Genomic DNA, 115,343 nt, shown 5'->3' with positions numbered 1-115,343 from the left:
CATTCGCACCCAAATGTATAAAAGTTTGCATTCTAGCTTAGCACTTGCTGCTAATCTGTGCTTGCTCAAATATCACCAATAACGAGAACAGCGATAGCGAGGCTTGCCATGCAACCCGAAATGATGATCACGATAATTTTCCTTGGCTTTGTGCTTTTCGAGACCACACTCACCGGGATTTTGCACAAGCCCAATCAAAAACGCGGCGATGCCACTGTGGAAGCAGTTAGCACCCTGAGTCTTCTTTTTGTGACAAAGCCTCTGGCCTTCGGTGGCGGCATGGCTATTGGAGCACTGCTGATGCCGCAGTACAAAGACATTCTGGTGTCGCAACCCCTGTGGCTGGTACTCGGGCTGTTTTTAGTATTAGACGACTTGAGCCAATATTGGTGGCACCGGCTTTCTCATATGGTGCCCTGGCTGTACAAGCTGCATCGCCCTCACCACAACGCGGAATACATGTCGATTCGTATGGTATATCGCAACAATCTCTTTTATTACCTGCTAATGCCCGGGCTGTGGTTCTCTGGACTATTGGTTTATCTCGGTGGAGGCTGGGTATACGTCGTTTATGTGGTTGTAAAAATGGCGGTTATTTTCGGGGCTCACTCTGATGTACGCTGGGACAAGAAGCTTTATACGATTCCAGTGATATCGCAATTGATGTGGGTGGTAGAACGCATTATTTCCACACCCGCTACCCACTCGGCCCACCACGGTAAACACGCGGAAGACGGTGTCACCCACTACAAAGGCAACTACGGCAATCTATTATTTTTCTGGGATGTGCTATTCGGCAGCGCAAAAATAACCCGCCGCTATCCCGACGAAATAGGTGTAGAAAACTTGCCCGACACCACGGTCGCCGAGCAATTATTGTGGCCGCTGTGCCGAACTGGTGAGCAAATTGTCAAAATAGAGACTAAATCAGAGGCCGATGCCACTACCTCGATCTAACAAGAATCGCTTTGGCTGCTGACTACTATGCTATTACCGCCGCCTTGCGCGGCGCAAAAACAACGTCATTCCGAGTATAAACGTGGCCGCGATGCCAGCCGCAAAGCAGGCCGCAATGATGTCTCGCACGGTGTGCCCAAGGCCATCGATAAAATTCCATTTGTGCAGGAAAGCAAAGCTAAATCCTTCGTAGCGATCGGCGTCTCTCACCACGGTGGCCAAGGCGCCACTGCGGGGCTCAACATACACGCTGAGATGATCACTTCGCTCATAATCCACCGCGACAACAGGCAGGCGTTTATTCACAAAACCATATTCGTCGTTAAAGGAATCTACCGCGCGTACCGCTTTGACCGGTGCGTTTGTTGGCAAATATTGCGCCGCCAAGGCTAGTGCGTGTAAGCGCTCACCATCAACCAAGATCTTGCCATTTAGTGCATTGCTATACTGTAGAACGCCGCCGTACCAGGTTCGAAAATACGCTTCGTTACCAATCGCAACCATGTCTGCCTGCACGATCTCTGGATTCAATGTGGACCACCCCACATTGATTTGCGCGGCGTCAAAGTACTTCGCCGCCACCATCTCAGACTGCAGTACAAATTGCTTTTGCCATAAGTGATATAAACCGCTGCCGGTAAAGGTCACCGCCGTCAACGCGACGCTAACACCCAGTAGACGATGAAATTTTAGCGTCGGTCGGCCTTGTCGCCAGCCGCGACCAGCGCGCCACTGCAGGAAGTATTGCAGTATTCCCGCAAGCGCAATAATACCGCCGCCAACAAGACAAATCGTCATGAGGCTAAGGCGAAGACTGTCGTTTTTGATAAAAATCCACGAATGCACATTGCGAAAAAACACACTGGTTGCTGCCTTGGTGTTGTTTACAATTGTGCCGAGACGGTCGCTGGCGGTGTCTACATACACCCGCATTCCATCATCGCGCTCAAACTCAACCCGCCACACCGGCAACAGGCGGTTTACAAACACATAATCCTCATCAAATTCTGTTTGTAAGCTCAGCGATTTTACGGCGCTATCTTGATCCCCCACATAATGCCGGGCGAGAAATTCCGCGTAATCTCGCTCGGCACGCTCAATCACGGCACCGCTGCGAGCGTCTAACCAGATCACGTCCGCCGCCGTTTGTAAGCGGTAGTATGGCCGGCCCTGCCAAGCCAAAAGACGCACAGCACTTAGCGACTGGGTCAAACCCGCGCGTTCTGCAGCGTCGCTAACAGTTAATACACCGGCGCTAGAAAAGGGCTCAAGCTTGTAGACATACGCCGCCGCCGAGGGTTGAATACGGGAGATAATCGGGTGCGCTAAGCCGCTTAGCCCCCAAGCAATAATGGCGAGCCCAACCACGCCACCGAGACGCGGATGCCAGCGTAATAAGAAGCCAATAAGTGAAGAAGGACGGCGCGGGGTTTTCTTAGACATAACACATTATCCGATCACAAACGGCAAAAGGCAGCAAAACTCATGGAGAGCAAAAGAGGTGTGGATCAAGGGTCACGCGCAGCTCTGAGTAGAGCGGGGTATATTATCAAGTTTTGAGTATTCAGCAATGCGACATGATGTCGCATCACCCTAGGCCCGCCTCCGATATTTATAAAGCCCACATTTACTTCTGCGACTGCTTTTCCACTTCTAAGCGACGCCGATACTCGTCATAAGATTCGCTGTACTCTTCACGACACGATTGACGCTGTGAGGCAACTAACTTCTCGCACTCTTGCAGGCGATTTTGATGACTGGCTTCATAAAGTTGTTTATTGCTACAAGCAGCGACAGCCGCTATCAACAATATGAACACGGCAGGCTGCAGCAAGCGGGCTAAGCAATCAAGGCTGCTTGTCATACTGAGGCACCCCATCGGGAATGTGAAACCAATCCTGTTTTTGACTCACCCAAATATGTGCCTCGGGCTGCAAAATTCGTGTATCGGATAAATTAGCGGCTTTTAACTTAATAACGGCCGGCTGATCAGGATTAAAATGGTAAATCCGATTCCCGCAGATTGGACAGAATTTAGCGTAGTTTTTATTGCCACTTTCCGCAAGACGCTCCCACTGCTTGAGCTCGCCCTCAAACACCACCGAATCAGCCGACACTAGCGCGGTAAGACTAAAGGCGCTGGTTGATAATTTTTGGCACTCCTTGCAGTGGCAGGCCATCACCTTTATGGGTGGCGATAGTAATTGATAACGCACGCCGCCACATTGACACGTCCCAAAAATAGGATATTGAACATCTGTCATACGTCCTCCCTTATCACGCGTACTTGTTATACCAAGTTCAAGTGAGCACAGTAGCTCTTCTTGATACAGCCGCAAACATCTGACCTCAGATTTTGCTAGCAATCTTTAATAAAGTAAGTATAGATACCTAAGGGTATCGAGAAAGTCATTGTATGCCTAATATTATAAGTGCTTGTACAATGACATAACTAACCGCTTCCATAAGAATGAAGTTTATACATAAGCTGCCAAAACCAGATGCGAATAAAAGTGGCTAATAAGTCGAGTAAAAACCATTGAATAAAACGCTACATCATATAGTTCGTCACATACCGTCCTGGGGACTATTCGTCAGCGGCCTAGCGATTTCTTCATTCCTCGCCTACGAGCAATCGCAGCATAATAAGCAACGCATTGTCGATGAAGTTGCCCGCTACGCGAAGGCGAGTAAGACCTACGTAGAAGAGCGAGTCGAACTATATCAATACGGCTTGCGTGGTGCGCGGGGAGTGGTGCTAGCCGCAGATATTGATAGAGACAAGTTTACTCGCTATAGCGCAACCCGCGACGTGCCAGACGAGTTTCCTGGTGCGCGAGGATTTGGTTTTATTCGCCGAGTTCCCGCCGATCAAGAGCAGACTTTTTTAGAAGCGGCGCGCGCAGATGGCTGGCCAAATTTTCAGATTAAGCAGCTTTCTACGAACGATGACGATCGTTTTGTCATTCAGTATATTGAGCCTGTCGAAAGAAACCACGAGGCCGTTGGCCTCGACATCGCATCAGAAACAAATCGCAGAGTTGCCGCTATTGACTCAATGCAATCTGGCGAAGTTCGTCTGACAGGGCCGATAACCCTTGTCCAAGCATCGGGAAAAACCCAACGCTCGTTTCTTATTTTAATGCCAGCCTATGCGTCTTACAGCACGCCGGAAACAGAGGAACAGCGCATAGCAAATCTTGTGGGATGGAGCTACGCACCCCTGCTTATGGATGAAGTACTTGCCGACCTCAGATTAAAAGCGGAATACTTTACATTACAACTTTTTGATATTACCGACGCTGAAAGCCCTACTCGTTTCTTTGAAAGCGAACAGAGCGCCCCTGAGCCCAAATTAACAGACACACGCACCATACGCGTTTTTGGCCGCGTATGGCAGCAAGAGCTATTAGTTAAACCCGCATTTATTGACAGCTTAGCACTCTTCCCTGGATCTAAAGTACTCGGGCTAGGCGCAATTATTTCCTTTCTACTAGCCACCTTACTAGGCGTTTTAAGTGCTCAGCGGCAGATACGGCAGCAAGTTATTGAAGAACAAGAAAAGCTGGCTAAAATCGTAGAGTCATCAGCCGACACCATAATTGGTACCGACTTAAATGGCGTAATTAACAGTTGGAATTTTGGCGCAACAGAAAACTTAGGGTTTAGCCGCAGTGAAGCGATTGGGGCATCGCTCTTTGCATTAGTGAAAGAAAGCGGTGTTCAAAATATGGACACCCAATCCGAGGAGAGCACTGCGGAAAACAGCGCAATAAGCTACGACGCCCTGTGGTACTGCAAAACAGATACACCAATAGATGTTGCCGTTACCCGATCTCCCTTTGTCATTAGTGGTACAAACACCACAGGATATTCTTGGCTTGTTAAAAATATCACCGTCCAAAAGGCGCAGTCAGCAACGATAAATGCGCTGAATATTAAGTTAGACGAACAAGTTAAACGTAGAACCTCAGAGTTAACCGAGCTCAATAGTTTGCTGCAAAATATAATGGACTCCGCTTCGGGGGTAGCCATTATAACTACACATTTAGATGGTGTTGTTCGCTTTTTTAATGCCGGTGCAGAAAACCTATTAGGCTATAGCTCGGAGGAGGTTGTAAACAAGGCTTCTATCCAGAGTTTTATTCTAAGAAAGGATCTAGAGTTAAGAAGCAAAGAGCTTGGCATCGACCTACACGATAGTAATGATGATATTCGCGTATTAACTCATCTCGCCACCGAAAAACTCCATGAGCGCAGGGAGTGGCGCTTCCGCAAAAACGGCGATGCCATATTTGTCGGTAATGTCGCTGTTAGTACAATGTTAAACGAAGCAAACAGCCCTTCTGGCTATTTGATCATCGCGACCGATGTCACAAAGGAAAGCCAGCATAGAAGGGATATTGAAGCGTCCAATAGTAAGATTTTGCAAGCCACTACCGTTGCAGAATTAGGGGTGTGGACGTGGACGCTTGAAGACAATTCCCTTGACTGGAATGACAAAATGTTTGCGCTGTATGAATGGCCCACAGCATTAAATCAAAATGGCTTGAATTACGAACATTGGCGTTCACGGGTACATCCTGAAGACGTAGAGGCAGCAGAAAAAAGTTTACACGACGCGATAGCAGAGCTCGGAGAGTATGACCCGATATTCCGTCTATCGCTACCTAGCGGTAACATCCGCTATATTCAAGCGCGAGGTGCTTTAGAAAGAGATGTTGATGGCAGTATTATTAAAGTAGCGGGATTCAATCGCGACATCACATCAGAAGTTGAGCTAGAGCGAAACTTGCGCCAAGCCAAGGAATTAGCGGAATCTGCAAGCTCAGCAAAATCGAGTTTTCTCGCCAATATGAGCCACGATATTAGAACACCGTTAAATGCCGTTCTCGGTATGCTTCAACTACTGCAGCAGTCAGAACTGAATGATCGCCAGAATAACTTTGTCAATCGCGCAGCTACTGCTGCAAATTCACTTCTGCTATTGCTAAACGATATCCTTGATTATTCCAAGATTGAAGCAAACAAAATAGATTTAGCGCCCCGCAATATAGACCTAGATTTACTAATGCAGGAAGTGATTGCAATTATTGCTGGCAGCGGTCGCGAAAAAAATATAGCCGTACTATTCGACATACCCTCTGTATTGCCAGGACTGTTTTTCTGCGACGATTTGCGCCTAAAGCAAGTGCTAATGAATCTTCTTAGCAACGCGATAAAGTTCACCAATGAAGGCCATGTCATACTCCGAGTTAAGGTATGCGACAAATCACTAACGCATAGCACTTTAGAATTTTCAGTTGAAGATTCCGGCATTGGCATTGAAAAGTCGATGCAAGGAAGAATATTTTCTAGTTTTCAACAAGCCGAAGATTCAACCAGTAGACGGTTTGGTGGCAGCGGCTTGGGTCTTTCAATCAGCCAGCGATTAATCAATATGATGGGTGGTGAGATATCTGTTAATAGCCAGCTTGGCCAAGGTAGCGTATTTAAATTTTCTCTCTCATTGCCCTATACCTCGTTCGATAATAAAACTTATACCTCGATGAGTTTATCCGGATATCGAATTTTGCTAGCTCAGAGCAATAGTTTGTATCGTAATAATCTGCAACAGATGCTCGATGACTTTGGCGCTACAGTGGTCACAGTGCACTCGGAAGCCGATTTTATTAATGAACTTGTCGAAATTAAGGAGGGAAATACCTTCTCAGCGGCGATTATTGATGCCGGTATGCTTGAATCAGATACCGTTCAGTACACAATCTCCTTGCTATTGCCAGGCAAAACAGCGCCGCGCTTAATTGCAACTAAACCGCACAAAAGCGGCGAAGTGACTGCGTGGGATTCGGATCATGGTCGCGGACTAATTTGCTTACCCGCTACGCCCAAACAAATTTGCAGCTTGCTGGAGGATATTGGCGATAGCAATTTAGCGGAAAAGAAGCTCACACCGGGAGTGAACTCTGTATCTCAACTTAGAGATCTTACTATTTTAGTGGTTGATGACACCGAAATAAATCTAGTAATCGCCACTGAAATGTTAAAACAAAGTGGCGCCACGGTTACCGCAGTAAGCGGAGGAAAAGCGGCAATTCGAAAATTAAATGATGGCTTAGTTCCTGATCTTATTTTGATGGACATGGAAATGCCCGACATAAACGGCTTAGAAACTACACGGATAATTCGCAACATGCCACAGTACGATCGCGTACCGATACTGGCAATGACGGCGAATGTCTTTCCCACTGATATCGACGCCTGTCTTGAAGCGGGCATGAGCGATCATATTGCAAAGCCAATAAATTTTAGAGACGCAATTAGTAAAATTAAGTTTAATATCGCGCGGATATCACGGGCGTAACGATGATAGTTCGTATGAAAATGTCATGCTTAGAATAACAATTAATTTACAGCTTCGTTTGCTCTATCGGCATAACGCCTTTGCTTTTTATTATCGTACATCGCAATATCGGCATCGGTAATTAGCTTGTCGACCGTAGGATGTTTATTTGTATTGAATTCAGCTACGCCGTGACTAAACCGAAGTAAGTACTTCCAGTTTTCACGGATATGCAAGGCCTCAATAGCCGCCTTGAAATTGATCATCGCCAATTCAGCAGCAGCGGCGGAAGCGTCAATTAAAAGCGCAACAAACTGATTTTTCTCTACTCGAGCGACTAATGCTGAATGATCTAGATGGCAGTTCAAATACTCGCTGAACTGATAAAGTATTCTATCTGTCTCTTTACTTTCCTTGTCGTCGTTGAGCCCATCTATTTCTATAAATACCATGGATGCTGGAGTCATTCGGCGAGCACAAAGATCTAAGCCCTTTTCAGCCAAAAGTGAAAAGCCATTGCGATTACAGATACTGGTTTTTTCATCCAGTATATTCGACTCTGGCCTTTGTAATTCGCGCTCAACCATTAGCGCTAAATCCCGCAGCGCATGTAAATCCGTCTCTGAAAGAACACGCGGTTTGGTATCGATCAAGCACAAACTTCCCAGCGCTGATCCGCATTCAGCATATATTGGACACCCGGCATAGAAGCGAATATAAGGCGCTCCTCGCACCAAAGGATTATCTGAAAAGCGACTATCAATTAGAGCATCTGGTGTAAGAAGAATTTTACGCGTGAGTATGGTGTGTCCACAAAAGGAAATTGCACGAGACGTCTCTCGGACATCTAGTCCCATAGCAGATTTAAACCACTGGCGATCTTGATCTATTAAACTTACCAAAGCGATTGGGACGTCAAACAACTGACTTGCAAAGCGGGTAATGCGGTCGAAACGCTCCTCCATCGGCGTATCTAAGACATCCAGAGCTCGCAAAGCCGCTATGCGCCTATCTTCACCGTCAGGAGTTCTTGGGGTTTCCACTAATGCACCTCTCACAAGCAATCTCTGGAGACGCATTTCTGCACCCAGTTAATCAAGCAACTTTACAACTTCCCTAGACATGACTCTCGCGTAGAAGAGCCACTTATTGGCAATAAAAATTGCCGAGAATGTGTCAAGTGTGCAGCACTATTTCTGCAAATTTGATTGTGAAGGGGAAGTGTCTTAGCGCCCATACGGGCTTGTCCTTATGGTGCGCTTATCCTTAAGCACTGGGTTTTAAAAATGGGATAGCCGTAGTTGTCGGACTGTCTAGTAGCATCGACTCGTCTTTCAAGCTGATGCCAGTTTGAGCTTTTTCCATTGCTGCCGCTATTAAGTAGATCCCGGTATCGCAGGCCTGCTGATAACTATGGCCGCCGTCGCGTATATTTGAAATACAGTTGCGCTGAGCATCTGTGCGAGCTCTCTGCGGCGAATAGGTTATATACATGCCAAGACTGTCTGGCGAACTCAAACCCGGTCGCTCACCAATCAACATAACAAGTAATTTTGCCTTTATGGCCTCGCCAATATCATCACCCAGAGCGACCCGCGCCTGCGTTGCGAGACACAGGGGCGCCAGACTAAAACCTTGATTAGCTATAGCGGGAAGCAGCAAGGCAAGCAGGGGCAGGGCGTGACGTTGAACCGCCGCCGACGATAGCCCGTCAGCGACAACAACGGCAATATCGCTGCCACCCTCGCTCTTCAGCGATTGACGTAATTGTTGCCATTGCGCTTCGGGTAGTTGACGTCCCAAGTCTGGCCGCTGCAAATATTGGCCACGGCTATCAGCCGAACTCGCCACACATAGCGGCGCATCAGCGCTGGGAAAAGCGGCTAAATATGAGTCTATAAATGAATGAATATTAAAAGCGGTATGCACCGCGTCACGGGCGCGAGCGTGATCTAACTGGAACTTTAAATTCGCGGCAATTGGCAGTGAAACACCGCTTCGGCCCTGGGCGATGCGAGCCGATGTGTAAGCCTGCAAGTCATGCCAACTATCTTTTTTAGTGTCGCTCATGACGCCCCCGGCAGCACTAATGCTCGGGCGAAGCGCGGCGGTAGCGCTGCCCCTGAAAACAAAACACCGCGCTCATCCATAATCTCTGATGTCTGTAACCACTGAAAAAACTCGGGGGCCGGTGGCAAGTTTAGTAGCCGCCGAATATATAAAGCATCGTGAAAAGAGGTTGTTTGGTAATTGAGCATAATGTCGTCGGCACCGGGAATACCCATGATAAAACTGCCGCCGGCCGCTGCAAACTGGGTGAGCAGCATATCCATATCGTCTTGATCAGCTTCGGCATGATTGGTATAGCAGATATCGCAGCCCATAGGCAGGCCAAGTAATTTGCCACAAAAATGATCCTCTAGGCCGGCGCGAATAATTTGCTTACCGTTGTATAAATATTCTGGGCCAATAAAACCGACCACGGTATTTACCAACAGCGGCGAGAACGCGCGAGCAACCGCATAGGCGCGGACTTCGAGGGTTTGCTGATCAACACCGCAATGGGCATTGGCCGACAGCGCGCTACCTTGGCCGGTTTCAAAATACATCACATTATTGCCAACGGTGCCACGCTGTAATGCGTGAGCGGCAGATTGGGCTTCCGCCAATATCGCCAAGTTCACACCAAAGCTAGTATTCGCTGCCTGGCTGCCCGCAATCGATTGAAAGACCAGATCAACGGGCGCCCCCCGATTGATTAATTCCAGCGTGGTGGTGACGTGGGTGAGCACGCAAGATTGGGTCGGTATGTCAAAGCGTGTAATGACGTCATCTAATAAATGCAAAAGACGCGTGACGGTTTGGGTATTGTCTGAAGCGGGATTAATCCCAATGACTGCATCGCCACTGGCGTATAACAGGCCATCAACAATACTTGCGGCAATGCCGGCAGCATCATCACTGGGATGGTTGGGTTGCAGCCGTGTCGAAAAGTGATTGGCCAAGCCAATGGTATTGCGAAATCGGGTAATCACTTCGCATTTTTTGGCGACCAGAATCAGATCTTGCACCCGCATTAATTTGCTCACCGCCGCGACCATTTCCGGCGTTAAGCCTGGCGCCAGGCCGCGCAGTGATTCAGTCGTTGCGACATCCGACAAGAGCCAGTCGCGAAAACCACCAACGGTAAGATGGGACACCAGCTGAAAAGCCTGCGCACTGTGGCTATCTATGATGAGTCGAGTGACTTCGTCGTCTTCGTAGGGAATAACAACATCGTTGAGAAAATGGCGCAGAGGTAAATCAGCCAAGGTATATTGCGCCGCTACCCGCTCTTCATTACTAGTAGCGGCGATGCCCGCAAGGCTATCACCGGAGCGTGCCGGTGTAGCCTTGGCGAGCAAGGTTTTTAGATCAGCAAACACATAATGTTGATGACCGATATTGACGCTAAACGGCATTGATCACCTTCCGCATAGACAACAAAACAACTTGAAGCTATCAAGCTTTACCATCTTGTGCAAAAGGAAATACGGTCGGCTACATCGCCACCCGCGTTTTGAAACCGCCGAAGATCATACGCTTGCCATCAAAGGGCATTGCATCTGGCCCCATCATGGCTTCTATGCGCGGGTCTTTCATCACTGCGTCGTTAATGCGATCACGGTCTTCCCGCGAGGCATACACAATATAAGAAAACACCACCACTTCACCTTCCTCTAACTTTACGCTTTGCGGAAAGGAGGTGTGCACGCCGGTTTTTACATCGTCCGCCACACATTCAATATACTCTAAGGCTCCTAGCTCCTTCCAGATTTCACCTGCTTTTCTGGCTATTTCAAAGTAGGCATCAAGGTTTTTCTCTGGCACCGGCAATACAAATCCATCAACGTAATTCATCGCTCTGTCTCCTAAGGTGTTAAGCGCAATCAGATTCTGCACCGATGGGCGCGGGTCCATTTACCATCCACGAAATGCCAAACTGATCGACAAAAGCGCCAAAACGCTGCGACCAAAAAGTTTCTGCTATTGGCATAGTGATACTGCCCCCCTCTGACAGCGCCGCAAACACGCGCTCAGCCTCAGCGACAGTGTCGGCCTGAATGGCCACACTCGTACCCGCAGGTCGCTCGTACATTTCTGCAGGTGCGTCGCAGCCCATTAGGGTCAAGCCATTGCCGTTATCAATTTGGGCGTGCATGACATGATGCTGGCTATCTGCGGGAAAGTGCTCAGCGGCAGGCGTTTCCGCCACGGCCATAATTACGGGCTCAAGCCCCAAGCACGCAGCGTAAAATTCAAAGGCCTGCCGACAGTTACCGGCAAAATTCAAATAGGGATTAATTTTCATAGTTAAGGTCCTTAGATTTACTCAAATTATTGTTGCTGTTGCTGCATGGCGTCACGCAAGCGCGCCTCTTGTTGCTGCAGCTCGGGGGTAAATTCTTCACCAAAATCCTCTGCCTCAAATACCGGGCGAATTTCAACATTGCCATGTTCGCCGTCGGTATTGGGAATTCGCTTAGCCCAGGCTATCGCCTCTTCCATCGATGCGACCTGCCACATCCAAAACCCAGCTATCAGCTCCGTGCCTTTCAAGAAGGGGCCGCGCTCTGCGCGGGGTTCACCGTCGCCAAAGTGGACACGAACCCCCGCACTAGTCGGATGTAATCCTTCACCACTCAACATAATGCCGGCCTCTACCAACTCTTGATTAAAGGCGCCCATGTCGGTGAGTAATTGCTCACTTGGCATCTCTCCTGCTTCGCTACTTGCGCTCGCTTTCATCAACACAATGCATTTCATAAATCACTCCACATTTAACAATATTCACCTATAGTCGAAGCCCACTGCGTTAATTCGACAGGTGGTGGGAATTATTTTTCTACCTAATTATATTTATTCCTCACATCTGTCCGGTATCAGGCATGCGGCAAAGTTTTTACTCGCACCCAGTATTGGCATTACAATGGCCAACATCATAAATAGTTACAGACCTGAAACTATGCTGACATTTCTCTCCCAGTGCTTACGCGGCGGCCTGATTATGCTGCTGATCATTTGTTCCACTTTAATCTTAGTCCCATTTTTATTACTTGCAGCGCTTCTTAAACTGCTTATTCCGCTAACAGCGACTCGGCGCTGGTTCACAATCATCTCCATTGAGATTGCTAATTTATGGGTGGGTTTTAACAATCTGCTGCTTGAAGTTGTAAATAACATTGAATGGGATATCGAAGGGACAGACGGACTCGATCCAAAAGACTGGTATTTCGTCACCTGTAATCACCAGTCGTGGGCGGATATTCTGGTTGCTCAGAAAGCCCTTTTCCGCAAAATCCCCATGCTCAAGTTCTTTCTTAAACAGCAACTTATATGGGTGCCGGTGATTGGTCTGGCGTGGTGGGCTCTGGACTTTCCATTTATGAAACGTTACTCGCCGGCGGAGATAGAGAAAAATCCGGCCTTAAAAGGCAAGGATTTAGAGACGACCCGCAAAGCCTGCGAAAAATTTAAATACACCCCCGTCACGGTATTTAATTTCATGGAGGGCACGCGCTTTACCCCTGAGAAACAAGCGCAACAGGAGTCACCTTACCGGTATTTGCTCAAACCCAAGGCTGGCGGTGCCGCCTTTGTACTGGGCGCCATGGGCGAGCAATTGCACACCCTCTTAAATATTACGATTCACTACCCTAGCGACGACCGCAGTTTTTGGCACTTCTTGTCTGGCCAAATAAGCAAAGTGGTGGTTCGCGTAGAAAGACAAACCATTCCACCGCGCTTTTTAAGCCGTGATTATATGAGCGATCAACAATTTAGGGCCGAGTTTCAGCAGTGGGTGTCGGAGTTGTGGACGCACAAAGATCAGCTCTTGGGCGAGCTTCACAGCAAAACCGAGCTGGCTTAATCTGGCTGTAACTCACGTATTGGCCGAACTTCAATTGAACCGATACGGGCGGGCGGAATTTTCGCCGCCTTATCCAGCGCCTCGTTAAGGTCGCGGGCTTCCAGTAGATAAAACCCCGCTAGCTGTTCCTTGGTTTCGGCGAAGGGGCCATCGGTATAGGAGACTTTGCCATTGCGAATGCGCAGGGTAGTGGCAGTCTCTACAGGCTGCAGCGCTTCGCCGGCAATGAAATGACCGCTGTCTATGAGCCCCCCAACACAGGACATACACTCGGCATCATTCATTTCCGCCATTTTGGCTTCGTCGCCATAGACTAAACATAAGTACTTCATTTTCTTCACCCTCTAAAAGCTTGCTGTTTATCCTAGTCGAATAGGGAGACCTTAAATCGACACGGGCCGCCAAATTATCTCGCTAATTTTGCCCGCATCTCGGCGATACGTTTTTCTAAAAACCGAATTTCCGGTAGCTGCTGGGCATAGCCAATCGCCGTTTCATAGGCCGTCAGAGCGGCCTGATGCAGCCCAAGCTGGCGCTGAAAATCGGCCCGTGCGGCGTGCAAGAGGTGGTAGTCCGCCAACACACCGCTATCGTATATCTCATCCACTGCCCGTGCCCCAGCGGCAGCGCCGTCTCGCATGCCAACAGCAACCGCACGGTTCAAGGCAATAACCGGATTGGCATTCACCCTTAACAGCACCTCATACAAACCCACAATCTCGTGCCAATCGGTGGTGTCCGGCGAGCTAGACTCGGCGTGAATCGCCGCTATAGCGGCCTGAATAGAATAGGGGCCATAGCGACCATCGCCAAGTGCGCGGCGCACCAAGGCCAGACCCTTTTCGATGAAATCGCGGTTCCAGAGACGGCGATCCTGATCCGCCATCAGCACCAATTCACCCTGCGCGTCACTGCGAGCAGCGCGGCGGGACTCCTGCAATAACATGAGTGCGAGCAGCCCTGCTATTTCCGTGTCAGCAGTGCTATCACTATTTAAATCTAGCACTAACTCCGCCAAGCGAATCGCCTCTGCGGAAAGATCAGCCCGCGTGACATTTTCCCCCGACGACGCCGAATAGCCCTCGTTATACATTAGGTAGAGCACCTGCAGCACCGCGTTTATACGCTCCGGTAATTCCGCCGCACTGGGTATTTGATAGGGGATATTCGCGTCGCGAATTTTTGCCTTGGCGCGGACAATGCGCTGGGCAATGGTGCTTGGCCGACTGAGAAACGCGCTGGCGATTTCTTCCGTCGTCAGTCCACAGACTTCGCGCAGCGTCAGAGCAACACGACTGTCTTCGGCAAGGGCGGGATGGCAGCAGGTGAAAATAAGGCGCAGACGATCATCTTCGATATCATCATCAGCAAAGGCGACAAAATCGGGGGTGTCCGCCTCCAACTGGTCGGCAAGCTCGTCGACACCGTGCACAAAGCGCGACTGCCGCCGCAGTCCATCAATCGCTTTAAATCGCCCGGTAGACACCAACCAGGCCCGAGGATTTGCTGGTACGCCGTCGCTAGGCCACTGTTTTAAAGCCACAGTGAATGCATCTTGCAGAGCCTCTTCCGCTAATTGAAAGTCGCCGAGTAAACGTAGGAGTGTCGCCAATACACGACGCGACTCCTTTCGATACACATCCTCAATTTGCTGATTTAGCAGCGCCGTCGTCATCGCCAAAACCACATCGATCTATTATTGAATGCAGCCAATATTAACCTAGCTAGTCATTAAAGGCAGCCGCGTATCTTAGCGGACACTCGCGGAAGTCATCGCTTAAATCATGGTTAATAAAGGTTTAGGAAGTAGGTGTTACTGAGTGTAAGTACGAGGCATCAGGTGCGAGGCATTGGCTGCTACGCACCTGTGAGTTTTGGGATATCAATTGAACGGTGAACTTTTTGTAGTACTAGCCTTGTCTTTTTTGGCTAGCTTCTTCTCCTTTTGCGTTAACAAGGGCTTTTTCTTGGTTTCTTTATTACTTTTTTGTTCTTTACTCATAAACTGAACTCCATTCAGTGGGGCGTGGACGCCACATAGACATCTCACCGGCAATACAAAACACCACCACGCTAGTAGTGATGTCTGTCAGAGTACGCCCTTTGTTGGTTTTAGCTATAGGCGATGACGATAAACACAAAATATAGCTTGGAGAGCAGCGATCGGCTGCCGAAATTATCCAGATTACAGCAACAGACCCTAGCAACGGAATGGCTAGCACCTTACAATTTGCACCAGCAATTCCCGCCACACGTTTACACAATGTCACCGGATACCAATGTCTGACCTTCAACTATATCAGTACCTACTGATCGGCTTGATCTTTGTCTGGAGCGGCTTTGTCCGTTCCGGTCTCGGCTTTGGCGGCGCGGTTCTATCACTGCCCTTTTTACTACTGGTATACAACCAGCCGCTGGTCTTTCTACCGCTGATTTCCGTGCAGTTATTATTCTTCTCGTCCATCACGCTGGTCTTGAACAACCGTAAATCAGAAACCGCCACTCGCGCTCACAAAAGTACGGTCGATTGGCCCTACCTAAGATATATGTTGGCAATCATGATCGTGCCAAAACTACTCGGTGTGTTTGGTTTGATTACCATGCCCGCCGACGTGCTAAGCATGATCATTTTCGTGATCGTGTCGGTGTACGCGGTGACCTACATTTTCAACAAACCCTTTAAGAGTAATAACAAGTTTGTCGATGCCATATTCCTAATGGCCGGTGGTTATATCAGCGGCACCTCATTAATTGGCGCGCCCTTAATTATCGCAGTGGCCGCCCAGCATGTTGCCCGCGAACGACTGCGCGATACCTTGTTTGCTCTGTGGTTTATTTTAGTGAGTATAAAGCTAGCGGCATTTATCTATGCCGATGTTAGCCTGCAAATGATTCACCATCTGTGGCTATTACCCTGCGCCGCGATCGGCCACTTTATCGGCCTGCGCTTTCACGCAAAAATGCTGAAAGCAGAAACACCCATCTTCTTTAGAGTATTGGGCATAACGCTGCTATTGATAAGTGCACTGGGGCTTTGGAAGGCACTAGAAGGTTGAGCGCTACTGATAACGTCGACCACGGTGTTCTAACCAGCCGCCGACGTGTCGTGCTGCTGGATCATGGTGTGTCCAATGCAGTACGCCACCCAGCTTATTCCATTCGTACTCACCATAAAATTTAACTTTATCGCCGGCTTGTAAACCTTCGATACGCGGCGCTATATCGATATTATGCGCAACCAATAACGTTTGCCCGGAAGTGAGTTTAAGAATGAACTTCTGATGCCGGCTTCCCTTGGTATCGTCTGCCAAGACCTTAATAACTTGCCCACTACCACTCACTTGAACATCGCTAAGCTGGCGATTAAACGCATCGGCTAATTGTTGTTCGCCGCCAACTTCATCACTAACACCCTGGGACCTAGGCTCTGACGCTACTGGTAAAAAGGCCTGAACGTGCTCGCCTAGCTGGGGGTTCCGTAGATAAACTTGATACAGTGCGAGCACCGCCAACGCTGCATAAATCCATTTTTTCATAACAGCCAAAACTCAGTTCGGTTTAACATTGTGAGTGTATACCGACAATTGCTAATTCATTGTGAATTACGACGATTTCAGCTCACTTATAATTTTTTTCCACATCTCATCCGGTGCAGCATAAGGGGCGTAAATCGCTAATCTATCTGCGTAAGCGCCATATTTAGCTTTTAGCTTACCAGCAATTTCTTCAGGCTTACCTCTAGTACAAAACGCGTCGACAAACTCATCATTAACGTAGCTACCGAGCTCATCCCATTTACCTTCTTTCGACAGCCGATTCATAATCGGCTGTAAATCACCCAGCCCCACAGCGTCCATAGGCGGGATATACGCTGGTGTTGACGCGTAGAAACCCAGCAAGCCCTTTACACTTTTCTCCGCTGCCAGATATTCGGCTTCGGTTTCGCCGGTAATAATGATGGCGTTCACTTGCAAGGTAAAATCATCAAAACCACGACCCGATTTTTCAAGGCCCCGCCGAACAGCGGGGAGCGCGTGATTTTCAAGAAACGGCATACTATTGAATGGATGGACAATCAAACCGTCTGCTACTTCGCCCGCCACTTCGGTCATCTTTGGGCCCAGCGCACCTAATAAAATTGGCGGAACACCATAAGGGTTTGGGCCGGGGTTGAACATCGGTGTCATTAGAGTATGGCGATAAAACTTACCCTGAAAATCCAATGTAGACCCGTTTTGCCAACAGTCGAAGAACGCTTTTACAGCGAGAATATACTCCCGCATTCTTGCCGCCGCGGGGTTAAATTCCAAACCGAAACGCTTTTCAATATGCGGTTTTATTTGCGAGCCTATGCCAAGACTAAACTTCCCCTTCGAGAAAGTCTGTAAATCCCAAGCCTGATAGGCGATATGCGATGGGTTGCGCGGGAAGGCTACCGCAATACCCGTGGCAATATCGAGGCTCGGTTCGTGTTCCGAGGCGAGGGCCAGTGGAAAGAAGGGGTCCCAACTTCCCTCCAGGGAATAAACACCGTCGTAGCCTATCGCAGCCAAACGCTTTGCCTCGTCGGCTGCGCCACTCATTTGCGCATAAAAGGGTCCGTCAATTTTCATTTAATTACCTAATTATTTTTTAGTTTTTTAAATTTGGCGATTACATTCCAACCAGCCAATCACCGCGTCTTCACCCTCGATGAAGCAACGCACAAGTGAACGGCGATACTCTGTGCGCTTCGGTGTCGCGAAGGTGTGAGTAATATCAATTTCCATTCCGCTAATTGTTTCTATGCGCCCACTTATTTGTCTTCCGCTATCACAAACTAAACTAAAGCTGCCCTGCACCGCCTTCGTCGGATCAGCCGCATCAAATACCAAATCGAACTCAACCTTGCTGAGATGCTCCATCTCTTTCTCTGTCGCTTGATAGTATCCCATTTGAATGGTCGGCCAGTCGGGTATATTCACTACCGTAGACTGAAGACTGAAATGTTCGCTATTAACCACAAAAAATTGCCACTCCATATCCCAAGGCCTCGGTCCCCAGGAATGATCACGCTCACCGCGCACACCGATAAGGTATTTATCTGCGTCAATCGCTAATTGCAGCTCCGCGGCAATTGGCTGCTCATACCGATTAGTACTGAAGCCTTCAGCGCTGTGATTTTCTACGGTGCCAGCACCCCGTGAATGTGCGGGACCAAGCGCCTGAAATGCCAAGTTCAGACTCACAGGCAATACCAGTCCCTGTCGGTGGCCCGATACCACGCGGGCAAATCCAGACACCGTTAATTTACCGGCATTGAGCGCGGCAGTGGCTACGTAGTCGAACGCTAGGCCCCAGCCTGAATAAGAGAACACCGACTTATCGGCATTTAACTTAAGCTCTGAAAATGGCAGGCGATACTCTTCAATAATCATCCATTCCGAGCCGTTAAATATATACAACCAAAAAAGCACACGCTTCTGAACTGGGTGCCAAGCAATACGGCAGTGACCGGCATTGTGCCCCTCACGATCATACCAATCGAAAAAATAGGATTCATTCCAGTCTTCATGGTCTTCACTAAAGACATGGGGAAACTCATCTTCTAATTTTATGCCAAACTGGGTGAGAGTCTTTTCGTCAATCATAGTCATTTGCGCTTTTCAGAGATTGTTATTAAGAGAATCAAAAGTTTGTAAAATTGTCACTACGCCAGTATCAGCGTCGAGGTGTATCTTGTCGCCGGTCTTAATTTGTTGAGTGGCAACGCGAGTATTAACAATGGCGGGTAATCCGTACTCTCTGGCAATCACTGCACCATGAGATACCGAGCTGCCGACATCGGTCACCAACCCTGCGATTAGACTAAAATACGGCGTCCAGCCAACGTCAGTAATTGGCGCAACAAGTATTTCACCTGGGTTTAATCCGGCGGCCTCATCCACACTAAAAGCTACCCGAGCTATTCCCACCACACTGCCTGAGGAAACCGGGCGTCCAGTAATTTTTCCTTCATGGTTCACGTGTATGCGCGGGTCAATAGGGACCGGTTTTCCTACACATATTTCGTCAAATTTCAATTTGTCTTGGAAGTACAATGCGGTTCGACGTGCTTTTGTTTTACTTTGCCATAAACCCAGATCGACCTTGCCATCGACAAAGTCAATTAATTCTCTATGAGTAAAAAAGAAGACTTGATCCGCATCGCTTAACTTTCCTTCGCTGAATAACTGCTCGCCCAAAGCTCGATAACTACGCTTAAAGCGATTGGCAATATCCACCAACAAGGATTTTGTTTTTTCCCGGCGACGAATAGCATTATGTGCTTTTGGCAAAATCCAACGCAGCCCGCGACTTAAATTATTGGGATCAACCTGATGGGGCTTCGTGACTTTTCTCGCACCGCCAAGCTGGCCTTTTACCGAAGCCTGCATGGTGGCAATTAGCGTTTCTGGTGCATCGGCCCAGCTTGCCTCGCGCATGCAAAGCTCGCGGTAACCACGATGACCATGCCGTTTAAGAAAGTCATTAAAGTCTGCGCTAATTTTTGAGTCAGCGCTGTACAAGTAAGTTACTGCATCGGCAGGCGTCGCATTTATAAATTGTTTCGCTTCTTCTTTATTTTCTGCAATTTTCGCAACGATGGCATCAAGCTGCTCTACCAGCACTGCGCTCTCCACATCATTGGCGCCCGCCATTAAACTGGCGGCCTCAGCTTGCTCTACTGCCGTACTCTCTTGGCCCCCGGAAATCATTCCCTGCAATATATTAGATGCAAAACCCGAGGTGGTTGATGATTGCAAATGAACAGCCATCGCCTCCGAATAAAAAGGTAAGGCTTGATCTAAAGCACTAGCGATCTCGTGACTTGTGCCGGTCACGGGCAAAGAGAAGTGACTTGCCCTTTTTTCAAATTTTTCAATAATGTCATCTACTGTATATAAATATTTGAGCATTCTCATGGTGCCCAGCAAACGTATCCACCAGTAACTTTTCTTTGGCTCCTTTAACTCCTCGACGACACCACCACACAAGCTATAGCCCATCGACTTTGCGTCTACGCCTAACACATTTGCCGCCGCGGCGATGGAACCACTTAGGTTAAGAAAGAGTTTGCCGTGACTCATTGCGACTTGAGTCCATTCCTCATTCACAGCCGGTCGCCCCGCGTAACTCACATGCATGTGTTGCATGCCGTTTTCAATACAACGACCTGTCGTTGAAAAGGTTAAGGGGCAACTTGCACCCGGCATCATTTCACCCACGTTGCAACGGGTAAGCACATCACCAGGTTTTAATGGCGTATCTAATTCATTCAAGTCAGAACCAATAGTGGTAATTGGCCGTGCTTGGAGCCAAAACAGTTCTCCTGCCTTATCAATAGCCCACTCTAAATCCAAGGGCGCGCCCGCCTCTTGCACTGCCTTTTTGGCATCGCTGAAAAGCGCCGAGCACTGTTGTGGCGACAACATCGGGGCATCACCAAGCAAGTCGGAATGAACGATCTTACCCTCACCATCTAGCTCATAATGATCAGGCGTCGCTTCGCCACTGACCAAGGCCTCCCCTAGACCGGCGACAGCGTCAATAACTTGCCTGTCATGGCGCCCGGATACAGGATCAACCGTAAACATAACGCCGGCAAAGCTGGCGTCGACCATATTCTGAACCACAACATTCATTTGGCTACTTTGAATATGCTTGTCTCGCTGATATGAACTGGCGCGCTGACTAGTCAAGGAATCGACACAGCGATCTATAGCGTCTTTTAATTCGTCTAAACCACTGACATTAAGGATACTTTCGTACTGGCCCGCAAATGAGCTTTCAACGCCATCTTCGCCAAACGCAGATGAACGTACCGCTACCTGTCCAGCACCTAGTTGCCGGTAGTAATCGGCGAGCTCTGCGGGATGTTCACCGCGCTGAGCATTTAAAATCACAAACCCCACCGGCACCTTAAGGCCCCAGCCCATCAGTTGACTGAGCCCAGCGGCCTTTCCACCAGCGGCGTGAAGGCGCGCTTGATTAACTCCTAACTCCTCTAGGAAATGTATCTCTGGCGTCACGCTATGCATTCCATCATTCCGTCTTATTGCTTTTATAGTTATATGAGCGTCTACACCTTTTTATGAGCAAGGTAGACTTTATCAAACAAACTATACGATCATATAGTTTTGCTGTAATGTCAAGCCAAATGCTAAGTTGCGCTAGCGTTAGACCTTATAATCACGCGCCATAAGAGAAGGGTAAATAAATTAGGCCTTATGAATACCAAGAAACCAGCAAGCAAATCGAATCAACGGCGAGAAAATGTGCTTCAAGCTGCCGCCAAGCTTTTTGGGCAAATGGGCTTTGATGGCACCTCATTTTCTATCGTTGCTGAGCAGGCAGGAGAGCAAAAGACCTTTGTGCAGTACCATTTTGATAACAAGGAGGTTTTGTGGAAGGAGGCCGTTGCCTATGTGTGGCGTCAGCGAAACAATGCCTTGCCCCGCTATATTGAAGATATCTCTCTGCAAAGAAAAAATTCTGATGATAAATCGGAAATGATTCGGGATTTGTGCCGGCGTATTCTGCAATTTACCTTCGACAATCCGGAGTGGGTAAAAATTATGTTCCAAGAATCGTCCATGCCCGGCCCGCGACTAGACTGGCTGGTTGAGGAGTTTCTCGGCACAGATTTTATCGAAGGCAGGGCCATGATAGAACTGGCTCAACACCGGGGCCTATTACCCAAGGTAGACTCCATGGATCTACTCCACATCCTCTCCGGCGCATTAATTTACTTAGTAAATGTAGCGCCTATTACAGAGCGTATTCTCGGTGTTGAACCCAGCAGTACAGAATATATGGAGCACCATATCGATACGCTTATGCGTATTTTAAATTAAGCGAAAACAACAAACGTCATTTTCTAGTGTGCTGGCTCTTTGCTGCTATTTGTAAATGGTTTAGCCAGCCAGTACACCGAGACCCCGGCAATAATCCCCGGTAAGCCTTCGTAAACCATATTGTGTAGATCAAAATAGCGCCATACTAGGGCGGTGGTAATACCTACGCAGCTCATAGCGATGGCTACTCCCTGACTTGGCCGGCCGCCAAAAATCAGCACGACTAACATAGGAACGAAGGCGCTAGCTAAACCCGACCATGCCATTACCACCATCGCAAATACACTCTGAGCGCTAAGCAGTGCCCAGCCCAAGGCCAAAATGCAGATACCAAGGGTAGAGGCTTTGATCAGAAATGGGCGCTCTATATTTTTAGGTACTAGATCATGGGTGAATGCCGCAGAAGAGCTAAGTATTAGTGAGTCGGCTGTGGATAATGTCGCGGCAAAAATACCGGCAAGAATTAAGCCGACCAATACCGGAGGCAATAATGTTTGCGCCATGGTTGGCAGTGCTAGCTCGGCGTCGAAGCTGCCGACTTCAGGCAGATACAGACGCGACAGCAAGCCTACCGTCGTGGCCATCAAATAAAAGGCGGTAAACCACAGGTAATACCACACCCTCGCACGGTTCATATCATCGCCGCTACTTAGGGCCATAAACCTCACCATAACATGAGGTTGACCGACCACTGATAGGCCGGCAAAAAGCCATCCCAAAGCAAACAAAAATGCACCCGGCACACCGGGAAAGGCGAGATCTTCCGGGAACCAGTCCATGTAGTTTGGTACGTCTTTTAAAGCCGTAAGGGTTGCAGAGACACCGCCGAGGTTTGCAACTGCCACCCACATAAGTATTGCCATTGCGCTAATCATCACTACTGACTGGGCTGCGTCAGTCCAGATAGATGCGCGAATACCACCCGCAAGACAGTAGGCGGCTACCAGCACCGTACCACACACCGCGCCAGCCCACGTTGGCCAATCAAATAAGACATGTAACGCCTTGCTGCCAGCCAATAACTGGGCTGCGGCGTAGGCAGTAAGAAGTAGTAGGCAGATTAGTGCGGCGAATTTTTGGTAGCCGGGGAGCAATGCTCCGTTCCAATTTGCCAACACGCCGAGATAACTTACTTCGCCGGTCTTTTCAGTCATGGCGCGCAATTTTCGATGAACAAAATGCGAGGCGATATAATCACCAAAAATCCAGCCTACCATGACCCAAAACGCCGACAACCCAACAGTATAGGTGTAACCAATTACACCTATAAACATATAACCGCTGTTGTTGGTCGCCACAGCCGACAAACCCACCAACCACGGTTTAATGGTGTTGCTGGCCAAATAATAATCTTTGCTTTGGTGGGTATTAAAAAAAAGCGACGATAGGCCAATAAGCACAAATACACTGAGAAAGGCGGCAAAACTCCAGGCTGTTATCATAGTTAATTCCGTGATGTTTGCAGTGTGTTGGTTTGTATATTTGCTTAAGCGGGCGTTGTACTCGGAGCCAGTAACTCTATGAGCAAAGGATGCTCTCGCAGTTCAGAAAGGGCCGGATCTCGGTGAAGCTCGTCTCGATAGGATTCCGACTGGGCAACCGCATGGGTAAAGTAACGAGCAGCGTCATCTAAATTGCCCTGACAGGTATGCGCACAAGCCAACTGGTAAAAGGCGTGGGCGTTGGCGTCGTCTAACACCAGCGCTTGATGACAAAGGTTTATAGCCCATTGGGGCTCGTTCTGATCTAGTGCGGCGTCGGCCTTGTAAGTAATGGCTTCGATATCATCTTTGCGCAGCGCGAGAATGTGATCGTAAATTGCGATTTTTCCCGCTGGGCTTGATTCCTGACTCGCCCGTAACCAAAGCGAATGTATTTCCTGTGTGAGGGTAATTTCTTCGCGATTCGATTCTATATGCGCAGTTTCTTGTTTTAGTTGTTTCTCGATTGTGCGAAGCCGTTTTTCATACTCTTCCACTAATTCCGCCACCTGTTCGTTGGCAACTTTATGAACTTTATCTTTAATATCGCGAATCGAATTCCAGCCAATCAAGACCAGCGCCGAACTCACCGCAGCAATTAAATAGAAAAAATAGGTAACGGTATTGGTGGCGTAAGACACTGCCTTATCGGCAGCGCCTAACTCACGGTCGACAACTTCCGCGGCCATTTCTCGATGCGATCGCTCCATATCGATCCGCAAGCTGCGTATCTCATCTAACATATAGCGTTCAATGAAAGGTGAGTAGAGTGGCTCGCTTAAATTATCAATTGAGGCGTCGACATTGCTGTCTTCCGGCGTTAATGCAGGCTCCGCTGACAGCAGCAGCGGAGCACATAGTGCGGCTAGAATTGCCAAGCGTTTAATTATGCTGCGCATATGGCTTCGCCGTGGTCATGCACTTCAACAAGACAACGGTGTAAGCTGGCTACGCCCATTTCATAATCATCTTCATTCACCACAAACTGCATATCTACCTGACGCATAGATTGGTGCATGGCCAACACGCTAATATTTGCAGAGGCCAAGGCAGAAACGGTTTTGGCCAACATTCCTGGTACCTGCATATCACTGCCGATGGCCGAGATAATTGCTACTTTGCGCGTGCTCACTTCGGCACTAGGAAATAATTCCTTAACCGCACTAACAATGCGCTTGACGGTTTTTAAATTTACACCGAGATAATTGGTAATGGTGTTGGCGTTAATATCTTTGGTGATCACTGTGCCTTTAAAGCGTTCGATCGCCGCTAATATTTTTTGCTCGTACTGCCACAGTGCGCCAACCATATCTTGGTCGAATACCTCTAAGGCATAGACTTGTTTGCGCCCCGCAATAATTTCTACGCACGGTTTTTCACTGCGATAATCACAGTCGATTAAAGTACCCGCATGATCCGGTTCAAAGGTATTTTTTACTCGCAGAGCAATTTTCTGTTGGCGTAAGCCCTTCGCTGCACGGGGATGAATTGCCTCCATACCCAAATTCGCGAGCTGGTCGGCCACGTCATAATTGGTACGGCCAATGGGAACCACTTTATCGGCACCAACCAAACGAGGGTCGGCGCTACTTAAATGATATTCTTTATGAATAACCGCTTCGCGAGCGCCACTGATGACCGCCATACGACTAAAAGTCATTTCACTATAACCGCGATCAAAACTGGCCATTAGTCCCTCTTGGCAATGCGCGTAGCCCGTCACAATAGGCAGCGTTGTCGTTAAATCGATGCCGGCAAGCGCTTCCCTTATATGATCGTCTAAAGGCAAGGCCTCTTCGGCACGCCAACCTGAAAGATCAATATAGCGCGCATTAACACCGTCGCGCGTAAGCAGTGCGGCTGTATTCCACGCACTGTGTGCTTCGCCGATACTCGCCAACATTTCCCGCACCGTTAGCAGGTGGTCTTCTAAGCCAAAATGACCGTGCTGACAAAGGCGGTGCAAATTATCCATGCAGCGTTCAGCTTCGAACAAGCGGCTTTCGATGTATTTATTGGCTTCCGCCAGCTGCTCAATATCTGGAAACAAACCCGCATTAATTTCTTTAAGGGTGTTGCCGACGTTGCTAAGCGCATCTCGCCATAAGGTTTCAGCGCCATCGTCAGCAAACAAGGCGTAAACACCGGGATGACTATTACGTTTATTTTCTAACAGCAAATCGGTTACGCCACCGTAGGCCGATACGACAAATATACGACCGTAAACATTGCCATCCTCGCCACCGGCGAGCACGATATTGTCTCTCACCGCCTCGTAATTGGTCATCGAGGTGCCGCCGATTTTCTCTACACTGTGTGTCATTTTTTTCTCCGTTGAATAACTGAAATAAATTTTCGGTCTTCAGCAGATTCAGTCGATTGGGTAGACGCCATTTTCATCGTGTACTTCTTTGCCACTCAAGGGCGGGTTAAACACACAGGCCATTTGCATATCTTCGCTGCCGCCGCGCAATAGATGCTTATCGTGTTTATCTAAGAGATAAATGGTGCCCGCTTCTAATTTATAAATTTTACCGTCATTCACGGTTTCAATTTCGCCGTTGCCTGATATGCAGTACACCGATTCAAGATGATTCTGGTAGTGAATTGGCGTTTCAGTATTGGCAAAAATAGTAGTGATATTGAATGAAAAACCCATTTTGTCGTCTTTTAAAATCATGCGCACACTTTGCCAAGTGTCGGTGGCTACACAACGCTCTGAGTTTTCGCACTCTTTTAAGGTTCTAACAATCATTTCAAATTCCTTTATTTCTTAAAAATAAATGCCGCTCTTGCTGATACCCAGCGGCGACATAAATAGACCGTTAATAAAGTCCTCTCCCACAGAATATATTCCGCAGAAGAGACGCTTTACTCATTCATTCAAGAGGCTTTTTTTTCGACCGCTTTGCCCAATACATCGGCAATGGCATCGGTGAGAATATCCAAGCCGCGCACCAACTCCGCTTTTTCTATAGTGAGTGGGCAAAATACCTTTACGACCTGACCGCGATTACCGCAGGTTTCAATAACCAATCCGCGCTCAAAACACGCGCGGCCGATTTCATCGGCGGTTTCGCCATCGCGACACGCAAGACCCTGCATCATGCCACGCCCTTTGGGCTGCATTTGGGTAACGCCGTAGCGATCTGAAATTTTCTTGAAGCGGTGGCTCACAATCGCTGATTTCTCAACGATATCAGCGGCAAACTTTTCATCCGTCCAATAGTGACGAATCGCTGCAGCGGCGGTAATAAACGCATGGTTATTCCCACGGAAGGTACCGTTATGCTCGCCTGGCTCCCACACGTCTAAGTCTGGACGCAGCAATACAATGGCAAAGGGCAAACCGTAGCCACTCAATGATTTAGACATAGTGATAATGTCTGGCTTAATACCGCTAGCTTCAAAACTGAAGAAGGTGCCAGTACGACCACAGCCCGCTTGAATATCATCAACAATTAATAATATATCGTGCTTGCGACACAGCTTTTCTAATCCGCGCAACCAGTCATTGTTGGCGACGTTAAGGCCACCCTCGCCCTGCACAGGCTCAACTATCATGGCGGCAGGCAGGTCAACACCAGATGATGGATCCGACAGTAATTTGTCCATCATTTTCAAACTGTCGGCGTCGCGACCGTAGTAGCCACAGTAGGGCATACGGTTTACATCGCCCAGTGCGACACCCGCGCCGCCACGATGATGGCTGTTACCCGTTGCGGCAACTGCGCCAAGGGTCACGCCGTGAAAGCCGTTGGTGAACGACACGATTGAGGTGCGGCCGGTCACTTTGCGCGCTAATTTTAGCGCCGCTTCTACCGCGTTGGTGCCGGTAGGACCCGTGAACTGGAAGGTGTATTCCATGTCACGGGGCGCCAAGATATGCTCATTAAACGCCTGCAAAAAATCGCCTTTGGCGGCGGTGTGCATATCTAGGCCGTGGGTAATACCGTCGCGCATAATGTAGTCAACGAGCGCCTGCTTTAATACCGGATTGTTATGTCCGTAGTTAAGTGTGCCGGCACCCGCAAGAAAGTCGATGTACTGCTTGCCGTCGGTGTCGTACAAATGCTCGCCCTGCGCCTTGTCGAAGGTCACGGGGAAAGATCGGGCGTAGGATTGTACTTCTGATTCGAGCCTGTCAAAGATTGTCATAGTCTTCACTCCTCTTAGCATTCCTTACTGAGTTCGTATTTGCTGCTGCATAGCCTTGTGGCTTATTGCGGCACGGAAAAGGGCCCAATACGGAGCAGCGCTTCGCTGTCGTGCTGGCCACCAAAATGGGCGTCTTTCTCGAACCAAATACTGTGATTTAATTCTGTGTCGAGGTCGCGGGCAAAGCTGCGGAACAGCGCCCAAGAGGCCTCGTTGTCTGGTGTAATGGTCGTTTCTAAAAAGCTGACTCCTGCGCACGCAGGACGCTTTACGATTTCTTTCAGCATCCGTTTTGCCAAACCACGGCCGCGCTGAGACCCATCTACAACGACTTGCCATACAAACACCGTGTCACTTTTTTCCGGTGGACGGTGGGCTGATATAAAACCAACCAAGCGACCATCCTCTTCGACCGCAACCGAGGTCGCGGCAAAGTGGGTGCACTGCAGCAAATTGCAGTAAACAGAATTGGTATCTAGTGGGGGGCTGGCCGCCACTAATTGATTTAGGGCATAGCCATCTTCCGCCGTTGGCTGGCGAAAACGAAGCGTGGCAGCGTCGGCTTGCATCGCGCTATTTGATTTCAACACAATTTATTTGTGTTCATTCTAATTTAATAAGCAAATAGTATATAAAGCGTCGTCTTTATCGCGTTATATCGTATTTAATCACTAAATTGTGAACTCAACCTCCTGATTAATTGTTTAGTACACGAAGCATTATAGTTGATTTTCGTCATAATGATCAAGCCAAGCTATTGACAACAAGGCAGTTTGTCAGGTGCAAAACCGCCGCCAAGTCGCTACCATTGGGGCGCTCACGGATTCTAAGAAAACTGAAATGAACAGAATTGACGAAGTATTAATCTCGCTAAGGCGCGTAACACGCGCGATTGACTTGCACTCTAAGCATTTAATGAAGACCGCCGGCTTAACCGCGCCTCAGATGCTGATTTTGCAAACCCTACGAGATCAAGGTGATGCCATCATCAGTGACGTGGCAAACCACATTAATCTCAGCCAAGCGACCGTGACCAGCATTCTCGATCGTCTAGAAAAACGCGGATTAGTGATGCGGGAGCGCTCGCAGCAGGACAAACGCAAGGTCTACGCCTGCCTGACCGATACGGGCAGCGAATTGATTCGCAACGCACCCATGCCACTGCAGGATTACTTCATTCGCCAATTCAGCGATTTGCAGGATTGGGAGCAAACTCACATCATCAGCGCACTACAGCGTGTCGCCCATATGATGGATGCCCAGCATATCGATGCCGCCCCATTACTGGACGTGGGAGCCATAGACCGCCAAAGTGAGGACGAGAACCGGACCTTTGGCTTTGAGCACAGCGAAGACTAGCCGCCTTTATATAAGCGCCACATCGCCGGTAAATGTTGGTCATGAGTTAGAGAATTCAAAGTCAGCGCCTCAGGCGACGTGCATTTTCGATACAGGAAAACCTGCTGACCTGAGCGCCCGTACGACCACCTAAACATTTACGGTACGTCTCAAAACCTCCCTTACAACAATTGCTATAACCCCACCATTTTACGTATCTCAATTTTCGACCAAGTGTAATGCCAAGCGCAAACTTCTCGCCCCGAAATTACCGTAAGCACCGACTTCCTGTCATTCAAACTTCACTGCTTTTGCGAAGACAAAGTGCTCACATCATGGGTAAACTGCAGCCCTCAATACAAAACTGACGGGACACTTAATAATGTCGTTTAACGCTACTCACCGTTTCGCTACTTTACTGCCGCTCGGTCTTGTCATCGCCCTCGTAGGCTGCGGCCCAAGCCCAAGTACAAACACGACGGCGACCACTGAGACAGCGAGCGCCGCCCCGTCTAGTCGCAGCCTCATGCCCAGCGACCCCGCGTTAAAGTCACTGTATATCCAAAGTTGCTATGGCTGTCACAGCACGGGGGTTGCTTCAGCGCCGCGCAGCGGTAATCAGGCCGATTGGGCACCGCGACTTCAAAAGGGCATGGACGTGCTACTTAGCAATACCATTAACGGACTGAATAGCATGCCACCAAAAGGGATGTGCATGGGCTGTAGTGAAGAGGATTTTCGCAATTTAATCGTATTCCTCTCTGGGCAAAGCGAATAATTTCAGGCCGCTCGAATGCAAGCTAGTGACGCGGGTTTTTAGCCTTAGGTTTGATCTGCTAATGAGATCAGTGCGTAATACCGACCTACTTACAAAGACTTAGGAAGCGCCATCACCATGTCTGACACGCCAGCTATCCGTATTGGTATTAGCGCCTGCTTACTCGGCGAGCAAGTGCGTTACGACGGCGGCCACAAGCGTTTGCCCTTCGCTTCTGATGAGCTTGCTCGCCACTTCGATTTTGTCAAAATTTGCCCTGAACAAGCCATCGGCATGGGTGTGCCACGCCCGACAATTAGACTCGTTGGCGATCCTGACAGCCCGCGCTTAGTCGGAAGCTCAGACAGTAGCTTGGACGTGACCGAAAAAATGACGGTCTTCGCCCGCGACTCGGTGGCGACACTCGATTACATCAGTGGCTATATTCTTTGCGCAAAATCACCTAGCTGCGGAATGGAGCGGGTACCTGTTTACTCAGACAACGGAGTCGGACTAGGCAAAGTAGGCGTAGGACTGTTCGCGAAACAATTAATGGCCGCTCATCCGCTGCTGCCAGTGGAAGAAAACGGCCGCTTAAACGATGTACATCTGCGGGAAAATTTTGTTTTGCGCGTTGTTGCCTATGCTCGCTGGCAAGCCATGGCCGCCGAGGGACTAAGTGTGAAACGATTGCAGGACTTTCACCGCCGCCACAAATTTTTGCTGCTAGCGCACAATCAACCTATATACCGCGAATTGGGGCCGATTGTCGCAGAGGCGGGCGACGTAAATGAAATTGGCGATCGCTACATTAGTAAATTTATGCAAGCAATTCGGCACCCCGCGAGCGTTAAAAACCACACCAATACGCTTATGCACATCCAAGGCTTCTTTAAAGAGCACCTCGATGCCAGTGACAAGGCGCAACTCAGTGAGGTTATTCGAGATTACTCGGAAGGACTGCTTCCATTATTAGTGCCACTGGAAATGCTCGGTATGTTTTTAAAGAAATACCAAGTTGACTATCTATTGGACCAGTATTACTTCACCCCATACCCTCGGGACCTAAAGCTGCGCATGGGATTGTAGCGTATGACGGCGCTTATTTGGTTTCGCAATGATTTACGAAGTTTAGATAACCCAGCGCTCACTGCCGTCTGCAAGAACCATGAGCACGTTCGCGCTGTTTACTTTCTCTGCCCGCAGCAGCTTGATGAGCATGGCATTGCCCCCATTCGTCGACACTTTCTGCGCCGCGCCGTCGATGACTTGAGCGCACAGCTGGGTAAGCTAGGTATTCCCCTCGACATCGTCAATGCCACGCACTTCAAACACGTGCCAAGCCAGTTAAAAAACCATTGTCAGAAACACGGTATTGAGGCCGTGTATGCCAATCAAGAATGGCTGGTCGATGAAATACAGCGTGATAGCCTCTGCACCGAGCAATTAGACATCCCCCTACATTTACTCGATGACAGCCTGCTCAGCCCTCTGCACATTGCCAAGGGCGATGGTCAGCCCTACAAAGTGTTTACGCCGTACTCTCGACGCTGCCGCGAAGTGCTGGCAGCGCAGTTTCCCCGTGTTTTGCGGCGACCTGCTGCCAAAAAGTCATCGGACGCCGGAACAACGGCGCAGTGTCCAAAATTTGGAGAGGAAAAAGACTCCTCCGCCTGGCCGGCCGACGAGGAGGGCGTGCTGCAACAATTGCGTCAATTTTGTGCTGAGCGCGCTGCTGACTATCAAAAGCATCGCGATTTTCCTGCAATTGATGGCACTTCGCGACTCTCCGCCGCCTTAGCTTTGGGTCTCCTCAGCCCACGTCAATGTCTAGCCCGCTTACAGCAGGAGTGTGGTGAGGAGATTTGGGACGCTAAAAGCGATGCTGGCACATGGTTTAATGAGTTGCTATGGCGAGAGTTTTACCGCCATGTTGCCTACCACTTTCCGCGAGTCGTAAAAGGTCAGGCCTTTCAGAGCTATACCGACGCCATTCCGTGGCCAAATGACCAAGCACTATTCGACGCCTGGCGTGAAGGTCGCACCGGATTCCCCATTGTGGATGCCGCCATGCGTCAGCTCTCGGCAACTGGCTGGATGCACAATCGCTTGCGCATGATTGCAGCATCCTTCCTCTGCAAAGATCTGCATATTGATTGGCGCTGGGGTGAACGCCACTTCCTAGAGACCCTGATTGATGCCGATTTTGCCTCAAATAACGGTGGCTGGCAGTGGGCGGCCTCGACGGGGACTGACGCAGCACCTTATTTCCGTATTTTTAACCCGACGACTCAAGGTCAGCGCTTTGATGCCGACGGCGAATTTATTGTGCACTACGTACCCGAACTAAAAGGGCTGCGGGGCAAGCAATTGCATCAACCACCGGCTGTTTCGGATTACCCTTTGCCTATTGTCGATCACAATGAAAGGCGAAAAATTACCCTCGCACTTTTTAAAGAAATCAGAGACTAAGCACACTCAGACACATTTATTGCTCTCCAGTGATAGCCCGTGCTGGCTAACTGTACCCAGCCTGAACTATGCTATGCAGGCACTGGGGAGCACAATAAGATGAAAAGGAGTAACCGTGCGATTTGCTGTCTTTACGCTACTATTTACTAACGCCATTTTATTCACCGCTGCTAGCCACGCCGACGATGATTCCAATCAGATCTTCGGATTAAGCGAATACGTTTACATCGAGGAGCTGGGAGTTCGCTACAAGGCGAAAATTGATACCGGCGCTGAGAGCGCATCAATCAATGCGATCAACGCCCAAGTCGAAAAGGGCAAGGGTAAAAAAGATGACATCGTCCATTTTGACTTGGTGTTGCCTGATGACTCGCTAAAATCAGTGAGTTTGCCGCTCAGCAAGCATATCCGTATCAAACGTCGTGCCGCTGACTACGACGAAGACGAAAAAGATTATAGTCGCCGCCCTGTGCTAGAACTAACACTCTGTATTGGCGGTAACTCGCACAAGGTTGAGGTTAATCTAGCGGATCGCAGACAGTTTTCGAAACCCATGCTGGTTGGTTCTGAACCGTTGACTGCGTTTAACGCGCTGGTTGACCCAAGTAAAAAATACATGCAGGACAAAACGCTCTGCACTAAACAAGATAAGTCCGAGGAGCAAAACGAATGAAGGGCGTAAAACTGCATGTCAGGGTACTGGCACTGGCGCTATTAATTATGGGTGCCGCCAGCACTGCATGGCAGATTTTTGTTCTAAATATTCCGGTCTCCTCCGAAACCACAGAGCCAGTGTGGGTAATCGACACCAAGCTCAGCTTTAACGCCCGCGACAATAGCCCGGTAAAAGTACAAATGTATTTGCCTCCAGTTTGGAGCAAGTTCATTACCCTGAACGAGAGTTTCATTTCTAAAAATTACGGCGTGAATACCGATGTCGTCGGCGATAATCGGCAAGCGGTTTGGTCGGCGCGCCGCGCCGAGGGTAGTCAGCAGCTTTTTTATCGCTTAATGCTCACTAAGCGCAGCAACTCAAGCTTCTCCGAATCAGAACCCGGCCCCCTGTTCAGCGAAAGCCCAGAACTGATAGGCGTAGAGAAAGTCGCCGTTGATGCACTACTAAAACCAATTCGCGAGCACTCCGCTGATATCGAAACCTTTATTCGCGAAGCAATCAAACTTATTAACGAGCCAAGCAACCACAATGCCCGCTTACTGCTGGGTAACGACTACACACAAGACAGTAAGTCGCGGGTGCTTGAATTATTATTGTCTTCTGCTCATATCCCTGTAGAACGCGTCCACACCCTGCGACTAGTCAGCAGCGTGGCGCAAATCTCCGAGTTGTGGATGCGTAGCTACAATGGCAAACGCTGGCTCTACTTCAACCCTGAAACTGGCGCCCTCGGCTTACCCAATGATCGAGTTGTATGGTGGACCGGCGATGAACCAATGGCAGCCGTTGAGGGTGGCCGTAATCTAAAAATAGAAGTTACCGCCAATCAACGCATCATGAGTTCTATTATGCTCGCCCAATCCGTGGCCGAGCGCAAAGAGAATAAACTGTGGGCTCTGTCGCTATACGACTTACCGCTGCAGTCACAGCAAACCTTTGAAATCATTCTTATGATTCCAATTGGGGTAATGCTAATTCTATTGTTGCGCAATGTTATCGGCCTGGAGACCTTGGGCACATTTACGCCCGTTCTAATCGGTCTGGCATTTCGTGAAACCCAGGTATTCTGGGGAGTCATTCTGTTCACCGTGATTACCGCGCTCGGCCTATCGCTGCGATCCTATCTCGAGCATCTGCACTTGCAATTACTATCGAGACTGTCTGTGGTGCTGACCTTTGTGGTGATTGTAATGGCTTTAATTAGTGTCCTTGGGCACCGTTTAGGGCTAGATCGCGGCTTGTCGATTGCGCTATTCCCCATGGTTATTTTGACCATGTCGATAGAGCGTATGTCGATTGTCTGGGAGGAGCGCGGCGGTGTTCACGCTGGCAAGGTGGGTGTCGGCACGCTAGTCGCCGCGACGCTGTCACATCTAATGATGACCTACGAACCCTGGTCGTACTTCGTATTTACCTTCCCAGGTATGCTGCTGGTATTTATGTCATTCATGTTGGTACTAGGCCATTACCGAGGCTACCGTTTAACCGAGCTATTCCGTTTTAACGCCATGATTAAAGGCAAATAACATGTCCTTATTTAGTACGTGGAAAGAGCTGCGTGAAAAGGGCGTTATGGGTATCAACCAGCGCAATGCAGACTATGTATTGCGCTACAACCAACGCCATCTTTATCCCTTGGTTGATGACAAAATTAAAACCAAAGAACGCGCGGTACAGGCCGGTATTCACGTGCCGCCCATGTATGGTGTCATCGATTCAGACAAGCAAATCAGCAAACTTAGGGACATCGTTAAAGACCATCGCGACTTTGTTATTAAACCGGCACAAGGCGCCGGTGGTGACGGTATCATTGTTATTGCTGACCAATTTGAAGGCTACTATCGCACCACATCTGGAAAATTACTGAGCCACGAAGATATTGAATTCCACCTTTCGGGCATTTTATCGGGTATCTATTCACTGGGCGGGCATCGCGACCGCGCACTTATTGAATACCGAGTGACGCCAGACCCAATCTTTAGTGCCATAAGCTACGAAGGTGTGCCTGATATCCGCATTATTGTGCTGAAAGGCTACCCCTTACTCGCAATGTTGCGACTACCTACCCGCCAATCTGGCGGCAAGGCCAACCTCCATCAAGGCGCGATAGGGGTTGGAGTCGATCTAGCAACGGGGATTACGCTGGACGGTACGTGGCTAAATAAACTCATCAACAGTCACCCAGACACAACCAACCCCGTAAGAGGGGTGCAGTTGCCGTTCTGGGACGGCTTTATGTCATTAGCAACCCGCTGTTATGAGCTCACCGGCCTAGGCTACTTAGGCGTAGATATGGTGCTAGACAAAGATCGCGGCCCCTTGATGTTAGAGCTAAATGCCCGACCCGGACTCAATATCCAAATTGCCAACGATGCAGGCCTGGCCGCGCGCTGCCGGAAAGTGGAAAATGAAATTGACCGGCTTGCCGCCAAGGGTATAAAAAATCCAGCCCCCGCTAAGCGACTCGCGTTTTGCCAAAGGGAATTTGCCCAGCAAATGCTACCAAGCATTACGGAGCAAGAGGGCAATTCGTCGGCTGAGCTTAACAGTGAGGCCGGCACTCAAATATAGAGCTCAGCACAAAAATAAAAAGGCCGCTTAGCGTGTACGCCAAGCGGCCTTTTTTATCTATCTTCTGAGCCCGCTATAGTAGAGAAGGACTAACGCAAGATTGCGACAATGATTTACTTGGCCGCCCGCTCTTTCGCTATCAATTCGTCAGCAACCTTCAGCATTTCTGCCTGGCCACCCGCCGAGCGACCTGTGATGCGGTATTTGCCGTTGACTATCAACTCGGGCGTACCTGCAATACCGTAGGAGCGAGCGCGTGCATCAGCCTGCTTCACCTGGCTGTTCACACCAAATGAATCAAAGGTTTTACGAAAAGTCGCGTCATCAATATCGCTATGGCTAGTAAATAGCGCAGCTAGTGCGTCGGCGTCACGAAGGGTATTACGATCAACATTAATAGCTTTGAATATCGGCTCATGTACCTTATCCAGCACACCCAAGGTCAGCGCCGTATAATACGCTTTGGCATGCACGACCATCAGCTCATTCCACATTGCCGGTGAACGGTGAAAATCAACATCCGCCGCGAGCTTTTTCTTCCACACCTCAATCATGGGGTCAAAATGGAAGCAGTGACTGCAGCCGTACCAAAACACTTCAACAACTTCGATTTTATCAGGATTAGCCGTTCTCACTGGCTGAGGGATGCGAATAAAGCGCTCTCCCACATCAGCTTTGTCGCTTGGTTGAGCTTGGGCGGCGGCAGAAGCTGCTGGCTGGGCTGTTTTTGAAGCAGCAGGCTCTGCACCATCGCTGCACGCCGACACTAATAATAAAAAGCTGAACACACTGAGCAGTGAAAGCATTTTCTTGAACATGAAGCCACCTCATTTAAAAACGGTTTACCCAATAACTGTCGGGAAACGCAAATTAGAAAATTAAATTGTTATAAGTTGTCTGAGACCATGCTAATACACAATGATTCCTATTTAACAGGATCTTATACACAACTTACCGGGATTTTGTTCATTTAAAATCTACCGTCGCAGAAATAAAAAAAGCGGCCGAAGCCGCTTGTTTGTCTGCTCGCACTCAGTGATGTAAACCTTGGATATAACTTGCTACCGCTTCAATTTCAGAATCACTCATTTTAAATGCCACAGTCCGCATTGTTTTGGTGTCGCCATCGTTGGCGCGACCTTCACGACCATCTGCCGCCGCACGGAAAGCTTTCAATTGCGCAATCGTATAGTCCGCGTGCTGACCCGCCAGTGCAGGGAAGCCAGCCGCCGCCATACCTTGGCCGGTTGGTGAATGACAGGCCGCACAAGCTGGCACACTGCGATCGGCAATACCACCGCGATAAATAGCGGCGCCTTTTTCTAGCAATGCAGGATCTGTTTGACCTGTGCTAGCCTTTTTACTTGCGTAATAAGCAGAGATATCTGCAATATCTTGGTCAGACAAATTATCTGTTTGGCCCGCCATCAATGGCGCAGAACGCTCGCCAGATTTAATGTCGTGAATCTGCTTAGCTAAATAACGCTCACCTTGCCCCGCTAGATTCGGGAAGTTCGGCGCAGGACTATTACCGTCAGCACCGTGACAGGCAGCACATGGTGCCGATTTCGCCTTACCGGCCGAGGCATCGCCCTCTAATGCCACGGCAGAACCAGCGAACATCAATGAGGCAATCATTACTAATAGTGGTTTATTCATTGTCACACACTCTTTAATCAAGATAATTCTGTCACACACTTCTTAAGATTGTGGCGTCGCCATATACTCAATCAATGCTTTAAATTCGTCATCGCTGCAATTGAAACACAAACCCTTTGGCGGCATTGCATTAAAACCTTCATTAGTATGCTTCATTAATGTATCCATGCCTTTTTCTAAACGAGGCGCCCAGTCAGCCTCAACACCTGTTTTTGGCGCACCATTTGCACCAAAACCATGACAGGCATAGCAGGATGCCTTATAACGATCTACAATCGCCTGCTCGGCCGCAGTGGCAGTCACGCTAGCCGCTATCAGAAGTAAAGCCACAAACCATTTATGCATGAGTTACATCTCCAAATATCAGCAGTTCGAACTCGTTTTTCGGAACGCTGGGGCTTACTCAGCACCTAAAGTGACCCCGCACAAAAACTGCGGCATTATACACAACTAGTCGGCGTGTGGGCCAGTTATTGCCCTAGAGCTTGTACACACTGCCTTAGTCATTTTCTCGGATATATTATGGATTCCTCCCCTGCTTTAAACTACCGCCGCGCCAGTTATCTAAAGAGCTCGCCAAACCTGATGCACTGCCCAGATGACACCGGAGCGGAGGTTGCCTTCGCTGGCCGCTCTAATGCAGGAAAATCTAGTGCAATCAATCGCTTAACGGAAAACAAGAAGCTCGCTAAAACCAGTAAAACGCCTGGCCGAACCCAGTTACTCAACTTTTTTATCTTAGATGAAAGCGGCCGCCAGCGACTTGTCGATCTCCCAGGCTATGGCTTTGCCAAAGTTCCACTGGCAGTTAAAAATGAGTGGCAGCGCAACCTTGAAGCCTATTTACAAAAACGCGAATCGCTGCGGGGCATGGTGTTAATGATGGATATCCGCCACCCCCTCACGGAGTTTGACAAACAAATGGTGAGCTGGGCGACCAAAAGCACCATGCCTATGCACATTTTACTTACCAAATCTGACAAACTGAAACGCGGCCCCGCGTCGGCAACCTTATTGGCAGTGCGTAAGGAGCTCGCCGAATACGGCGACTTAATTAGTGTGCAATTGTTTTCCGCCCATAACGGCGACGGCCTGCAGGCGCTGCGAAGCCAGTTAGACCAGTGGCTGGATATTCCAAGACGTGAAGAAGTTGGTATCGATGAGCTGGCAGAGCCCAATAATGAGATTTAACGCTATTTGCCAGGTGCAAAAAAGCCCGGTGCGCTGAACTCACCGGGCAATCCTACTCCTAAGGAGTCAGGGGGAGACAAGTCTCCTAACGCGGGGCTGTTCTCACATACATTTAAGAGCAACAGCCTATTAAAAGTAGACGCAGATTTGCGAATACGCAAATTAATGCGCCTCGTCCCAATTCGCACCCACACCCATCCCGACCTCCAGAGGTACCGATAAATCTGCCGCTGCCATCATCAGTTTTATCACTTCCGCCTTCACAGAATCCAAGGCCGCCGGCGCTACTTCCAACACCAATTCGTCGTGAACTTGCATGATCATACGGGCATCTACGCCACTTTCTGACAAATAGCGATCTACCGAAATCATGGCCCGTTTGATGATATCAGCCGCCGTACCCTGCATTGGCGCGTTAATGGCCGTGCGTTCTGCTGCTTGTCGGCGCATTCCATTGCTGGCATTTATTTCCGGCAAATATAGGCGTCGACCAAACAAGGTTTCTACATAACCTTTTTCTGACGCCAATACCCGAGTTTCATCCATATAACGCAACACGCCCGGGTACCGCTCAAAATAGAGGTCTATATATTCTTGAGCTTCTTTGCGGCCGATATGTAATTGCCGCGCAAGACCAAAGGCCGACATGCCATAAATTAAACCAAAATTAATCGCCTTTGCATTGCGACGCTGCTCATCACTTACTTCGTCTAAAGCGACCCCGAACACCTCCGCAGCCGTGGCTTTATGGATGTCTTCACCCGCGGCAAAAGCATCGATCAAGCCGCGATCGCCCGACAAGTGCGCCATAATGCGCAGCTCTATTTGAGAATAATCAGCAGCCAAAATGACATAGCCCGGCGGCGCGATAAACGCCTGCCTAATCCGCCGCCCCTCAGCACTGCGAATTGGGATATTCTGCAAGTTAGGATCCGAAGAAGATAAACGACCCGTTGCTGCCACCGCCTGATGGTAAGAGGTGTGAATCCGGCCGCTCGCCGGATCAATCAATAATGGTAATTTATCTGTATAAGTCGATTTAAGCTTGGCCATGCCGCGATGTTCGAGAAGCACCTTGGGAAGCGGGTAATCATGCGCTAGCTCAACCAAGACCTCCTCAGCAGTGGACGGCGCACCCTTTGGGGTTTTCTTTATTACGGGAATATTTAATCGCTCAAATAATATTTCACCCAACTGCTTTGGCGAGGCAAGATTAAATTCCCCACCCGCCAAGTCATAAGCTTCTTTCTCCAGTGCCTGCATTTTCAAACCAAGCTCATGACTCTGCTTATTAAGCAAGTCACGGCTCACTAGCGCACCATTGCGCTCAATACGCGACAAAACCGGCACCAGCGGTAATTCGATGTCGCGATAGACCGACATAAGCTCCGAGCAGGCCTTTAACTGTGGAGACATCACTTGATGCAAGCGCAGGGTAATATCCGCGTCTTCTGCTGCGTAGGGGCCGGCCTGTTCCAGAGCAACCTGATTAAAGGTCAGCTGCTTGGCGCCCTTGCCAGCAATATCTTCAAAATGGATAGTGCTGAGGCCCAAATGCTTCAGGGCGAGGGTGTCCATATCGTGACGACTACCAATAGAATCCAGCACATAGGACTCAAGCATTGTGTCCTCAGTAATACCTCGAAGGGTAATACCGTGATTGAGCAGCACATTGGCATCGTATTTTAAGTTCTGACCCAGCTTAGCTTTGCTGGGGTCTTCTAAAATCGGTTTCAAGGCGGCCAAGACCATCTTCTCGTCGAGCTGATCTGGCGCGTCCAAATAATCGTGCCCAAAGGGGAGATAAGCCGCCTGACCAGCTTGCACCGCAAAGGACACACCGACTACCCGCGCCTGCATATAATTCAAACTGGTTGTTTCGGTATCAAAGGCAAACAATTGAGCCGCGCGCAATTTCGCGAGCCATTCATCAAATTGGCCCTGCGTTAAAATCAATTGGTAATCTGCTTCTCCAGAAAAAGCGGGCACAGCCGGCTCAGCTTCGCCGCCGTTTAGGAGATCTGCCTGCTCCACAGATTCCGCACGCTCAGTGCGACTTAATTCTTGCATCCACGTTTTGAATTCAAACTCTGTAAACAAGCTCAACAAGCGCGCGTTATCAGGCTCAGTTGGCAGAAGCTCGGCCATCGACACCGCTAGCGGCACATCGCATTTGATTGTCGCCAAAGTGTAGGAAAGGAAAGCTTGCTCGCGACTATCGGCAAGTTTTTTAGCTATGCCTTTGGCGCCGCGGATTGGCAAGTCTGGCACCTTGTCGAGGTTTTGGTAGATATCTTCCAAGCCACCCAGCGCTTGCAGTAGGGCGAGAGCCGTTTTCTCACCAACACCGGCAACACCGGGGATATTGTCGACTTTGTCGCCCATTAGCGCCAAAAAGTCGATGATTAGCTCCGGAGGAATACCAAACTTCTCATTGACCCCCGCAATATCCATCACGGTATCAGTCATCGTATTCACTAAGGTCACATGCTCATTTACCAGCTGCGCCATATCTTTATCGCCGGTTGATACCAGCACTGGACGCTCCATACCGGCCTGAGCCGCCAGAGTGCCGATAACGTCATCAGCCTCAACACCATCAATTACTAACCGCGGCAACCCCATTGCATCAACGATGGCATTTATCGGCTCGACCTGACTGCGCAAGTCATCAGGCATAGGCGGGCGCTGCGCCTTGTACTGTGAATAAAGATCGTCGCGGAAAGTTTTGCCTTTAGCGTCAAATACCACAGCGATTGGGCTATCGGGGTAATCTTTCTGTAATCGGCGCAACATATTAATCACCCCCTTTATGGCGCCGGTGGGTTGGCCTGTTGAGGTGTTAAGCGGCGGCAGGGCGTGGAACGCACGATACAAATAAGAAGAACCGTCAACTAAAACAAGGGGCTTTATGGCTGTCATGGGAGCGATTTGATACATCAATTATTGGGAAGGGCAGTGTACCACGAGGCTGCCAAGCATCATTAGCTATGCAAAATAAGTCGATGTGTTACCTATTTTCACAAATCGAGGTGGGTGACACCTTGGCAATTTGCCACATTGCTGAGAAATTAACAAAAATTAAGAGGAGAACCTAATATTATGTGTTACCTTACGTAACACAAGGTAACCTTTATCTTGTGCAGGGCCAAACATGCCCAAATAGAAAGGAGTAATACAAATGAACAAAACTATCAGTGCAATCTTTGTCCTAATAGCCAGCGCCATGGCAACTGCAGCAGAACCCAATATTGCAGACTCAGAGCCAATGGTTTTAGCCTACAATCAGGTCAATAGTGTCAAACTGCCTGACGCTAACATTGAGTACGCCAGTCAGCGCTCAGCAGAACGCTTTCTAGAGCAAAATCTGGACGTTGTTGCCGCTAGCTTAAGTGTTGAGCTTGAAGACAAAATTAGTAGTTTAATGACACCACGTATAGACGAATAAGCCCCAAGCTTGATGATTTGTCTTTACGGACTACTAACGATCAAAACAGGCAAGAAATGCCTGCCCGAGCTGACGGTATAATCTCAAAAACCCGTCAGCACCTTCCTTGTTTCCGCTAGTAACAAGCCGCTCCCCCAAGGGATCTATTTCAATAACTCGTATGTCGACATCTGCAATTAACGCATTCAGCATTGCCGGTGCATATTGCGGCTCCCTAAACACACAAGAAAACTCTCCCGCCTGCAATCGAGCACGCAAATCAACAATATGCCTAGCACCCGGTAAACGATCAGATCCAGCCATCACCATCTCACCTGCAGGTAAACCATGGTGGCGCTCAAAACGGCTAAAACCATCGTGCAGCAATAGATAAGGGCGGCGCTCATGACGCGCTATCTCTTCTTGCAACTGCTTATCGTACAGCCTGAACTCAGTACTAAAACGCGCCGCATTTGCATGGAAATAAGCGCCCCGAGACGGTAAACGATCTGATAGCAAACGCGCCACTCGCCGAGCGATGCTTTGGACCTCTTCTGCGTCCATCCAAACATGAGGATCTTCGCTGTTCTTTAAATTTGGATAAAGAGCTACCGCGTTATCTTGCTTATCCAATAACTTTTGCAAAAAGGTTTCCAATACTGGCCCCACCCACAGCACTAAATCAGCGGAACGAATTCGCTGGGCATCGGAAGGCCGCAACTGAAAATCGTGAGGGGATACCGTCGCCGGAGCTAGCAGCTCTGCCGTAATTGCATCACCACCAATATCCCGAACAATCATCTGCAAAGGCATAATGCTGGACAGCACTACCGGCTTATCATTAGCTGCCCATGCCGCACCACTGAGCATCCAAGCCGTTAATACATACCACACTACAACTCTCAATTAATTGTCCCCATTGTTTATTACCGTGCAAATGCAATATTATAACATTTTATTTTATGCAGAACTTAAGCTCAATGCACAATATAACTGAACATCACAACCATCAGCGTTGTATTGATGACGCCATGACCCGCGCAAAGGCGCTATGTCATAGTCGGCAAGTAAAGTTCACCCGTATTCGCGAACAGGTTTTAGCGTGTGTATGGGCTAATCACCAACCCGTAGGGGCTTATACCATTCTCGAGGAGTTAGCGAAAGATTCTAGCCGGCGCCCAGCCCCACCCACCGTGTACCGCGCATTAGATTTTTTGCTCGACAATGGCCTAGTGCATCGCATTGCCTCACTGAATGCATTCATTGGCTGCCAAGACCCCAGTCACCAACATCAAGGACATTTTTTAATTTGCCGCCAGTGTCGAAATGCAACGGAGCTAGACACCGATATTATCAATACCGCCATCAACACCGCGGCCAAACAACACGGTTTCTCTGTAGAAGTACCCTGTGTCGAAGTCGTTGGCTGCTGTGCCCACTGCAAGGAGAATCGCGACAATGATTGATTCTCCGCTGATCAAGCTCGATCACATCTCTTTAAAGCGTCAGCAACAAAGCCTGCTTAGCGATGTCAGCCTCAGCCTCATTCCACGCCAGATTATGACCATCATTGGCCCCAACGGCGCGGGTAAAAGCACCTTAATCAAAATTGCACTGGGTTTAATCAAACCAGACAGCGGTAGTATATTTCGGCAGGCAAATCTCCGTATCGGTTATATGCCACAGCGCCTGACTCTTAACCCCTTAATGCCTTTGAGTGTAGAGCGCTTTTTAACAATGGCCAGCCCGAGCAAACAAAATATCGCTAACGCACTGGAGCTAACTGGCATTAGCCACCTGCGCAAACGCCCCTTACACAACATTTCCGGTGGGGAAACCCAACGTGTGTTGCTCAGCCGCGCCTTATTAAGTGACCCCAACTTACTGGTACTAGACGAGCCGGCGCAAGGTGTCGATATTAGCGGACAAACTGAGCTCTACGAACTGATTAACTATTTACGAGATACCCTAGGCTGCGCGGTGTTAATGGTATCCCATGATTTACACTGGGTTATGGCGCAAACCGATACGGTTATTTGTTTGAATCAACATGTTTGCTGTCACGGCCACCCTGAGCACGTCAGCAACGATCCGGCGTATTTATCACTATTTGGCCGACGCCACGCCGAAGCGGTTGCACTTTATCAACACGACCACGACCATCAGCACGACATTCACGGCGATGTTGTATGCGAGCACCGTCACCATGATTGATATTCTATTTAACGCCCTTATTGCCGGTTTACTGGTGGCCTCCTTATGCGGTCCCCTCGGCGCACTGGTAACGTGGCAGCGCATGGCGTACTACGGCGACACTCTCGCCCATTCTGCGTTACTTGGTCTTGCGCTGGGTTTAACCTTACAAGCAAACTTGCAATATAGCGTGCTACTGACTTGTATGATTATCGCTAGCGCTCTTTTCGCCCTGCAGTGGTGGCGCGATATTGCACTAGATAGCCTGCTGGGTATTTTGTCCCACAGCAGTCTCGCGCTAGGTTTGGTGTGCTTGTCATTTTTAGACAATCAACAGTTAGATTTAAACGGTTTCTTATTTGGTGATTTGCTAGCCATAGCCAAAGAAGATCTTATCAACCTTGCTGTTATTTGCGGCATAGTTATGGCGTTATTGTTTCGCTACTGGCCAGCGCTTGTTGCCGTGACCGCGCACGCAGAACTTGCCGAGATAGAAGGGCTCCCCGTGAAGCGTTTACGCCTGCTATTAATGCTTATGGTAGCCGCGACGGTCGCGGTTGCGATGAAAATAGTTGGGGTGCTATTGATCACTGCCATGCTGATCATTCCCGCTTCCGCGGTCGGTCGCTTCGCCCGCAGCCCAGAACAAGCTGCGCTACTTGCAATAATTTGTGGCGCCATCGCCGTTATGTCCGGCTTAGCAGGGGCATGGTATTGGGATACTCCGGCAGGCCCTAGCATCGTACTAGGCGCCGGATGTTTATTTGTGCTGGGACAATTAGGACCGAGTTATCGGCGCGACTAAATAACTCGGCGTCATCTACTAAAAACTTAGTAGTATTCTCTAATTGATAAATAGGCGCGCTTCATTTTACTAATCTCTAACGGCGCTCTAAAAAAACCGACGGAATGCCCTTTAGGGTTAACCAAAGCCACATTGGCACTATGTTCAACTTGATAATTGCTGCCGCCGCCAGGAACCTTGGTAAACGGAATATTCATCGATGTGGCAAAGCGATGAATTTCCAAAAAGTCACCCGTAATGCCGCGAAATGCCGGATGGAAGAAATCTAAATAACTGTGCAATTGCTCTGGAGTATCGCGGGCCGGATCAACACTAGCCAACCATATCTGAGTATCTGCCTGCACTTCAGGGTCCAGCTCCTGATAAAAGGATTTCAATTGCGCAAGGGTTGTTGGACAAATATCTGGACAGTAGGTGAAGCCAAAAAACACTAGACTCCATTGACCCTGAAATGTCGTTGGTGTTACTTGTTCGCCACGATCGTCCGACAAAGTAAAGTTAGGGAGTAGGCGGGGGTTTTCGTAGAGATAAGCACCTTGCGATTTTAGCTCTTCGGTTGTCATCACCCGCGCGCGGGTAAAGGCATAGAAAAAGCCCCCCACCAAAATTATCGCCACTGAGAAAATCGCTAAAACGGTTAAGCGAATACCGCGGTCTCGCTTTGCTGTGGCATTTTGCTGTTTTTCATCAGTCATTAGTAATCAACCTCAAAAATAGTGATCGCCGGCAACAAATAGTGATCCAATAGCATAATCATAAACAATGCCATCAGATATATGATGGAGTATTTAAAGGTGGCCATCGGCGCCTTGGGGTTATTGCCCCGCATTAAAACAATAGCCCAGTAAATAAACCCTGCGCCAAGACACACGGCGCCCAATAAATACAGGGTGCCGCTCATGCCAGTTGCAAAGGGTAATAACGTCACCACAAACAATAAAATGGTATAAAGCAAAGTATGCAATTTTGTATAGCCAATACCATGGGTTACCGGCAACATCGGAATTTCTACCTTTGCATAATCGTCTCTGCGATGAATTGCCAATGCCCAAAAATGTGGTGGCGTCCAAATGAAAATGATCAATACCAGTAATAAAGCGTGCCCTTCAACTTGGTTGGTTACTGCAGTCCACCCCAACAGTGGCGGTGCCGCACCGGCAATACCACCAATGACAATATTCTGTGGTGTCGCACGCTTTAAATAGAGTGTGTAGACCACTGCATAACCAAGCAGTGAAGCTAAAGTAAGCCACGCGGTTAAGGCATTCACTTTAATAAGTAAAACCGCCATACCTAAACCGCCAATCACCGCAGCAAAAATTGCTGCATCGCGGGTTTTTACACGTCCCTGAGCAATGGGGCGATTGTGGGTCCGCGCCATAACTAGATCAATACGACTGTCGACCAAATGATTCACCGCCGCCGCCGCACCGGCACAAAGTGCAATGCCGAGGTTGCCGTAAACCAAGGGTTCCCACGGCACCATGCCCGGCACTGACATAAACATGCCAATCACCGAAGTTAGCAACATCAAGAGTACAACATTGGGTTTACACAGTTCGTAATAATCTCGCCAGTTTGCTGACTCGACCTTTGGCTGCGTCATACTCTAATACCCCCGCGGTTTACCGCCGCTGTATATACAAAATAAGTGGTGGTGACCTGCGTCAGTAAAAGTAGGGCGCCAACCAAATTGTGTGCTACCGCAACATCGATAGGAAATTGGAACACGATATTACTAATACCCAAGCTAATTTGCGCGACCAATACAAGAAGCGTAGCAACCGCAATTTTTTTCGCCGCGACCAAACCCAAACCACACAACTTGATCGCCAAAAATACTAAATACGCTGCGGTCACAATTGCGCCAACACGATGACTAAAATGAATTGCCACCCGCGCCGCGTTGTCCATTGTCCCACCTAGGTAATTGGGACCAATATGCTGGCCAACGTTAAAGCCGTCGGTGAAATTCATTGGTGGTAACCAAGCACCCTGACAAGTTGGAAAATCAGGACACGCTATATCTGCGTAATTCGACGTCGTCCAGCCACCCAAGGCAATCTGTGTTACAACGATCAACAAGCCAATAACGGCTAATGGTCGAATCGATTTTAGTTTGTTTTCTGCGATCGCTGGAATTTGCCAGCGGGAATTATTGAGCCGAAGCGTAAGTAACCACAGCAAGCTAAGCGTAGTGAAGCCACCAAGCAAATGCGCTGTAACTACCTGCGGCCAAAGTTTTAAGGTTACCGTCCACATGCCAAACATGCCTTGTAATATAATAAAGGCCAGCAAGAATATCGGCAGCTTTACAGGCTGTTCTGGTTCGCGGCTACGCAGCGAAAATACCAAGATCCCAATTGTGAATAAGCCCAAGCTTGAAGCCAGATAGCGATGAATCATTTCCGGCCAAGTTTTATCGTGCTCAACAGGCGTTTCTGGAAATGCCTCATTGGCCCGCGCCACCTCATGGTCTTCGCTGGGCCACAATACATGACCATAGCACCCCGGCCAGTCAGGACACCCTAAGCCAGCGTCAGCCAATCGAGTAAACACGCCCATGCCCAATACAATAACGGCAACAAAACAGGCAATCAGCGTCAGAAGAAAACCTGCTTTGCGTTGCTCAGGGGTATTAAATAAAGCCATTGTTTAGTTCCGTATTCGCTACTCTTTCCGCGCCAATTAATTAATCAGGCGCCCCATATCTTTGAGGACATCCTTGCCTAATGTAGTCAGTGTTTGCTGCTCCGTGTCCCCCGCGCGGTAATACATCATTACCCAGCCCATCGGATCGACAACGTAAAAGGCACGGGAATCAAAGGGATTAATTTCTAGGTTTTTTAATTTGCTCAAAAATGGCGTACCGTCGGCATGTAAAACGGTAAGGTCGCTATGCTCTGCTTCAATAAAATCACGCAACGATGGCGACAAAGGTCCTTCCGTCGCAAGATAAATACGCTCAACCCGATCGACTTTTTTACCCAACGCAGTATGCGTTTGCCGTGTTAAATAAAGCATGCGCTCGCAGGCATCAATACAGTTTTGACCACCAACCACCATGAACACCCAGCGAGAATCCGCATGGTTAAAAAGGAATTCGCCACCGTCAATGCGCTGGGGGTGTAAGTCACCAAGTTGTACCGGTGGGTTGATCAAAGTGCCGCGATTAACGGTACGGAAATTAATGATATTTTCCTTGGCAAGATAATAAACTGCGCTAGACAATAAAATGACGACAATTGGAATACCTAATATCAAACTAAGAAGACGCTTACCGCGCTTGGGGTCTACAGTTGTTGTCATAGCTCTTTGTTCTCTTCGTCTTTGCGGCGCTTAAGTAGCTCAGCCAAATTTGTGTTAAGGAAAATAAAAATAATGCCTAAGGCCAAGGCCATCGCAAACCACTGCACGGCGTAACCGGTGTGTTTTGCCGGTGTAACATTCACCACCAGTCGCTCGGTCTGAAATGCCCCAATACTGCTTTCATCAAGCCGCAGACTGACCGGCAGCATGTTTTGAAATTCCTGCTTAACAGTATCAATATCCAACCACTGTTGGCGGCGTGGCCACCCAGTCTGAACCTCGCTACCCAAACTAAAGTTTTTATCCTCACTGCGGTAAAGCTCACCGCTAATGCTGACAAGACCTTTGGGAACCGTCACTGCCGGGACAGTTCGGCGCGAGGCATCGCCCTCAATCCAACCGCGATCAACTAGTAACTGACTTCCATCAGTTTGGATAAAAACCGCCATTATCTCATATCCGAATCGACCGTGAGAAATTCGATTATCGAGCAACCAATATTTCTCAGGATCAAACTCACCCACAGCATAAACGGGGCGGTAATTTGGATAGGCGTCAAGATCTGCGATATTCACGGCAGGTAGTAAACGACGCTCTTCAAAGTTGGCCAGCAATACTCGCTTTTCATCCGCTCTACGCAGCTGCCAGCAGCCGAGGCTCACCAATACCGGCAACATTAACATTATCGCCAGTACCGACTTCCAATCGAGCTGCCACTGAAACCTTGTCCGCTGGCTAGCCATTTATGAAATCCTATTGTGTATACTGCGGCAAACGTTAAGGGAGGTTTACCGATATGTGGTTAAAGATTGTCATAGCTGTGCTGTTTATCGCACTTGTCATCAGCCTATTTAGCGGGCTGTTTTTCCTAATGCAAGACCGTGGTACCACCATGCGAACTTGGCAGTCTCTTAAGGTCCGCCTGATACTTGCCACCTTGATGATGGGCTTCCTTTTTTACGGGGTTTTCACCGGAAAACTGGGATCGAACGCCCCATGGGATCAACGCTATTTAGAATCTGGGGCCGCAGTACAACAAACCCCGTAGCAGCTCAATAATGAACTTGGCCGGTACCACCTACTTACGTTGTAAGCAGATGTACCGGCCAATGACTCAATACGTCGAGTTGCTTGCGCTTACATTATGTAGACGAAAAGGAATAGGAATACCCAAACCACGTCAACAAAGTGCCAGTACCAAGACGAAGCTTCAAAACCAAATTGGTCTTCTGCAGAGAAGTGACCTTTGGTTTTTGAGCGCAGCCACTGTACCAACAGCATAAACGTACCCATCGCTACGTGAAAACCGTGGAATCCGGTCAACATAAAGAAGGTCGTTCCGTATACACCGCTATTCAGTTTGATACCATATTCAAACAGCGCCTCATGATATTCCATGTACTGTAGGTACAGGAAGATACAACCGAGCGCCACGGTAATAAACAACCACAGGTTAAACTTCTTGCGATCATTCTGCTTAATGCCCATATGAGCAATGTGGCAGGTGAAACTAGAAGCCAACAGAATAACGGTGTTATAGAGTGGCAACCAGTGCGCAATATTAGCAAAACCTGGGAACGACAAACTGTGCTCAGCACCAACGAAAGCACCATTGTTTGCCAAATGTCCAGCGGCTGCCTGAGCCTGCACGCCACCAATTGCGTCTTGTGGTGTTGTCAGCAATGGCCACGAGTACTCAAAACCAGGCCATAACAGGGTATTCATTGTTCCTGCACCTTCACCCGCCAACCAAGGCGCTGAAAGGTTACGGATGTAGAAGAGGGCGCCGAAGAAGGCGCCGAAGAACATCACTTCAGAGAAGATAAACCACTGCATCCCAATCACATAGGATTGCTTAAGCTGTGCGCTGTTCATGCCTGCACGGTTTTCACGAATCGTCGTGCTAAACCATACAAAAAGAGTAGCCGCCAACCAAAATAAACCGGCATATAGAATAAAGCCGGAATTGGTATCTTCGCCTGCACGATAACTGCTGTCATTAATGACGCTGGCAGCACCATAAACGATGGTTGTCATACCTATCGATGCGCTGACAGCAAGCTTACTACTGTCGGGCACGTAGTAGGTTTCGTGCCCTGTATTGCTTTGACCCGCCATTGTTAAATCTCCATTTTCTCGGGAGAGAAAAATCTCTTTTCTATTTCGATGATGCCGCAACAGAATCCTGTTTCGCCGCCATCTCGGTTACATCAAAAATTGTGTACGACAAGGTAATTACGTGGATATCTTTGGGTAAATCGCGATCGATAATAAATTGTAGTGCCAAATCTGCGTTTTTTCCCGCCGCTAAGGGCTGCTGATTAAAACAAAAACATTCAGTTTTGTGGAAATACTCAGCAGCGCGGGACGGAACAATGCTGGGAATTGCCTGCGACACCATGAACTTATCTTGCGTATTCTTTGCGTAATAAGTGACTTGATTAGATTCACCTGGATGAACCTCAATCTGACTGGTGTTTGGCGCAAACTCCCAAGGCATCATTTCATTGTTTTGCGCAACAAACTGTACCTTCACAATTCTATTCGTATCGATTTGACTATCTACAACCGTGTACTGCTGACCGTTAGTCTTCCCGTTAATGCCCAACGCTTCACACAACGCATTGTAAAGCGGGGGCATAACCCACATGGCGAAGGCAAACATCACAACTACCAAACCCGCCAGCTTAACGCTGAGCACTTTGATATTTTTGTCTGCCTGAGTCGCCATAATTACTGCCTCTTACTTAAGCTGGGGCGGAGTCGTAAAGGTGTGGTATGGCGCAGGCGTAGGCACTGTCCATTCCAAAGTCGTTCCACCTTCCCACACTTTCGGATCGCTGACAGGCTTGCCATGAGTAATCGTTCTAACAATATTGAATAAGAACAACAACTGGCTGGCACCGTAAATAAACGCCCCGATCGATGACATCATATTGAAGTCAGCAAACATCAGGTTGTAGTCAGGAATACGACGCGGCATACCTGCCAGACCCACAAAGTGCTGAGGGAAGAAGGTCAGGTTGAAACCAATGAACGAGATCCAGAAATGGGTTTTACCCATAGTCTCGTTATACATTTTGCCGGTCCACTTTGGAATCCAGTAGTACACGGCAGAAGACAGCGCGAAGATCGCACCAGCAACCATTGTGTAGTGGAAGTGAGCAACAACAAAGTAACTGTCGTGATACTGGAAGTCAGCAGGCGCAATCGCCAGCATCAGACCAGAGAAACCGCCGACGGTGAACAAGAACACCTTGGCGATCGCAAACAGCATTGGCGTTTCAAGCGTAATAGAACCCTTGAACATGGTGGTGATCCAGTTGAACACCTTCGCCGCCGTTGGTACCGCAATTAACATGGTGGCGTACATAAAGAACAGTTCGCCAGCAATCGGCATACCTACCGTGTACATATGGTGAGCCCATACTATGAACGACAAGAACGCGATTGATGATGTTGCGTAAACCATTGAGTCATAACCGAACAAAGGCTTGCGAGAGAAGGTTGGAATAACCTCTGACACGACACCAAATGCTGGCAAAATGATGATGTAAACTTCTGGGTGACCAAAGAACCAGAATACATGCTGGAACAAGACTGGGTCACCACCGCCGGCCGCACTAAAGAAGCTGGTACCGAAGTGAATATCCATCAACATCATGGTTACTGCACCGGCCAATACTGGCATTACAGCAACTAATAAGAACGCAGTGATCAACCAAGTCCATACAAACATCGGCATTTTCATGTAGGTCATGCCAGGCGCGCGCATATTAACTACAGTAGCGATGATGTTGATGGAACCCATGATCGACGATATACCCATGGCGTGAACCGCGAATATAAAGAAGGTCACGCTTGGTGGCGCATACGTCGTAGACAGTGGCGCGTAGAACGTCCAACCAAAGTTAGGACCACCCCCATCCATAAACAAGGTAGACGCCAGCAATAGGAACGTTGGTGGCAATATCCAGAACGACCAGTTGTTCATCCGTGGCAAAGCCATATCTGGCGCGCCGATCATCATCGGAATCATCCAGTTAGCCAAACCAACAAAGGCCGGCATAATGGCACCGAAAACCATGACCAAACCATGCATGGTGGTCATCTGGTTGAAAAACTCAGGCTGGACTATTTGCAAGCCTGGTTGAAAAAGCTCGGCGCGAATAATCATAGCGAACGAGCCGCCTAGTAAAAACATCGCAAAGCTGAACCACAAGTACATCGTACCGATGTCTTTATGGTTGGTGGTAAATAACCACCGAGTCAAACCTTTAGCAGGTCCGTGATGAGCACCCATGGTGTAATCCCCCTACTGACCTTTCTTGAATTTGTAAATATCAACTGGCTGCAACATGTCACCCATGTTGTTACCAAAGGCGTTGCGCTGATATGTAATTACAGCAGCAAGATCCACCTCATTTAGCTGACTACCAAATGCTGGCATAGCTGTGCCAGGTACACCGTTCACAACGCGATCGGTGTGCTCTTTCATTGCGCCGGTCGCAATTGGGCTGCCGGCAATGGCTTTACCAACACCGCCTTCACCATTTGCTCCGTGACACGCTGAACAGCTGCTCGCGTAAACTGACTTACCGCGCTCAACCAGCTCTTCCAAAGAAAAGTCTTTCGCCATTAACTCTTTAATCTCAGCAGCAGCGGCTTGCTTCTCGCCCAACCACGCCTGGTACTGAGGCTCTTCAACCACGTTAACCACAATCGGCATAAAGCCGTGGTTACGTCCACATAGCTCCGCACACTGCCCGCGGTAAACACCGGTTTCAGTCGCTTTAGTCCATGCTTCGTTGATGAAACCAGGAATCGCATCACGCTTTACAGCCAGTGCAGGTACCCACCACGCGTGCAATACGTCGTTAGCAGTCACCAAAAAGCGCACTTTCTTATTTACGGGAATGACAACAGGCTCGTCAACTTCCAGCAAATAGTTTGACCCTTTGGCTTCGGTGTTCGCAATTTCTGCGCCATCGGTCGACAGATTAGAAAAGAAACTGATATTGTCGCCATGCGGGTTGATGTATTCGTATTTCCACTTCCACTGGTAACCGGTGATCAAAATATCAAGATCAGCGTCATCGGTGTCGTAGATTTCGATGAGTGTTTTTGTGGCCGGAACAGCCATAAACAACAAAACCAGAAATGGAACTATTGTCCAAGCAATTTCCACGCGGGTATTTTCGTGAAAAGTTGCCGGCTCCTGATGACGCTCTTTGCGGTAGGCAAATACCGAGTAAAACATCACGCCAAAAACCACTATGCCTGTTACGACACAAATGTAGAAAACCCACATATGCAAATCGTAAATTTGATGACCAACCTCGGTAACACCGGGGGCCATATTGGTTTGCCAACGCTCGCCTGCTTCGGCCCATGCGCCGGCACTAAACAGACTTAGCAGCATTAGCACAGGACTAAGCGCCAGCTTAAGCAGCCGTTTCGCTTGTAAATACATTCCCGTGTCTCCATGTACAGTTAATAAAGACCCCTAAGCCGGTTTGGACAGGCGATGGACAAGTTTTTGATCTGCTGGGGGAACACAATCGTTAAATTGAACTCTTAAAACAGACACAAACGAATCCCAGTGCGAATTTCGTAAAATCCGTATTGAGATTCATTCGTAATTTGTGCATCACTTTACCCGTAAACACTGCTTTGGGTGCGACAAAACGCCGCAATTATAAACCCGTTAAATGCACCAGCGCTACTCTGCATTAAAGGATTAAGTTACAGCTTTCAGCTTAACCCCATCACTTTTAGCTTATCCCCACCAATTAAAGGGTTAATGTTCAGCTGCAACCACTAGATATAGGGTAAAATCTAATTTAATCCTGATCTCAAGATCAGTTTATTTCCGCCCTAGTTTTGTGCGCACAGTGAACCTGTGGGCCTAGTTGAGCGATATGCTTCACCCATGACCACTGCGAGACCTATCAAGCTACGCATTCGCGCCCTAGCCGGGCCAATGATCCTTGCAAATTTATCTGTGCCACTTCTTGGCATCGTCGATACCGCCATCCTCGGCCATCTCAGCGATAGTCGCTACCTAAGTGCCGTTGCGATAAGCACCAGCCTGCTCGCCTTCATATATTGGGGGTTCGGCTTTTTAAGAATGGGCACTACCGGCGCTAGTGCCCAAGCGCATAACGACAAGGAGGGCGCCGGCTTACTTATAAAAGCGCTCGCCTTTAGCTGGGCCATTGCCGCGCTTATACTTCTCGGCGGGAATTTACTCGGGCATATCGGCTTGTCAATAATGAATGCCGACGAAGTGCTGCATCCCTTAGCCCAAAGCTACTTATCAATTCGCCTATACAGCGCCCCCGCCGTTCTCGGCACCTATGTGGTGGTAGGCTGGCTCATAGGTCAACAACAAACTCGCTGGCCTCTGGCCATAGCAGTGACAAGCAACATCCTTAATATCGGCCTAGATTACCTATTTATTATCAAATGGGGCTACCAAAGCGACGGCGCAGCGGCGGCCAGTGCTATCAGTGAATATTGCGGCTTTTGTCTAGCACTATGGTCAGTTCGGATGCCGCTAGCGCGAATGCTAAGACTTGGCATACAGCAAACTTGGTCATACGGGCCCAGTCTTAAGGCGCTTTTTAGTAGCAATTTACAGCTTTTTATTCGCACTGCTGCACTGCTATTTAGCATTGCTTTCTTTACCGCCCAAAGCGCTGCTCTTGGTCAAAACGAGCTCGCCGCTAACGCCATACTACTGCAGCTTATGATGATTAGTGCATATGGCTTAGATGGTTTTGCCCATGCTGCTGAGGCACTTGTGGGGGAAGCCTACAAGCGTCGAGATCCCAACATCCTGATGGCTGTATGCCGCGCCTGTACTAATTATTGCGCGATAACAGCCATCGCCGTGAGCGCACTTTTATTCCTACTTAAACCCCTGATCATTACCGGAATGACTGATTTGCCAGCCGTGAACGGGCTGCTTAATGAGTATTATTTCTGGCTCGTTTGGCTTCCGCTGCTTTGCGCGCCCAGCTACCTGCTCGATGGTATTTACATTGGGGCGCTAAAAACCAGGGCCATGCAATGGTGCATGATATTTTGCGTATGTGCCGTATACCTGCCGCTCTGGGCTGCCACGCGACACTGGGACAACCACGGGCTCTGGTTAACGTTCAGTGTATTTAATTTGGCCCGCGGTATAAGTTTAGCCACGCTATTTAAGCAAAGTGTGTTAAAAAATCTACCCGCGCGGAAATCCGAAGCTCGCTACCATTCGTAACACAAAAACAATGTCACTCAACGCAAGACAGCCGTTAGCGGTTGATTAATCCGCAAGCCTGCGTAACAATATTTGTGCATATAGGTATCACCCCCTCCTGCCCAACTTCTTGAAACCATTTTGCGTCATTTTTTATTTAGAGGTATGACCAATGAGAAACACCGCCAATATACTGGCCCTATTGTTACTGAGTGTTATCAGTAATGGCGTTTTTGCCGACTGTGCGGCGCGCGCGGTTTATCGCGCACCTGAGATTCCCAGATTACAAGAAACGACGTTTGCGCAAGTTGTGAAACTTGAAAAAGAAGTCCGCAATTACATTGAGGATGCGGACCAAAGATTAGAAGCCTGCGGCAAAAAGGTTTCGCCTGTCAGCTACAACGCGGCAATCAATCGCATGGAAAGAGTCACGAACGCATATAACGAGCTTGTCGTGTTCTACAAGCAAAACGACGTCCGCTCCACCTTCGCCGCCAACTAATCTACTTTTCAGCCGATTCAAACGGCAACTCCTCGATCCAAAGCAGTAAATCAGTTACGCCTACATCCACACCCTGCTGACTCAGCAGGGTGGTTACCTGACCGCGATGATGCGCCTGATGATTAAAGAAATGCTGTAACACCAATCCAAACGGCTTGCAGAAATCGTGGCCTTTGCTGTTTTTATAAGTTAGCGGGCGATCAAAACTCACTTCTTGTAAATTCTCTGTCCACGCACATATCGTTGTATCAAGCGCTCGTCGAACGCGAAACAACTCTTCAAAATCTTCATGCAATACTTGATTCAAGGCGGTAGGACGCGCCATGGCTGCCACATCTGCAAGGTGATTCGCAGCGGAAAAGTGATGCACTGCAAAGCGCTGCAACCACATGACATCTGCCACGTAGAGGTGATTTAAGGTGCCTATAATTGAGTGAAAAAAAGCACCGACATTGCTGGCTAACTGATCCTCATCCATGGTCGCCGCTGCCGCGTAAAGACGCTGGTTCATATCTCGGTTATATCGGCCCATCAATTCAAACTGTTGTTGACGCCCCATTTTAAAACTCCATCAACTCAATATACGGCCAAAGCCGGCCCTAACTTATTTTGCCCACGCTCATAATTAACAAACTAAATTTTCGGTAGCCGCTTTTATCAATGCTTCACAGCGCAAAGCCGCGGCGCCAGCTAGGTCTCGATTCGGTAAAATCAAAAATAAATCGGCATAGCGCTCGCCACCTTCAATCATGGGCAAGGGCATAATTTCGCCACTCTCTAATTCTTTTTCCATCGCTATTTCCGGTAGCCACGCAAAACCTAATCCGCGCGCGACTGCACTTATAGACAGCTCCATACGACTAACAGTTAAGCGCTGCGCGGCCTCCAACCACCCCGCATCGCGCTGCCGACGCACGCCGGAATCTCGAACCACCACCTGTCGAAACGGCCGTAAATCCCGATAATCTAACTGACGATCTAATTTATGAAGGGCATGGTCTCGGTGTGCGACCGCAATAAACTTCACTCTAAGAATGTGATCTCCCAAAAATCCCGGCGGCACAATACCCGTAATCGCCACATCGCAGCGTCGCTCAAGGAGGGCTTCTTCCGCGCCGCTTAAGACTGTTTCAACACATTCAATGCGCGTATCTGGGCAGCGTTCACTCAGATCAGCCAAACAATCTAACATCGTGTGACTAGGAAACAGAGTGTCGCAAACAATTCGCAATTGCGGCTCCCAGCCCGCTGCGACTGACTTAGCCGATTTTTCCAAACGCAAAGCTTCATCTATCAACGCGCGGCCTCGGCGGTACAACATTTGCCCCACCTCGGTCAGCTGCGACTTTCTACCCTGGATTTCGAACACCTTTACACCAAGCTGCTCTTCCATCTTTTGAATGGTATAGGTCACGGCTGACTGGCTTTTGTGCAATACCTCCGCCGCGCGGGCATAGCTGCCCTCGTCCACAACTGCCAAAAAACAGTACCACTGCTCTAAATTAGTCCTGGGCCCCGCCATAAACATCAACTTTCCTGATCATTAATGTCAATAAATTGCGCTTTTTAAACAAATTTATCAATAGTTTAATAGGTCATCGGCAGTGACAAGCCAACATTTATTTTAAGGAGCACACCATGACGAATATCCTTCACATTAATAGCAGTTTATTTGGCGAAGACGGTAAATCCAGCCAGATGGCAAATCAATTTATTCAGGCCTTGCGAAGCAAGCTCGATGATTCCGCTCTGATGTCTCGCGACTTACATGCAAACCCAATCCCGCACTTGGACGGCAAGCGATTCACCGCTTTTGTCACGCCCGCCGAACAAAGAACAGAAGAGCAAAAACTTATCGTGGCGGAATCGGATGTGCTAATAAATGAATTGCGCGACGCCGATATTATTGTGCTTGGTATTCCGCTTTATAACTTAGGCGTGCCATCGACATTCAAGGCTTATATAGACCACGTCGCCCGCGCTGGGGAAACCTTCCGCTATACCGCGAACGGCCCGGAAGGCTTGCTTAGCAATAAAAAGGTTTACGTTTTCGCCGCCCGCGGCGGCAAGTACCTTGAGACCCCGATGGACACCCAAACCCCTTATTTGCGCCACATATTAGGCTTAATGGGGATCAGCGATATTGAATTTGTTTACGCCGAAGGTCTGAATATGGGACCCGATATAGCAGACAAAGCGCTTGCCGATGCCCGCACGCAATTACTTGAAAAAGCAGCCTAAGCTTAACAAGAGCTCGAAGGAGAAGGCCTCATGACGACTCGCACAGTGACACAGATAATCTCGGCGCTAGCCACTTCTGATGGCGCGGGCGTTAAACTCAAACGCAGTCTCGGGCAGTCCAATAGCGCTCGTCATGACCCGTTTTTGATGCTCGATGAGTTTTTTTCCGACGAGCCGGCGGATTATCTGGCGGGATTTCCCTCGCATCCGCACCGCGGCTTTGAAACAGTCACCTATATGCTTGAAGGTCATATGCTTCACGAAGACCATCTGGGCAACAAAGGGCACCTCAAGGACGGCAGTGTGCAGTGGATGACTGCTGGACGCGGCGTTATCCATTCCGAAATGCCACAACAGGAAGCGGGGCGCATGCGCGGCTTTCAGCTGTGGATCAACCTACCCGCCAACGAGAAAATGCAAGCCGCGAGCTACCGAGATATTTCGGCAGAGCACATCCCCCATTTAGCGCTAAGCCAACATAGTGAGGCCGTGCTCATAGCGGGTCGCTCTCAAATAAACGGCGCAGCGGCGACCGGGTATATCAATGGCTTAGATGGGCAAAGGCTGAGTACTGACCCTGTCTATATCGACTTGCGCATTGGCGCGGGCGAAAACGCGACTGTCACGTTAAAGCCCGAACATAATGCACTGGTATATATTTATGAGGGGATTGCAGAGATTGGCGACCAACAGCTTAGGAATAACGCTGCGGCAATACTCAGCAACGGCGAATCACTAACACTAAGCACCACTGACGGAGCCAAGCTATTAATTCTGGCCGGGAAAGCAATAGGCGAAGCCGTGGTGCAATACGGCCCCTTTGTGATGAATACCCGCGACGAAATTGAGCAGGCAATGCGAGACTACCGCGACGGTGTACTTACCACGGCTTGATAATTGGGTAGCCAATCTGGCTACCCAAAACACTCATCATCGCAATAAGCAGTGCCGCGGCAAATCCACTTAACAACAAAATTGGGTTAAACTCAGTAATAGCAGTAAGTCACCGAACACGCATTTTCGATAGCCAAAACCATTATTGGTAGCCGGTAACATCATATTTACGCTATCGACTCAAGCGCGATATAGTAAGAATACAGCTCTAGCGGAGTAATTTATGACTACATCAATGCTGGTACGGGACGTGATGACCTCACCATCACCCTTCGTGAAACAAGGCTGTGACCTTGGCGAAGTGGTTGAAACATTGCTAAAGCATGGCGTATTCGGCCTCCCAGTTATCAACGAGCAACATGAATTAGTGGGGTTTGTGTCAGAACAAGACTGTATCCACTCCGTGCTGGTCAGCAGCTACCACTGTGAAGGCGCTCCGATTGTTGATGATGTGATGAGCCGGGAAGTATTATCGGTAGAAGCTGACTCGTCTATTATCGATCTCGCCCAAAAAATGGGGAAAAACAAACCCAAGTCCTACCCGGTAGCTAACGAAGGCAAACTGATCGGCCTAATTACGCGAAGTGCGATATTAGAATCACTATGGGCTAACCGCACCACCTGTGATCTACCCAACGTCAAACCGTAGCCCTAGGCAATAGGGAAGGGCGAATGAAAAATTTATCACTGGCGTCCTTTATTTTTCCTTTATTTTTCTTGACTCTTTGTGCGGGAACGACGGCACACGCCGAGACTCTTAAAGACATTTCCTACGGCGACGCCAAAAAACAGAAACTCGATGTCTACCTGCCCGACAACACAGCAAATAGCCCCATCATGTTTATGGTTCACGGTGGCGCTTGGCGCATTGGGGACAAGCAAAATCAACAGGTAGTAAAGGCAAAAGTCGAGCGCTGGCGACAACGTGGCTGGGTATTCATCTCTATCAATTATCGAATGTTACCAAAAACCGATCCCTACCAGCAGGCAGGAGATGTCGCGAAAGCCATAGAATACGTGCAAGCACACGCTAGCGACTGGCACGCCGACAGCTCAAAAATCATCGTCATGGGCCACTCCGCCGGCGCGCACTTAGTTTCTCTAGTGATGACGGACCCCACACTTACAGACACACGAACTCTGACTAGCATTCAAGCGGCCATTCTATTAGACAGCGCCGCACTAGATATCAATCTCCTTATGACCCGAGATCATGCTCGGCTATACGATCGCGCCTTTGGCAACGACCCTAACTATTGGCGCAAAAATTCTGCTATTCAACATCTTCACAAAAATGTACAGCCAATACTGTTGGTTTGCTCAACACGGCGTGAACATAGCTGTACACAAACCAATGCCTTTGCCAAAAAGGCCCAGGAACTTGGTGTCAATGCACGACAAATAAGGCTTGATTTGTCCCACGGCGATATCAATGGCAAGCTCGGGACGGACTCTGACTACACACGACAAGTAGAAGATTTTATTCGAAGTGTAGATGCGCGTTTCAGCACCTACTTACCCAGTACAAATTAATGTAGCAAACACTTCTATGCACGGCATGCTCAATATTATTCTACTCACTGCCGCAGCCGGCGCCTGCATCCCTATCGGCGGTTTTATTGCTAGCCAAACTCGCATTCAGCGAAAGTGGCTTGATGAAGAATTTCGTCATAGCGTTATTGCCTTAGGCGCTGGTATTTTACTCGGCGCCGTCGCCATTGTTTTAGTACCCGATGCCCTGAAACATCTCAATCATTCACCGTGGGCGATTGTACTTATGCTTAGTGGCGGGGTATTTTTCTATTACTTGGAAAAATACTTGGATATTCATCGTCGCTCGGCACCACAACTTACCGGAATGCTGCTAGATTATGTGCCCGAATCACTGGCACTCGGTGGTATCGCCGCGAGCGGTGCAGACAGTACCGTGCTGCTAGCCGTGCTCATTGGCCTGCAAAATTTGCCCGAAGGCTTTAATGCCTATAAAGAGCTTACTGACGCAGGGCACTCTTCCAAGAAAGTACTACTTATGATGCTGGCACTGCTTCCCCTGGGGCCACTATTTGGCGTGGCGGGCTTCAGCGTACTTGGAGATCAACACGAAATATTAGGTGGTATCATGCTGATCGCTAGTGGTGGCATTCTCTATCTCATATTTCAAGATATTGCCCCGCAAATACCGATACGCAAACACCGTAGCCCGCCACTCGGCGCCGTTATCGGATTTAGCATTGCTATGCTGGGCGTCGTTCTAAATCAATATTAGTTGACCGCATACCACAGCCCTGTCGCCTCAGGTACACTTGATCAGCCACACATTATTTAACGAGCTATTATGCGAATCCTAGTAATCCTTTCTCTTGCATGCCTGCTCTGTGCATGCGGAAGCTCATCCTTCGATCAATCACGCGAGTGGCGTCTGCAAGAATGCGAGAAAATTCTAGACAATAATGACCGCGGCAAATGCAAGTCAAATACCCCCCACTACAAATAGGCTTATTGGCCTCGGTAATTTAAATTTTGCTCGTGACCGAATAAACAAAGCCGAACAAACTCAACGCTATTGTCCTCGATAATATTCAGCATTCTCACAATCAATGTTGACAGTGAACAAATAGTGCTAAGCTCCTGCCCTAAGAACGCTTAGTCATTTTAAATTGGCCCAACAGGGGAAGACCTATGACACAGAACAAATACGATATTGTCGTTTTCGGTGCGAGCAGCTTTGTCGGCGAGATACTGTGTCAGTACTTGAGTAAAAATCGCGAAGAACCCGCGCTACGCTGGGCAATAGCCGGGCGCTCTGCCAGCAAGCTTGAGGCGGTAAAAGCTAAACTTAACAAGGCCGATTTAGACATCATTATTGCCGACGCCGCCGACGAAGAGGCACTGCGTGCCCTGTGCGCACAAACCAGCGTAGTTACCACCACGGTGGGGCCCTACGCCTTATACGGCGAGCCCCTAGTCAAAATATGCGCGGAAACTGGCACCGACTACTGTGATCTGACCGGCGAAGTACAGTGGATAAGTAAAATGATTGCACGCTACGATGCCGTGGCCAAAGCCTCTGGGGCACGAATAGTAAATTGCTGTGGTTTTGACTCTATCCCCTCTGATCTCGGCGTATTCTATACCCAGCAACAAAGCAAAGAGCTGTTTGACGAAAACTGCACGTCCGTCAGTATGCGGGTAAAAGCCGCCAAAGGCGGATTATCCGGCGGCACCTTTGCCAGCCTAATCAATGTTATGAAAGAAGCCTCAAACAATCCTGCGCTTCGCAAAGAAATGGCAGACCCGTATTCGCTGTGCCCCAATGAAACCGCAAAAGCACGCCAAATTAATACGGGTTTGGCGCAGTTTGATAGTAGCTGCGGCAGCTGGACCACCCCCTTTATTATGGCGGCAATAAATACGCGAATTGTGCAGCGTTCGAATTCAATACTAAAAGATAATTACGCGAAGCCATTTCTCTACGACGAGGCCATGATGGTCGGCAAAGGCTTCAGCGGCAGAGTCAAAGCAGGTGCTATTGGCGGAGGCCTAGCTGGATTTATGTTAACGGCCAGTCTCAGCCCCGGCCGCTGGCTTCTTTCTCGCTTGCTGCCATCACCCGGCGAAGGCCCCAGCCCACAAGAACAGGAAACCGGCTTTTACGATATGCTTTTTTACGGCAAAACTGCATCGGGCAAAAAGCTGGAATGCCGAGTTACTGGCGACCGCGATCCGGGCTATGGCTCAACCGCGAAAATGCTGGGGCAGGCAAGTATATGTCTAGCGCGGGATATCGATAGAACTCAAATAGCAGGGGGCTTACTTACCCCCGCAAGCTGCTTTGGTAACACCTTAATCGAGCGCCTAAAAGCTTACTCGGGCCTGACTTTCAGCCTTATCAAGTAACACAAAATGCAGGAAACACCGAGTGCTGGCGGCATATGAATTAACATAGCCGCCATATTCAGTAATCACGCAGCTAACTATCCAAGCGCTCCAACATCGCGCTCACTCACCCAAATTAATGCTTCATCTTTTTGTATGGGAATAAAGTGATCAATTTCGATATTGGGAAAGGCTCGTGTAATAAGTGCTGAACCCCGATTAAACCAACGCGGCTCACCTAGGATGGCAGTGCGCGTAAAGCGATTTATATACTTGGCTAAAAAACGCATTTCTTTTAGCCAACCGCGCACTGTAAAACCTTCAAAATGTTCGAGTTCAATAAAGATATTTAAATTATCTTCCTTGATCAATTTGCGCTCAACTTCGCGCAAAATAATCTCGATGTCGTTGTGATTAATCTTGCCAGAAACCCTAACACCTACAACGTGGGGGAAAGGAAGGGTCAATAACTCCAGCATGGAATTTCCTCCGCAAATGCTTTGTATAAAGTATAGGCAAGATCACCGCATTTGCGTTCCCCATAAACTGCAAATGGGTATTATTACTCAATGATCGCTGCGATTTCGCCCATCTCGGGGATCAATTAGGGACACAATATGTATCTCATCTTCGTGGGCTAACACTTCTTCACCCGGACGAGGTTGATTTACTCGCGTGGTCGGCTCTTCAATTTTTCCGGTATCGTCGCGAATAGATTCCTTAAACCCGCAGCGAACGCATTCACGAATTTGCTCAACGTCCGATGTTCGATACAGCACCGTCTTATCCATTTCGGCACACTTTGGGCACACCGCACCCGCGATAAAACGTCGTTGGTTAAATACAGTGGCCACGTTTAAGCTCCCTTCGCGATCGCAATACCGGAGTGCCGTAGTAAGGCGTCATTCGCAGGCGCGCGCCCGCGGAAATTTTTAAATAGTACCGCTGCATCTTCCGAGCCACCGCGTTCAAGAATCTCTGCGCGGAATTTTTCACCGACGTCGACATTCATTACGCCCAGTTCCTCGAACAGTGAAAACGCATCCGCCGACAGTACTTCCGCCCACTTATAACTGTAGTATCCAGCGGCGTATCCACCGGCAAAAATATGCGAAAAGCTATTTTGGAAACGATTAAAACTCGGCGGTTGAAATACCGCGACTTGATCGCGTACCGCATTAAGCACCGAATCAATATCAGCCTCATCGCCAATAGCGGATTGCATGTGCAATTTAAAATCAAACAGCGAAAACTCAATTTGCCTGAGCATCTGCATGCCAGACTGAAAGTTCTTAGCAGCCAGTAATTTCTCAAGCATATCCGTCGGCAGCGGCTCACCGCTTTGATAGTGCGCCGAGATATCTGGGATGGCCGATTTTTCCCAGCACCAGTTTTCTAAAAACTGGCTGGGTAGTTCCACCGCGTCCCAGGCAACGCCGCTAATGCCCGACACACTTAAGCAATCAATTTTAGTCAGCATATGATGCAGACCATGGCCAAACTCGTGGAAGAGGGTAGTAACTTCATTGTGGGTTAACAGCGAAGGGCGATCGCTGGTTGGCGGCGAGAAATTACACACTAAAAACGCCACCGGCTGCTGGATATCGCCATCCGCCAAAACGCGACGGCCGCGTGCATTGGCCATCCATGCGCCACCGCGTTTGTTACTGCGCGCATAGAGGTCTAAGTAGAAATGCGCGAGGACATCTCCGCCGCGTGAAATGCGGTAGCACTGTGCATCTTTATGCCAAAAATCCACATCGTCTAGAGCCGAGATCTCAATATCAAATAATTGCCCCGTAATTTTAAACAGCCCACTTATCACTTTTTCAGCCGGAAAATAGGGACGCAAAGCTTCTTGAGAAAGGGTGAATGAGGCTTCTTTTAATTTCTCACTAAAATACGCGACATCCCATGCCTGTAATTCCGCAACACCGTGCTGCGCGGCAAATGCACTTAAGTCTGCAAAATCTTGCTCGGCAACGGGCTTGCTCGCCGCTGCCAACTCCTCTAGAAATGCGATCACTTGCTGACTCGACTCTGCCATTTTGCTAGCCAGTGAATAATCAGAATAATGAGCAAAGCCAAGTAACTGAGCCATTTCTTGCCTCAGCTGGGAAATCTCAACCATCAAAGGTCCATTGTCCCATTTACCACCCTGCGGCCCCACCGCCGACGCCCGGGTTACATAGGCAGAGTACATCTCTTCGCGCAGTTCGCGATTATCGGCGTACTGCATAATTGGCAAATAACTGGGGATATCCAAACTCAAGCGGTAACCTTGCAAATCTTTGGTCTTGGCGGACTCCCTTAAATTATCCAGCACCGTGGCGGGCACACCAGCTAAGTCATTCGCGTCGTCAATGATCTTTTCCCAGCCATCGGTCGCGTCCAGGACGTTGTTTGAGAATCCGGTAGAAAGTTCGCTTAAGCGCTGTTGAATCGCTGCGAAGCGGCGCGCATTTTCACCGTCTAAAGCCACACCCGACAGGGTAAAATCACGGAGCATATTGGCGACCGCCTTCTGGCGCGGAACAGGTAAAGCTTGATATTCACCGCTGTCAGCAAAGGCTTGGACACGATCAAACAGGGGCCGATTTTGCCCCATTTCACTGTTGTATGCGGTCAGCAAAGGCAGGCAGTTGCTGTACGCTTCGCGCCAGGCCTCACCACTAAGCACGCTGTGCAAATGACTCATCGGCGCCCAAAAACGACCAATCTTGTCATCAATCTCTTCCAGCGGCGCCATTAAATTATCCCAATCCGGACTGCGCACGTCCGCAACCACTGCCGCCACCTGCTGTCGAGACTCCGCGAGCAATATTTCACACTCTTTAGCCATTGCCTTTGGTTCAAGCGTAGAGAATATCGGTAAACTATTAGCCGTCATGGTGCAAAAGACCTTATAAACTATTGAAAACAATGTCGCCCAGTGTAACAAATCTACAGGCCGCTCGAAGCCTGTTAACATCGTTTTAGCGATGACTATGTAGATTGCCAACTGAATAAATGGCCGTCATATCAATTATGGAGAAAAGTAATGAGTTACCGAGCCGAGCACTTTGTAAGAGGGTTTGAAGAGCACAGCCCGGTCTTGGGCGAGCGTGTATTTATCGACCCCAGTGCGGTAGTCATCGGCGACGTCGGTATTGGCGACGACAGCTCAATTTGGCCTAACACCACGGTGCGCGGCGATATGCATCGTATCCGTATTGGTGCCCGCAGCAGTATTCAAGACAATAGCGTGCTGCATATCACCCACGCTGGGCCGTACAACCCTGAAGGCTATCCGCTAGCAATTGGTGACGAAGTGACGGTAGCACACAGCGTTACCTTACACGGCTGTAGCATTGGCAACCGTGTACTTATTGGTATGGGCACGATTGTCATGGATGGCGCCGTAATTGAAGACAATGTGGTTGTGGGTGCCAATTCGCTGATACCACCCGGCAAACACTTGCCGAGCGGGTGGCTATACGTAGGCAGCCCAGCGAAACCCATTAGAAAACTTACCGAAGGCGAGTACAGCTACTTTAGCTACAGCGCAACTAACTACGCCAAACTAAAAGATCGTCACATTGCTGCGCTCGATACTTAACGACAGGTGAATTAATAAACACCAGCGTCATGCAGTAGGTAGACGATATAGGCGACATAAATTAACAATAGACCACCACCCTCTATTCTCGATATGCGGCGAGCTCTGCGCGGCCCGCGAGCGACCAAAAAGAATAACCCGGTTAGCAATAACATCACCGGATAATCTCTGCTCAATACTTTTGCATCAATCGCGCCGGGGGCAATCACACCCGGTAATGCCATGACACCCAGCAAATTGAATAGGTTCGACCCCACCACGTTGCCAATGGCGATATCGTGTTCGTTCTTGCGCGCCGCAGCTACAGAAGCCGCCAACTCAGGCAAGCTTGTTCCGACTGCAACAACCGTCAGACCAATCACCAAATCGCTAAGGCCGAAGAACTGCGCGATTTCTACCGCCGACCACACCAGCACCCGCGCCGATGCGATCAGCAATATAAAGCCAAGTAACAACCAGCCCAGGGCAACCGACAGGGACATATCGCGAGGAATTTCAGCGGCGAACTCCGCCTCGATGCTATCGCCTTTGCTGTGTTTGGCTTCCCATAATTGCCTCAGTACCACCAGCAAAAATCCCACCAGTAGGATTGTGCCGTCCATTACGCCGAGATCATTGTCAGACAGCAGAAAAAAGCCCACCAACATCACCAAAATTAACAGCGGGATTTCGCGGCTAATCAGCTTAGATTGAACATTTAGCGGAATGAGCAGGGCTGTAAAGCCCAAGATCAAGGCAATATTGGTGATATTAGAACCCAGCGCATTACCCACTGCCAAGCCGGGCTGACCATCCACCGCGGCAATGGCAGAGACCAGCATTTCTGGCGCAGAGGTGCCAATACCCACCACCAAAATACCCACTACCAAGGGCGAGACACCCAATATTGACGCCGTCGCAGATGCACCAATAACAAAACGATCAGCACTCCACACAAGCAAAACCAAGCCCACAATCAAGGCGACAACAGTTAACAACATACAATAATTTCCAACTAGAACGCCGGCATCGTTTTTACGCCGACAAAGATTGACGAACTAATTCAATAACCGGCTTGGTATCTGGCCGTACACCGCGCCAAATACAAAATGACTCTGCGGCCTGTTCGACTAACATCCCTAAACCATCGGACACCGCCCAAGCGGCTTCACCGGCAGCCCAGCGCATAAACGGGGTTGGCTCGGCGCCGTACATCATATCGTAGGCGCAGCCATCATTACTCAATATATGGTGGGGAAGGGGCGGTAAATCTCCGCTCATACTCGCACTAGTGCCATTTATAATCAGGTCAAACTGACCGCTAGCCAGCCCTTCATAACTGCACCCCGCTACATGTCCTAGCCCATCAAAGTGCTTAGCCACACTTTGTGCTTTAGTCACTGTGCGGTTCGCCACCAGCACATGGGCAGGACCCTGCTTTAATAGCGGGCCTAAAATACCGCGCACCGCACCTCCAGCACCCAACACCAAAATTCGGCGGCCATTCAATTGCCAACCAAGATTGTCGTGAATATCCCGCACCAAGCCAACGCCATCGGTATTGTCACCATAAACAGTGCCGTCGTCTTGCAAAGCAAGGGTATTTACCGCGCCAGCTCGACGTGCGCGGCCACTCAATTGACCGGCAAACTCAAAGGCATCTAACTTAAATGGCACAGTTATATTTAAGCCCTTGCCACCGTGGCTAAAGAACTGCCCAGCCGCATCTGCAAACCGACCCAGCTCTACTTTGTGCGCGCGATAATGCAATTGCTGCCCCGTCTGCTCAGCAAATGCGGCATGAATCTGCGGCGACTTGCTGTGTTTAACAGGGTTTCCGTACACTGCGTACTGATCTTTATTTTCCATAGCTCAGAATTACTGCCTTTATTATTCCGCTGAAAGCCAATCTCTAACCGGCAAAAAGGCGGATGTTAAAGCGGCTTCGGGGCTACCTGCCTCGGGCTGCCAATTGTACTCCCATCTCACCAATGGCGGCAGCGACATAAGAATAGATTCGGTGCGACCGCCGCTTTGCAATCCAAATAATGTGCCGCGATCATGGACTAAATTAAACTCGACATAGCGGCCGCGGCGGTAGAGTTGAAACTGACGCTGCCGATCTTCCCACGTCATGGTTTTGCGACGCTCAACAATCGGTATATAAGCCTCGGTATAGGAGTTACCAACCGCCTGCATAAATGCAAAACAGCGCTCAAATCCGCCTTCATTCAGATCGTCAAAAAACAAGCCACCCACGCCGCGAGCTTCATCGCGATGCCCCATATAAAAATAGTCATCGCACCATTTTTTGTACTTTGAATACACCTCCGCGCCAAAGGGTTCGCAGGCGCTCTTGGCGACACGGTGCCAGTGACGACAATCATCCTCAAAACCGTAGTAGGGGGTGAGATCATAGCCACCGCCAAACCACCAAACCGGTTCTTCACCGGGCTTTTCGGCGACGAAAAACCGCACATTAGCGTGACTGGTTGGAATATAGGGGTTCTGCGGGTGCATCACCAATGACACCCCCATTGCCTGATAACTGCGACCAGCTAATTCTGGCCGGTGTGCGCTGGCGCTGCCAGGCATTGCGTCGCCCTGGACGTGAGAGAAATTCACCCCACCTTTTTCAAAGACCGCGCCGTCAGTTATCACGCGGCTGCGACCGCGACCCCAGTCGTCTTCAACAAAGTCAGCCTTGCCATCAACTGCGCTAAGCTCATCGCAAATTCGATCTTGTAAGGACAGTAAAAACTGCTTTACAGCGGCGATATCAATGTTTTTCATATTCTCTCCACAGCTGCCCAAACAGACACCGTTATCGTCTCAAGCCCCACGCAAATACTCACCGCTCAGTGCATCGCGAATATCGGTAGGCTGAGCCAAGGCGCCGGTACGACCGGGCACGTAGCAATCAATTTGTGAACGGAAATAGTGTTGAGCTTCAAACTGTGTTCTTGCGGGCTCGCGCCCTGCGGGATTAGCCGACGTAGAGACTAAACAGGTATTCGCGGCACGACAGAGCGCCGACGTAAGTGGGTGGTCACTAACACGAATAGCCACGCTATGATGACGGCCGCGAATCCACTCCGGCGCCCAGCCAAAATCTGGCACTACCCATGTGTGAGGGCCGGGCCAGCTCGCTTCGACAGTTTCACGAATGGTATCAGGTAGGTTTACTAGTATTGACTCGAACCGCGCTGTGCAATCCGCCACCAATACTAAGCCTTTGGCAGGGTCGCGCTTTTTCATTTGCAGGATTTGGGTGACCGCGGCGCGATCCCAAGGCACGCAAGCTAAACCCCACACCGCTTCGGTTGGGTGGCTGACAACAGCACCTGCTCGCAGCAAGGCGGCGGCGCGGCGCAGCCGATAGGAATCTGGCAAGGCCATAACAATAGATCCGCATAGTGATTGGCGAAAGCGACAAAATGCGGCCAAAGTATACCCGTTTTTATAGATCAATGAGCTGTAAATTGCAGAAGTAGCACAGGATAAAAGAGAGGAAATAATGCTCACTATGAAAACCCGAATGTCGATAGCTATAATCCTCGCGCTATCGACATCGCTGCCAACCTCCGTGAAGCTGCTCCACCCAGCCCTCCACCTCTAAATCACTTAAGTCAGCAAGTAGCTCAGTTACCCCAAGACCAGAATGCTGAACGAGCTCGTCTAATGATAATGGTTCATAGCCCAATGCGTCGTAGACTTGAGAATGCAAACAAGGCCCAGGGTGTTTGCCTGCAGCCGGCTCAGCGGCCGCCACACTAGTCCAAGCTGAAAATTCCTCTACGATATCCGCGAGGGTTTCCACTAATTTAGCGCCTTGTTTGATCAGGGCATTGCAACCGCGGCTAGCGGGATTATGAATTGAACCCGGAATGGCAAACACCTCGCGGTTCTGCTCCAGGGCTTGCCGAGCGGTGATTAGCGAACCGCTATGCCTTGCCGCTTCGACGACCAAAACGCCTAAGCTCATTCCGCTAATTAGCCGGTTTCGACGGGGAAATTGATGACGCAGAGGCGGACTGCCCAAGGGGAGCTCGCTCAATAGCAAGCCCTCGATCCCTATTTGCTGGTAAAGCGCCGCATTACTGCGAGGATAACAATGATCCACTCCGGTTCCCAATACTGCAACTGTAGAAGCGGGGCTCGCAATCGCGCCCATATGAGCCGCAGCATCGACACCCAAAGCCAAGCCACTGACAACCGTAAAACCAGCCTGACCCAACGCTCCAGCAAACGCTTGAGCGTCTGCTCTGCCCATGCGGCTAGGACGGCGACTGCCGACTACCGCAAACAGAACCTGACTCAGCAATTCACGACGACCTCGGTAGTAGAGCAGTGGCGGCGGATCGTGAATTTCCTTGAGCAGGGCAGGGTAGTCGTCGTCATGCATGCACAGAACGTCGGCATTGGCGCTATTTAAGGTGTCATCGACTGCGCCGTGATCGGGCGCCAGCAACTGCTTTTGTAAGCGGTGCCGTCGGCTCGAACTGATGCCCAAATGCTCGTGCATAGCCTTAGGCAATTCAAAGATTGATTGAGGTGTTTCGCAGATTGTCATCACATGGCGAAAATTCGCCGGTGCTAACGCTAATATTTGCTGGGCCTGAAGCCAGCGACGAGCAAGTATTTCCACATTCGCATCCTTGCGCACAGTGGTGGGGCTGCACTTAGCAGCCCAGGGATTTCATCACGGGTTTTTAACTAAATCACCCACTTTTAACGGCTGTTCAGCTTTCAACACCAGGGCATAGCTCACACGATCAAAGGTGCGGAACACCATAAGAATACCGGAGCGCACATCTGGCGCTTTTACTCGCTCGTTAGTGATGGGGTCGGTAACGACCACCCCCGTCGAGTAAATTGCCAACACATCACCAGCCTCAAGCTGACTCTGGTCGCCCAAATTTAAGGTCACCACATCTAAACTGCCGATCTGGGTTAAACCACCCTCGACGGCGATAATAAAACCATCGGTGTTCTGCGCTGGAGCCTTGGGCTCAAAGCGAGCGTGCAGGTGACGCACTTCCATCGGCAGGAATCGATCGGCGCGGCGAATTTCCTGGGTACTGCGGTTAAGCGTCAAGGTCGCAACGTCTTTTTCGGTAGCCAGCAAATTTGCCGTACCAATATCGGTTGCCTCAACGCCCAAAATTTCACCGGTTTGCGGATCTTGGTATACCTGACCACGGCGATAAACACCGTAGGTTTCGTCTTTGCTGAAGTCGCCACGGCCTAGAATCTGATCACCCGCACCGGCAACGATATTGCCCCGTTTGCCGGCGAGTACATAAGGCGCCTGCTCTAGCTCGGCGTCGGTCACGACACGGCTGCGCGTTAGAAAGGGCGCAATCACATCTAATGGGATAGCGGGAATCGCATCAGTGATGTCTGAAATACGCATCTCTGGTGTCAGCTTAACCACGCTGTTATTTGGCATCGAATCTCGCACCAGCACCGGCTTGCCATTCACCCACATTAGCTTCAACACGTCGCCAGGATAAATTAAATGCGGGTTCTTTACCTGCGGGTTGTAATACCAAAGCTCTGGCCAAAACCAAGGGTCGTTCAGGAACATGCCCGAAATATCCCACAGCGTATCGCCTTTTTTAACCACATAGGTTTGCGGATGACCAGCTTTCAACGTGAGCACGTCACCGGCTTGGACAAACGCCATCATCAGCCCCAGACAAAGCCCCAATACCGTGTTCTTCATAATTAAATCCTATTACTCTCTAAACTGGCCGCCAGCAAATGGCAAGAATCAGGCATTTCTTATTCGCTCTCTGTATAATATAGAGGATACGCTGCAACAGGCGAATAATTTGTAGGCGAAAATGTCTACTCAATCATTATCTTAGCAATAGTTACACAACTTACACGATAAATGGTTAAGAACTACTATGGCTGTACTTGAAATTCTTGAATTTCCCGACTCAAGACTCCGAACAGTGGCAAAACCGGTAAAGAATGTCGATGATCGCATCCGCACCCTCATCGATGACATGTTCGAAACAATGTACGATGCACCGGGTATCGGCCTCGCTGCAAGTCAAATCGACGTCCACGAACAAATTGTTGTTATCGATGTAAGCGAAGACCGCAGTGAACCACTGGTGTTTATCAACCCAGAGATAAGCGTGCTCGATCAAGAAATTTTTGAATACGATGAAGGCTGTCTATCGGTACCCGGCTTCTACGAAACGGTGGCGCGACCGCAGCATATCCGCGTAAAGGCCTTAGATCGCAATGGCGAGTCTTTTGTGATGGAGCCAGAGGGCTTATTGGCGGTTTGCATTCAACATGAGAATGACCACCTCTTAGGCAAGCTTTTTGTCGATTACATCTCACCGCTGAAACGCAATCGTATCCGCGGCAAAATGGAAAAACTCCACAAGCAAAAATCGTCATGAGCACACCGTCACTGCGACTGATATTTGCAGGCACCCCTGATTTTGCCGCCCAGCATTTACAGGCTCTTATCGACGACGGTACGCACCACATCGTCGCCGTGTACAGCCAACCCGACCGCCCCGCGGGGCGCGGCAAAAAAACGCTGCCCAGCGCAGTGAAAGTATGTGCCGAAGCGGCGGGCATCCCCGTATATCAACCAATAAATTTCAAGGACGGCGCAGATCGCGACACCCTTGCCAGTCATCACGCAGACTTAATGATTGTGGTCGCCTATGGTCTGTTGCTACCCCAAAGTGTATTGGATATACCGCGCCTGGGCTGTGTGAATGTGCACGGGTCACTGCTGCCACGCTGGCGCGGTGCGGCGCCAATCCAGCGCGCAATTGAAGCCGGCGACCAAACAACGGGAATCACCATTATGCAAATGGATGTCGGGCTCGACACCGGCGCCATGCTACGTAAAGTTGAATGTGCCATTCTCCCTACCGACTCCGCCGCAAACGTGTTTGCGCGCCTGGCTGACATTGGCGGCCCGGCATTAATAGATAGTATTGGGGATCTCGCACAGGGCAAAGCGCAGCCAGAAAGCCAGGATGACAGCCTTAGTAATTACGCAGCTAAAATTGGCAAGGCGGAGGCTGAAATTGACTGGCGGCAAGATGCCAATGTGCTAGATCGCAAAATCAGAGCCTTCAACCCCTTCCCGATATGTTTTACCCGATTCGCCGACGGCAAAAATGATGAGCGTATAAAAATTTGGCGTGCCGAAGCCCTTGCGACGCATCAACACACGGGGGCGCCGGGCGAAATTCTCGGCGCCGATAAATCAGGCATCACCATCGCCTGCGGTATTGGTGCACTGCGTATTCTCGATTTACAGATGCCCGGCGGCAAAGTGCTGGCAGCGCGCGATATTCTCAATGCACGCGCCGCACAATTTAGCCCAAGCACGTTAATGGCATCGCCAACAGGCACACTATGAAATGTCCACGGGTTGCCGCCGCACGCTGCTTGGCAAATATCGAGCAAGAGGGCAGCTCACTGTCCCGTGTTTTAACTCGGGTAGAACAAGACCTAGATCCATCGCAACGCTCACTTTACCGCGAACTCTGTTACGGTACTCTGCGGTTTTACTGGAAGCTAGACGCTGCTCTCAAACCATTCTTTAGCAAAGCCCTAAAAGCGAAAGACAGCGACGTAAAAATGCTCATTTACGTTGGCGCCTACCAACTTTTTTACACACGTATTCCGCCGCACGCCGCCATTAATAGCAGCGTGGAAGGTTGTCGTACCTTAGGTAAGAAGTGGGCATCGGGTATGGCAAATGCGATCTTGCGCCGCTGCCAGCGCGAACACGATAGCTTATTCACAACACTGAGCCCCGCTGCAGAGGCGGCATTTCCAAGGTGGTTATTCGACTCACTGCAATCCACTTGGCCGGAACAGCTTCAGGCCATCGTGGACGCCAGCAATGCCCACCCGCCATTTTGCCTGCGGGTAAACGCCCTGCATCAAAGCCGCGACAGTTATTTAAACATACTGGCGGACGCTGACATCGCAGCGACAGCCTGCGACTTTGCTGGCAGCGGTATCCGCCTTGAGCACGCCGTCAGCGTTGATAGCTTGCCGGGCTTCCGCGATGGCCATGCTAGCGTGCAGGACGAAGCGGCCCAATTATGCACCGACTTGCTTGAACTAAGCCCAGGCTTACGAGTCCTCGACGCCTGTGCAGCACCGGGTGGCAAAACCGGCGCAATCCTAGAATGCCAACCCAAATTAGCGGAGCTTGTCGCCTTAGAAATAGACGAGCAGCGGCTAAGCCGTATTCAAGATAATCTTGATCGCCTACAACTAAACGCGACCATGGTATGCGCAGATGCGGTCGATACCGACGTATGGTGGGACGGCAAACACTTTGACCGCATACTACTCGACGCACCCTGTTCAGCAACCGGCGTTATTCGCCGCAATCCCGATATCAAGCTGAATCGGCTCGCAACAGATATAGCGCCCTTAGTGGCGCTACAGTCGACACTGCTAGATAAGCTGTGGGCGTGCTTAAAGCCGGAGGGCGCTTTTGTTTACGCCACCTGCTCTTTACTACCCGCAGAAAACATTGAGCAAATAAGTGGGTTTCTGAACCGTCACGAAGACGCCGAATTAGTACCTATCACGGCAAAGTGGGGAGTAGATCAAGGCGGATGCCGCCAGCTATTTCCGCAAATTGACGGGCACGATGGCTTCTTTTACGCAAAGTTTCGTAAAAAACCCTGATCACGGCTATTGAGTGCGGAACCCCTGCGCCGCACAATGACAGCCTAAACACTATTAGCTATTTCCACCGCAAGCGCATTACCATCGCTGCGGTATTTTTCTCAGGCACAAACCGATAACAGGCAGCGCAGGCGACCTAGACCAATGAAAATCATTATCCTCGGCGCGGGGCAGGTAGGCGGCACATTAGCCGCGAACCTCGCCAGTGAACACAATGACATCACGGTTGTTGATAAAGACCCCGATCGCCTTAGGGAGCTGCAAGATCGTCTCGACATCGGCACAGTAACAGGCCAGGCTTCGCACCCCGATGTGCTAGCCAGAGCTGGTGCGGCAGACGCCGACTTACTTATCGCAGTGACCAATAGCGACGAAATTAACATGGTCGCCTGTCAGGTGGCTTACACCCTGTTTCGCACCCCCACCAAAATTTCTCGGATCCGCTCTAACGCTTACACCAGTGTGGAAAAGCTGTTTGGCAACGACGCCATTCCCATCGACGTTTTTATCAGCCCGGAAGAACTGGTGACTCGCTATATTAAGCGCCTATTGCAGTACCCCGGTTCACTGCAGGTGCTCGATTTCGCCGACGGTAAAGTTCAGTTAGTGGGCGTAAAGGCCTATTACGGCGGCCCCTTGGTCGGTAACGAGCTCGCCGCTATTCGCGATCACATGCCCACCATCGACACCCGCGTCGCCGCTATTTTCCGGCGCGGAACAGCGATTCTACCCAGTGGCGACACCGTGGTTGAAGCGGGCGACGAGGTATTTTTTATCGCCGCCAAAAAGAACGTGATGCCGGTTATGAGTGAACTGCGCCGTTTAGACACGCCCTATAAGCGCTTGGTTATTGCCGGTGGCGGCAATATTGGAGAGCGGCTAGCTAGATCTGTAGAAAACCGTTATCACGTGAAGATTATTGAGCGCAGCTATGATCGCTGTCGCGCGCTGTCAGAGCAGTTATCTAAGGCCATCGTGCTGCATGGCAGCGCCTCTGATCACGACTTGCTCGCGCAGGAAAACATTGAAGAGACCGATGTGTTTCTTGCTCTCACCAATGACGACGAAGCGAATATCATGTCGTCACTGCTCGCCAAACGCATGGGCGCCAGAAAAGTAATTACCTTAATCACCAACCCTGCCTATGTCGACTTGGTTCAAGGGGGCGACATTGATATCGCGCTTTCTCCACAGCAAATTACCATCGGCAGCTTGCTCACCCACGTCCGTCGCGGCGATATTTACAATGTTCACTCATTGCGGCGCGGCGCGGCAGAGGCGTTGGAGATTATCGCCCACGGCGACAACCGCTCCTCGAAAGTAGTCGGCCGCAGACTCGATGAAATTGTGCTGCCAGACGGCGTAAGCATTGGTGCGCTGGTCCGCGGTGATGATGTCATGATCGCCCACAGCCATTTATTAGTTGAGTCGGAAGACCATTTGATTTTATTCCTCGTTGATAAAAGTAAAATCAAAATGGTTGAGAAGCTATTCCAAGTCGGATTTACCTTCTTCTAATGACCAAGAAATTCCCCACTAGCTGGGGCAAAAATCTATGCACCTAAGAATCATTTGCCGAATTATCGGCGTGCTGCTGATGATATTCAGTTTGACGATGGCGGTTCCGGCCATCCTCTCTCTGTGGCTGAGCGACGGCGCGCTGAATGCCTTTGTCACCGCCTTTGCCGTGACGTTCAGCAGTGGTTTGGCACTCTGGCTAGGAAATCTAAAACAGCAGAGTGAGCTGAGCATTCGCGATGGCTTCCTCGTGGTGTCGCTGTTCTGGACCGTACTAGGTCTGTTCGGTGCTCTGCCATTTTATCTCGCCGAAGACCCAGGCCTATCGATAAGCAATGCGGTGTTTGAGTCCATCTCGGGCCTTACAACAACCGGGGCTACGGTAATAACCGGCTTAGATGAGCTACCCATATCTATCTTGTTTTACCGGCAGTTTTTACAGTGGCTGGGCGGCATAGGGATCATCGTTATCGCGGTCGCAATTCTACCCATACTGGGTATCGGTGGCATGCAGCTGTATCGCGCCGAAACACCAGGGCCGGTGAAGGACAATAAACTCACACCGCGGATTACCGGCACCGCGAAAGTGCTATTCCTAATGTACGTGTCACTCACCTTGGTGTGTACGCTGGCCTATTGGCTGGCCGGTATGAGCTTTTTCGACGCGTTAACCCACTCATTTTCCACGGTCGCCATTGGCGGGTTTTCGACCCACGACGCCAGCATGGGATACTTTCAAAGCCCTTTAATACTGATGATTTGCAGCGGGTTTATGCTTTTCGCGGCGTTGAGTTTCACCATTCACTTTCACGCGTGGCGGTCACGCTCAATACGCCACTACTTAAACGACGCTGAAACCCGCTTTTATCTGGCCGTGATTGGCATATCCACGCTCACCATTTCGGTCTATCTATTTTACAGCGGCACCTACGAGCTTCAGGACAGCTTTATTCACGGCATTTTCCACACGATTTCCGTGATCACCACCTCGGGCTTCGGCGCTGAAGACTTCTCAATATGGCCAAGCTTTTTGCCCGTTGCCGTTATTATGCTGTCTTTTATCGGGGGCTGTGCAGGATCAACCGGCGGCGGCATGAAAGCCGTTCGCGTCATGCTAGTTGCCAAACAAGGAATACGGGAGATGAAACAGCTCATTCACCCCAACGCCGTTATTCCCTTAAAAATAGGCAGTCACCGTGTAGAAGCCAAAATTGTCAGCGCGGTATGGAGTTTTGTTGGCGTTTACATGATCTCCTTTATCATTATCACCCTGGCGATGATGGCCTGCGGCCTCGACTCCATCAGCGCATTTTCGGCTACGGCAGCCGCGATTAACAATATGGGCCCTGGCCTAGGTGAAGTTGCAGCCAGTTACCGCAGCGTGAGCGATACCGGCAAATGGATTCTGTGCTACGCCATGCTGTTAGGACGTTTAGAGATCTTCACCCTCTTAGTACTACTCATGCCTTCTTTCTGGCGCCGTTAGACATGCCAAGCACAAATAGCGAAGCCAGCCGGATAAAGTGGAATAACCGTCACAGTGACCGCGAAGTTTCCGGCACCGCCTGCGAGGTGCTACAGCAACATATTTCCTTAGCGCCTCAAACGGGCAGCGCCCTCGATCTGGCGTGTGGACTTGGGCGAAACGCCCTTTTGCTTGCTCGTCACGGCCTAGCGTGCGAGGCAGTAGACATATCAGATATCGCGATCTCCAAGCTAAATGACTACGCCAACGAGCACAAATTGGCGGTAACAGGGCGCTGTGCAGACATTGAAAATGATGGTTTCGTTAACAAGCGCTACGACGTGATTGTGGTGAGTTATTTCTTATACCGACCACTATTCCAAGCGATCGAAAAAGCACTAAAGCCGGGTGGTCTGCTATTTTATCAAACCTTTGTGCAGACTAAGGCCACAGGATCGGAGGTAATAGATACTGGTCCCAGCAATTCGAATTACTATCTTGAGGAAAATGAACTTCGCGCACAGTTCAAAGATTTAGAAATACGCTATTATCAAGAAACAAGGCTTCAGCAAAACAGCAAACCGGTAGCAATGCTTGTTGCAAGAAAAATAACAGACCGCAATACTAACTAAACTAGCTGCCGAATATTTGTACTAAGGCAATCTTAAAAGAGCAAATAATGCCGTATCTTGTTCTCGCCATCGCATTCATCGTATCTGCCGCCCTATCAGCGGTGGCATATTTTGTTGTAGAAACACCATACAACCCAGCTCTACTCATGCTGGCAACGCTTATCGCGTGCACAAGCATCATCGCCTTATTTCTTAGCCGTATTTTAGATCGTCAGTACAAACTGCGCGATCAACTACTCCTAAAAAACGAACAACAGCGCCTGCTCATAGCACATAGCTCTTCAGCCCTGCTGCTCTTAGACGACAAACTTAATATTGAGTTTATCAATACCCATCACGCCTCTTTTCAAAAAATGAAAACGAGCAATTACAGTGAAGCTTCGCTTACAAAAATTTGGCAGGACAACATTCCAGAAGAGACCCGCCTGCATGTGGAGCAAGCTATTTTTGACAAACGCGAATGGCGCGGTGAACTGCGTTTTGGACGCTCACAAAATAACGAATACCTCGCGACGACCATAACCCCTATTTTAGATGAACGCGGGCAGCTGTCTCGGGTTGCTATTCGCGCAGAAGATATTTCTGAACACAAAGCCATCGAAGATAGATTATTTATACGCGAAAACTACAATGTACTTACCGGTCTCCCAAATCGACATTTCGCCCTGCGTGCCTTGCATACATCTATCCACGACCAAAGCGATATCGATAAAGGCTTTATTCTTATTCATATCGATCTAGATCGTATTCGCTTTATCAATGACTCTCTAGGCCACCAAGTCGTCGATAAAATCTTTATTGAAACCACAGAGAGACTTAGGCGCAGCGTTAGTGACGATCAGGTTCTTACGCACTTAGGTGCCGACGAATTCTTAATTATTTTAAATCCAGAATGCTGTACAAATGAGGCAGAAATTCTTGCAGAAACCTTGCTTGATCGCTGTCGAGAACCGTTTTATATCAATCACAACGAAATTAATCTTTCCGCCAGTATTGGTCTGTGCAAATACCCCGAAGATGGCTCAGACGCCCCCCTGTTAATGCGGCGGGCGGAGGCGGCCATGTTCAGTGCCAAAGAAAAAGGCGGCGATCGTTTTAGTTTTTATGAAGAGGGTATGAGCAGCGAAACTGAACTTCGTCTAGAGATGGAAAATCAACTACGTCATGCCATCGACCGCAACGAACTTAATCTTTACTTTCAACCCGTCATCCATTTACAGAGCAACACGCTAAGGGGGGTTGAAGTCCTACTTAGATGGCAAAATGCTAATTTAAACAACCCAGGCCCGGATCAATTTATTCCCGTTGCTGAGCAGAGTGGTTTAATTGTTGGCATTGGTAAATGGGTGCTCGAAAATGCCTGCAAGCAAATTGTGTCATGGTCTAAATCCGGTTTACCGCAGTTGACTGTTGCAATTAATATTTCTGCAAAACAATTTACTGATGGCGACATTGTTGAAAACGTTCGCTATGCCTTGCAACAAAGTGGCCTTCCCGCCGCGCAGTTAGAGCTAGAAATTACCGAAGGTTTACTCATAAATGACACGCCGGAAATTCGCGATACATTTGCGCAACTTAAAAATTTGGGGGTTCATTTATCGCTCGATGATTTTGGTACCGGCTACGCTTCGCTTAGCTATCTCAAACGCTACCCCTTTGACACATTAAAAATTGACCGCAGCTTTGTTCATGACATCGACAGCTGCAACGACAGTGTGACCCTTACCAACGCGATCATTGCCATGGGCCACAGTTTCAACATGACGGTTATTGCCGAAGGCGTGGAAAACCTAAACCAACGTCGCATACTCCGAGAGCGGCATTGCGATATGATACAGGGCTTTCTCTATTCGCCGCCGCTGCCCGCAGAGCAATTTGTATCTTGGGCGACACGCTACGCCGAAATGCAGCGCACGCAACACGTCTAATTGGCCCTTATTTGCCTAAAGAAACAATATGGTTTCGGTAAGCTTGCCTTTCCATACCTCTGCAATCTCACATCAATCAAAGTAATGAATACCAAGAGCTGTGCTGTATTTGCGCATTATGTCTTGCATGAAAAGCTGTATTTATATACAGTACGGGCCAGAGTTAATATCCTTAAAAAATCAAACGAGGTGAAATATGGCGGTAGTAGCCAAGTGGATGTGCGATAGGGACAACAGTATGTTTGACAACAAAAAAGATGCCGACGCCTACGACAAAATGTTGGAGTTGGCAGAGGGTTTCAGTGCATTACTGCAACAACATATTCCCGATGTTGATGAAACGAAAGCTGAAGAATTTGGCATTTTCCTCGCCAAAAACAAAGAAGCTATTATGCAAGCCTGCAAGGGTAGGGTAGAGGCACTCGAGGAAATAGACTCGCAAGCCATCGATAATGTGCGTCCTTTGTCAGCCCAAGCCAGCTAATCATAAGCTGGCCCGACAGGCGGAATTGCATCAGGAGCCGCGACTTTTCTTAATTAAGTCGTAGGCTGCCTGAATTTCCTGTGCCTTCTCCGTTGCAATTTTTAACATATCTTCAGGAACACCTTTAGCAATTAGCTTATCTGGATGGTGCTGGCTCATTAGCTTGCGATAGGCGCGCTTTAGCTCCGCATCGGATATGGAGTCGTCAACACCGATAGCCTGATATGCCTTCTTAAGCTCTAAACCGCTGTTACTTTGAGCGGAACCGCCGCTATGAAACTGACGCTGGGCCATCACCATGTCTATTAAACGCTGAAACTCGGCAGCCGGCATACCCAAGTATTTTGCCACTAAGGTAACGATATCCCGCTCAGCGCTTGCCATCTCGCCGTCTGCCAGCGCCATGGTCAACAACGCCTCTAGCAACATTTGGCGAAGCAAGGTCTGACTTTTTGCCACCTGCATAAAATCAGACATCTGCGGCTCTAATTTAAAACTACTGTCACTGCCCTCTTTGAACTTATTAATTGCATCCTGACGACGAGCACCTGTTAAACCTAGCTGGCTGATAATTGCCTCTGCCTGCGCAACCTCAGATTCGCACACTCGGCCATCGGCCTTTGCGATATGACCCATGACACGAAACACGGTGTCGAAAAATACGCCTTGTACACGCTCACGCTCGGCTCCGTAATTGAAGCGCATCGCCTGACCTAAGCCACGGTCAAAAAATGTCCCTACGACAAATCCTAGGAGTGCTAGCAAAGGGCCACCGACCATAAAACCCAAAATCGCACCGATTATTTTCGCCATTCCACCCTGTCTCCCGCATATATGAACGCCGATAATAGCAAGTCCACCGCTACTACGACCAGAAACCACCTAAGTCTTAACGCAGCAGCTATCAAATCTGTATAATTCACCTCTTTATTTATTTCGTGGGGAAGGCCGTGAGTAAGGCAGACGTCAGCACCTTTCAGGGGCTAATTTTGGCATTGCAACAATATTGGGCAGAGCAGGGCTGTGTGCTACTTCAACCGCTCGACATGGAGGTTGGTGCAGGCACCTTCCACCCAGCCACGTTTTTGCGCGCTATTGGCCCAGAGACTTGGAATGCCGCCTACGTCCAGCCTTGCCGCAGACCCACCGACGGTCGCTACGGCACCAACCCCAATCGTCTGCAACACTACTATCAGTTTCAGGTCATTATGAAGCCGTCGCCCAGCAATATTCAGGATCTATATTTAGAATCCTTAAAAATGCTCGGCATCGACCCAGAAGTTCACGACATCCGTTTTGTAGAAGACAACTGGGAGTCGCCAACTTTGGGCGCCTGGGGCCTAGGCTGGGAGGTCTGGCTAAACGGCATGGAAGTTACCCAGTTCACGTACTTCCAACAAGTCGGCGGCTTAGAGTGCTACCCAGTTAGCGGCGAAATCACCTATGGCTTGGAACGAATTGCAATGTATCTGCAGGGCGTTGACAGTATTTACGATTTGGTCTGGACAAAGGGGCCTGCTGGCAACGTCAGCTACGGTGACGTGTTTCATCAAAACGAAGTTGAAATGTCGCACTTTAATTTTGAAGAGGCCGACGTCAGCCAGCTGTTCGCCCAATTTAATCATTGCGAAAAGGAAAGTGAGCGCCTTATCGAAAAGGGACTGCCGCTACCCGCTTACGAGATGGTGATGAAGGCGTCGCACGCATTTAATTTACTCGATGCGAGGCACGCCATTTCTGTAACGGAGCGACAACGCTTCATCCTGCGCGTTAGAAGCTTAGCTCGCGCGGTAGCACAAGCTTATTTCAACGCTCGCGAAGCACTCGGTTTTCCCTTGGCGCCGGAAAATTTACGCGCAGAATTTGCCGCCGCAAAGGAGAGTAAATAATGACTGCCCATCGCGATTTACTCATTGAAGTAGGCACCGAAGAATTACCACCAAAAGCCTTAAAGACTTTGTCGGCTGCATTCACCAATAGCATCAGTTCGCAACTTTCGAATCAGGCAATAAATTTTTCTGCCGCAAAAAGTTATGCCAGTCCGCGCCGACTTGCCGTACTACTATCTGATGTAGCTGAGACCTCCCCAGATAAAGAATTAGAAATTTGGGGCCCGCCGGTGAAGGTCGCTTTTGACGATGCAGGCAATGCAACCAATGCCGCGATAGCATTTGCAAAGAAGAATGCCATCGACATTGATGAACTCAGCAAGCACGTCGCTAACGACGGCAAGCAAGAAAAGCTGTGCTACCACGTTACCGCAAAAGGCGCGAACACCGCAGACCTTATTGCGAGTGTTATTGATGCCGCCTTAAACTCGCTGCCGATAGCAAAACGCATGCGCTGGGGCTCTTCGCGCACAGAATTCGTGCGGCCAATACAGTGGCTCGCTATCGTTTTTGGTGAAGAGCCCTTAGAGGAAAATATTTTTAATTTAATATCCTCAAATATTACCCGTGGCCACCGTTTCCACTGCAACAAAGAATTACGCATAAGCTCTGCAAATCAGTATGAAACCATTCTGAAAGAGCAGGGCAGTGTTATCGCCGACTTCCAGGTTCGCCAAGATATTATTCGCAGTCAAATTACTGAGCTGGGAAAAACACTCGGCGGTAACACAGTGATTAGCGATGATCTTCTCGATGAAGTAAGTGCGTTAGTAGAATGGCCGGTAGCATTGGCTGGTAGTTTTGAAGAACGCTTTCTTAAAGTGCCCGCTGAAGCGTTAATCTCCTCAATGAAAGAGCATCAGAAATACTTTCATGTTGTCGATGCTAACAATAAACTTATGCCGCACTTTATCACCGTGTCCAACATCGAAAGTCGCGAGCCTCAAAAAGTAATTGATGGCAACGAACGAGTGATACGCCCACGGCTAAGCGACGCCGCTTTTTTCTTTGAGACCGACTGCAAAACGAGTTTAGAAAAGCAGCGCGAAAAACTGCGCGCCATCGTGTTCCAGGACAAGCTGGGCACCATCTACGACAAAACCTGCCGTGTCGCTGAATTGAGCGTCGATATAGCGAAACTCATTGGCGCCAATCCAGAAGCGGCAAAGCGCGCAGCGGAACTATCTAAAAGTGATCTCGTTACCGACATGGTACTCGAGTTCGATGATATGCAGGGTATTGCCGGATATTACTATGCACAAAACGACGGTGAAGAAGCGGATGTGTCACTGAGCATGAACGAGCAATATATGCCGCGTTTTGCCGGTGACAGTCTGCCAACAACCGTCACCGGAACCGTCCTCGCGCTAGCTGATCGACTTGATACAATATCTGGCATTTTTGGTATTGGGCAAATACCAAGCGGATCAAAAGATCCCTTTGCATTACGTCGCGCCTCCCTGGGTGTACTGCGTATCATTGTTGAGAAAGATCTCAACCTGGACCTTGCCCATTTAGTTGATCTAGCCATCGCAAAGCACGGTAAATTCTCCGGTGATTCAACCTTAAAGGCCACCGTTGTGACTTACATTATTGATCGCTTACGCGCCGGCTACGAAGACCAGGGCATATCAGCAGAGGTGTTCTTGTCAGTAAGTGCTAAGCAACTAAGTCAACCGCTCGATATAGACAAGCGTATTAAAGCGGTACATACCTTTAATCAACTGGAAGAGGCCGCTGCGCTAGCCGCTGCCAACAAGCGGGTTTCTAATATACTCGCTAAAGCTGAGGGTGAAATCGCAGACACTATAAACTCTGATTTACTAGTCGAGGCTGCAGAGTCGACACTTGCGGAGCAATTGCTACGGCAACAAAGCAAGGTTTTACCTTTGTTTGCTGCTGGCGACTACGAAGGTGGCTTGAAGTCTTTGGCGTCGCTACAGTCTAGCGTGGATGCCTTCTTTGACCAGGTCATGGTCAACGCAGACGATGATGCATTGCGTAATAACCGCCTCGCCTTACTCAAGCAACTTCAAGGTCTATTCCTAGAGGTGGCGGATATTTCTTTATTAGTTGTAGGTAAATGATTTTCCTCCCTCACTAAAAAATGAGGGAGGGTGGTAAATAGTTATCTTGCGGTGGGCACAAAATTCACCGCAACACCAAACGAGATTCGGGAATGGCCTTTATTGTAAACAGCATATTAACAATCCGCTCTGTGCTTTTTTTTACGGGCTACGCCTTAATCACCGTTTTTATTTGCACTACTGGCTTGCTGTTCACCTCATTCCTGCCTTTTCATGTTCGCGGACGTTATTTTGTTTTAGGCAACGCAGCAATTATCCTTTGGCTGAGAATATGCTGCGGTGTGAAAACGGAGATACGAGGCAAGCTACCATCAACAGTGCCTTACGTGGCCATGGCAAAGCATCAAAGCCAGTGGGAAACATTCTACTTACAGTGGTTTTTATTCCCTGTTGCTACTGTAGTAAAACGCGAACTCTTTAGCATTCCTTTCTTCGGTTGGGCCTTAAGAATGATGAATGCAATTGGTATCGATCGCAGTAATCCACGCGCAGCGATTAGACAGACGATGGAGCAAGGTCTATCGAGGCTGCGAAATAAATATAACGTGCTTATCTTTCCCGAGGGTACACGGACGCCTGTCGGTGTTCGTGGAAAATATGCCCGCAGTGGTGCTGGCATGGCTATAGAGGCAGGGGTTCCGGTATTGCCAATCGCCCACAACGGCGGAAAATTATGGCCTGCGAGGGGGCTTAGAATAAAACCTGGCACGGTGATTCTTGTAATTGGGGATGCAATACCTACTGCCGGTCGAGAAAGTAAAGAACTAAGCTTAGAAGTAGAAAACTGGATAGAGGCTCAGTGCGAACTAATTCAGTAATACGCTAAACCCGAACCCTATTGAAATACGATTACCGACTATCATTTAACTACTTGAGAGCGGAGTGAGCCTCCGTCTCAAGAGTTGACAACGGTTTCTAGACGTCTAAGTTAGCAACTTTAAGTGCATTGGTTTCAATAAATTCACGACGGGGTTCAACATGATCACCCATTAATGTTGTGAATATTTGATCCGCTGCGACCGCATCTTCAATCGTTACCCTCAACATACGGCGCGCCTCGGGGTCCATTGTCGTTTCCCATAGCTGCTCTGGGTTCATTTCACCCAAACCTTTATAGCGCTGTACATTAAATCCGCGCTCTGCCTGTTGCATAAGCCACGTAATTACCTCTGAGAAATCACTAACTTCTTGAACCTTCTCTCCGCGCTTAATGTATGCACCATCCTCTAGCAAACCTTGTAGGATTTGCCCAAGCGCCACTATCGTTTGGTAGTCAACAGACTTGAAGAAATCACGCCCAAACTGATAGTGATCACTCACTCCGTGTGAAATAATATCAATAGCCGGCAGGAATAAATGCAGCTCAGGATCGTCAACGATACGAACATCATAACGATGCTGGGCATCACGCTGTTCTAGCTCAACGGTGACTTCAGCCAAGCGCTCAGCCCATTTTGCGACCACGGCCTTATCGGCTAATTCGTCTGCATGTAGAACAGGCATATACGTTAATTCGCGTAAAACGCCTGCGGGATATAGACGAGATAAACGAGTAATAATACTTTCCACGCGACGATATTGAACAATCAACTCCTCCAGACCAGCGCCACCGATAGGCGCGGCATCAGGATTAACGTATAGCGCTGCGCCGTCTAACGCCGATTGGGTTAGGTAATTGGCAAGCGCCGGCTCATCCTTTAAATACTGATGCTGTTTACCGCGGCCTATTTTGTATAGTGGTGGTTGGGCAATAAATATATGGCCGTTTTCGATAAGTTCTGGCATCTGCCGGAAGAAAAATGTGAGCAGCAGGGTACGGATATGCGACCCATCGACGTCCGCATCCGTCATGATGATAATACTGTGATAGCGCAGTTTTTCTACGTTGAACTCATCCTTACCTATACCGCAACCCAAGGCGGTTACAATGGTTCCTACTTCGACCGACGAAATCATCTTGTCGAAGCGGGCTTTCTCAACATTAAGGATTTTACCCTTCAGAGGCAATATTGCTTGGGTGCGACGATCTCGACCCTGCTTGGCCGAGCCACCCGCAGAGTCACCCTCGACGAGGTATATTTCGGAAAGAGCGGGGTCTTTTTCTTGACAATCTGCCAACTTACCTGGCAAGCCAGCAATATCCAAGGCACCCTTACGACGAGTCATTTCCCGCGCTTTTCGGGCAGCTTCACGGGCGCGGGCGGCATCGAGCATTTTTTGGACAATTTGTTTCGCTTCATTTGGGCTTTCCATAAGGAAGTCGCCAAACTTCGCGCTCATTGCCTGCTCAACAATCGCTTTCACTTCACTAGAAACCAGCTTATCTTTGGTCTGCGAGGAAAACTTAGGATCCGGTACCTTCACAGACACCACGGCGGTCAAACCTTCACGCGCATCATCACCGGTGGTCGATATTTTAGCCTTTTTCGCCAAACCTTCCTTTTCGATGTAGTTGTTTAGATTCCGCGTTAAGCCAGCTCGGAACCCAGCCAAATGGGTACCGCCATCCCGCTGCGGAATATTGTTGGTGTAGCAGTATAGATTCTCTTGGAAACCATCATTCCACTGCAATGCCACTTCAACAACCACACCTTCACTCTCCGTGGTGAAGTGGAAAACCTTGTTAACTGGCGTCTTGTTGGTATTCAAATACTCAACGAAAGCACTCAAACCACCTTCATAACAGTAGTTCTCTTTCTCGCCGTTGCGCTCGTCAAGTAGCTCAATCTTAATACCCGAGTTCAAGAAAGCCAGTTCGCGTATACGCTTAGCCAGGTAATCAAAATGAAACTCAATATTAGTAAAGGTTTCAGCCGAAGGCTTAAAACGAATTTCGGTTCCCGTACGCTCGGTATCACCGATTATTGCCAGCGGCGCTTGCGGTACACCGTGCTTGTAGATTTGTTCATGGACCTTACCTCCACGCCTTATGGTCAGGCATAGTTCTTCGGATAGCGCATTAACTACAGAAACACCCACACCGTGGAGACCACCGGACACTTTGTAGGTGTTGTCATCAAACTTGCCGCCCGCGTGCAGGACAGTCATGATGACCTCAGCAGCGGTAACGCCTTCATCATGCATTTCCGTTGGTATACCACGGCCGTCATCTGACACGGAGACTGACTCATCTGCGTGAATAACAACCTGGATCTTGCTGCAATGACCTGCGAGCGCTTCATCTATAGAGTTATCGACTACCTCAAACACCATGTGGTGCAGACCTGAGCCATCATCAGTATCACCAATATACATACCGGGTCTTTTCCGGACGGCATCTAGCCCCTTCAACACCTTAATACTTGAAGAATCGTAAGCTCTATTTTCTGTCATTTCTTTCCAACCTTTGTATCCGAAGAATGGATAACCGATTTATTTTATATCCTGCAGCAGAATACTGCCTTACCACATCAAACCGACCTAAAAACTCTAAAACTTGGAGTAAAAACCTTTCTTATCTAGAACGCCTAGCATTCCGTCAGCACCCCATGTTCCACGTGAAACCTTTTTAAACTCTTACCTAAACACCAGCTGTCATCAAGGTCTGACCGCTTTACGGCACTGGCGAATACCTGGACATCAAGCGCCACCAACTCACTAAAAACCGCCTGGCATCGACCCTCGTCAAGCTCAGCCGCCAAGTCATCTATCAGAAAAACAGTCGCTATACCCTGGTCCAAAAGCACCTTTGATTGGGCCAGTTTAAGTGCACAAACTAGAGTCTTTATTTGCCCTCTTGAGAGAACATCTCCAGCCATCATCTTTCCAACTCGAAATTCTATATCTGCACGATGAGGACCGCTTCGTGTAAACCCTGCACGCAAGTCTCCCGCCAAACCTGACCGCAATGCCTCAGCAAAATCCATATCACTGTCACGCCACCCCGAATTTATAGAGACCTTTAGCGACGGGGCATTAGTTTCCGAAGCGCCAACCAAATTGAGCAGACGCTGATAAATATCACTAAACGCGCTTATCAGTAGCTCAAAGTGTGCTGAGCGTGCATCGTGTATTAATGCGCCCATCGTCGCCATTTCTCTATCCCAAGGGGCTAGCAGCGCAACGTCTATATTACCACGTCTAAGCAAGGAATTACGCTGCTGAAGCGCTTTACGATAACGAGGCCAATACTCAAAAAAGCCGGAATGTTTCACGTGGAACACTCCCCAGTCAATATACTGCCGTCTCACGCCTGGAGAGCCCTCTAACAACTCAAAACTAGCAGGGTTTATAACCTGAACCGGAAGTACTCCCGCCAACTGACCAGCTGTCGAAAGCTTCTCACCACCAAGCTTTACTAACACAGGCCCTTTTCTGGGCCTTCGAACTCCGATAATTTGTTGCCCAGCGCGCTCGCCTTGCCACAACTCTCCACGAACCGTCAGATCGTCCTTATCATAAGAAATAACCGAATCCATTTTCCGCGAACGAAACGAACGAGTAAGCGCTACGGTGTGGACGGCCTCTAAAATGCTAGTCTTACCACTACCGTTAACCCCGTGAATAAAGTTGAACGAGGCCAGCTGAGGCATCTCTATATGAGAAAGATTTCTAAAATTATAGATACTTAGCTTTTCTAACCGCACAATGAACACCTAGAATACCTATCGTCCCCAGAAATGCGGACAAGCCCGATATAGATGCCGTCAAAAGCAAGCATAGAATTTAGCAATCTGAGGGGAGGGGAGCCAAGCATAAGAAAAACCAAACATGCTCTTATTCGCAAAACCAACAAGAGCATGTCGAATTGACCTAAAACCTTACAAACGCATCGGCATTACGACGTACTGACAATTACCGCCATCTGCTTCTTCAATTAAAGCAGAACTATTTGCATCAGACAGCGAGAACTTTGCTGACTCGCCATTAATTGCCGACAGGACGTCAAGTAAATAACTGACGTTAAAACCAATTTCCAGGCTATCACCTTGATATTCGACCGCAACAGTCTCTTCAGCTTCTTCCTGCTCAGGGTTGTTGGCGACGATGCGCAACTCCCCACTAGTAAGCAGCATGCGAATCCCGCGATACTTCTCATTCGATAATATCGCCGTCCTGGCAAAAGCTTGTTTTAAATCGGCCCTGGCACCTAACACAACCTTGGTGCTGTTACGCGGTAACACGCGCTCATAGTCTGGGAACTTGCCATCGATTAGCTTAGAGGTGAAAGTAAAGTCTGCCGTCACGACACGAATATGGTTACCACCAACAATGACTTCAGCTTCCTGATCTTCATTCATCAACAACCTGGCGAGCTCAACCACACCCTTTCTTGGCACAATGACTTGGGCAACTTGATCGACGCTAATATCACCCTGAAATGTTGCCATCGCTAAGCGGTGACCATCCGTAGCCACCACACGTAATTGGCCATTGGTCACTTCAAACAGCATACCATTTAAATAATAGCGCACATCTTGTTGCGCCATTGCGAAGCTAGTTCTTTCTATCAGGCGCTTTAAATCACCTTGCTTCAGAGTAAAGGACTGACCACCCTTTGCCTGCTCTACACTAGGAAAATCATTCGCAGGCAAAGTTGATAGCTGGAATCGGCTACGGCCAGACTTGATAATTAATTTCTGATCATCTAACTGGAAGCTAATATCAGAACCGTCGGGTAAGGCCTTACAAATATCAACTAATTTCCGAGCGGGGATGGTGATCTCACCTGACACACCCGTTTCATCTTCCAGATGAACACGGCCAATAAGCTCAACCTCTAAATCTGTGCCGGTCAGCGCTAATTCCTGACCGTTTAACACTAGCTGTACGTTTGCCAGTATTGGTAAAGTTTGCCGACGCTCGACAACACCAGCGACAAGATTCAAGGGCTTTATCAACGCTTCCCGCGAAATCGAAAATTTCATGCTTCCGGTTCCTGTTCTTTTAAATATATTGATAGGTTATGGAATATTAAAGCTACTTTATTATATAAAGCGCCACTAAAACATTAGCTTGTGAGCAGTCTTATCAAATTTTGGTAATCTTCTCGTATATCACCATCACTTTCGCGCAACTCTTTAATTTTACGGCACGCATGAAGCACTGTGGTGTGATCTCTACCACCAAAGCCCTCGCCAATCTCTGGCAAACTGTGATTCGTTAATTCCTTAGACAAGGCCATAGCGACCTGACGCGGCCTCGCTACAGAGCGACTACGACGCTTCGACATAAGGTCAGCAATTTTAATTTTGTAATATTCTGCTACTGTTCGCTGAATATTATCTAGGCTCACCTGCTTATCCTGTAAAGCCAATAAATCTTTAAGCGACTCTTTTATCAACGGGATATCTATGGGTCTTGCCATAAAGCGAGAACTTGCAATTACACGCTTTAACACGCCTTCTAATTCACGAACATTTGAGCGTACACGTTGGGCGATAAAAAACGCTGCATCAGAAGGTAGGGTCGCCTTTTCTTGCTCAGCTTTCTTCAACAAAATCGCCACACGGGTCTCCAACTCCGGCGGCTCTACCGCAACAGTGAGGCCCCAACCAAAACGAGATTTCAACCGCTCTTCTAAGCCTTTGATTTCCTTTGGATATCTGTCGCACGTCAGTATCATCTGCTGCCCCCCCTCAAGGAGAGCATTAAAAGTATGGAAAAACTCTTCCTGCGAGCGATCCTTACCGGAGAAAAACTGGATATCATCAATTAAAAGAGCATCTACCGAGCGATAATAGCGCTTAAACTCATTAATCGCGTTTAACTGCAAGGCCTTTACCATATCCGCTACAAAGCGCTCGGAATGTAAATAAACTACTTTGGCATTTGGGTTTTGCTGAATTAAAGCATTACCGACAGCGTGCATTAAATGGGTTTTGCCTAGCCCAACACCACCATATAGGAACAGCGGGTTATATCCCCGCCCAGGATTACTAGCCACTTGGCTCGCAGCCGCACGTGCTAGCTGATTCGACTTACCCTCGACAAAAGTATCGAAGGTGTATGATTCCATTAGTGAACTCTGGTGCCGAATACCACCCTCAACTTCGACCTGGCGCTGACCGGTGATAATCTGCGGAGCACCTTGCGGAGGATAAGACACCGAAGGCGCCGCCACCTGACCTCGCGAGAACACCTGTTCAGGATCCTTAGCAATAGGGGATGACTGAAATGGCTGGCGAGAAGTACTTGGGTTTGTCGCCAAAGGACTGGCCGAGCTTCGACTTGCCTGTCGCTCTGCAATTCCGAGCTCAACCTGCACTTTTTTCCCAGGTGGTGATAGCTCAGTAACCAACTCAACGATACGCGAATAAAAACGATCACTAACCCAATCGCGAACAAAACGATTTGGCGCACATAAGTGTATCAAGTCGCCAGCCAATTCAACCCGTAACGGCCTAATCCAGGTATTAAATTGCTGAGAAGGCAACTCGTCTTGCAAATGTGCAATACATTTTTGCCACGTAGCTTCTGGCAACACAAATACTCCAAGTTTAGATTTTTAATGAAACAACAATGGCCACAAAACTCTGGGAGAGCCGAATAACTTATCGTTGAAGAGCAACTTATTCTACTCGCCAAGTATCCAGTTATCCACAAATTTTACAAAGAAAAAAATCTAGGCGCTCAGGAAAAACTCCTTCTTATTCAACACTCTAAGGAGGAAATTTAGGTTTCTATCAATACTGCCAACAAAACACCCACATCTTGATAACAATATTGAAAACCTGTAGATAAGTTATGGGTAAGCTGTGATTTAGAAGGGTGGAGCGCTAATCCGCAAAAAGGTGTAACTAAACCAAGCAAGTCATTGCTATTGCTCCTAATGTCCACTAAAATTCGCGATCCGATTTTTCACTGTCTCGGCAATTTAGCTGTGCAGTGCCGGTGGCGACCCCGTCGGCTTATTTACATTACGGACAACATCATGAGCAAAAGAACGTTCCAACCAAGCAATCTTAAGAAAGCACGCAACCACGGTTTTCGTGCACGTATGGCTACTAAGAATGGCCGTAAACTAATCAACCGTCGCCGCGCTAAAGGCCGTGTTGTTCTATCTGCTTAAGACTTATTAAGCGATACGGTATGCTGGCATAACGGTGGATTTTCACTTTGAAAAATCATTACGCCTTTTAAATGCCAGCGAATACCAAGCGGTATTCGACGAATCACGTCTGAAGGTTTCAACCGCTGAACTATTATTTTTGGCACGCAAAAACAACCTAGGCCGCGCTCGATTAGGCTTAGTTATAGCAAAGAAAAACGTGCGACTCTCCGTGCAACGCAATCGCGTAAAGCGCGTTGTAAGAGAAACATTCAGGCTACATCAATATAAGCTGCAAGGCATTGATATTATTGTATTAGCTCGACGCGGGCTAAGCGATATTGATAACAAGCAACTTCATGAAACCTGTAATCAGCTTTGGTATCAATTAGAAAAACGGGCTGAGAAACGCTTTCGTCAGCAAGAGGGCTAGTCGATATGCAGCGCTTGCTAATTGCCTGCATCCACTTTTACCGCCTGTTTATCAGTCCGCTGATGGCTCCGCATTGCCGTTTCTATCCCAGTTGCTCAAGTTACGCCGTAGAAGCTTTACAACAACACGGTGCGCTGCGCGGAAGCTGGCTAAGCATTAAACGTATTTGTCGTTGTCACCCACTCAATGACGGCGGCTACGATCCTGTACCATCCTGTCACTGTCATTCCACCGAAACTCACACTATCAAGGCATTCAAGCAATGATTGATTTTCAGCGCTATCTTCTTATCGCCGCCATCGCTGCACTATCACTTATGTTATTAGTGGAGTGGCAAAAATTCGACACCGGCCACACTGCCGCTAAGGTTGCTGCTGTTGCCACAAATAAAAGTGCGCCGACAACCAGCAATGACAGCAGTGATTTACCTGCCATCGTTAGCAATGATGACATCAGTGCTATTAAAGCAAATGCCACTGCTGACGTGAAATACATCGCCGTTCAAACTGATGTCTTTGATCTAAAAATAGACCTGCACGGCGGCGACATTGTCTATGCTGGTTTGCCAAAATACACAGCCAGCTTAGAAGCTGACGACCCGTTCGTTATCCTTGAGAACAGCGATGTTCGAAACTATGTAGCTCAAAGCGGATTAATCGGTGCCAATGGCACAGATACTTCAAAAGGTCGCCCTGTCTTTACCGCTACCGCTGCGGAATATTCTCTAGATAGATCGTCTGACAGTCTAAACGTCGATTTACACTACCAATACAGTGATGCCATTACTGTTATCAAACGTTTTCAATTTACTCGTGGTGAATATCTAATAAAGGTTGAATACCTTATCGACAATCAAAGTGACGCCCCTTTCCAGGCGAGCTTTTTCGGTCAATTGAAGCGCGGCAATAGCGCTGACCCCAGCGTGAATGGTGATGGCGGTATGTTCGCTATGAAGCCCTTCATCGGCGTGGCGTATGCAACCAATGAAGATTTATACAAAAAAACCACCTTCGATAAGATGCAAGATAAACCCATTAAAGCCACTGTGAATGGCGGCTGGATAGGCATGGTTCAACACTATTTCGTCAGTGCATGGGTGCCGCCGGCAGACAGCGTTAATGAATTAAGCACTATTGTTACCAAACAAAATATGAATATCGCTCGGGTAACCAGTGCCGCCGTCACTATTGATGCAAAGAGCCAAGGCAAAATAAGTGCAAGTCTATATACCGGCCCTAAAGATCAATACAGCCTTGAAGAAATATCACCTGGTTTGGATCTGACCGTCGATTATGGGTGGTTATGGTGGATAGCACAGCCATTATTCTGGCTTCTGACCAAAATACACTCCGTATTAGGTAACTGGGGATTTGCGATTATCGGTGTGACTATTTTAGTTAAAGCTGCATTCTTCAAGCTAAACCAAAAAGCGTTCACCTCAATGGCGAATATGCGCAAGTTTCAGCCCAAACTTGTTGAAATCAAAGAACGCTATGCCGATGACCGTCAAAAGCAATCACAGGCCATGATGGAGTTGTACAAAAAAGAAAAGATCAATCCACTCGGCGGCTGCCTGCCCATGGTCGTACAGATGCCGGTTTTCATCGCATTGTATTGGGTATTAATGGAGAGTATTGAACTACGTCACGCGCCGTTTATTTTGTGGATTCACGACTTATCGGCAATGGATCCCTATTTCGTATTACCACTAGTAATGGGCCTGTCAATGTTTATTCAGCAACGCTTAAACCCGCCGCCGCCGGACCCAATGCAAGCAAAAATAATGCAGTGGATGCCCATTGTATTCACCTTCTTCTTCTTATTCTTCCCTGCGGGCTTGGTGCTATATTGGGTCGTGAACAACACGCTCTCAATTATTCAACAATATATTATTACCAAGCGTATTGAAAAAAGCGGCCTACCAACCCGCTAACAAGTATGGCTTACACAACGGATACCATCGCCGCCATCGCCACGCCACCGGGAAAAGGTGGCGTTGGTATTGTGCGTATCTCCGGCCCCAAAAGCCAAGATATCGCGCGCTCCATGCTAGCGCTAGACAACATCACCCCTCGATACGCGCACTATGGCAACTTCTTAGAAACCACCGCAAACAGTACGTCAACGATTGACCAAGGTATCGCACTGTTTTTCCCCGGACCAAATTCATTTACCGGTGAAGATGTGCTAGAGCTCCAAGGTCACGGTGGACCTGTCATTCTTGACTGTTTACTGCGCGAGGTTATAAGCCAAGGTGCTCGAATGGCCAGACCGGGAGAGTTTTCCGAGCGTGCTTTTCTCAACAACAAAATAGATTTAGCTCAAGCAGAAGCAATTGCAGATCTAATCGACAGTGCCTCTGAACAAGCTGCACGTCAAGCTATGCGCTCTTTGGAAGGCGCCTTCAGCAAAGAAATTAACAGCCTTGTCGAAGCGATTACCCTGTTAAGAATATATGTAGAAGCCGCCATCGATTTTCCAGAAGAAGAGATCGATTTTATTAGTGACGGCAGAGTCACAAGCGAACTTCAAAACATAAAAAACCATCTTGAGACGGTATTTAACTCAGCTAAGCAAGGCAGCATACTGCGGGAAGGCATGACCGTCGTTATTGCAGGAAAGCCCAATGCCGGTAAATCAAGCCTTCTAAATGCTTTAGCTGGGCGGGAATCAGCCATCGTCACCGATATTGCAGGCACGACTCGCGATGTTCTTCGGGAAAACATTCTAATCGACGGTATGCCCTTGCATATCGTAGATACTGCGGGTTTACGCGATAGCGAGGATCCGGTTGAGCTCGAAGGGATTAAACGCGCCTGGAACGAAATCAGCCAAGCAGACCGCATACTTTTGGTCATAGATAGTAAAACCAATGCTGAAGAAAACTTAAACATTCCTCCTGAATTTGACGTATTTATCGCACAAGACAAACTCTCCATTATCTATAATAAATGTGATTTAACCGGACAGAAAGCCGGAATTCACGATGACGGAATTAACCGTTTATTCATTTCCGCTAAACAAAATCAAGGCATTGATACCCTGCGAGAGCATCTAAAATCGTGCGTCGGCTATGATGATGGCGATACGCCGTTTATCGCAAGGCGTCGGCATATTGATGCATTAACACGCGGCCGAAACCACATATTAAACGGCGAGCTACAACTCACAACTTATAATGCCGGCGAACTGCTCGCTGAAGAGCTACGACTCGCCCAAAATGCTTTAGCCGAAATAACCGGTGAATTTAGTTCCGACGATCTACTTGGGCGTATTTTTTCCAGTTTTTGCATCGGAAAATAGCCACATATCCATAGCAAACTAGCATAGTAATAATCACACTATAGGATACACTTAGGATAGGACTACCGTATCTAAGGATTGTTAATGCAACGACGCTTACTAAGGCGCAGCCTGATTATATGCACCTGTACACTAATACTGTGCTCCCCACTGGAAGCGGAAATATGGAATACCGACGACCTGCCCGTGGTATTGACTCCCGCCAGACTTAAACAAAGCCGCAGCGAAGTACCCGCAAGCGTCAGTGTTATTGATCGCGATATGATTATCGCCTCTGGGCTCAAAGAAATACCTGAACTATTTCGTCTAATACCTGGCACCTCTGTCGGCGCACGAGATGGCTGGAACTATGTTGTTAGTTACCACGGCACAAACTACCGTGACTCACGCCGAATGCAGGTCTTGATAGACGGAAGATCTGTATATCAATCTGGACTAGCAACCGTAGATTGGAGCGATATCCCCATTACGATTCACGACATAGAACGTATCGAAGTGGTTCGCGGCCCGTCTAGCGCTAGCTATGGTGCCAATGCATTTTTAGGCGTAATTAATATCATTACTCGACACCCCACCGACGTAAATGCATACGAAGCAAATATTCTCAATGGCACTGAAAATACCGAAAATTATCGCCTTAGTTACGCTGATGAAATGCTTAACGGAAATGTAAGGGTAACTCTTGCAAGCATCCAAGACGACGGCTTTGATATAGACAAAAATGGCTCAGAAAGGTTTGATAGTAAATCCAGCAAAATTATTAATAGCAGATACGAAACACTTGTTAACAACTACAGTATTAGCCTAGGCGCTGGTTATAAAACGGGTGAAATAACTGACGATTTTGCCGATGAAGACGTTACTCAACCAAATACAAAAACCGACGATTACTATCTATCGACTAAAATCGAAAAGGAAATATCTGAACTCCATCAACTAGCATTTAGATATAATTTTTCAGCTCAAAAACAAACACATCGCTGGACTGTAGAAGTTCCACCCTTTTTTATTGGCCTTAATAACAATCCTGCACCGCTTGTATTAGCCGACGCAAACGAAGACCTACGTGTAAATCGTCAAGATATAGATCTACAAGACACCTATATTTGGAACGATAAACTAAAAACCGTAGCGGGTATCCATCTCAAAAAATCACGGGTTTCCTCTGAAACCTTCTACGGAAAAACACTCAGCACCAATAACTATCAAATATTTTTTAATATCGAAAAAAATGTTATTGAAAATCTAACAATTAACACCGGCGGGTCTTTTGAGTACGAACAAGATATAGGTAAAAGTTTCTCGCCAAGAGTAGCTTTACATTATCATTTTGATAAAAACCACAGTCTTCGTGCAATTTACTCTGAAGCGATTAGAACACCAGATCTACTTGAAACATCTGCTAACTGGACATACACCGCTCGCAATGTACGACCTGCGAATAATGGTCAAACACAAGGCAAATTAATTCTAAGCGCTAATGGAAACCCAGATCTTAAACCTGAAAAAATAGAATCGCGGGAAATCGGCTACTACGGTAATTTCAATCAGTATCATTTGCAGTGGGATGTGAAAATATTTTTTGACCAATTAGAACAACTTATCTCAAACTCTATATCACTGGAAAGATTTAATCCCGTTAATAGTGGTAACTTGAAACAATCTGGTATTGAAACTGAGATCGACTACAGGCCGAACAGAAAATGGCTTATCCATTTCAGCTACGCGTATATTAAAAGTAAGGCGTACAGCAATAGCGACCAAGCATTTACACCGAATACTGAAACTACCTTTACACCAAAGAATTCTGCTAGCGCTCTGCTTAGCTATAAGACAGACGACAATATCCAAATTTCATTTTCACAGTATTACGCTAGAGAAATAGGTACATCCCAGAATAAATATTCGCGCAGCGATATGCGAGTATCGAAAACTATCTCCTTCAAAGATAGCGAAATTGAGTTTTCGTACTCAGGACAATTTAGGCACGATGAAGACAGCGAGCTACTCAGCAGCAATATATACAAAGATGATTTTCGTCAGTTTATTGGAATAAATTTAAGGTATTAATATCGACAAGAGTCAAGGACTAGCCTCTTGATAAAACTAATTCACGGATTATTCATAACAACGTTACTGTTAATATCAACGTTGGCCTACAGCGACGACATGTTCATCGTAGATATCATCTTGCCTGCGAAAAATAGTACTCTAGAAAAATTATCAAAAAAAATTGCAGAAGAACAAAATTTTATCGTTCACACCTATGAGAACGAATTACCGAAAAAAGAAAATAAGGGTGACATATTAATCATAGTATCGGAAAAACTTCTCCCCTTACTACAAAGCGATTCTTACAAAGCGAAGTTCGCACTTTATGTAAACTCAAATGAGTATGCTAAATATCATCATGAAAACGCCACAGCACTGTTCTCTGATCAACCATTAAAAAGACAAGTACTACTTATAAAATCAATTTTCGATGATAAAAAAGTTCAACTTGGTATTGCCTATCAAGACGAAACTTATGAAAAAATTATTGATGATATTTCTATACAAAATCCACTATTAACTATAAATTCATACGAGATAAATACGCCCAATATAATAAGGAGCGTAACAAAAATAATTCAAAATAATGATGTTTTATTAACTACATCAGAGAACACTATTTATAATTCCGACACAATAAGACCTATTCTGTTAAGTAGTTATCGCCATCAAACTTTAGTTATTGGGCCAACAGAAGGCTTCGTCAGAGCCGGTGCACTAGCTACAGTACTTTCTACACCAGATCAATATACTTCAGATATTGTATCAATGGTAAATTACTATATAGATACGAAGAAATTACCTGCTCCACAATACCCTAGTAATTTTGAAGTAAAGATAAACTATAGCGTCGCAGAATCACTTGGCTTAACTCTTCCTTCTGAGGAAGAGTTAAGGCGACGCTTCCCCGATGGGGAGTCCAACTAGAATGCTAATTAAGTTAAGAAAGCATACTATTTTTAGTCAAATACTGATTGCAGGTATTTCACCTGCAATTGTCATATTTATATCCCTTTTTACGTATTCATTAATAAGTCGACTTAATGACGCCTCCGCTAATCAGCGAGAAATTGCTATAAGAATTGCAGAAAACATTGCCGCATCTAGTGAGTTAGCAATTATAAGTGGAAATGACACTCAACTTATTGAAATCATGCGATCGGCTATCAACAAAGATATAACAGCAATAACCGTTGTAAATTTATTAACAAAAAATAAAGTATATCTAAAGTCTAATCATAGAAGTCATCAATCATTTGAATTAATAACAGTACCTGTTTTCCAGAGTAGAGTAGATATTAGCGACTCTTTTACGGGCGATATCGATACATCTATAAAATCACCAAAAGAAATTGGCACCGTAACGATAGAGCAGTCGAAAGATCAATTAGAGAAACTACAAAAACGGATTGTTATTGTTTCTAGTAGCATAGGAGCACTTTCTATTTTCTTGTGTATTCTCCTAGCTTGGTTAATAAGTAGACGAATATCAAAACCACTGGCCGAAATAAACACATTTACAAAGAATATATCTTTAGGGAATCTTGGTAGTCGACTTAAAGTAAAAGGGGAGGGCGAGTTAGGCGAGTTACAAAATCATATTAATGAAATGACGATGAATCTCGAGGCTCAGCAAGCTGAACTCACCAGTCGATTGCAGCAACTGCAACTTGCAAAAACCTTGGCAGATGAAGCGAATAATGCAAAGAGCTTGTTCTTGGCTACGATGACCCATGAACTCCGCACGCCCATGAATGGCGCCCTTGGTATGCTGCAACTGCTATCAACCACGGAATTAAATCAGGAACAAAGTAATTATATAGAGATAGCTAAAAGCTCAAGTGAACACTTATTAAATATTGTAAATAATATTTTGGATTTTTCAAAAATAGAGAAAGGTGATCTTAAACTCGACTCCCATCTTTACTCACCGACGACTCTGTTTGACATGCATTTAACACCATTAATCTACGAAGCGAAAAACAAAGGAGTTGAACTAAACTACAGCGTGTCCTCAAAATTACGGTCAGTAAATGTTTATGGTGACGACACCCGAGTTCGCCAAATCGTTCTGAACCTCGCGTCAAACGCTGTGAAATTTACCCACAGTGGAAATATAGACATAAGATTAGACAGTGAGGAAATAAATGCAAAAGAATTGCTATTAACGCTTAGCGTTAAGGATACAGGTATTGGTATCGACGAATCAGATCAGCTCATTGTATTTGACAGTTTTCGGCAGGCAGACGGATCAAGAAAGCGGCGTTATGGCGGTTCTGGCTTAGGCTTAGCGATTGTTAAACGTTTGTGCTCGCTTATGCACGCTGAGCTTAAAATGGACAGTAAGCTAGGAGAAGGTACCCAATTCACCATTAAATGGAAATGTCGGTACGAAGCTGTTCAAGCGATAGATGAAACGACACCTCAAGAAAATGTTCTAGCCGGTAAAACGGTGTTGATCGTTGAAGACAACCCTGTCAATCAAATGCTGGTGGCAAATACAGTAAAACGCTGGAATATGATCGCTATAACGGCAAACAACGGCCAGGAGTGCTTAATTGAACTACAGAAACAGCACGTCGATATTGTCCTTATGGATTTACAGATGCCCACTATGGATGGCTATGAAGCAAGTATAAAAATAAGGCAACACGCTAAGTATGCTGCTATCCCAATCATTGCGTTAACCGCAAATAGCATACAAGAAGACAAAGACCGCTGCTTTTCGGTTGGCATGAACGATTTTTTAAGCAAACCCGTCTCATTAAATGTTCTAAAAGAGAAAATCAGTTATTGGCTCAGCTCATAAAGCGCTGGGAAAACACCGATTAAGTATGTGGGTAAGTAGCTCAAATAAGCACTCTTACCCACAGGGAAAATAACGCTTCCAACTTATCCACATTTCATCCACAAAAGACCAGCATGATGTTGACACCTTATCTGTGGATAAACACTCTACTTATCATTGGTATAACTCTATATTTTTCAGTTGGTTAAGTTAGTTATTAACAAAATACGCTTCCCTAATAACTATATTTAAAGTAAAGAAATAAGATGATAAGAATACATATGTATATACATTATTAACTAAAGATACTTGATTAAAATTTCACCAATTCATTGCAGCAGGCCTAGATCCACGTATAATTTCGCGTCTTCATTCAAACTCATTTTCAGGTGTTTCGTGGATTATCCGCAAAGCTACGACGTAATTGTTATTGGTGGTGGTCACGCTGGTACGGAAGCAGCGCTTGCTGCAGCAAGAATGGGTTGTGCGACCTTATTGCTTACTCACAATATTGAAACCCTGGGGCAAATGTCGTGTAACCCCGCTATTGGGGGTATCGGAAAAAGTCACCTTGTTAAAGAAATTGATGCCTTAGGTGGCGCGATGGCAAAAGCCACCGATTTGGGTGGTATACAATTTCGAGTATTAAATGCTCGTAAAGGCCCCGCGGTCAGAGCAACACGTGCACAAGCAGACCGAATTCTTTACAAAGCTGCAATACGCACAATTTTAGAAAATCAGCCAAATTTAGCTATTTTTCAACAAGCTGTTGATGATTTAATTGTTGAAAATGACGAAGTTAGAGGTGTTGTTACCAATATTGGTCTGCGCTTTTTTAGTAAAACGGTTGTTTTAACCGCAGGGACCTTTCTTGGCGGTAAAATTCATATTGGCTTAGATAACCACAGCGGCGGTAGAGCAGGTGATCCACCATCACTCGCTTTAGCACAGCGCTTACGCGAGCTACCTTTCCGAGTTGATAGACTAAAAACCGGCACACCACCGCGAATAGATGCGAAATCAGTCAACTTTACAGATTTAGAATCCCAGTGGGGCGACACACCAAGACCCGTGATGTCGTATTTAGGAAACCAACAACAGCATCCCGAACAAGTATGTTGTTGGATTACCCATACCAATGAGCAAACCCACGATATTATTCGCGGCGGTCTAGATCGCTCACCGATGTATACCGGTGTGATAGAAGGAATTGGGCCACGGTATTGCCCATCGATCGAAGACAAGGTTCATCGCTTTGCGGATAAAAATTCACATCAAGTATTCATAGAGCCAGAAGGCCTAAATACGCACGAGCTTTACCCCAACGGTATTTCAACTAGTTTGCCTTTTGATGTTCAGTTGAATCTAGTTAGATCGATCAAGGGCTTCGAAAATGCCCACATGACCCGCCCTGGTTATGCGATTGAATATGATTATTTTGAACCTAGGGATTTAAAGTACTCACTGGAAACCAAGTTTATACGCGGTTTGTTCTTTGCCGGCCAAATTAATGGCACCACAGGTTACGAGGAGGCCGCAGCACAGGGCTTACTGGCTGGGGCTAATGCAGCTCTGCAAGCACAGGACAAGGAAGCGTGGTGCCCGCGTAGGGATGAAGCGTATATCGGTGTTTTGGTTGATGACTTAATTACCATGGGTACCCGCGAGCCCTATCGGATGTTTACCTCGAGGGCCGAGTATCGCCTATTGCTGCGAGAAGATAATGCGGATTTACGATTAACAGCAAAGGGTAGAGAGCTGGGTTTAGTTGATGATACTCGCTGGGCCGCATTCTCAGAGAAATGTGAAAACATTGAACGAGAAAGAGCGCGCTTAGCGTCTTTTTGGGTACAACCAGGCAGTGATGCCGCGAATGCCTTAAATACCAAGATAGAAAAACCACTAAGCCACGAATACAATTTGTTGGAGTTGCTTAAACGGCCTGAATTGAAATACGCCGATATCGCTGCCTTAGTAGCTAGCCCTGAAAATGAGGTTTGTGAACAAGTCAGTGAACAAATTGAGATCGGTGTTAAGTACGCCGGTTATATCGATAGACAGCAAGAAGAGATCGACCGTTTGCGGCGGTATGAGAACACTAGATTGCCTTTGGATTTTGATTATTCGATTATCGAAGGTCTGTCTAATGAGGTAAAACAAAAATTGGGTAATACGCGGCCACTGACCTTAGCCCAAGCGTCACGGATACCCGGTGTTACGCCTGCTGCAGTATCTTTGTTATTGGTCTACTTAAAAAAACGCGGATTGCTTGATAGGAAATCAGCCTGAGTGGAAGGAATTAAACAAGGATTACTAGGCGGCATTGCAGAATTAGGTATAGCGGTCTCTGATCAGCAAGTCGATTTATTGCTTGATTACTTAAACTTACTGCAAAAATGGAATAAAGCGTACAACCTCACCGCTATTCGCGATCCTCAGGCAATGGTAAGCAAGCATCTTTTAGATAGTTTGAGTATCGCACCTTATATCTTGAGCGACCGTTATTTAGATGTTGGCACGGGTGCGGGTTTACCGGGTATACCGTTAGCGATATTGTTCCCAGATAAGCATTTTTCGCTGCTGGATAGCAACGGCAAGAAAACGCGGTTTTTGATTGAGGTACGCCAGCAACTGAAACTCCTCAATGTGAGTATTTACTCAGAGCGTGTTGAGCACTTCAAAGCCGATGCGCGTTATGATGGTATTTTATCGAGAGCATTCGCATCCTTACGCGATATGATCGATGGTTGTGAAGGGCATCTCACCGAAGATGGTCGGCTCTTCGCGATGAAGGGTGTTTTTCCTGATACAGAGTTGAGTCAGCTCCCAAAACACTTTATCGTCGAGGCTTCTTACGCCTTGTCGGTGCCAAATGTAGAGGAAGAGCGGCATTTAATCGTGCTGGCCCGTCATTGACACGTTGGCGTCTTTGAACCATTTGTAGAGAAAAATTGGTTTCTGGCAGGGGAAACGGCGGGGAATGAGGGCGTTTATAGACTTAAATGGCCCATTCTGCACGATGTTGACATAGTGCTTGGGCAAAAGAGCAATCCTGCAAAGGTCTCTCAAAGTAAAACTGAAGGAAAATCCAGTGGCCAAGGTATACGCAATTACCAATCAAAAAGGTGGTGTCGGTAAAACGACAACTAGCGTAAATCTGGCTGCATCCTTAGCGGCAACCAAACGTCGAATTCTATTGATTGACCTAGACCCGCAAGGTAATGCAACGATGGGTTGCGGGGTAGATAAAAGCAGTGTTGAGTACTCGGTCTACGATGTACTTGTCGCAAATAAACCGATTATCGAATGTATTGTAGACGCACCAGAGTGTGGTTTTTCTATTTTGCCCTCGAATCAAGATCTTACTGCTGCAGAAGTCGAATTAATCAATGAAATTGGTCGAGAATTTCGTCTGCGCGAAGCGTTGAATGCCGTTGCTGATCAATATGACTATGTGTTGATCGACTGCCCGCCGTCCTTAAACATGTTAACTGTTAATGCACTTGCCGCTGCAACCGGCGTGATCATTCCTATGCAGTGTGAATACTATGCCCTGGAAGGTCTAAGCGCGTTAATTAATACTGTTAATCGGGTCAAGCAGCTAATAAATCCGACCTTAGAAATCGAGGGGATACTGCGTACCATGTACGATGGCCGCAATGGCTTGACCAATCAAGTAACCGACGAACTACGTCGTCATTTTGGTAATAAAGTTTATAGCACCGTCATTCCGCGTAATGTCCGCCTTGCCGAAGCACCAAGTCATGGCTTGCCGATTTTGTTTTATGATAAGCAGTCTAAGGGGGCATTGGCCTACTTAGCGTTAGCTGGCGAAGTCTTACGCCGCGCAACGGCGCAAGATACTGGCGCGAACACACAGGCTGAACAAATACATGGTTAAAAAAAGAGGATTGGGCCGCGGGCTAGATGCACTGTTAGGGGCTTCTGCCACTCCGGTATCAATAAACCCAGAACTGGCTGGCATCGATCACGCTAAACGTGAGAATTCGGAAGGACAGTCTGAGTCAGCTACGCCGACCACCGACGGCACTTTGCGTAATTTGCCTATCGAATTTATGCAGCGTGGTCGCTATCAGCCCCGTCGTGATATGCAGCCAGAAGCGCTGGAGGAGTTGGCAAACTCCATTCGGTCACAGGGGATTATGCAACCGATTGTGGTTCGTCCAATTGATGGTGGCCGCTACGAGATAATTGCTGGCGAACGCCGCTGGCGAGCCTCCCAGTTGGCGGGTTTAGATTCGGTTCCAGCATTGATTCGCGACGTAGCCGACGAAGCCGCCGCTGCGATGGCGCTAATTGAAAATCTGCAACGTGAAGACCTTAATCCCATGGAAGAAGCCTTGGCCATGGTACGGTTACAAAAGGAATTTGAGTTAACCCATGCTGAAATTGCCCAATTAGTCGGTAAATCACGAACCACAATCACGAATTTATTACGTTTGACGGGCTTGCGAGAAGAAGTCCAAAAACTATTAGAAAATGGCGATATTGAAATGGGTCATGCCCGCGCTTTGCTGGGCGTTGCGCAAGAGCAGCAATCTGCTGCTGCATCTACAGTTGTTAGTAAGGGACTTTCGGTACGGCAAACAGAGGCTTTGGTGCGGCGTTTGGCCGAAGAGAAGTTACAAGATAAAACGAAAAAGCCAGTTGCCCTTGATCCTGACATAAAACAACTGCAAGAAAGTCTCTCTGAACGATTAGGGTCGCCAGTATCGATTCAACATACCGCAAAGGGGCGCGGTACCCTCACAATTAAATACACTAATCTCGATGAGCTAGACGGTATTTTAAATCACATAAAATAGCTTATTTTGTGTGCAGTATAATAAGACCCTACATTATGTAGTGTTTTATAATGTGTGTTCCAAGTTGTAACTGTGTAAATTATTGATTTTAAGAGTATTAAATAGATTTTGTGAATATATGACATATAAGCCATAAGCACTTAAATTGGTTGAACATTGCTTATATAGCCCATATAATTCGCCCCGTTTTTTGAACAAGCAGTACGGGCACGAAATAAGCCATTTTTAGACATTCGCGGTGGCATAGATGACAGCAGGAAATGAGCGGAGAGTTCCGCGCGCTGCTCATAAAATAGCTAGACCGCCGATACTAAAGATATACGGTTTGCAATGTGCGCTTGTGCTGTTAAGCAGTTTCATACTGTTCCCCGTGGATAAGGTAATGGCCTATTCCGCAGTCATAGGGGGAATGATTTCCGTAGTGCCGAATGCATATTTCGCGCGCCAAGTATTTCGTTACACTGGCGCGGCATTCGCACGCGAGGTAGCTCGGTCTTTTTACCGAGGCGAATCCGGAAAGTTTGTGACAACAGTAATGTTGTTTGCGGCAACGTTTGCATTAGTACAGCCGTTACAGGTGTTTGTCTTATTTTTGGCATATTTGATCGTTATGCTGCTGAACGCCGTAATACTTGCCCGCTACGCTTTGCGGGGCAACAGAATTTAAAACTTTGGTCAACGCGTTAACATTTACGAGAGTGACACATGGCAGGTGAATCGCAATCCACCGTTGGTTATATCCAGCACCATCTTACCAATCTAACTTATGGCAAACTTCCTGCCGGTTATGAACGTCTCGACGAATCGGGTCATGTTCATGAAGTACTGACTCAAGATACGTGGACCTTGGCCCACAGTGGCGCTGAAGCTTCAGATATGGGTTTCATGGCAATTCACGTCGACTCAATGCTGTGGTCTATCGGTCTTGGTTTTTTGTTTTTAGTCATATTTGCTCGTATTGCTAAGCGCGCTCATAGCGGTGTGCCGCGCGGCGCTCAAAACATTCTTGAAATGATCATCGGCTTTATTGATCAAACCGTTAAAGACGGCTTTCATCACAAAAATGCCATGATAGCTCCAATGGCATTGACCATTTTCATGTGGATTCTGTTAATGAATACCATGGACTTGGTACCGGTTGACTGGATTCCCGCCTTTATGGGCTGGGTTACGGGTAATCCGCACTTCTTCTTTAAAGTAGTACCAACGACGGATCCGAATGTGACCCTAGGTATGGGTTTCACCGTGTTCGGATTAATGGTGTACTTCACCATCGCCAAGAAAGGCTTCATGGGCTTTGTTAAAGAGCTGACTTTGCACCCATTCCATAGCCCAAAATGGTATGTAAATATTTTATTGGTGCCTATTAACTTTGCACTAGAAGCTATTTCTTGGATCTCTAAACCAATTTCATTAGGTCTTCGGTTATTCGGCAACATGTACGCCGGCGAAATGATCTTTATCTTGATTGCGACTATGTTTGGTGCCGGTTTGGTACTGGGTATATTTGCCGGTGTGTTGCAGTGGGCGTGGGCAGTATTCCACATTCTTGTTATCACACTACAAGCTTTCGTCTTCATGGTTCTGACCATTGTCTACATGGCAACGGCGCATCAAATTGAAGAAGAAGACCAGTTTCACTGATTTACATTTTTATTAACTTAAAGTTGAAAGTAGGAGAACTACCATGGGTTTAGCACTGATCGCTGTTGCGTTAATGATTGGTTTTGGCGCACTGGGCACGGCAATTGGCTTTGCAATTTTGGGTGGCAAATTGCTGGAAGGTTCAGCACGTCAGCCAGAACTAGCGCCAATGCTACAAGGCAAAATGTTCCTGATCGCTGGTCTGCTTGATGCGGTTCCAATGATCGGCGTTGGTATTGCGATGTACGTACTGTTTGTTGTTGTTCCTGGTCTGCCAGCTTAATTGCACGCAGCTAAAAAACACCAACAGCAAATTCATACAGCAGAGGTATCGGCGTGAATATTAATCTCACACTGATTGGACAATCGATCAGCTTTCTGTTCTTTGTGTGGTTCTCCTACAAATTTGTATGGGGTGCCATTCGCACAGCGATGGATGAGCGTGAAAAGCAAATCGCTGATGGTCTGGATGCTGCGGATCGCGCGGGTCGTGACCTTGAGTTAGCTCAAGAAAAGGCGACCAAGCAATTACGCGAAGCGAAAGCAGAGGCGGCAACAATTATTGATGCTGCTAATAAGCGTGCTAGCCAGATCGTTGAAGAAGCGAAAGACGTAGCACGAACTGAGGGCGAACGCCTGAAGGCGGCTGCTGAAGCACAGATTGAGCAAGACGTGAACCGCGCTAAAGAACAGCTGCGTTCACAAGTTGCCAAGCTTGCTTTGGTTGGCGCTGAGAAAGTGCTTGAAGCATCTATCGATGAGTCTGTTCATAAAGACATGGTCGACAAGCTGGCCGCGAGCCTTTAAGCGAGGTTGATCATGGCGGAATTAAGCACAACAGCTAGGCCCTATGCTAAAGCGGCCTTTGAGTACGCTTTAGCGGCATCGACGTTGGGAGAGTGGTCTGCAATGCTGGCAACAGCGGCAGCCGTATCCCAACAACCGGAAGTGATGAGGTTTTTAAGCTCTCCGGCGATGACAACCGAGCAGCAAGCGCAAACGTTTATCAACGTATGTGCTGATACATTTAATGCTGGCGGAGAAAATTTCATCAAGATTCTCGCAGAGAACAAGCGCTTGGGCTTACTCCCAACAATAAGCGAATTGTTCGAAGCGCAAAAGGCCATCCAAGAACGTACAGTGGATGTAGAACTGACAACAGCGTTCGCGCTGGATTCAGAGTCTGAGAAGCGTCTTGTTGAAGCTTTAGGCAAAAAATTGGCACGCGAAGTTCATGTTCACACTACTGTCGATCCCTTGTTATTGGGCGGCGTGATTGTGAAAGCAGGGGACTTGGTAATAGATGGCTCGGTGCGCGGTCGCTTAGCGAAACTCGCTGAAGCAATAAATTCCTGAGCGTTTAGAGAATAGGATTGAGGAACAGAGCATGCAGCAACTGAATCCATCCGAGATTAGCGATATTATCAAACAGCGCATCGATAAATTAGATGTGTCTGCTCAAGCCCAGAATGAGGGCACGGTAGTATCCGTATCTGACGGTATCGTACGTATCCACGGTTTAACCGAGGTGATGTACGGTGAAATGATCGAGTTTGAAGGTGGCCGTTTTGGTATGGCCCTTAACCTTGAGCGCGATTCTGTAGGTGCCGTAGTACTAGGTGACTACTTAGGAATTGCCGAAGGTCAAACCTGTAAATGTACAGGTCGTATCTTAGAAGTACCGGTTGGTCCTGAATTACAAGGTCGCGTTGTTGACGCACTGGGTAATCCAATCGATGGTAAAGGTCCTATCAACGCAAAGTTGACCGACGCAATTGAAAAAGTTGCTCCCGGCGTAATTTGGCGTAAATCGGTAGACCAGCCAGTGCAGATCGGTCTTAAAGCCGTTGATGCCATGGTACCTATCGGTCGTGGCCAGCGTGAGCTGATCATCGGTGACCGCCAAATCGGTAAAACAGCCATTGCTGTCGACGCTATCATTAACCAGAAATCGTCTGGTATTAAATGCGTGTACGTCGCTATCGGTCAGAAAGCCTCTTCTATTGCCGCAGTAGTGCGTAAATTAGAAGAGCACGGCGCTATGGAACACACAGTGGTTGTTGCGGCGACGGCTTCTGATCCAGCATCTATGCAGTTCATTGCACCGTTCACTGGTTGCACCATTGGTGAGTACTACCGCGATCGCGGCGAAGACGCACTAATCATTTATGATGATTTGACCAAGCAGGCTTGGGCCTACCGTCAAATCTCCCTGTTATTGCGTCGTCCACCGGGTCGTGAAGCTTATCCCGGCGACGTTTTTTACCTCCACTCTCGTTTGCTTGAGCGCGCAGCCCGCGTTTCAGAGGATTACGTAGAGAAGTTCACCAACGGTGAAGTAAAAGGTAAAACAGGTTCATTAACGGCTCTGCCAGTTATCGAAACCCAAGCGGGTGACGTATCGGCTTTCGTACCGACCAACGTTATCTCCATCACTGACGGTCAGATCTTCGTAGAAACCGATATGTTCAACTCAGGCATTCGTCCTGCGATGAACGCAGGTATTTCGGTATCGCGGGTTGGTGGTGCAGCACAGACAAAGATTATTAAGAAATTGTCTGGTGGTATTCGTACCGCATTGGCTCAGTACCGTGAATTGGCGGCGTTCTCGCAGTTTGCTTCTGATCTAGATGAAGCGACCAAAGCTCAGTTGTCACAAGGTGAGCGCGTTACCGAACTGATGAAGCAGAAACAGTACAGCCCCCTCAGCATTGCTGAAATGGGTCTGTCTTTGTACTGCGCCAACGAAGGCCATCTGAAAAACGTTGAAGTTGCTAAGATTCTAGATTTTGAATCCGCAATTTTATCTTTCGCCAACAGTGAATACGCTGCGGTAATGAAAGAAATCAACGACAGCGGTAACTGGAACGCAGAACTGGAAGGCAAGTTCAAAGAACTCGTTGAAAAGTTCAAGGCAACTCAGACTTGGTAAGACGTTAAGCTGCGCGCAAGCGCAGCTTTTCTGCTTGAGGATTGTTGAATCATGGCAGGTGCAAAAGAGATACGCACCCAGATATCCAGCATCAAGAGCACGCAAAAAATCACTAGCGCCATGGAAATGGTTGCGGCGAGTAAAATGCGCAAAGCTCAAGATCGCATGGAATTGGGTAAACCCTACGCTAAGCGCATGCGCGCTGTGGTGGGTCATATCGCCAATGCAAATCCAGAGTACCGTCATCAGTATATGACTGAGCGGGAAGTTAAACGCGTCGGTTATGTCATTGTCTCTACTGACCGCGGCTTGTGCGGTGGTTTGAATACCAATGTATTCAAGAAGGCCATCAAAGCAATGCAAGGCTGGTCAGAAAAGAACGTAGAAATTGATTTGTGCTTAATCGGTAGTAAAGCCGGTGCATTCTTCAAGAGCTATGGCGGCAACGTTGTTGCAGCGGCAAAAGATATGGGTGAAGCACCCAGCGTTGCTGATTTGATTGGCAGTGTAAAAGTTATGCTCGACGCTTACGGCGAAGGCAAAATAGATCGCCTGTATCTGGTTGGTAATGAGTTTGTGAACACCATGACTCAAAACCCATTTGTAAACCAGCTACTGCCTCTAGAAGCAGAGCAAGATGACAGCTTAAAACACCACTGGGATTATATTTACGAGCCCAGCCCTGAAGAATTACTGGAAGGCTTACTGACTCGTTATGTTGAGTCACAGGTTTACCAGACAGTGGTTGAGAACGGTGCTTGTGAACAGGCAGCTCGAATGATCGCGATGAAGAACGCGACTGACAATGCCGGCGATATTATCGACGGTCTGCAGCTGGTTTATAACAAAGCACGTCAGGCGGCGATTACCCAGGAACTGTCGGAAATCGTGAGTGGTGCAGCGGCGGTAGCGTCGTAAGATTTTTTACCACTGAAACAGAATTTGATTATTTAAGGTTTTGAAGAGGAACCGGACATGAGTAGCGGACGTATCGTACAAGTTATCGGCGCCGTTATCGACGTGGAATTTCCACGCGATGCGGTACCACAGGTCTATGATGCACTGTTGGTTGCTGACAGCGGTCTGACCCTGGAAGTGCAACAGCAATTAGGAGACGGCGTAGTTCGTACCATCGCCCTCGGTTCTTCTGAAGGATTGCGTCGTGGCCTTAACGTAAACAACACTAAAGAAAAAATCATGGTACCTGTGGGCATCGAAACCCTGGGTCGGATCATGGACGTGTTGGGCAACCCAATTGACGAATGTGGCCCCATCGGTGAAAAAGAGCGTATGCCTATTCACCGTAAAGCGCCTGCTTACGAAGAATTAGCGGCGTCTTCTGACCTGCTCGAAACTGGTATTAAGGTTATCGACTTGGTTTGCCCATTCGCTAAGGGCGGTAAAGTTGGTCTATTCGGTGGTGCGGGTGTTGGTAAAACCGTCAACATGATGGAATTGATCAACAACATCGCATCTGAGCACAGCGGTCTGTCTGTATTTGCCGGTGTTGGTGAGCGTACCCGTGAAGGTAACGACTTCTACCACGAAATGCAGGAATCTGGCGTTGTTAACGTTCAAGACTTCAGCAAATCAAAAGTAGCAATGGTTTACGGCCAGATGAACGAGCCACCGGGCAACCGTCTGCGTGTAGCACTGACTGGTTTGACCATGGCTGAAAAATTCCGTGACGAAGGTCGTGATGTACTGTTGTTCGTTGACAACATCTACCGTTACACCTTGGCTGGTACAGAAGTATCTGCACTGTTAGGCCGTATGCCTTCAGCGGTAGGTTACCAGCCAACACTGGCAGAAGAGATGGGTGCACTTCAGGAGCGTATTACCTCCACGAAGACAGGTTCTATCACATCTATTCAGGCGGTATACGTACCGGCGGATGACTTGACTGACCCTTCACCAGCAACTACCTTTGCTCACCTTGACTCTACCGTTACGTTGAGCCGGGACATCGCTTCTAAAGGCATTTACCCTGCGGTAGATCCTCTGGACTCCACCTCACGTCAGCTCGATCCGCTGATTGTTGGTGTAGAGCACTATGAAGTGGCCCGCGGTGTACAGATGGTATTGCAGCGCTATAAAGAGCTGAAAGACATCATCGCGATCCTTGGTATGGACGAATTGTCTGAAGAAGACAAAACAACTGTAGAACGCGCACGTAAAATTGAGCGTTTCTTGTCACAGCCTTTCCACGTTGCTGAAATCTTCACCGGCAGCCCAGGAAAGTATGTATCTCTGAAAGATACTATTGCTGGCTTTAAAGGCATTCTCGGCGGTGATTACGATCACCTTCCAGAGCAGGCTTTCTACATGGTTGGTACCATCGACGAAGCAATCGAGAAAGCGGCTAAACTGTAAGCTCGCACTAGCGAGCTTTATGCCTGAGAGGCGAAAATATGGCTATGACTATTCATTGTGACATCGTGAGTGCAGAGGCAGAGTTGTTCTCTGGCCGTGCCAAGCTGATTGTTGCAAACGGTACCCAGGGTGACCTGGGTGTGACTTATGGTCACGCGCCGTTGCTAACATCCTTGGAACCAGGTCCGGTACGTATCGTACAAGACAACGGCGAAGAGATTATTTTCTATGTGTCTGGCGGTTTTCTGGAAGTACAACCCAATGTGGTTAGTATTCTTGCAGATACAGCTATGCGCGCCGGCGACCTCGATGAGGCAGCCGCACTAGAAGCACAAAAGCACGCTCAACAAGCGATGTTGAATCAAAGTGCAGATGTCGATTACTCCCGTGCAGCAGCGCAGTTAGCGGCAGCATCGGCTCAGCTTCGGACTTTGCAGCAAATTCGTAAGTCACTAAGTAAATAGTACGGTTTAACCGTATTAGAAAAAGGGCGGCTCTGGCCGCCCTTTTTTGTTTCCGTTACTATCTCCTGTTACATCCTTTTATCGGTAAACACGCGCAACAGCAAAAGGTTAAATAATGACACTAGACGTAGTGATTCTGGCCGCAGGTCAGGGCAGCCGAATGCGCTCCAAGATCCCTAAAGTGCTGCATGAAATTGCCGGTAAGAGCATGCTGAGGCACGTTGTCGACGTCGCCGAAAAAATTGGCGCCGATAGAAGCCATATTGTGATCGGTCATGGCGCTGATTTGGTTAAAGAAAGTCTCGCCGGACAAAATATAAAATGGTCTCTGCAAGCGGAACAAAAAGGTACCGGCCACGCTGTAGCCCAAGCGTTGCCAGTCATCCCCGAGGATAGCCGCGTTCTTATTCTCTATGGCGACGTACCGCTTATTTCGTCACAAACCCTCGAGGCATTGCTTGAGACCGCCTGCGCCGACACCCTTGCGCTGCTTACCGTGTACTTAGACAAGCCAGCGGGCTATGGCCGTATTATTCGAGATGGCAATAATAATGTTATTGCGATTGTCGAACAAAAAGACGCGACGCCAGAACAGCTATTAGTAAAAGAAGTAAACACCGGCATTATGTCGGTAAGCGCGAAGAAGCTAAATCAATGGCTGCCAAGGCTTAAGTCTAATAATGCCCAGGGCGAATATTATTTAACCGATATTGTTGCCATGGCTGTCGCTGATAGCGTTGCCATTAAAGTAAGTCACGCGGCACATCCCATGGAAGTGCAGGGCGCTAATACTCGCTCGCAGCTGCAATTACTTGAGCGCTATTACCAAGGGCATCTTGCTGAAGAGCTAATGGCTCAAGGTGCTAGCTTAGCCGATGCAACACGCATAGATATCCGCGGTAATTTACAAACTGGCGAAGATGTCTTTATTGATGTGAATTGCGTTTTCGAAGGTGACGTTGTGCTGGGCGACGGCGTAAGCATTGGCCCAAATTGCCATATTATTGATTCAAACATTGCTGCGAACTGTGAAATAAAATCTAATTCTGTCATTGAAGGTGCAAACTTGGCCGCGTCCTGCGCGATTGGACCATTTGCGCGTTTGAGGCCAGGTACGGTATTGGCCGAAGAAGTTAAAATTGGCAATTTTGTAGAAACGAAAAAAGCAAACATTGGCCGCGCAAGTAAAGTGAGTCATTTAAGTTATATCGGTGATGCCGAAATAGGACGCGATGTTAATGTAGGTGCAGGAACGATTACCTGTAACTACGATGGCGTTAATAAATTTAAAACCGAGATTGCAGATAACACTTTCGTGGGGTCAAACACCGCACTTGTAGCGCCGGTTAAGGTGGGCAAAGGCGCAACCATT

The 115,343-nt window shown here is 48.2% G+C and carries 112 protein-coding genes (2 of these 112 running past the window's edge); 60 read left to right on the top strand and 52 right to left on the bottom strand.

Features of this window, described 5'->3' with window-relative positions:
- Window positions 1-3, bottom strand: partial view of a Crp/Fnr family transcriptional regulator gene (locus KXJ70_RS10140; RefSeq protein ID WP_219043391.1) — the start only. Its footprint begins 714 nt before the window's first position; 3 of the gene's 717 nt are visible here — the first part of the coding sequence; the start codon lies at window positions 1-3; its stop codon lies beyond the left edge, outside the window.
- A gap of 117 nt (window positions 4-120) precedes the next feature.
- Here KXJ70_RS10140 and KXJ70_RS10135 point away from each other — a divergent pair, with 117 nt between their 5' ends.
- Entirely contained in the window at window positions 121-957 is an 837-nt protein-coding gene (locus KXJ70_RS10135) for a sterol desaturase family protein (RefSeq protein WP_219043390.1), read from the top strand.
- A 33-nt stretch (window positions 958-990) separates the two neighbouring features.
- Here the strand turns inward: KXJ70_RS10135 and KXJ70_RS10130 are convergent, their stop codons facing one another.
- The 3 genes from KXJ70_RS10130 to KXJ70_RS10120 form a co-directional block, all read right to left on the bottom strand.
- The gene (locus KXJ70_RS10130; protein ID WP_219043389.1) at window positions 991-2,400 is read right to left on the bottom strand and encodes a PepSY domain-containing protein; all 1,410 of its coding nucleotides are present in this window, start codon (window positions 2,398-2,400) and stop codon (window positions 991-993) included.
- A gap of 184 nt (window positions 2,401-2,584) precedes the next feature.
- Complete coding sequence (locus KXJ70_RS10125; protein ID WP_219043388.1) at window positions 2,585-2,821, bottom strand: hypothetical protein; 237 nt, start codon at window positions 2,819-2,821, stop codon at window positions 2,585-2,587.
- On the bottom strand, window positions 2,805-3,221 hold the full coding sequence (locus KXJ70_RS10120; protein WP_219043387.1) for a GFA family protein: 417 nt from the start codon (window positions 3,219-3,221) through the stop codon (window positions 2,805-2,807). Before KXJ70_RS10120 ends, KXJ70_RS10125 begins: the two co-directional genes overlap by 17 nt.
- Window positions 3,222-3,496: 275 nt before the next feature.
- Here KXJ70_RS10120 and KXJ70_RS10115 point away from each other — a divergent pair, with 275 nt between their 5' ends.
- Entirely contained in the window at window positions 3,497-7,321 is a 3,825-nt protein-coding gene (locus tag KXJ70_RS10115) for a CHASE domain-containing protein (RefSeq protein WP_219043386.1), read from the top strand.
- 41 nt (window positions 7,322-7,362) lie between these two features.
- Here KXJ70_RS10115 and KXJ70_RS10110 read toward each other — a convergent pair whose 3' ends face one another.
- The 6 genes from KXJ70_RS10110 to KXJ70_RS10085 all read right to left on the bottom strand — a co-directional run bounded on the left by KXJ70_RS10110 (window position 7,363) and on the right by KXJ70_RS10085 (window position 12,106).
- Window positions 7,363-8,343 carry a diguanylate cyclase domain-containing protein gene (locus KXJ70_RS10110; protein ID WP_339675435.1) on the bottom strand — a complete coding sequence of 327 codons (981 nt, stop codon included), beginning with the start codon at window positions 8,341-8,343 and terminating at the stop codon, window positions 7,363-7,365.
- A 223-nt stretch (window positions 8,344-8,566) separates the two neighbouring features.
- On the bottom strand, window positions 8,567-9,370 hold the full coding sequence (eutC, locus tag KXJ70_RS10105; protein ID WP_219043384.1) for an ethanolamine ammonia-lyase subunit EutC: 804 nt from the start codon (window positions 9,368-9,370) through the stop codon (window positions 8,567-8,569).
- Window positions 9,367-10,761 carry an ethanolamine ammonia-lyase subunit EutB gene (locus KXJ70_RS10100; RefSeq protein ID WP_219043383.1) on the bottom strand — a complete coding sequence of 465 codons (1,395 nt, stop codon included), beginning with the start codon at window positions 10,759-10,761 and terminating at the stop codon, window positions 9,367-9,369. The genes eutC and KXJ70_RS10100 overlap by 4 nt, the downstream gene beginning before the upstream one ends.
- Before the next feature lie 79 nt (window positions 10,762-10,840).
- A complete protein-coding gene (locus tag KXJ70_RS10095) occupies window positions 10,841-11,200 on the bottom strand; it encodes a DUF1428 domain-containing protein (RefSeq protein ID WP_219043382.1) in 360 nt (119 codons plus the stop codon).
- A gap of 19 nt (window positions 11,201-11,219) precedes the next feature.
- A complete protein-coding gene (locus KXJ70_RS10090; protein ID WP_219043381.1) occupies window positions 11,220-11,651 on the bottom strand; it encodes a VOC family protein in 432 nt (143 codons plus the stop codon).
- Between the two features lie 26 nt (window positions 11,652-11,677).
- On the bottom strand, window positions 11,678-12,106 hold the full coding sequence (locus KXJ70_RS10085; RefSeq protein ID WP_219043380.1) for a YciI family protein: 429 nt from the start codon (window positions 12,104-12,106) through the stop codon (window positions 11,678-11,680).
- Window positions 12,107-12,269: 163 nt separating this feature from the next.
- Between KXJ70_RS10085 and yihG the strand changes: the two genes are divergently transcribed.
- Entirely contained in the window at window positions 12,270-13,211 is a 942-nt protein-coding gene (yihG, locus tag KXJ70_RS10080) for a 1-acylglycerol-3-phosphate O-acyltransferase, YihG family (RefSeq protein ID WP_369409767.1), read from the top strand.
- Here the strand turns inward: yihG and KXJ70_RS10075 are convergent.
- Window positions 13,208-13,543 carry a YciI family protein gene (locus KXJ70_RS10075; RefSeq protein ID WP_219043378.1) on the bottom strand — a complete coding sequence of 112 codons (336 nt, stop codon included), beginning with the start codon at window positions 13,541-13,543 and terminating at the stop codon, window positions 13,208-13,210. The two genes, yihG and KXJ70_RS10075, sit on opposite strands and share 4 nt — an antisense overlap.
- 74 nt (window positions 13,544-13,617) lie before the next feature.
- Window positions 13,618-14,886: an RNA polymerase sigma factor gene (locus KXJ70_RS10070; RefSeq protein WP_219043377.1), complete on the bottom strand. Its 1,269-nt coding sequence runs from the start codon at window positions 14,884-14,886 to the stop codon at window positions 13,618-13,620.
- 604 nt (window positions 14,887-15,490) lie between these two features.
- On the opposite strand from KXJ70_RS10070, the gene KXJ70_RS10065 reads away from it, so the two are divergent.
- Complete coding sequence (locus KXJ70_RS10065) at window positions 15,491-16,267, top strand: sulfite exporter TauE/SafE family protein (protein WP_219043376.1); 777 nt, start codon at window positions 15,491-15,493, stop codon at window positions 16,265-16,267.
- Window positions 16,268-16,270: 3 nt separating this feature from the next.
- On the opposite strand, the gene KXJ70_RS10060 is transcribed toward KXJ70_RS10065, so the two are convergent.
- The 4 genes from KXJ70_RS10060 to KXJ70_RS10045 all read right to left on the bottom strand — a co-directional run bounded on the left by KXJ70_RS10060 (window position 16,271) and on the right by KXJ70_RS10045 (window position 21,271).
- Complete coding sequence (locus KXJ70_RS10060) at window positions 16,271-16,747, bottom strand: DUF3465 domain-containing protein (protein ID WP_219043375.1); 477 nt, start codon at window positions 16,745-16,747, stop codon at window positions 16,271-16,273.
- Window positions 16,748-16,813: 66 nt separating this feature from the next.
- The gene (locus tag KXJ70_RS10055) at window positions 16,814-17,824 is read right to left on the bottom strand and encodes a TIGR03617 family F420-dependent LLM class oxidoreductase (RefSeq protein WP_219043374.1); all 1,011 of its coding nucleotides are present in this window, start codon (window positions 17,822-17,824) and stop codon (window positions 16,814-16,816) included.
- A gap of 27 nt (window positions 17,825-17,851) precedes the next feature.
- Complete coding sequence (locus KXJ70_RS10050; RefSeq protein ID WP_219043373.1) at window positions 17,852-18,847, bottom strand: DUF7064 domain-containing protein; 996 nt, start codon at window positions 18,845-18,847, stop codon at window positions 17,852-17,854.
- A 9-nt stretch (window positions 18,848-18,856) separates the two neighbouring features.
- Window positions 18,857-21,271 carry a PEP/pyruvate-binding domain-containing protein gene (locus KXJ70_RS10045; protein ID WP_219043372.1) on the bottom strand — a complete coding sequence of 805 codons (2,415 nt, stop codon included), beginning with the start codon at window positions 21,269-21,271 and terminating at the stop codon, window positions 18,857-18,859.
- Window positions 21,272-21,460: 189 nt separating this feature from the next.
- On the opposite strand from KXJ70_RS10045, the gene KXJ70_RS10040 reads away from it, so the two are divergent.
- Window positions 21,461-22,087 (top strand): TetR/AcrR family transcriptional regulator, encoded by a 627-nt coding sequence (locus tag KXJ70_RS10040; RefSeq protein ID WP_219043371.1) that lies wholly within the window; start codon window positions 21,461-21,463, stop codon window positions 22,085-22,087.
- Window positions 22,088-22,110: 23 nt separating this feature from the next.
- On the opposite strand, the gene KXJ70_RS10035 is transcribed toward KXJ70_RS10040, so the two are convergent.
- The 6 genes from KXJ70_RS10035 to ectA all read right to left on the bottom strand — a co-directional run bounded on the left by KXJ70_RS10035 (window position 22,111) and on the right by ectA (window position 28,316).
- The gene (locus KXJ70_RS10035) at window positions 22,111-23,529 is read right to left on the bottom strand and encodes a sodium/proline symporter (RefSeq protein WP_219043370.1); all 1,419 of its coding nucleotides are present in this window, start codon (window positions 23,527-23,529) and stop codon (window positions 22,111-22,113) included.
- Window positions 23,530-23,573: 44 nt separating this feature from the next.
- A complete protein-coding gene (locus tag KXJ70_RS10030) occupies window positions 23,574-24,467 on the bottom strand; it encodes a TPR end-of-group domain-containing protein (RefSeq protein WP_219043369.1) in 894 nt (297 codons plus the stop codon).
- Window positions 24,455-25,891 carry an aspartate kinase gene (locus KXJ70_RS10025; RefSeq protein ID WP_219043368.1) on the bottom strand — a complete coding sequence of 479 codons (1,437 nt, stop codon included), beginning with the start codon at window positions 25,889-25,891 and terminating at the stop codon, window positions 24,455-24,457. The genes KXJ70_RS10030 and KXJ70_RS10025 overlap by 13 nt, the downstream gene beginning before the upstream one ends.
- A gap of 48 nt (window positions 25,892-25,939) precedes the next feature.
- Window positions 25,940-26,323: an ectoine synthase gene (locus KXJ70_RS10020; protein WP_219043367.1), complete on the bottom strand. Its 384-nt coding sequence runs from the start codon at window positions 26,321-26,323 to the stop codon at window positions 25,940-25,942.
- Between the two features lie 128 nt (window positions 26,324-26,451).
- Window positions 26,452-27,726, bottom strand: a complete 1,275-nt coding sequence (gene ectB / locus KXJ70_RS10015) for a diaminobutyrate--2-oxoglutarate transaminase (protein ID WP_219043366.1) — start codon at window positions 27,724-27,726, stop codon at window positions 26,452-26,454.
- A gap of 62 nt (window positions 27,727-27,788) precedes the next feature.
- The gene (gene ectA / locus KXJ70_RS10010) at window positions 27,789-28,316 is read right to left on the bottom strand and encodes a diaminobutyrate acetyltransferase (protein WP_369409766.1); all 528 of its coding nucleotides are present in this window, start codon (window positions 28,314-28,316) and stop codon (window positions 27,789-27,791) included.
- A 250-nt stretch (window positions 28,317-28,566) separates the two neighbouring features.
- Between ectA and KXJ70_RS10005 the strand changes: the two genes are divergently transcribed.
- From KXJ70_RS10005 to KXJ70_RS09975, 7 genes are all read left to right on the top strand, one after another.
- A complete protein-coding gene (locus KXJ70_RS10005; RefSeq protein WP_219043365.1) occupies window positions 28,567-29,085 on the top strand; it encodes a MarR family winged helix-turn-helix transcriptional regulator in 519 nt (172 codons plus the stop codon).
- A gap of 361 nt (window positions 29,086-29,446) precedes the next feature.
- On the top strand, window positions 29,447-29,842 hold the full coding sequence (locus KXJ70_RS19350; RefSeq protein WP_255558395.1) for a c-type cytochrome: 396 nt from the start codon (window positions 29,447-29,449) through the stop codon (window positions 29,840-29,842).
- 117 nt (window positions 29,843-29,959) lie between these two features.
- Window positions 29,960-30,910 carry a YbgA family protein gene (locus tag KXJ70_RS09995; RefSeq protein WP_219043364.1) on the top strand — a complete coding sequence of 317 codons (951 nt, stop codon included), beginning with the start codon at window positions 29,960-29,962 and terminating at the stop codon, window positions 30,908-30,910.
- A 3-nt stretch (window positions 30,911-30,913) separates the two neighbouring features.
- Window positions 30,914-32,293, top strand: a complete 1,380-nt coding sequence (gene phrB / locus KXJ70_RS09990) for a deoxyribodipyrimidine photo-lyase (RefSeq protein WP_219043363.1) — start codon at window positions 30,914-30,916, stop codon at window positions 32,291-32,293.
- A 115-nt stretch (window positions 32,294-32,408) separates the two neighbouring features.
- Window positions 32,409-32,966, top strand: coding sequence for an ATP-dependent zinc protease family protein (locus KXJ70_RS09985; protein WP_219043362.1), 558 nt, complete (start codon window positions 32,409-32,411; stop codon window positions 32,964-32,966).
- The gene (locus KXJ70_RS09980) at window positions 32,963-34,495 is read left to right on the top strand and encodes an inactive transglutaminase family protein (RefSeq protein WP_219043361.1); all 1,533 of its coding nucleotides are present in this window, start codon (window positions 32,963-32,965) and stop codon (window positions 34,493-34,495) included. Before KXJ70_RS09985 ends, KXJ70_RS09980 begins: the two co-directional genes overlap by 4 nt.
- A 1-nt stretch (window position 34,496) precedes the next feature.
- Window positions 34,497-35,540 carry an alpha-L-glutamate ligase-like protein gene (locus tag KXJ70_RS09975; RefSeq protein ID WP_219043360.1) on the top strand — a complete coding sequence of 348 codons (1,044 nt, stop codon included), beginning with the start codon at window positions 34,497-34,499 and terminating at the stop codon, window positions 35,538-35,540.
- Between the two features lie 113 nt (window positions 35,541-35,653).
- Here the strand turns inward: KXJ70_RS09975 and KXJ70_RS09970 are convergent, their stop codons facing one another.
- From KXJ70_RS09970 to KXJ70_RS09960, 3 genes are all read right to left on the bottom strand, one after another.
- A complete protein-coding gene (locus tag KXJ70_RS09970; RefSeq protein WP_219043359.1) occupies window positions 35,654-36,358 on the bottom strand; it encodes a thiol:disulfide interchange protein DsbA/DsbL in 705 nt (234 codons plus the stop codon).
- Between the two features lie 214 nt (window positions 36,359-36,572).
- Entirely contained in the window at window positions 36,573-37,199 is a 627-nt protein-coding gene (locus KXJ70_RS09965) for a c-type cytochrome (protein ID WP_219043358.1), read from the bottom strand.
- A gap of 42 nt (window positions 37,200-37,241) precedes the next feature.
- Complete coding sequence (locus tag KXJ70_RS09960) at window positions 37,242-37,544, bottom strand: c-type cytochrome (protein WP_219043357.1); 303 nt, start codon at window positions 37,542-37,544, stop codon at window positions 37,242-37,244.
- A gap of 177 nt (window positions 37,545-37,721) precedes the next feature.
- On the opposite strand from KXJ70_RS09960, the gene yihA reads away from it, so the two are divergent.
- The gene (gene yihA / locus KXJ70_RS09955; RefSeq protein ID WP_219043356.1) at window positions 37,722-38,390 is read left to right on the top strand and encodes a ribosome biogenesis GTP-binding protein YihA/YsxC; all 669 of its coding nucleotides are present in this window, start codon (window positions 37,722-37,724) and stop codon (window positions 38,388-38,390) included.
- A gap of 162 nt (window positions 38,391-38,552) precedes the next feature.
- Here yihA and polA read toward each other — a convergent pair whose 3' ends face one another.
- A complete protein-coding gene (polA, locus tag KXJ70_RS09950) occupies window positions 38,553-41,312 on the bottom strand; it encodes a DNA polymerase I (RefSeq protein ID WP_219043355.1) in 2,760 nt (919 codons plus the stop codon).
- Window positions 41,313-41,571: 259 nt separating this feature from the next.
- Between polA and KXJ70_RS09945 the strand changes: the two genes are divergently transcribed.
- The gene (locus tag KXJ70_RS09945) at window positions 41,572-41,838 is read left to right on the top strand and encodes a hypothetical protein (protein ID WP_219043354.1); all 267 of its coding nucleotides are present in this window, start codon (window positions 41,572-41,574) and stop codon (window positions 41,836-41,838) included.
- A 33-nt stretch (window positions 41,839-41,871) separates the two neighbouring features.
- On the opposite strand, the gene KXJ70_RS09940 is transcribed toward KXJ70_RS09945, so the two are convergent.
- Window positions 41,872-42,723, bottom strand: coding sequence for a metal ABC transporter solute-binding protein, Zn/Mn family (locus KXJ70_RS09940; RefSeq protein ID WP_219043353.1), 852 nt, complete (start codon window positions 42,721-42,723; stop codon window positions 41,872-41,874).
- A gap of 74 nt (window positions 42,724-42,797) precedes the next feature.
- On the opposite strand from KXJ70_RS09940, the gene KXJ70_RS09935 reads away from it, so the two are divergent.
- From KXJ70_RS09935 to KXJ70_RS09925, 3 genes are read left to right on the top strand one after another with little or no spacing between them, the layout of a single operon-like run.
- Entirely contained in the window at window positions 42,798-43,283 is a 486-nt protein-coding gene (locus KXJ70_RS09935; protein WP_219043352.1) for a Fur family transcriptional regulator, read from the top strand.
- Complete coding sequence (gene znuC, locus KXJ70_RS09930) at window positions 43,276-44,031, top strand: zinc ABC transporter ATP-binding protein ZnuC (RefSeq protein ID WP_219043351.1); 756 nt, start codon at window positions 43,276-43,278, stop codon at window positions 44,029-44,031. The genes KXJ70_RS09935 and znuC overlap by 8 nt, the downstream gene beginning before the upstream one ends.
- On the top strand, window positions 44,024-44,815 hold the full coding sequence (locus tag KXJ70_RS09925; protein ID WP_219043350.1) for a metal ABC transporter permease: 792 nt from the start codon (window positions 44,024-44,026) through the stop codon (window positions 44,813-44,815). The genes znuC and KXJ70_RS09925 overlap by 8 nt, the downstream gene beginning before the upstream one ends.
- 26 nt (window positions 44,816-44,841) lie before the next feature.
- On the opposite strand, the gene KXJ70_RS09920 is transcribed toward KXJ70_RS09925, so the two are convergent.
- Genes KXJ70_RS09920 through KXJ70_RS09900 form a run of 5 tightly spaced genes read right to left on the bottom strand, consistent with a single transcriptional unit; the run spans window position 44,842 to window position 48,867 of the window.
- A complete protein-coding gene (locus tag KXJ70_RS09920) occupies window positions 44,842-45,510 on the bottom strand; it encodes an SCO family protein (RefSeq protein ID WP_219043349.1) in 669 nt (222 codons plus the stop codon).
- The gene (cyoE, locus tag KXJ70_RS09915; protein ID WP_219043348.1) at window positions 45,510-46,421 is read right to left on the bottom strand and encodes a heme o synthase; all 912 of its coding nucleotides are present in this window, start codon (window positions 46,419-46,421) and stop codon (window positions 45,510-45,512) included. The genes KXJ70_RS09920 and cyoE overlap by 1 nt, the downstream gene beginning before the upstream one ends.
- Window positions 46,418-47,467, bottom strand: a complete 1,050-nt coding sequence (locus KXJ70_RS09910; protein ID WP_219043347.1) for a COX15/CtaA family protein — start codon at window positions 47,465-47,467, stop codon at window positions 46,418-46,420. The genes cyoE and KXJ70_RS09910 overlap by 4 nt, the downstream gene beginning before the upstream one ends.
- A gap of 36 nt (window positions 47,468-47,503) precedes the next feature.
- A complete protein-coding gene (locus tag KXJ70_RS09905) occupies window positions 47,504-48,124 on the bottom strand; it encodes a redox-active disulfide-containing membrane protein (RefSeq protein WP_219043346.1) in 621 nt (206 codons plus the stop codon).
- On the bottom strand, window positions 48,121-48,867 hold the full coding sequence (locus KXJ70_RS09900; protein ID WP_219043345.1) for an SURF1 family protein: 747 nt from the start codon (window positions 48,865-48,867) through the stop codon (window positions 48,121-48,123). Before KXJ70_RS09900 ends, KXJ70_RS09905 begins: the two co-directional genes overlap by 4 nt.
- Before the next feature lie 53 nt (window positions 48,868-48,920).
- On the opposite strand from KXJ70_RS09900, the gene KXJ70_RS09895 reads away from it, so the two are divergent.
- The gene (locus tag KXJ70_RS09895) at window positions 48,921-49,172 is read left to right on the top strand and encodes a DUF2909 domain-containing protein (RefSeq protein WP_219043344.1); all 252 of its coding nucleotides are present in this window, start codon (window positions 48,921-48,923) and stop codon (window positions 49,170-49,172) included.
- Between the two features lie 89 nt (window positions 49,173-49,261).
- Here KXJ70_RS09895 and KXJ70_RS09890 read toward each other — a convergent pair whose 3' ends face one another.
- From KXJ70_RS09890 to coxB, 4 genes are read right to left on the bottom strand one after another with little or no spacing between them, the layout of a single operon-like run.
- Window positions 49,262-50,242 (bottom strand): cytochrome c oxidase subunit 3, encoded by a 981-nt coding sequence (locus KXJ70_RS09890; protein WP_219043343.1) that lies wholly within the window; start codon window positions 50,240-50,242, stop codon window positions 49,262-49,264.
- 40 nt (window positions 50,243-50,282) lie between these two features.
- A complete protein-coding gene (locus KXJ70_RS09885) occupies window positions 50,283-50,855 on the bottom strand; it encodes a cytochrome c oxidase assembly protein (RefSeq protein ID WP_219043342.1) in 573 nt (190 codons plus the stop codon).
- Between the two features lie 12 nt (window positions 50,856-50,867).
- Complete coding sequence (gene ctaD, locus KXJ70_RS09880) at window positions 50,868-52,427, bottom strand: cytochrome c oxidase subunit I (protein ID WP_219043341.1); 1,560 nt, start codon at window positions 52,425-52,427, stop codon at window positions 50,868-50,870.
- Window positions 52,428-52,439: 12 nt separating this feature from the next.
- Window positions 52,440-53,597 carry a cytochrome c oxidase subunit II gene (coxB, locus tag KXJ70_RS09875; protein ID WP_219043340.1) on the bottom strand — a complete coding sequence of 386 codons (1,158 nt, stop codon included), beginning with the start codon at window positions 53,595-53,597 and terminating at the stop codon, window positions 52,440-52,442.
- Between the two features lie 459 nt (window positions 53,598-54,056).
- On the opposite strand from coxB, the gene KXJ70_RS09870 reads away from it, so the two are divergent.
- A complete protein-coding gene (locus KXJ70_RS09870; RefSeq protein WP_219043339.1) occupies window positions 54,057-55,394 on the top strand; it encodes an MATE family efflux transporter in 1,338 nt (445 codons plus the stop codon).
- 151 nt (window positions 55,395-55,545) lie between these two features.
- Window positions 55,546-55,875 (top strand): hypothetical protein, encoded by a 330-nt coding sequence (locus KXJ70_RS09865; protein ID WP_219043338.1) that lies wholly within the window; start codon window positions 55,546-55,548, stop codon window positions 55,873-55,875.
- A 1-nt stretch (window position 55,876) separates the two neighbouring features.
- On the opposite strand, the gene KXJ70_RS09860 is transcribed toward KXJ70_RS09865, so the two are convergent.
- Window positions 55,877-56,434, bottom strand: coding sequence for a DinB family protein (locus KXJ70_RS09860; protein ID WP_219043337.1), 558 nt, complete (start codon window positions 56,432-56,434; stop codon window positions 55,877-55,879).
- A gap of 66 nt (window positions 56,435-56,500) precedes the next feature.
- Complete coding sequence (locus tag KXJ70_RS09855; protein ID WP_219043336.1) at window positions 56,501-57,397, bottom strand: LysR family transcriptional regulator; 897 nt, start codon at window positions 57,395-57,397, stop codon at window positions 56,501-56,503.
- A 116-nt stretch (window positions 57,398-57,513) separates the two neighbouring features.
- Here KXJ70_RS09855 and KXJ70_RS09850 point away from each other — a divergent pair, with 116 nt between their 5' ends.
- From KXJ70_RS09850 to KXJ70_RS09825, 6 genes are all read left to right on the top strand, one after another.
- Window positions 57,514-58,116, top strand: coding sequence for an FMN-dependent NADH-azoreductase (locus tag KXJ70_RS09850; protein WP_219043335.1), 603 nt, complete (start codon window positions 57,514-57,516; stop codon window positions 58,114-58,116).
- A 30-nt stretch (window positions 58,117-58,146) separates the two neighbouring features.
- Window positions 58,147-59,010 carry a pirin family protein gene (locus tag KXJ70_RS09845; protein WP_219043334.1) on the top strand — a complete coding sequence of 288 codons (864 nt, stop codon included), beginning with the start codon at window positions 58,147-58,149 and terminating at the stop codon, window positions 59,008-59,010.
- Between the two features lie 223 nt (window positions 59,011-59,233).
- Entirely contained in the window at window positions 59,234-59,659 is a 426-nt protein-coding gene (locus KXJ70_RS09840) for a CBS domain-containing protein (RefSeq protein WP_219043333.1), read from the top strand.
- 23 nt (window positions 59,660-59,682) lie between these two features.
- Complete coding sequence (locus KXJ70_RS09835) at window positions 59,683-60,543, top strand: alpha/beta hydrolase (RefSeq protein ID WP_219043332.1); 861 nt, start codon at window positions 59,683-59,685, stop codon at window positions 60,541-60,543.
- Complete coding sequence (locus KXJ70_RS09830; protein WP_255558391.1) at window positions 60,506-61,276, top strand: ZIP family metal transporter; 771 nt, start codon at window positions 60,506-60,508, stop codon at window positions 61,274-61,276. Before KXJ70_RS09835 ends, KXJ70_RS09830 begins: the two co-directional genes overlap by 38 nt.
- 413 nt (window positions 61,277-61,689) lie before the next feature.
- Window positions 61,690-62,907, top strand: coding sequence for a saccharopine dehydrogenase family protein (locus tag KXJ70_RS09825; protein WP_219043331.1), 1,218 nt, complete (start codon window positions 61,690-61,692; stop codon window positions 62,905-62,907).
- Between the two features lie 77 nt (window positions 62,908-62,984).
- On the opposite strand, the gene KXJ70_RS09820 is transcribed toward KXJ70_RS09825, so the two are convergent.
- The 3 genes from KXJ70_RS09820 to KXJ70_RS09810 all read right to left on the bottom strand — a co-directional run bounded on the left by KXJ70_RS09820 (window position 62,985) and on the right by KXJ70_RS09810 (window position 65,776).
- A complete protein-coding gene (locus KXJ70_RS09820; RefSeq protein WP_219043330.1) occupies window positions 62,985-63,365 on the bottom strand; it encodes a SpoIIAA family protein in 381 nt (126 codons plus the stop codon).
- 87 nt (window positions 63,366-63,452) lie between these two features.
- Complete coding sequence (locus tag KXJ70_RS09815) at window positions 63,453-63,740, bottom strand: YheV family putative zinc ribbon protein (protein ID WP_219043329.1); 288 nt, start codon at window positions 63,738-63,740, stop codon at window positions 63,453-63,455.
- Window positions 63,741-63,742: 2 nt separating this feature from the next.
- Entirely contained in the window at window positions 63,743-65,776 is a 2,034-nt protein-coding gene (locus tag KXJ70_RS09810) for a M3 family metallopeptidase (RefSeq protein ID WP_219043328.1), read from the bottom strand.
- A gap of 150 nt (window positions 65,777-65,926) precedes the next feature.
- Here KXJ70_RS09810 and KXJ70_RS09805 point away from each other — a divergent pair, with 150 nt between their 5' ends.
- Window positions 65,927-66,484 carry a gamma carbonic anhydrase family protein gene (locus KXJ70_RS09805; protein ID WP_219043327.1) on the top strand — a complete coding sequence of 186 codons (558 nt, stop codon included), beginning with the start codon at window positions 65,927-65,929 and terminating at the stop codon, window positions 66,482-66,484.
- A gap of 11 nt (window positions 66,485-66,495) precedes the next feature.
- Here KXJ70_RS09805 and KXJ70_RS09800 read toward each other — a convergent pair whose 3' ends face one another.
- From KXJ70_RS09800 to KXJ70_RS09775, 6 genes are all read right to left on the bottom strand, one after another.
- Window positions 66,496-67,464 (bottom strand): calcium/sodium antiporter, encoded by a 969-nt coding sequence (locus tag KXJ70_RS09800; protein WP_219043326.1) that lies wholly within the window; start codon window positions 67,462-67,464, stop codon window positions 66,496-66,498.
- Window positions 67,465-67,498: 34 nt separating this feature from the next.
- Window positions 67,499-68,332 carry a shikimate dehydrogenase gene (gene aroE, locus KXJ70_RS09795; RefSeq protein ID WP_219043325.1) on the bottom strand — a complete coding sequence of 278 codons (834 nt, stop codon included), beginning with the start codon at window positions 68,330-68,332 and terminating at the stop codon, window positions 67,499-67,501.
- A gap of 21 nt (window positions 68,333-68,353) precedes the next feature.
- On the bottom strand, window positions 68,354-69,256 hold the full coding sequence (gene hemF, locus KXJ70_RS09790; protein WP_219043324.1) for an oxygen-dependent coproporphyrinogen oxidase: 903 nt from the start codon (window positions 69,254-69,256) through the stop codon (window positions 68,354-68,356).
- Window positions 69,257-69,295: 39 nt separating this feature from the next.
- Complete coding sequence (locus KXJ70_RS09785) at window positions 69,296-69,862, bottom strand: L-threonylcarbamoyladenylate synthase (RefSeq protein ID WP_219043323.1); 567 nt, start codon at window positions 69,860-69,862, stop codon at window positions 69,296-69,298.
- Window positions 69,863-70,025: 163 nt separating this feature from the next.
- Window positions 70,026-71,111: a DNA-processing protein DprA gene (gene dprA, locus KXJ70_RS09780; protein WP_219043322.1), complete on the bottom strand. Its 1,086-nt coding sequence runs from the start codon at window positions 71,109-71,111 to the stop codon at window positions 70,026-70,028.
- 54 nt (window positions 71,112-71,165) lie between these two features.
- Window positions 71,166-72,191 (bottom strand): LysM peptidoglycan-binding domain-containing protein, encoded by a 1,026-nt coding sequence (locus tag KXJ70_RS09775; protein ID WP_219043321.1) that lies wholly within the window; start codon window positions 72,189-72,191, stop codon window positions 71,166-71,168.
- A 187-nt stretch (window positions 72,192-72,378) separates the two neighbouring features.
- Between KXJ70_RS09775 and def the strand changes: the two genes are divergently transcribed.
- The 8 genes from def (at window position 72,379) to KXJ70_RS09735 (ending at window position 81,190) form a co-directional block, all read left to right on the top strand.
- Window positions 72,379-72,888, top strand: coding sequence for a peptide deformylase (gene def, locus KXJ70_RS09770; RefSeq protein ID WP_219043320.1), 510 nt, complete (start codon window positions 72,379-72,381; stop codon window positions 72,886-72,888).
- Window positions 72,885-73,871, top strand: coding sequence for a methionyl-tRNA formyltransferase (fmt, locus tag KXJ70_RS09765; RefSeq protein WP_219043319.1), 987 nt, complete (start codon window positions 72,885-72,887; stop codon window positions 73,869-73,871). The genes def and fmt overlap by 4 nt, the downstream gene beginning before the upstream one ends.
- Window positions 73,868-75,163, top strand: a complete 1,296-nt coding sequence (rsmB, locus tag KXJ70_RS09760; protein WP_219043318.1) for a 16S rRNA (cytosine(967)-C(5))-methyltransferase RsmB — start codon at window positions 73,868-73,870, stop codon at window positions 75,161-75,163. Before fmt ends, rsmB begins: the two co-directional genes overlap by 4 nt.
- Before the next feature lie 144 nt (window positions 75,164-75,307).
- Window positions 75,308-76,681 carry a Trk system potassium transporter TrkA gene (gene trkA, locus KXJ70_RS09755; protein WP_219043317.1) on the top strand — a complete coding sequence of 458 codons (1,374 nt, stop codon included), beginning with the start codon at window positions 75,308-75,310 and terminating at the stop codon, window positions 76,679-76,681.
- A gap of 37 nt (window positions 76,682-76,718) precedes the next feature.
- Window positions 76,719-78,167 carry a TrkH family potassium uptake protein gene (locus KXJ70_RS09750; protein ID WP_219043316.1) on the top strand — a complete coding sequence of 483 codons (1,449 nt, stop codon included), beginning with the start codon at window positions 76,719-76,721 and terminating at the stop codon, window positions 78,165-78,167.
- Window positions 78,168-78,169: 2 nt separating this feature from the next.
- On the top strand, window positions 78,170-78,778 hold the full coding sequence (locus KXJ70_RS09745; protein ID WP_219043315.1) for a class I SAM-dependent methyltransferase: 609 nt from the start codon (window positions 78,170-78,172) through the stop codon (window positions 78,776-78,778).
- 47 nt (window positions 78,779-78,825) lie between these two features.
- Window positions 78,826-80,706, top strand: a complete 1,881-nt coding sequence (locus KXJ70_RS09740) for a putative bifunctional diguanylate cyclase/phosphodiesterase (protein WP_219043314.1) — start codon at window positions 78,826-78,828, stop codon at window positions 80,704-80,706.
- 196 nt (window positions 80,707-80,902) lie between these two features.
- Window positions 80,903-81,190, top strand: a complete 288-nt coding sequence (locus KXJ70_RS09735) for a YebG family protein (protein ID WP_219043313.1) — start codon at window positions 80,903-80,905, stop codon at window positions 81,188-81,190.
- A gap of 30 nt (window positions 81,191-81,220) precedes the next feature.
- On the opposite strand, the gene djlA is transcribed toward KXJ70_RS09735, so the two are convergent.
- The gene (gene djlA, locus KXJ70_RS09730; RefSeq protein ID WP_219043312.1) at window positions 81,221-82,003 is read right to left on the bottom strand and encodes a co-chaperone DjlA; all 783 of its coding nucleotides are present in this window, start codon (window positions 82,001-82,003) and stop codon (window positions 81,221-81,223) included.
- A 137-nt stretch (window positions 82,004-82,140) separates the two neighbouring features.
- On the opposite strand from djlA, the gene glyQ reads away from it, so the two are divergent.
- The 3 genes from glyQ to KXJ70_RS09715 all read left to right on the top strand — a co-directional run bounded on the left by glyQ (window position 82,141) and on the right by KXJ70_RS09715 (window position 85,984).
- Complete coding sequence (gene glyQ / locus KXJ70_RS09725) at window positions 82,141-83,079, top strand: glycine--tRNA ligase subunit alpha (RefSeq protein WP_219043311.1); 939 nt, start codon at window positions 82,141-82,143, stop codon at window positions 83,077-83,079.
- Complete coding sequence (gene glyS, locus KXJ70_RS09720) at window positions 83,079-85,166, top strand: glycine--tRNA ligase subunit beta (protein ID WP_219043310.1); 2,088 nt, start codon at window positions 83,079-83,081, stop codon at window positions 85,164-85,166. Before glyQ ends, glyS begins: the two co-directional genes overlap by 1 nt.
- Window positions 85,167-85,258: 92 nt before the next feature.
- On the top strand, window positions 85,259-85,984 hold the full coding sequence (locus tag KXJ70_RS09715; RefSeq protein WP_219043309.1) for a lysophospholipid acyltransferase family protein: 726 nt from the start codon (window positions 85,259-85,261) through the stop codon (window positions 85,982-85,984).
- A 97-nt stretch (window positions 85,985-86,081) separates the two neighbouring features.
- Here KXJ70_RS09715 and gyrB read toward each other — a convergent pair whose 3' ends face one another.
- From gyrB to dnaA, 4 genes are all read right to left on the bottom strand, one after another.
- Entirely contained in the window at window positions 86,082-88,499 is a 2,418-nt protein-coding gene (gyrB, locus tag KXJ70_RS09710; RefSeq protein WP_219043308.1) for a DNA topoisomerase (ATP-hydrolyzing) subunit B, read from the bottom strand.
- Between the two features lie 134 nt (window positions 88,500-88,633).
- Window positions 88,634-89,752, bottom strand: a complete 1,119-nt coding sequence (gene recF / locus KXJ70_RS09705; RefSeq protein ID WP_219043307.1) for a DNA replication/repair protein RecF — start codon at window positions 89,750-89,752, stop codon at window positions 88,634-88,636.
- Window positions 89,753-89,926: 174 nt separating this feature from the next.
- Window positions 89,927-91,033 (bottom strand): DNA polymerase III subunit beta, encoded by a 1,107-nt coding sequence (gene dnaN / locus KXJ70_RS09700; RefSeq protein ID WP_219043306.1) that lies wholly within the window; start codon window positions 91,031-91,033, stop codon window positions 89,927-89,929.
- Window positions 91,034-91,116: 83 nt separating this feature from the next.
- Entirely contained in the window at window positions 91,117-92,589 is a 1,473-nt protein-coding gene (gene dnaA, locus KXJ70_RS09695; protein ID WP_219043676.1) for a chromosomal replication initiator protein DnaA, read from the bottom strand.
- Window positions 92,590-93,039: 450 nt separating this feature from the next.
- Here dnaA and rpmH point away from each other — a divergent pair, with 450 nt between their 5' ends.
- The 22 genes from rpmH to glmU all read left to right on the top strand — a co-directional run.
- Window positions 93,040-93,177: a 50S ribosomal protein L34 gene (gene rpmH, locus KXJ70_RS09690; protein WP_219043305.1), complete on the top strand. Its 138-nt coding sequence runs from the start codon at window positions 93,040-93,042 to the stop codon at window positions 93,175-93,177.
- A 34-nt stretch (window positions 93,178-93,211) separates the two neighbouring features.
- Window positions 93,212-93,589, top strand: a complete 378-nt coding sequence (gene rnpA, locus KXJ70_RS09685) for a ribonuclease P protein component (RefSeq protein WP_219043304.1) — start codon at window positions 93,212-93,214, stop codon at window positions 93,587-93,589.
- Window positions 93,590-93,594: 5 nt separating this feature from the next.
- Window positions 93,595-93,855 carry a membrane protein insertion efficiency factor YidD gene (gene yidD, locus KXJ70_RS09680; protein WP_219043303.1) on the top strand — a complete coding sequence of 87 codons (261 nt, stop codon included), beginning with the start codon at window positions 93,595-93,597 and terminating at the stop codon, window positions 93,853-93,855.
- Window positions 93,852-95,522, top strand: coding sequence for a membrane protein insertase YidC (yidC, locus tag KXJ70_RS09675; RefSeq protein WP_255558389.1), 1,671 nt, complete (start codon window positions 93,852-93,854; stop codon window positions 95,520-95,522). The genes yidD and yidC overlap by 4 nt, the downstream gene beginning before the upstream one ends.
- A 5-nt stretch (window positions 95,523-95,527) precedes the next feature.
- Window positions 95,528-96,892 carry a tRNA uridine-5-carboxymethylaminomethyl(34) synthesis GTPase MnmE gene (gene mnmE, locus KXJ70_RS09670; protein WP_219043302.1) on the top strand — a complete coding sequence of 455 codons (1,365 nt, stop codon included), beginning with the start codon at window positions 95,528-95,530 and terminating at the stop codon, window positions 96,890-96,892.
- Between the two features lie 84 nt (window positions 96,893-96,976).
- Window positions 96,977-98,962 carry a TonB-dependent receptor plug domain-containing protein gene (locus KXJ70_RS09665; RefSeq protein WP_219043301.1) on the top strand — a complete coding sequence of 662 codons (1,986 nt, stop codon included), beginning with the start codon at window positions 96,977-96,979 and terminating at the stop codon, window positions 98,960-98,962.
- 99 nt (window positions 98,963-99,061) lie between these two features.
- Window positions 99,062-99,871: a hypothetical protein gene (locus KXJ70_RS09660; protein ID WP_219043300.1), complete on the top strand. Its 810-nt coding sequence runs from the start codon at window positions 99,062-99,064 to the stop codon at window positions 99,869-99,871.
- Window position 99,872: 1 nt separating this feature from the next.
- On the top strand, window positions 99,873-101,753 hold the full coding sequence (locus tag KXJ70_RS09655; RefSeq protein ID WP_219043299.1) for a response regulator: 1,881 nt from the start codon (window positions 99,873-99,875) through the stop codon (window positions 101,751-101,753).
- 375 nt (window positions 101,754-102,128) lie between these two features.
- Complete coding sequence (mnmG, locus tag KXJ70_RS09650; RefSeq protein WP_219043298.1) at window positions 102,129-104,021, top strand: tRNA uridine-5-carboxymethylaminomethyl(34) synthesis enzyme MnmG; 1,893 nt, start codon at window positions 102,129-102,131, stop codon at window positions 104,019-104,021.
- Entirely contained in the window at window positions 104,022-104,648 is a 627-nt protein-coding gene (gene rsmG, locus KXJ70_RS09645) for a 16S rRNA (guanine(527)-N(7))-methyltransferase RsmG (RefSeq protein WP_219043297.1), read from the top strand.
- Between the two features lie 175 nt (window positions 104,649-104,823).
- Window positions 104,824-105,633, top strand: a complete 810-nt coding sequence (locus KXJ70_RS09640; protein WP_219043296.1) for a ParA family protein — start codon at window positions 104,824-104,826, stop codon at window positions 105,631-105,633.
- Window positions 105,626-106,558: a ParB/RepB/Spo0J family partition protein gene (locus KXJ70_RS09635; RefSeq protein WP_219043295.1), complete on the top strand. Its 933-nt coding sequence runs from the start codon at window positions 105,626-105,628 to the stop codon at window positions 106,556-106,558. The genes KXJ70_RS09640 and KXJ70_RS09635 overlap by 8 nt, the downstream gene beginning before the upstream one ends.
- 247 nt (window positions 106,559-106,805) lie before the next feature.
- On the top strand, window positions 106,806-107,225 hold the full coding sequence (locus tag KXJ70_RS09630; protein ID WP_219043294.1) for an ATP synthase subunit I: 420 nt from the start codon (window positions 106,806-106,808) through the stop codon (window positions 107,223-107,225).
- Window positions 107,226-107,263: 38 nt separating this feature from the next.
- Window positions 107,264-108,202 carry a F0F1 ATP synthase subunit A gene (gene atpB, locus KXJ70_RS09625; RefSeq protein ID WP_219043293.1) on the top strand — a complete coding sequence of 313 codons (939 nt, stop codon included), beginning with the start codon at window positions 107,264-107,266 and terminating at the stop codon, window positions 108,200-108,202.
- Window positions 108,203-108,245: 43 nt separating this feature from the next.
- Window positions 108,246-108,485 (top strand): F0F1 ATP synthase subunit C, encoded by a 240-nt coding sequence (gene atpE / locus KXJ70_RS09620; RefSeq protein ID WP_008253083.1) that lies wholly within the window; start codon window positions 108,246-108,248, stop codon window positions 108,483-108,485.
- A 53-nt stretch (window positions 108,486-108,538) separates the two neighbouring features.
- Window positions 108,539-109,009: a F0F1 ATP synthase subunit B gene (locus KXJ70_RS09615; RefSeq protein WP_123181780.1), complete on the top strand. Its 471-nt coding sequence runs from the start codon at window positions 108,539-108,541 to the stop codon at window positions 109,007-109,009.
- A 12-nt stretch (window positions 109,010-109,021) separates the two neighbouring features.
- Window positions 109,022-109,558 (top strand): F0F1 ATP synthase subunit delta, encoded by a 537-nt coding sequence (locus KXJ70_RS09610; protein ID WP_219043292.1) that lies wholly within the window; start codon window positions 109,022-109,024, stop codon window positions 109,556-109,558.
- Window positions 109,559-109,589: 31 nt separating this feature from the next.
- Window positions 109,590-111,134: a F0F1 ATP synthase subunit alpha gene (gene atpA / locus KXJ70_RS09605; RefSeq protein WP_219043291.1), complete on the top strand. Its 1,545-nt coding sequence runs from the start codon at window positions 109,590-109,592 to the stop codon at window positions 111,132-111,134.
- Between the two features lie 51 nt (window positions 111,135-111,185).
- Window positions 111,186-112,052, top strand: a complete 867-nt coding sequence (gene atpG / locus KXJ70_RS09600) for a F0F1 ATP synthase subunit gamma (RefSeq protein ID WP_219043290.1) — start codon at window positions 111,186-111,188, stop codon at window positions 112,050-112,052.
- Window positions 112,053-112,109: 57 nt separating this feature from the next.
- Window positions 112,110-113,507 carry a F0F1 ATP synthase subunit beta gene (atpD, locus tag KXJ70_RS09595; RefSeq protein WP_219043289.1) on the top strand — a complete coding sequence of 466 codons (1,398 nt, stop codon included), beginning with the start codon at window positions 112,110-112,112 and terminating at the stop codon, window positions 113,505-113,507.
- 38 nt (window positions 113,508-113,545) lie between these two features.
- Window positions 113,546-113,971 (top strand): F0F1 ATP synthase subunit epsilon, encoded by a 426-nt coding sequence (locus KXJ70_RS09590; protein WP_103685058.1) that lies wholly within the window; start codon window positions 113,546-113,548, stop codon window positions 113,969-113,971.
- A gap of 115 nt (window positions 113,972-114,086) precedes the next feature.
- A protein-coding gene (glmU, locus tag KXJ70_RS09585) for a bifunctional UDP-N-acetylglucosamine diphosphorylase/glucosamine-1-phosphate N-acetyltransferase GlmU (protein WP_219043288.1) crosses the window boundary here: on the top strand, window positions 114,087-115,343 show its 5' portion. Its footprint extends 114 nt past the window's final position; 1,257 of the gene's 1,371 nt are visible here — the first part of the coding sequence; the start codon lies at window positions 114,087-114,089; its stop codon lies beyond the right edge, outside the window.

Source organism: Zhongshania aquimaris (assembly GCF_019312595.1).
Lineage (GTDB): Bacteria > Pseudomonadota > Gammaproteobacteria > Pseudomonadales > Spongiibacteraceae > Spongiibacter > Spongiibacter aquimaris.
This window is presented reverse-complemented; position numbering and strand designations above follow the sequence as displayed.

Bases quoted from the DNA above. Each gene is read 5' to 3' on its own strand.
- KXJ70_RS10135 (WP_219043390.1), top strand. From the start codon at position 121: ATGATGATCACGATAATTTTCCTTGGCTTTGTGCTTTTCGAGACCACA.
- KXJ70_RS10130 (WP_219043389.1), bottom strand. From the start codon at position 2,400: ATGTCTAAGAAAACCCCGCGCCGTCCTTCTTCACTTATTGGCTTCTTA.
- KXJ70_RS10125 (WP_219043388.1), bottom strand. From the start codon at position 2,821: ATGACAAGCAGCCTTGATTGCTTAGCCCGCTTGCTGCAGCCTGCCGTG.
- KXJ70_RS10120 (WP_219043387.1), bottom strand. From the start codon at position 3,221: ATGACAGATGTTCAATATCCTATTTTTGGGACGTGTCAATGTGGCGGC.
- eutC (WP_219043384.1), bottom strand. From the start codon at position 9,370: ATGAGCGACACTAAAAAAGATAGTTGGCATGACTTGCAGGCTTACACA.
- KXJ70_RS10100 (WP_219043383.1), bottom strand. From the start codon at position 10,761: ATGCCGTTTAGCGTCAATATCGGTCATCAACATTATGTGTTTGCTGAT.
- KXJ70_RS10095 (WP_219043382.1), bottom strand. From the start codon at position 11,200: ATGAATTACGTTGATGGATTTGTATTGCCGGTGCCAGAGAAAAACCTT.
- KXJ70_RS10090 (WP_219043381.1), bottom strand. From the start codon at position 11,651: ATGAAAATTAATCCCTATTTGAATTTTGCCGGTAACTGTCGGCAGGCC.
- KXJ70_RS10085 (WP_219043380.1), bottom strand. From the start codon at position 12,106: ATGAAATGCATTGTGTTGATGAAAGCGAGCGCAAGTAGCGAAGCAGGA.
- yihG (WP_369409767.1), top strand. From the start codon at position 12,270: ATGGCCAACATCATAAATAGTTACAGACCTGAAACTATGCTGACATTT.
- KXJ70_RS10075 (WP_219043378.1), bottom strand. From the start codon at position 13,543: ATGAAGTACTTATGTTTAGTCTATGGCGACGAAGCCAAAATGGCGGAA.
- KXJ70_RS10070 (WP_219043377.1), bottom strand. From the start codon at position 14,886: ATGACGACGGCGCTGCTAAATCAGCAAATTGAGGATGTGTATCGAAAG.
- KXJ70_RS10065 (WP_219043376.1), top strand. From the start codon at position 15,491: ATGTCTGACCTTCAACTATATCAGTACCTACTGATCGGCTTGATCTTT.
- KXJ70_RS10060 (WP_219043375.1), bottom strand. From the start codon at position 16,747: ATGAAAAAATGGATTTATGCAGCGTTGGCGGTGCTCGCACTGTATCAA.
- KXJ70_RS10055 (WP_219043374.1), bottom strand. From the start codon at position 17,824: ATGAAAATTGACGGACCCTTTTATGCGCAAATGAGTGGCGCAGCCGAC.
- KXJ70_RS10050 (WP_219043373.1), bottom strand. From the start codon at position 18,847: ATGACTATGATTGACGAAAAGACTCTCACCCAGTTTGGCATAAAATTA.
- KXJ70_RS10045 (WP_219043372.1), bottom strand. From the start codon at position 21,271: ATGCATAGCGTGACGCCAGAGATACATTTCCTAGAGGAGTTAGGAGTT.
- KXJ70_RS10040 (WP_219043371.1), top strand. From the start codon at position 21,461: ATGAATACCAAGAAACCAGCAAGCAAATCGAATCAACGGCGAGAAAAT.
- KXJ70_RS10035 (WP_219043370.1), bottom strand. From the start codon at position 23,529: ATGATAACAGCCTGGAGTTTTGCCGCCTTTCTCAGTGTATTTGTGCTT.
- KXJ70_RS10030 (WP_219043369.1), bottom strand. From the start codon at position 24,467: ATGCGCAGCATAATTAAACGCTTGGCAATTCTAGCCGCACTATGTGCT.
- KXJ70_RS10025 (WP_219043368.1), bottom strand. From the start codon at position 25,891: ATGACACACAGTGTAGAGAAAATCGGCGGCACCTCGATGACCAATTAC.
- KXJ70_RS10020 (WP_219043367.1), bottom strand. From the start codon at position 26,323: ATGATTGTTAGAACCTTAAAAGAGTGCGAAAACTCAGAGCGTTGTGTA.
- ectB (WP_219043366.1), bottom strand. From the start codon at position 27,726: ATGACAATCTTTGACAGGCTCGAATCAGAAGTACAATCCTACGCCCGA.
- KXJ70_RS10005 (WP_219043365.1), top strand. From the start codon at position 28,567: ATGAACAGAATTGACGAAGTATTAATCTCGCTAAGGCGCGTAACACGC.
- KXJ70_RS19350 (WP_255558395.1), top strand. From the start codon at position 29,447: ATGTCGTTTAACGCTACTCACCGTTTCGCTACTTTACTGCCGCTCGGT.
- KXJ70_RS09995 (WP_219043364.1), top strand. From the start codon at position 29,960: ATGTCTGACACGCCAGCTATCCGTATTGGTATTAGCGCCTGCTTACTC.
- phrB (WP_219043363.1), top strand. From the start codon at position 30,914: ATGACGGCGCTTATTTGGTTTCGCAATGATTTACGAAGTTTAGATAAC.
- KXJ70_RS09980 (WP_219043361.1), top strand. From the start codon at position 32,963: ATGAAGGGCGTAAAACTGCATGTCAGGGTACTGGCACTGGCGCTATTA.
- KXJ70_RS09975 (WP_219043360.1), top strand. From the start codon at position 34,497: ATGTCCTTATTTAGTACGTGGAAAGAGCTGCGTGAAAAGGGCGTTATG.
- KXJ70_RS09970 (WP_219043359.1), bottom strand. From the start codon at position 36,358: ATGTTCAAGAAAATGCTTTCACTGCTCAGTGTGTTCAGCTTTTTATTA.
- KXJ70_RS09965 (WP_219043358.1), bottom strand. From the start codon at position 37,199: ATGAATAAACCACTATTAGTAATGATTGCCTCATTGATGTTCGCTGGT.
- KXJ70_RS09960 (WP_219043357.1), bottom strand. From the start codon at position 37,544: ATGCATAAATGGTTTGTGGCTTTACTTCTGATAGCGGCTAGCGTGACT.
- yihA (WP_219043356.1), top strand. From the start codon at position 37,722: ATGGATTCCTCCCCTGCTTTAAACTACCGCCGCGCCAGTTATCTAAAG.
- polA (WP_219043355.1), bottom strand. From the start codon at position 41,312: ATGACAGCCATAAAGCCCCTTGTTTTAGTTGACGGTTCTTCTTATTTG.
- KXJ70_RS09945 (WP_219043354.1), top strand. From the start codon at position 41,572: ATGAACAAAACTATCAGTGCAATCTTTGTCCTAATAGCCAGCGCCATG.
- KXJ70_RS09935 (WP_219043352.1), top strand. From the start codon at position 42,798: ATGCACAATATAACTGAACATCACAACCATCAGCGTTGTATTGATGAC.
- znuC (WP_219043351.1), top strand. From the start codon at position 43,276: ATGATTGATTCTCCGCTGATCAAGCTCGATCACATCTCTTTAAAGCGT.
- KXJ70_RS09925 (WP_219043350.1), top strand. From the start codon at position 44,024: ATGATTGATATTCTATTTAACGCCCTTATTGCCGGTTTACTGGTGGCC.
- KXJ70_RS09920 (WP_219043349.1), bottom strand. From the start codon at position 45,510: ATGACTGATGAAAAACAGCAAAATGCCACAGCAAAGCGAGACCGCGGT.
- cyoE (WP_219043348.1), bottom strand. From the start codon at position 46,421: ATGACGCAGCCAAAGGTCGAGTCAGCAAACTGGCGAGATTATTACGAA.
- KXJ70_RS09910 (WP_219043347.1), bottom strand. From the start codon at position 47,467: ATGGCTTTATTTAATACCCCTGAGCAACGCAAAGCAGGTTTTCTTCTG.
- KXJ70_RS09905 (WP_219043346.1), bottom strand. From the start codon at position 48,124: ATGACAACAACTGTAGACCCCAAGCGCGGTAAGCGTCTTCTTAGTTTG.
- KXJ70_RS09900 (WP_219043345.1), bottom strand. From the start codon at position 48,867: ATGGCTAGCCAGCGGACAAGGTTTCAGTGGCAGCTCGATTGGAAGTCG.
- KXJ70_RS09895 (WP_219043344.1), top strand. From the start codon at position 48,921: ATGTGGTTAAAGATTGTCATAGCTGTGCTGTTTATCGCACTTGTCATC.
- KXJ70_RS09890 (WP_219043343.1), bottom strand. From the start codon at position 50,242: ATGGCGGGTCAAAGCAATACAGGGCACGAAACCTACTACGTGCCCGAC.
- KXJ70_RS09885 (WP_219043342.1), bottom strand. From the start codon at position 50,855: ATGGCGACTCAGGCAGACAAAAATATCAAAGTGCTCAGCGTTAAGCTG.
- ctaD (WP_219043341.1), bottom strand. From the start codon at position 52,427: ATGGGTGCTCATCACGGACCTGCTAAAGGTTTGACTCGGTGGTTATTT.
- coxB (WP_219043340.1), bottom strand. From the start codon at position 53,597: ATGTATTTACAAGCGAAACGGCTGCTTAAGCTGGCGCTTAGTCCTGTG.
- KXJ70_RS09870 (WP_219043339.1), top strand. From the start codon at position 54,057: ATGACCACTGCGAGACCTATCAAGCTACGCATTCGCGCCCTAGCCGGG.
- KXJ70_RS09865 (WP_219043338.1), top strand. From the start codon at position 55,546: ATGAGAAACACCGCCAATATACTGGCCCTATTGTTACTGAGTGTTATC.
- KXJ70_RS09860 (WP_219043337.1), bottom strand. From the start codon at position 56,434: ATGGGGCGTCAACAACAGTTTGAATTGATGGGCCGATATAACCGAGAT.
- KXJ70_RS09855 (WP_219043336.1), bottom strand. From the start codon at position 57,397: ATGGCGGGGCCCAGGACTAATTTAGAGCAGTGGTACTGTTTTTTGGCA.
- KXJ70_RS09850 (WP_219043335.1), top strand. From the start codon at position 57,514: ATGACGAATATCCTTCACATTAATAGCAGTTTATTTGGCGAAGACGGT.
- KXJ70_RS09845 (WP_219043334.1), top strand. From the start codon at position 58,147: ATGACGACTCGCACAGTGACACAGATAATCTCGGCGCTAGCCACTTCT.
- KXJ70_RS09840 (WP_219043333.1), top strand. From the start codon at position 59,234: ATGACTACATCAATGCTGGTACGGGACGTGATGACCTCACCATCACCC.
- KXJ70_RS09835 (WP_219043332.1), top strand. From the start codon at position 59,683: ATGAAAAATTTATCACTGGCGTCCTTTATTTTTCCTTTATTTTTCTTG.
- KXJ70_RS09830 (WP_255558391.1), top strand. From the start codon at position 60,506: ATGCGCGTTTCAGCACCTACTTACCCAGTACAAATTAATGTAGCAAAC.
- KXJ70_RS09825 (WP_219043331.1), top strand. From the start codon at position 61,690: ATGACACAGAACAAATACGATATTGTCGTTTTCGGTGCGAGCAGCTTT.
- KXJ70_RS09820 (WP_219043330.1), bottom strand. From the start codon at position 63,365: ATGCTGGAGTTATTGACCCTTCCTTTCCCCCACGTTGTAGGTGTTAGG.
- KXJ70_RS09810 (WP_219043328.1), bottom strand. From the start codon at position 65,776: ATGACGGCTAATAGTTTACCGATATTCTCTACGCTTGAACCAAAGGCA.
- KXJ70_RS09805 (WP_219043327.1), top strand. From the start codon at position 65,927: ATGAGTTACCGAGCCGAGCACTTTGTAAGAGGGTTTGAAGAGCACAGC.
- KXJ70_RS09800 (WP_219043326.1), bottom strand. From the start codon at position 67,464: ATGTTGTTAACTGTTGTCGCCTTGATTGTGGGCTTGGTTTTGCTTGTG.
- aroE (WP_219043325.1), bottom strand. From the start codon at position 68,332: ATGGAAAATAAAGATCAGTACGCAGTGTACGGAAACCCTGTTAAACAC.
- hemF (WP_219043324.1), bottom strand. From the start codon at position 69,256: ATGAAAAACATTGATATCGCCGCTGTAAAGCAGTTTTTACTGTCCTTA.
- KXJ70_RS09785 (WP_219043323.1), bottom strand. From the start codon at position 69,862: ATGGCCTTGCCAGATTCCTATCGGCTGCGCCGCGCCGCCGCCTTGCTG.
- KXJ70_RS09775 (WP_219043321.1), bottom strand. From the start codon at position 72,191: ATGAAGAACACGGTATTGGGGCTTTGTCTGGGGCTGATGATGGCGTTT.
- def (WP_219043320.1), top strand. From the start codon at position 72,379: ATGGCTGTACTTGAAATTCTTGAATTTCCCGACTCAAGACTCCGAACA.
- fmt (WP_219043319.1), top strand. From the start codon at position 72,885: ATGAGCACACCGTCACTGCGACTGATATTTGCAGGCACCCCTGATTTT.
- rsmB (WP_219043318.1), top strand. From the start codon at position 73,868: ATGAAATGTCCACGGGTTGCCGCCGCACGCTGCTTGGCAAATATCGAG.
- trkA (WP_219043317.1), top strand. From the start codon at position 75,308: ATGAAAATCATTATCCTCGGCGCGGGGCAGGTAGGCGGCACATTAGCC.
- KXJ70_RS09750 (WP_219043316.1), top strand. From the start codon at position 76,719: ATGCACCTAAGAATCATTTGCCGAATTATCGGCGTGCTGCTGATGATA.
- KXJ70_RS09745 (WP_219043315.1), top strand. From the start codon at position 78,170: ATGCCAAGCACAAATAGCGAAGCCAGCCGGATAAAGTGGAATAACCGT.
- KXJ70_RS09740 (WP_219043314.1), top strand. From the start codon at position 78,826: ATGCCGTATCTTGTTCTCGCCATCGCATTCATCGTATCTGCCGCCCTA.
- KXJ70_RS09735 (WP_219043313.1), top strand. From the start codon at position 80,903: ATGGCGGTAGTAGCCAAGTGGATGTGCGATAGGGACAACAGTATGTTT.
- djlA (WP_219043312.1), bottom strand. From the start codon at position 82,003: ATGGCGAAAATAATCGGTGCGATTTTGGGTTTTATGGTCGGTGGCCCT.
- glyS (WP_219043310.1), top strand. From the start codon at position 83,079: ATGACTGCCCATCGCGATTTACTCATTGAAGTAGGCACCGAAGAATTA.
- KXJ70_RS09715 (WP_219043309.1), top strand. From the start codon at position 85,259: ATGGCCTTTATTGTAAACAGCATATTAACAATCCGCTCTGTGCTTTTT.
- gyrB (WP_219043308.1), bottom strand. From the start codon at position 88,499: ATGACAGAAAATAGAGCTTACGATTCTTCAAGTATTAAGGTGTTGAAG.
- dnaN (WP_219043306.1), bottom strand. From the start codon at position 91,033: ATGAAATTTTCGATTTCGCGGGAAGCGTTGATAAAGCCCTTGAATCTT.
- rpmH (WP_219043305.1), top strand. From the start codon at position 93,040: ATGAGCAAAAGAACGTTCCAACCAAGCAATCTTAAGAAAGCACGCAAC.
- yidD (WP_219043303.1), top strand. From the start codon at position 93,595: ATGCAGCGCTTGCTAATTGCCTGCATCCACTTTTACCGCCTGTTTATC.
- yidC (WP_255558389.1), top strand. From the start codon at position 93,852: ATGATTGATTTTCAGCGCTATCTTCTTATCGCCGCCATCGCTGCACTA.
- mnmE (WP_219043302.1), top strand. From the start codon at position 95,528: ATGGCTTACACAACGGATACCATCGCCGCCATCGCCACGCCACCGGGA.
- KXJ70_RS09665 (WP_219043301.1), top strand. From the start codon at position 96,977: ATGCAACGACGCTTACTAAGGCGCAGCCTGATTATATGCACCTGTACA.
- KXJ70_RS09660 (WP_219043300.1), top strand. From the start codon at position 99,062: ATGTTCATCGTAGATATCATCTTGCCTGCGAAAAATAGTACTCTAGAA.
- KXJ70_RS09655 (WP_219043299.1), top strand. From the start codon at position 99,873: ATGCTAATTAAGTTAAGAAAGCATACTATTTTTAGTCAAATACTGATT.
- KXJ70_RS09635 (WP_219043295.1), top strand. From the start codon at position 105,626: ATGGTTAAAAAAAGAGGATTGGGCCGCGGGCTAGATGCACTGTTAGGG.
- KXJ70_RS09630 (WP_219043294.1), top strand. From the start codon at position 106,806: ATGACAGCAGGAAATGAGCGGAGAGTTCCGCGCGCTGCTCATAAAATA.
- atpB (WP_219043293.1), top strand. From the start codon at position 107,264: ATGGCAGGTGAATCGCAATCCACCGTTGGTTATATCCAGCACCATCTT.
- atpE (WP_008253083.1), top strand. From the start codon at position 108,246: ATGGGTTTAGCACTGATCGCTGTTGCGTTAATGATTGGTTTTGGCGCA.
- KXJ70_RS09610 (WP_219043292.1), top strand. From the start codon at position 109,022: ATGGCGGAATTAAGCACAACAGCTAGGCCCTATGCTAAAGCGGCCTTT.
- atpA (WP_219043291.1), top strand. From the start codon at position 109,590: ATGCAGCAACTGAATCCATCCGAGATTAGCGATATTATCAAACAGCGC.
- atpG (WP_219043290.1), top strand. From the start codon at position 111,186: ATGGCAGGTGCAAAAGAGATACGCACCCAGATATCCAGCATCAAGAGC.
- atpD (WP_219043289.1), top strand. From the start codon at position 112,110: ATGAGTAGCGGACGTATCGTACAAGTTATCGGCGCCGTTATCGACGTG.
- KXJ70_RS09590 (WP_103685058.1), top strand. From the start codon at position 113,546: ATGGCTATGACTATTCATTGTGACATCGTGAGTGCAGAGGCAGAGTTG.